Below are 115343 nucleotides of genomic sequence, written 5' to 3'. Positions count from 1 at the left end.
CCTTGATCTCCTCGTCCGCGAAACCCAGGACGCCGACGCCCCAGGCGGCGTTCCCGAGCGCGTCCCTGGTCCGCTCCAGGACGGCGCGGGTCTGCCCGGCGCCGGAGAGCGCGAGAGCGACGAAGGGGAGCGCGCCGTGCGCGGCGACCTCGGCGGCGAACGCGGCCTGGTCGCTGACCCTGGTCATCGGCCCCTGCGCGACCGGCAGTTCGGTCCCGAGCGCACGGCTGCCCGCACTGCCGGCGCCGAGCGCGGGACCGGCGTCCTTCAGGGCTTCGAGGACGGTGTCCCGTACGCCACGCACGGCCGCGCGGACGGTGCCCCAGCGTTCCTGGAAGCGGACCGCGAGGAAACCGTCCTGGCCGATCTCGGGGGCCGGGGCGCCGTCCGGGGCTCCCCGGCGGCGTACGACGCGGCGGCCCGCCTCCAGGGTGGTCTCGGAGCCGTCGAGCCCGGCGAGCAGGGCCCGGGTCCCTGCGGGCAGCTCCGCCTCGGCCTCGCTGAGCAGGGCGAGTTGGGTGTCCAGGACGACCCCGGCGCCGCCACCCGCCACGACGGCCGCCGCGGTGTGAGGTCCGGCGCCGCCCCAGGCCCAGACCGGCAGGTCGAACGTCTCGTCGGCGAGCAGCTGCTGCACCAGGACGAAGGTGCTCAGTTCGCCCACGGGGCCGCCTGCCTCGTGGCCCCGGGCGATCAGCCCGTGAGCGCCGGCGGCGGCGGCCCGTAACGCCTGTTCGTGGCCCGTCACCTCGACGAGCGTGCGACGGCCCGGGAAGTCCGCGGGGGTGCAGGAGGCGTCGTCCGTCAACAGGACGGTGTGCGCACCGGCGGGGAGTTCCCGTGCCGGAAAGGCATCGTTGTCCCGGAGCCGTACGCCGAAACCGGCGGGCGACCATTCCCCGGCGAGCGCGAGTTCCCCGGCCGCGCGGCGCCCGCCGGAGGTGAGGTCCAGCACGCCCAGGCCTCCGGCGCGGACGGCGGCGGCGGTGACCCGCGCAGACGGGACGGCGAACGGGTTCACGGCGATGACGATGTCGTCGACAGCAAGCGGGCCGGAGGTATCGATATTCGGTACAGGCACGCGAACGCTCCAATATCACACGGGAGTGAGGAATGGTGGGGGAGAGCGGAGAGCGCTTGCGCCTCACAACAGGCCGCGGCCGATGTGAGGCACGTTCATGCTTATTGCGCATCCGGGTGAAAGTCAAACTCTCAAGGAGGCAGGTCTTACCGGACGTAACACTGCTGACACGGCTGCTTCGGATTCCCGTGCGGACAGGCAACACCCGCTTTGTTCCTGGGCAGTTGAGCGGTTGGTCGACCGCTGTTCGGATGCCGGTCGCTCGCCGGGTCGGCCTGCGGAAATGGCTCCTGACGAAAAGTCAAAGCGGAGCGTACGAGGGCGCGCGCGGAAACGTATTGTTTCCCTCGATGTAAATTGAATCCTTCAACGGTCGTGCGTCGCATAATCGGAATTCGCGCCGGGCAAAAGGGTGGGATTCGTCACTTGGGTGTGAATAGCCGCGATTCGTACTGGCCGGTAGGTTGGCTTGTTCGGTCCGGTCCGCGGCCCTGTGGATCATGTTCTTTCGGCAGCCTGCGCCGGCCGTCCCGCCGCGAGCGCTCGCGGCGGGATTCGGCAGCCGCCGCGGGAGCGGTGGCCGGAGGGGCGGACGGGACGTTGCGCGCCGGGTCCGGCGGCGGCTGCCCGTACCGCAGGCCGGGTGGACCGGCGGACACGCACGCGTCCACCGCGGTCCGCACCCGTGGGACCAGCGCGCCCCCTGCCGGCCAGGAGCGCCCCGGCCCCGATCCCGCCCGGCTGCCCGACGCCGTCCGCCCGACCGGACACGGGCGCCCTGATCGCCGTTTCCCAGGGCCGCTTCTGGCTCGTTCCGCCGGGATCCGGGCCTGGACGGGGTCCGCGGCCGCCTCGAAGAACGGCGCGAACTCGTTGCCGCCGGGCGTGCGGGGGACGGGGTTTCCGGTCATCGGCGGCGGCGCCGACGACACCACGCCCGGGCGGCACCCTCGCGTCATGGCCGGCGCCCACGTGAACCGGCGTCAGGACGGGGAGAACCCGTCGCCGGCTGACCGGGCGGGACCCACCGCCGGACGTGTCGAACATCCGGCCGGCCCCCGTCGGCGTCGATCCCTGGTTCCCTCGCCGAGCCGAGCCGAGCCGAGCAGGCCGGGCCGAGCCGAACGGGCCGGGCCCGACCGGTTCGGTGCCGAGCGCCCCGAGCGGCGGCCGTCTAGGGCAGGTGCGCGCCGGTGAATGCGTCGCCGCAGCTCACAGGGTTCCTACCGAAGATGACAACGGTGACCGGTGCAGCCTTTGCCGAATGCCCGGCCGTGCGTTTCACTTCGATCGAGGCACTCGACGCACAGGGGGAACACCTACAGCATGAGCGATCACGGTCATGACCACGGATCCGGGCACGCGCAGCGGCACGAGCACGGTTCAGGGAGTCATGGCGGCCACTCGCACGGGGTGTCGGCGGACGCCGACCGCCGCTGGCTGGCGATCGCGCTCACTCTCATCACCGCGTTCATGGCGGTCGAGGTCGTGGTCGGTGTCCTCGCCGGTTCGCTGGCCCTCATCTCCGACGCCGCGCACATGCTCACCGACGCCGCGTCCATCGTGCTCTCCCTGATCGCCATGCGGCTCGCCGCACGCCCGGCCCGCGGCGGCTTCACGTACGGACTCAAGCGCGCGGAGATCCTCTCGGCCCAGGCGAACGGTCTGACGCTGCTGCTGCTCGGCGCCTGGCTGGCGTACGAGTCGGTGCGCCGACTCGTCCACCCGCCCGCGGTCGAGGGCGGCCTGATGCTCGTCACGGCCCTCGTCGGCATCGCCGTGAACGTGGCCGCCACCTGGTGCATCTCCCAGGCCAACCGCTCCTCGCTCAACGTCGAGGGCGCCTACCAGCACATCCTGAACGACCTGTTCGCCTTCGTCGGCACCGCGGTCGCCGCGCTGGTGATCGTCCTGACCGGCTTCACCCGCGCCGACCCGATCGCCACGCTGATGGTGGTGGCCCTGATGGCGAAGGCCGGGTACGGGCTACTGCGCGAGTCCGGCCGCATCTTCCTGGAGGCCGCGCCCGCGAATGTCGACCCGGACGCGCTCGGCGACCGGCTCGTCGCCCTGCCGGCCGTCGTCGAGGTGCACGATCTGCACGTCTGGCAGATCACGTCCGGCCAGGCCGCGTTGTCCGCGCACGTCCTGGTCGAGCCCGCCGGGGACTGCCACGCCGTCCGCCGGGACCTGGAGGAACTCCTGCGCCACGGCTACGGCATCACGCACACCACGCTCCAGGTCGACCACGCCTCGGAGCAGGTGCTTCAGGTGACGCTCCCCGGGGACCGCAAGCTCCTCGACGACCCGGGACACTGCGAGGACGCCCACGGTCCGGTCCACCGGGACGAACCGCACGAACACTGAGCCGGCGGGCACGGCCTCAGGGTCAGACCGAGGCGCGATCGGCCCGTGCGCGACCGGTCTGCGGGTGTTGGTCACGCGTGTGGCCGACCTGTGGGTGCTCGCCATGTGTGGGCTGGGACGGTGTGTGAGGGGCGGGCTCGGGACGATCCGACGTGTGGGGCGCGGACGTGTGTGGCACCGACGTGTGGGTGTGAGGTGCGGACGTGTGTGGCACCGACGTGTGGGGCGCGGACATGTGGGCCACCGACATGTGGAGCGCCGATGTGTGATGCGCCAGTGCCAGATGCGGATCGGCCTCGCCGGGAGCGGTCGCCGGGTCGGCGTGCACCAGGGCGGCGTCGAGCCTCGGCACCGCGTGCAGCAGCGCGTGCTCGCACGCGACCGCGACCGTGTGCGCCGCGCGCACGGACATGTCCCCGTCGACGACGACGGCGACCTCGGCGCGCAGCCGGTGACCGATCCAGCGCAACCGCAGTTCGCTCACCTCGCGTACCCCGCCGACCGTCAGCAGCGCCGTCTCCGCGGAGTCGACGAGGGCCGGGTCGACGGCGTCCATGACCCGCCGGAAGACCTCGCGGGCGGCGTCCCGCAGCACGAGCAGGATGGCCGCGGTGATCAGCAGTCCGACGATCGGGTCCGCCGACCGCCAGCCGAGCGCCGCGCCACCGGCACCGAGCAGGACGGCGAGGGAGGTGAACCCGTCCGTACGGGCGTGCAGGCCGTCGGCGACCAGGGCGGCCGAGCCGATCTCCCGGCCGACACGGATGCGGTAGCGGGCCACCCATTCGTTGCCGATGAATCCGGCGACGGCCGCGGCGGCCACCACCGGGACGTGCCGGACGTCCCGCGGGTCGAGCAGGCGGTCGACGGCGGCCCAGGCGGCGAAGGCCGCGGATGCGGTGATCGTCAGCAGGATGGCGATGCCGGCCAGGTCCTCGGCCCGCCCGTAGCCGTAGGTGAAGCGGCGGTTGGCGGCGCGCCGGCCCAGGACGAAGGCGATGCCGAGCGGGACGGCGGTGAGCGCGTCCGCCGCGTTGTGCACGGTGTCGCCCAGCAGCGCGACCGACCCGGAGAACACCACGATCACCGCCTGGACGAGCGCCGTCGCGCCGAGCGCGGCCAGCGAGACCCACAGGGCCCGCATGCCCCGCGCGGAGGACTCCAGCGCCACGTCCACCTTGTCGGCCGCCTCGTGCGAGTGCGGCGTCAGCAGATGCCGCAGCCGGTGCCCGAGCCGCCGCCGATGGCCGGCCGTCGGCGCTGAGGCGGCGCCGTGACTGTGCCCGTGACTGTGCCCGTGCCCGCGCTCATGCTCGGGCTCGTGGCTGTGCGGGTGTGCGTGACCGTGTGTGTGGTGGTGGCTCACATGGATCCCCTTTCCGGGCCGCCCGGTACGCGGGAGGGAAGCCGGCGCCGTGGCGGTGGACACGATGCCGCCCATCGTTCCATTATGTGCATATGAGCGCACGCATGCATCTGTCACCTGCCAGTGATGCGCACCCGCGCAGACCGGGCGAGGAGCAGTTCGCCCTGGCCGCCGAACTGCTCGCCCTGCTGGGTGACCGCACCCGCCTGATGCTGCTGCACGCCCTCGCCGAGGGCGAGGCCGACGTCACCACGCTCACCGAGACCTGCGGGGCCGCCCGCCCGGCCGTCAGCCAGCACCTGGCCCGGCTCCGCCTCGCGGGCCTCGTGACCACCCGCAAGGAGGGCCGCCGGGTCGTCTACGCCCTGCGCGACGGCCACCTGCGCCGGGTGGTGGACGAGGCCCTCAACCTGGCCGACCACAGGATCAGTGACCGTCCCGCGCACGAATGACGCGGCCGAGGGGGAGGAGGCGACGGGCGCGCGCCGCTTCCTCCGGGACTCGGTGGGCCGCCACCGACGCCTTGTCGAAGGGAGATGGCCGAGTCCATGGGCACCGAGGTGACACGGAGCGAGCTGGTACTGGACGGCGGGCGCAGACTGCGCGTCCACGACACCGGCGGGGCCGGATCGGATCGCCTGGTCGTCCTCTGGCACCACGGCACGCCCAACATCGGAGCGCCGCCCGAGCCCCTCTTCGCGGCCTCCGAACGGCTGGGCATCCGCTGGGTGTCGTACGACCGTCCCGGCTACGGCGGATCGACCCCGGTGCCGGGCCGGAACGCGGCGTCGGCCGCCGCCGACGTCACCCGGGTCGCGGACGTGCTCGGGATCGGCCGTTTCGCGCTCATGGGCCACTCGGGCGGCGGAACGCACGCTCTGGCGTGTGCGGCGCTGCTGCCGGGTCGGGTGCTCGGCACGGTGAGCGTGGCGGGGCCGGCCCCCTTCGGCGCTGAGGGACTGGACTGGTTCGCGGGCATGAACGAGTCCGGTCGGGCATCGCTGACCGCTGCCGTCGCGGGCCGCGAGGAGAAGGAGCGCCACGAGGCGCGAGCGACGTACGACCCCGCCATGTTCACCGCCGCCGACCACGCGGCCCTCGCCGGTGAGTGGTCCTGGTTCCACGATGTCGTCGGCCCCGCCGTCGAAGCGGGCCCGGGCGGACTGATCGACGACGACCTGGCCTACGTCGCCGCGTGGGGATGCGATCCGCGGTCGATCACGGGTCCCGTGCTCCTGCTGCACGGCGGCCGGGACAGGGTCGTCCCCTGCTCCCACAGCCAGTGGCTCGCGAGCCGGTGCCCCCGCTCGGAACTCGCCCTCCACCCGGCCGACGGCCACATCTCCGTCCTGCGTCACGCCGCCGCCGCACTGGAATGGCTGGTGCGCAACGAGAAGGGCTGACCGGAGGGAGGGGCTGATGCCGTGGTCGTACGCCGGACAGATGGACCCGGACGGCCCGTGGTTCCGGGTGCCGCTCGACATCCAGCGCGAGGTCCGGCCGACCGAGGAGTACGAGCCGGCCCGCTCGCTGGTCGACACGTCGCTTCCCGAGGACGACCTGTTCGCCGGCGTCACCGCCGCCGTCATGGCCAGGGACATCGCCGTCGACAGCACCGCCGTCATCGCCACCGACACCACAGCCGACATCGCCGTCCGACGCTGTCCGACCTCGTCGGCTGATTCCAACGGCCGGTCGGAGATCCTGAGTCGGCGAGTGCGGTCGCGGTGACGCACCGGTGGCACCACCGGCCTTCAGCCCTCCGGGTTCCCGGGGTCCTCGCACTCGATGATCAGAGGCACCTTGTTCGACCGGGTCACCGTCGGCTCGCGGACCTCCACCCCTATGAGGGTGCGGACCGAGTCGTCCCCGTAGTAGGTGGAGAAGTCCACGGTCTTCGATCGGGTCGTGAGGTCGGAGTCGGCGAACGTCAGTGTCTGCCAGCGCGTGTCGGTCACCGAGCCGCGCTCCGTCACCCATCGATACGAGACCTGGGCCGGTGTCCGGTCGACGGTGAACGTCGCGGTGACGGTGGGGGACTTGGCGCTGCCCGGCGGGCAGGAACCCTTGAAGTAGCCGTACGTACCGGTCACGATGACCTTAACCGTGGCGGGCCCGGCCGGCGTCCGGCTCTTCTCCGCGTCGCCTCCCGAGAACTTGTAGGTCAGTGCGCCGCCGGCGAGCAGCAGGGTCACAGCGCCCACTCCCAGGACCTTGGCGGTGCGCCGGCGGCGCCGCGGAGGTGCCGGAGACACCGGTCCGCCCACGACGGCGGTCGTCGCCCGGCTTCCGGCCGCGTACGAGGTCCTGTCGGTCACGTGGGCGGCGGCGCCCGCGCGGATGGACCGCAGCATCGGGTGGACCTGTTCGGCGGTCAGGCGTTCGGCCGGATCCTTCCGCAACAGCCCCTCGATGACGGGTCCCAGAGGGCCCGCCCGGCGGGCCGGGGGCAGTTCGTCGTCGACGATGGCGCGGAGGGTGATCAGCGGGGTCGTCTGCCGGAACGGGGAATGTCCCTCGACCGCGGCGTAGAGCAGAATGCCGAGCGACCACAGGTCCGACGCGGGACCGGGCTGTCCGCCCAGCGCGCGTTCGGGCGCGAGGAACTCCGCCGATCCGACCATCTCGCCGGTCATCGTGAGCGCGGACGTGCCTTCGACCGTGGCGATGCCGAAATCCGTGAGCACCACTCGGCCGTCGTGCGCCAGCAGGACGTTGGCCGGCTTGACGTCGCGGTGCAGCACCCCGGCGGCATGGGCGGCACGCAACGCGGCCAGTACGTCGGCGGCCACATGGGCCGCGTGCCGCGGAGTGAGCGCACCCTCGGATCCGAGCAGGTCCGCCATCGACGAACCGCGGACCAGTTCCATGACGATCCACGGACGGCCGCCGTCCTTGGCCACGTCGTAGACGGTCACCACGTTGTGATGGGAGATCCGCGCGGCCGCCCACGCCTCACGCTCCAGCCGGGCGTTCAGCCTTTCGACGTGTGCCGCGGTGAGTTCGGAAGGAGCCCTGACTTCCTTGACGGCCACCTCGCGATGCAGCACTTCGTCGTAGGCACGCCAGACCGTTCCCATGCCGCCCATGCCGAGAGACGACAGCAATCGGTAGCGGCCGGAAACGACGCGGCCCTGCCCCGTGGGCATGGCGCCCTGATCGAGCATGGGGGCGACCACTCTCCCTGTCTTTCGCGCTCAGTGTCCCCGGACGGAGGGACGGGCCAGGCGAAACACTCGCGGTCACCAGTCGCCCAATTCGTCCGATGATCGGGTTCGGCCTCGGGCGAATATATCCGCCGCCATGGTCAAGACGGCTTCTCCGCAACCGGGTTGGCGTGCGGATTCCATATCTCCGGCGCGCTCGTTCTGTTGGCCTCCGCCCGGCCGGGAACAGCCAGGCGATCCGAACCCGGCCCGGCACGCAGACAGGGAACCCGAGCCGCGTCGGCCTCGTTCGCGGCGGAGCCGGCCTCCGCCCCGGGTCGGCTCCTCGGCGCGCATCGTGAGGGCCACGCCCCCACGGGTCACGCGCGACCGGCCGCCGCGTGCATACGGCACTCCCACAGGACGGGTTGGCCCCGGCGTTCTATCGAGGTCCCGCACGATGTGATGGGTTGGAATCGTTCGCCGCGACGGCGGCATACGGTCACCGACCTCGCGCGTGAGGAGGGTGACCGGCAAGACAGGAACCCGTCGTGGAGACGTACGCGACCGCACCGCGTACCGCCCTCCCCGTCCAAGTCCCGCCGTCCGGACCCTCTTTCGGCCGCCCTCACCTCGCACGGAGCTCATCCATGACGTCCTCGAACGACCCGCTCGGACCGGTCGCGCTCGCCTATGCGGCCGTAAGTCACGCCTTGTGCGCGGCAGATCGTCGCCACAGGCATTCGGACGGTTCCGTGGTGGCGGTCTCGGGCTCCCCGGTCGCTTCCCTGAACGCCGTCATCAGCCCGAACCTGGATCCCGACCCCGAAGTCATCGGGGCCCTCGCCGGCAGCGAGGCACTGCGGGGGCTCGCCTGGAGCATCCAGGTACGCGGCCTGCCGGGACAGCGCGTCACGGACGTGGCGACGCGCAACGGACTGACCCACGTCACCAGACTGCCGTTGATGATCAGGCGGCCCGACGCGGGAGCACCGCCGCCGGTCACCGGTTCGCTGCGGGTGCGCCCGGTCGGCGGTGACGAACTCGGCCTGTACGCCCGGACCATGGCCGACGGCTTCGGCGTGCCCCATGAGACGTTCGAGCTGTTCACCGACCCCGGTCTGGCCAGCACGGAAGGATTCACCTTCTACCTGGCGGAGGACGACAGCGGGCCCGTCGGAACCGGGATGGCCGCGGTCCAGGGCGAGCTGCTGGGTATCTTCAACATCGCCGTGCTGCCCCAGCATCGGCGGCGAGGCCACGGGCGGGCCGTCACGACGGAGATCGTCCGCGCCCACCACGCCGCCGGCGCCACGACCGCCTACCTCTACGCCAGCACGATGGGCGAGCCCGTCTACGCCTCGGCGGACTTCCGCACCGAAGAGGTCCTCACCGTCTTCAGGGCTCCGGCATAGCGGCTGCCACGGCGACCGGCCGCGCGAACGGGGCTCCCGCCACGTTCGCGTTCAGTTCCTGCCGCCCGCCCTGCCGTGGTCCCTGACGTAAGCGGCCGGTGTCGCTCCGTAGAACGATTTGAAGTGCCTGATGAAGTGGCTCGCGTCTGCGAAATGCCAGCGTGCGGCGATTTCGGACACCTTGGCCGCGCCGTCCATCCGTATCAGTTCGTCGTGCGCCCTTTGCAGGCGCCGATGGCGGGTGAAGGCCATGAGGGAGTCATTCGATTCCGAGAAGGACCGGTGGAGTGTGCGAACGGACACTCCGATCGTCCTGGCGATCATGGCGGGGGACAGGTCATGTCTGTCGAGATTTCGCTCGATGACGTTCTTCGCGGCTTTCACCGTGGCGTTCGGATGGTCCTCCGGTCCGGACTCGGAGCGGTGGGAGAGCATTCCGGCGAACAGGCCGGCGCACGCATCCAGTGCGAGATTCTGCGTGTGCGGCGAACCGTCCAGGTCGCTGCTGCTTTTTTCGATCGCTTGCAGGAAGTTCATCAGAAACCGAACTTCCGGGGCCGAGACGTCCGACATGTACGCCTGGTCGAGTGCCCCGGGTGACCCATTGCGTGAGAGCACCAGATGGCGCGGTATCGTCACGACGCGTACACGGGTGCCTTGCGCGCAGGTGAAGTTCCAGGAGGCCTTCGTGTCGCGAATGCAGATCCGGCCCGGTGTGACGGTGTGGGAGACTTTCTTGCTCGTGAAGACGATCCGGCCTGAAGTCACCAGGTCGGCCACCATCGGATCCTCGTCGAGATCGCTTCCCGAAACTCCCGTCAAGGAATCGCAGTACACCTTGACGGACAGCAGACGCTTGAAGAGATGGCCGTTCGCCGCGAATCTGAAACCGTGGTGCGCGAACTGGTGAGGGATGGCAAGGCGGGTGAGATGTGAGAACGGGCCGCCTTCCCACTCCTGGAAGACATGCCGGCGACGATCCTGAATCTGTCGATTCGTGAGATTCATGAAGGTCTTGAAATCAGTGGCGCGGTCTCGATCCTGCGGCTGCGGCGATCCCGCGACGCCTTCCCGTTTCTGGTCGATCATGTGCGTTTCTTTTCGACGCCCTGACGGACGGATGGTGGGTGCGCGGAGCGGTCGACGGACGGCCGGCCTGCGGGGTGGTGACATCGTTGTCGCGCTCGCACTTTAGGTGCTCGGCTGAAGCCTGTCGACAATGATCAAGAGGTTTTGGCACGGAGGTCCGACCGGGTGGCACGCGTACACGATCTCGGCGTCCACCGTGACCGAGGGAGCACGGCCTTTCACCGCCATGGGCGCAGTCGGCCGGGACACCGGCGAGGAGCGGCGGTCCGTTCGCGTTCTGCAGGACACGCGGCTGGGAACCCGAACGGCGTCCACGCGTGGATCTCGGACCGCGGGAGGAAACGGGGCAGCCCCGCCTCTCGTCGAGGCGGGGCTGCTCGCGGCCGCGGGTGTCATCCGCGTGCGGAGGACGGGTGGCGGTGGCAGGCGTTCTGTGAGGACGGCGCGATGCGGCTTCCGTGAACGCGATGTCCCTTTCGCGAAGGGGAGTTGCGCCGATCGTCCAACGGACCGTCAGGTGGTAACGAGGGCGGGCAGGATGCGCAGCGCGTTGCCGCGGTTGATGCTGCTGCGGTCCTGTGCGTCGAGAGCGGGGTCGTTGTCCAGTGCGGGCGCCGTCGTTCCGGTGACGACGCCGGCGGGGGTGGGCGGCCAGTCGCTTCCGTAGAGGATCTGCGAGGAGCCGGCCTGGGCCAGGAGGGTGGGCGTGGCCGACGGCGACATCGGGCCGGCCGTGTCGTAGAAGAAGCGGTGCACGTAGTCGCGGACGCGGGAGGGGTCCACACCGGGCGTGAGCTGGTGGCTGAAGGCTTCCACGCGGCTCGCGATGTAGGGGAGGTACCCGCCCCCGTGGGGAAGGATGAAGGTGAGGCGCGGGAACCGGTCCAGGGTGCCGTTGATGATGAGGCTGAGGGCCGCGCGGGTGGTGTCCATGAGGAAGTCGCACAGGTAGGGCGGTACCCCCTGGGGGGCGCTGGGGGAGGGCACTTCCATGGGGTGCGTACTGATCACGGCGGAGCGTTCGTCGAGCTCGGCCATCAGGGGGTCCAGCTCGGGGCTGCCGAGATACAGGCCGTCCACGCTGGTACGGGCACTGACTCCGACCGCGCCGAGCTCGTCCATTCCGTAGCCGACGGACCAGCGGGACAGTTCGGCGTCGTCGAGGAAGACGGGAGTGAAGAAGGCGAAGCGGTCCGGACGCCTGCCGCTCAGAGCGCCGGCGGCGTCGAGCGCGACACGGGCGCTCTCCTTGCGCGTCTCGGTCTCCTTGATGCGGCCCAGCATGGCGACGGTGAGCACGCTGGTGCCGATGCCTGCCCCGTCCATCAGATCCAGGGCGGCGGTCTCGTCCCACCGGGTCCACGGCGGCAGGCTGTCGCGGCTGGCGATTCCACGGCTTTCGGCCCACCGCACCCATTCGGGCGCGGTGTAGTGATGGTGGACGTCCAGCCGCTCCCGGCGGCTGTCGGGGCTGCTGTCTGCCGTCTGGCAGCAGTCGGCCGAGGCATGGAGTCCGACGGTGTCGACAGACTGGGGCACGGGTAGCTCCTGAAGGCTTGGGGCGGGGCACGGCCAGCCGGGTGAGGTGGGTCAGTGGCTGAGGACGGCCTGCAGAACACGCGTCAGTTCTTGTTCCGGGCTGTCGGGAATGCTTCCTGTCCGCCAGGCGACGAAGCCGTCGGGGCGGACCAGGACGGCGCCCGCGGCGGTGGTGCCGTGGACTGCGGCCCAGTCGGCCGTGCCGGTGTCGAGATCGAAACCGGGGCCGGGGCCGATGCTGTACGGGGTGACCGGGACGCCGGCGTGGTCCGCCGCCGCGCGGGCGGCCGCGGACCAGGGGCCTTCGGCCGACCCGGACAGCAGCACGAAGGACTGCTCGTACAGGTCGATGGTGGACACGGCGATGCCCTCGCGCGTGACCGGCATGTGGGGTGCGCGAGTGCCCGGCGCGGCCCGCAGTTCCAGGAGATCCGGGATGACGGGAACGTCGGGGTCGGCGTCGGCCACCGCCGTGGACACGTACCGGTAGCCGAGGGCCGTGGTCATCAGATCGGTACCCTGACCGGCCCTCCGTGCCGGACTGTAGCCCGGGTGCTGCTCCCGTGCCGCCTGCACGATGGCCCGGGCGCTGGTGGCCAGGGCGACCGGCCGCCGCTCGCTCTCGTAGGTGTCGAGCAGTTTCTCGCCCGCCCAGCCGCGGAGTACCGCGGCCACCTTCCAGGCCAGGTTGTGGGCGTCCTGGATGCCGGTGTTCGAGCCGAAGGCGCCCGTGGGGGGCATCTCGTGGGCGGAATCGCCGACGAGGAAGACCCGTCCGTCCTGGTACCGATCGGCCACCCGGTCCGCGGCGTGCCACGGGGCCCGGCCGGTCACCTCGACATCGAGGTCGTGCACACCGGCCGCCGCCCGAATGTGGTCGGCGATACGGACATCGGTGAAGTGTTCGAGCTCCTGGCCCCGCTCGGGGAACCACGGCACGTGGAAGACCCAGTGCTCCTCGTTGTCGACGGGCAGCAGTACCCCTTCGCCGTCGTCGCCGTTCAGATAACAGACCAGGAAACGCTGGTCCCCCGCCACCTCGCGCAGCATCTTGCTGCGGAAGGTGACGCTCACGTTGTGGAACAGGTCGCCCTGCCCGCTCTGGCCGATGCCCAGGCGTTCACGCACGGGGCTGCGGGGGCCGTCCGCCGCCAGGAGATAGGCCGCGCGCACCGAGGAGGTCTCGCCGCTCTCCCGGTCCCGCAGTTCGCAGCTCACCCCCTCCTCGTCCTGTGCGAACGACACCAGTTCCGTACCGAAGCGCACATCTCCGCCGAGGGCACGGGCGTGCTTGAGCAGGACGGGTTCCAGGTCGTTCTGGCTGCACGCGCACCTTTGGGCGGAGCACATGTCAGCCTCCGGGGGGCGCCCGGTGATCCGGGCGGACAGCCACCGGCTCCGACCACCGAAGAGTCGGTCGGTCTGCATGATTCCGTGGTTGCCCGCCAGAGTGGCCGCCGCTTCCCTGATATCCGGTTCCAGGCCCGCGGTACGGAACAACTCCATCGTCCGCATGTTGTTCCCCCGGCCGCGAGGGTGTTCCGACGTGGCCGCACGGCGCTCGACCACCCGGTGGTCGATTCCCCGGCGTCCTAGAAAGACCGATGCGGACAGCCCTACGAGGGATCCGCCCACGATCAGTACCGGAACACTGCCTCCGTCACGCTTCTCCACGATCCATCCTCCTCGTCACACCCTGAACAACTGCGGCGGCAGACAAGCTGTCCCCCGTCGCCGCGGCGCACAATCCCGCCTTCCTCCACACAGGTCACTCGGTGGCGGCCCAGGGCGACTTCGGTCCGACGCCCGAATTGGCGGCCGGGTGAATGTCGTTTTGTCATCTCGGTCCTCGTCAATACATGCACTGTTCCGGTAGATCCGCCACTGCTACGGCAGGAATCAGAAGGGCCGACGATGACCCAGCTTGAGCAGGAGATTCAGGACCCGACGAGCCTCGCCGTAGCGGCGGCGTCCCGCGGTTGCCCCGTGTACCGGGCCGACCCGTACCCCGTCTACCGGCAACTGCGCGAGACCGCTCCCGTAAGCCGTCTGACGCCCCCGCACGGCGTGGAGACATACCTGATCACCCGGTACGAGGACGCGAAAGCCGCTCTGGCGGACCCGCGTATCAGTAAAGACATGTACGCGGCCATCGACGCTTACCACACCATCTTCGGCGACTCCTCCATCGCCTTGGACGACAACATGCTCTTCTCCGACCCTCCCAAGCACACCCGTCTGCGCCGGATCGTGAACCGGGCCTTCACTCCCCGCCGTATCGAAGTCCTGCGGCCGCGCATTCAGGAGATCACCGACACGCTGCTGGACAACTGCGCGGCCGACGAGGTGGTCGATCTTCTGCCCGCATTCGCCTTCCCTCTCCCGCTCAAGGTGATCTGCGAACTCATCGGCGTGCCCGAAGAGGAAAGGGACGATGTCCAGGAGTGGTGCAGCGTCGTGGCGCGCACAGGATTCAGCAAGGGCGACAAGGACCGTCTGGCGGACGCTGAGAGCACCCTGCACCGCTATTTCCAGGAACTCATCGCGCGCAAAAGAAAGAACGCGTCGGACGACCTGCTCAGCGATCTCATTCGCACCCAGGACGAGCAGGGTTCCCTGACCGACGGCGAACTGGTCTCCACGCTCTGGATCCTGCTGTTCGCCGGGCACAAGACGACCGCGTACCTGATCGGCAACGCCGTCTACAATCTGCTCACCCACCGTGATCAGCTCCAGCGGATCACCACCTCGCCCGAACTCCTCCCGAACGCCATCGAAGAAATCATCCGCTTCGACGGATCGGTCGAGAACGCGACGTTCCGGCACGCTCTCGAGGACATCACCATCGCGGGAACGCTGATCCCCAAGGGTTCCCTGGTGCAGATCGCGATCACGTCGGCCAACCGCGACCCCGAACGCTTCGAGGCGCCCGATGACTTCGATGTGACGCGACAGGGAGTGCAGAGCAACCACCTCGGGTTCGGCACGGGACCGCACTACTGCCTCGGTGCGCCGCTCGCGAGAATGGAAATGCAGCTCGCCTTGACCAGCCTCTTCGACCGCTTCCCGCGGATCGACCTGGCCGAGAGCCCGAAGGAGACCGAATGGCTCACCGTGCCGTTCCCTGCCTTCCGCGGCCTGAAGCGACTGCCCGTCACGCTGAACGCCCACTGAGGCCGGACCCGCGGTGCCGTGGGGGCCGGCCAGGGTGCCGGCCCCTGTCCCGAGTCCCTCCGCCCGCCGGCGTGAGGACCGCGGCGGACCGCGTCCACCCCGGCCTCACGCCGGCGCGCGTACCCCGGTGACGGTGAGGCGGCGGAGGTGCCCCGCCGTCGGCCACGGCCGTGTCGGACAGCAGCGTGCCGGAGTCGGGTTGCCCGACTCCCGACTGGCGCCGCACGGCGGGTGAGGCCGGACCCGTCTTGCGGCCGACGAGGCGGTGGGCTGGTCGGCGAGCAGGCCGCGCACAGGCTGACATGGCGCTGTGGTGCGTGCGGGCCGGCTGCTCAGAGCCAGTCCTTCCGCTTGAAGATGATGTACAGACTGGTGCATACGCCTGCCATGAGGACTACGGCGAAGGGGTAGCCGAGTGCCCAGTGCAACTCCGGCATGCGCTCGAAGTTCATGCCGTAGATCGTGCCGACCAGGGTCGGGGCGAAGAGGATGGCCGCCCAGGACGAGATCTTCTTGATCTCCTCGTTCTGTTCGAAGCCGGCCTCGGCCAGGGCGCGCATCTCGGCGTTCTGCTGCTGGGTGACCAGGGTCGCGTTGACGGTGAGGATGTCGGCGAGGGCCTGGCGGAAGCCGTCGACGCGTTCGCTGGTGTGGGTGACGTGGTCGGCGACGTCGCGGAGGTAGCGCTGGAGTTCCTCGTCGGTGCCGTACTTGGCGAAGCCGGCCATCAGCGCGTGCAGCATGCCCACCAGCGGACGGGTGGCCCGCTGGAACTCGACCATCTCGCGCGAGAGTTCGTAGATGCGGCGGGAGACCGCGGGGTCGCCGCGGAAGACCTCGGTCTCGATCTCGTCGATGTCGTTCTGGACGCCGGAGACGACGGGCACGTACCCGTCGACGACGGAGTCGAGGATCGCGTAGAGGACCGCCTCCGGGCCGAGCTTCAGCAGCTCCGTGGTGTCCTCCATCCGGCGGCGTACCGCGGAGAGGTCGGGCGCCGCGCCGTGCCGGACCGTGATCAGGAAGTCGGGGCCCACGAACACGTGCAGCTCGCCGAAGTCGACCTCCTCCAGCGCGTCCAGATAGCGCGCGGCGCGCAGCACGACGAAGAGCGTTTCGCCGTAGCGCTCCAGCTTCGGACGCTGGTGCGCCTCCATGGCGTCCTCGACGGCGAGCGGGTGCAGGTCGAACTCGGCCGCCAGGGAGAGGAGTTCGGCCTCCGTGGGGCGGGCCAGGCCGATCCACGCCATGCCGTCCGGCTGGTCGCGCAGTTCCCGGAAGGTGTCGGCGAGGGACGCGGGCGTCGAGACGCGTACGCCGTCGCGGTACAGGGCCGCCTGTACGACGCTCCCGGTGTCGGCGGCTTCCGCCGAGGGCGGGTCGGTGAGGGGCGCGGGGGATGCGGCGGGGGGCTCGGCCGGCGGGGTGAGGGTGCGCCGCCAGACGGACTTCTTGCCGTTCCTGGCGGCCGGGCGGGGGCGTCGCTCGGACATCGCGTCTGCCTCCCATGTCGGTCCGTACGTGTGTGTGATCACCGAGCAGGATATACGGGTCAAATGTTACGGGGAGGGGGCGGGCGTACCGCCCAGGCACAGGTTCGCCGGGAATCGCGGACAGAAGGTGACCGCAAGCCCCGTCATCATGCGGGGCATGACGAGGACGAGCGGCACGACGGCGGGCTCCCCGGAGGCGCGCGGCGCCCAGACGTACGGCGTCGAGGCGCACGGCGGCGGTACGCACGACGGCGGTACGCCCGCGAAGGTGCGGGCGCCCGCGGACACCGAGGTGCCCGCCGCGCCGACCGAGGCGCGGGAGCGGACGACGGTGCGGACGAAGGCGCGAGCGTCGGAGCGGACGACGGCGCGCGCGAGCAACGTCTTTGCCGCGGCCCCCGTGCTCGGCCCCCGTGCCCTCAACCGCGCGACTCTGGAGCGCCAGCACCTGCTGCGCCGGTCCGCCGCTCTCACCGCCACCCGGGCCGTCGGCCACCTCGTCGGTCTCCAGGCGCAGAACGTGAAACCGCCGTACTACGCCCTCGCCGCACGCCTCGAAGGGTTTCGTCCCGAGGATCTGTCGGAGGCCATGGCGGACCGTGCCGTCGTCCGCATCGTCACCCTGCGCTCCACCCTCCACACGCACACCGCCGACGACGCGCTCTCGCTGCGTCCGCTCGTACAGGCCGCCCGGAACCGGGAACTCAACGCCTTCCGCAAAGGGCTCGTCGGCGTCGACCTGGAGCGGCTCGCCCTGATCAGCCGCGAGCTGGTGGAGACCGAGCCGCGCACCATGGGGCAACTGCGGGAGGCGCTGCTCGCCCGGTGGCCGGACGCCGACCCGTTCGCGCTCTCGGTCGCCGCGCGCTGCGGGCTGCCGCTCGTCCAGGTCACCCCGCGCGGACTGTGGGGCCGCAGCGGTCAGGTCGTGCTGACCACGGCCGAGCACTGGCTCGGCCGCCCCGCCGAGCCCACGCCCGCTCCCGACGCGACCGTGCTGCGCTATCTGGCCGCCTATGGGCCCGCCTCGGTCAAGGACATGCAGACCTGGGCGGGGCTGACCCGGCTCCGGGAGGCGTTCGAGCGGCTGCGGCCGCGGCTGGTCACGTTCCGCGACGAGAAGGGGGTCGAGCTCTTCGACCTTCCGGACGCGCCCCGACCCGAAGCGGACACCCCGGCCCCGCCGCGCTTCCTGCCCGAGTTCGACAACCTGCTCCTCGCGCACGCCGACCGTTCCCGGCTGGTGCCCGCCGGCCTCAAGGGGCGTACGTGGGCGGGCAACCAGGCGTACCGCGCCCTGCTCGTCGACGGATTCCTGGCGGGGGTGTGGCGGCAGGACGGGAACGTCCTCACCATCGAGCCCTTCGGCGCGCTCACGAAGGCGCGGAGGGGCGAGGTGGTGGGGGAGGCGGAGCGGATGCTCTCGGTGATGTCGGGGGACGGGGCGTACGACATCCGGTTCGGGACCGTCATCGAGTAGGGCGGTCCCGCCCGCGCGCCCGCCTGGACGGCCCCGCCCGTCACGTGCCCGCGCCGTGCCCGTGAGCCGTGCCCGTGAGCCGTGCCCGGGCTGCCGGACGGGGAGCGTTGGACGGGGAGCGTTGGACAGGGGGCGTTGCGGGCCGCTCGTGGAGGCCCGCAACGCCCCCTGGTCTGTGCCTGAGCGATGCTCAGGAGTGGTGTGGTGACTACGAGTTGAGCTGCGTCTTCACCAGGTTCGAGAAGGTCGTCAGGCGGGTGTACACGCCGGGGTACCCGGCCTCCGCGCAGCCGTTGCCCCAGGACGTGATGCCGGCCAGCACACCGCCGATGAGCAGCGGGCCGCCGCTGTCGCCCTGGCAGGTGTCCGTGCCGCCGTTGGTGTAACCGGCGCACACCATGTCGGAGGCCAGGTAGTCGGAGCCGTACGAACTCCGGCAGCCGGCGTCCGAGACGAGCGGGACGGTGGCGGTGCGCAGTTGGTCGGAGGAGCCGCCGTTCTCCGAGGTGGTGCCCCAGCCGACGATGCGGGCGGTGGTGCCGGCCGCGTACACGCCGGTGCTGGTGGCGGCGACGTACGACGCCGGGGTGTACGGCATCGACGTCGACAGGGTCAGCACGGCCACGTCGTCGCCGTTGGTGGCGTCCGTGTAGCCGGGGTCGACCCAGATCCTGCTGACCTTGCTGACGGTGCCGTTCGTACCGGTGAGGTACGTTCTTCCGCCGACGACACGGACACTGCTCGTCGTCTCGCCGGTCATGCAGTGGGCGGCGGTGACGACCTTGTTCGCCGCGACCAGGGTGCCGCCGCAGAACTGGTTCTGCGAGGCGTCCGTGATCTGCATCATGAACGGGTACGCGGTCGTGGTGGTCGTCGTGCCGCCGACGATCGGCCGGGGGGCCGCTACGGCGCCCGGTGCGCACAGCAGAGCGGTCGCGGCGGCGGCAGCGGCCGCCGTACAGAGAGCCGCTGCCTTCGTGGCGCGGTCGAGGCCGAACATGGATCTCCTCAGAGGTTGCCGGTGGGGGGACGCACGGGTGTGGGGGGTTGGACACGGCGCCGGTGGGCGGACGCCGTGTGCCCGAGCGAGCGGCACGACGCTCACGCTAGAAGCGCGAGCGTTCCGCTTCCAAGGGGGGAACTCCCTAGCGGAGTCGGAGGAGGGAAAACCCTTGGCCGCACGGACCGGGGTTTAGCGTAAGGTCCGGCCCCGGTCGGCGGCCCGCGCCGCCCTGCACGGTGTCACCCGCATCCACCGGACGGCCCGATCGGCCTCGCACCGCGGGCGGTTGACGGAGCGTCGGGAACGGCGTGGGGCGACGCCCCGGAGGCCCCGACGGCTGTAGCGCCACCCCGTACTTTGACGCTCCGGTTCACCCGTTCCGGTGCCGTGCCGCCAGCCGGACGATGTCCACCCGCGAGCGGATCCCCAGTTTCCGGTACACCCGGGTGAGCGTGGCCTCCACGGTCTTCACGCTGATGAACAGGCGCGCCGCTATCTCTCGGTTGGTGGCGCCCTCCATGACGAGCGCCGCGACCTGACGCTCCGTCGCCGCGAGGCCGTCGAGCGCCGCGGGCGCCGGCGCGGCCGGCGCCGGCCCGGTGACGGCCGCCGTCGCGGTCGCCGCCGCCGTCTCCACCCGGCGCAGCCAGGGCAGCGCGCGGCACCGGCGGAACAGGCGGGTCGCCTCGTCGTACGAGGTCGGGCCCGGTACGGGGGTCGCCCCTGTCCGAGTGAGGCCGAGAGCCTGGGGAAGGGTCCGCACCTCGGCCAGGGCGTACGCGGCGCGGGCCTCCTCCAGTCCGTAGCCCAGCTTGCCGAGCCGGTCCTGCGCCGCCGTCAGCTGCCTTACGGCGGGGCCGTGTTCGCCCCTCGCCGCCCGGACCAGTGCCTCGGCCCGGTCGAGCACCGCCAGCACGCTCTCGCGGCCGAGCCGCAGCGCGCGCGCCCGGGTGGCGTCGATGACGTCCTGCGCCTCGACCGGCTCACCGATCCGCACCAGCGCCTCCGCGAGGTCGCCGTGCCAGCGGCCCCGGGCGGGGTCGGTGATCCCGAGCCGCTCCTCCAGCTCCCGTACGCGTCGCAGGGAGCGGACCACGGCCACCGAGTCCCCGGCGACCAGCTGGGCGTGGCCGAGGGCGCCGAGGGCGCGCGAGAGATAGACCAGGTCGCCGTCCTCCTCGGCGCGGTCCACGGCCTCCCGCGCGAGGGCGAGTGCCCGGTCCACGTCACCGCCCGCCGCCTCCGCGAGGGAGGTGAACATGGCGGTCGCCGCCTCGCCTATCCCCGTGTCCCGGGCCAGCCGCAGGCTCTCCCGGGCCAGGTCCAGAGCCCGCCCGCAGTGCCCGGAACGCAGTTCGGTCTCGGCCAGCCCGCGCAGGAAGTGCAGCTCGCTCTCGACCATGCCGCGCCGCCGCACCTCGCGCAGCAGCGCCGTGATCGTGGTCCGCGCCTCGGCGAGCTGGTCGCCCATGATCAGCCAGCGGAAGCGGACGGCGCCGGCGCCGTTGTGGTCGCACGCCACCCGGGGGTCCTGCGGCTCGCGCAGTGCCCGCTGGATGGTCGCGGGTGCGCCCGGGTGACCCATCAGGGTCTCCATCTGCGCCTGGAATCCGAGCGCGAGGAGTTCGGTGGGCCGGTCCCCGGCGCGGGCGGCGAGCTGCGCGGCGATGGCGGCCTCCTCGCGGCCCTTGGTCATCTCGCCCTCGACCAGCAGGGCCCGCCAGGCGAGCTGGTAGCGCACGAGCGCGAGCAGCCGCGGGTCGTCACCCGCGTCCGCGAGCGCCTGTGGGAAGACGGCGTCGACCTCGGCCATGGCCTGCCCCGCCGCGTCGATGACGACCATCCAGGCCCGTACGCGGTCCGCCGGCGCGGTGACCCGGCGCAGCGCGTCACGCGCGATGTCCCGGGCGAGGTCCGACTCCCCGGCGGTCAGCGCGTCCTCGGCCGCCTGCAACCGCCGCTCGTCCGGGCCTGGTTCGGCGTCCACGGGCGTGTGCCGGGCGGCGAGCAGGCCGAGCCCGGCGGCGACCGACGGCGCGCCCCGGTCCCGGGCCGCGGCCGCCGCCTCCCCGAGCCGCGCGGCGACCTGCGGATCGGTGCCGGTCGTGGCGAGGGCGAGGTGCCGGGCCCGCTCGATCGGGTCGGAGGCCGCCGTGGAGAGCGCGACGTGCGCGGCGCGGCGTTCGGCGGCGCCGGCCTCCGCGTACAGGGCGGCGGAGATGAGGGGGTGCGCGAAACGGATGCCGGGTGTCTCGCGCTCGGTCGCCAGCAGTCCGAGGGAGGCCGCGTGCGCGGTCTCCGCCTCGGCGTCCTTGCGTCCGGCCGCGTGCAGCAGCGCCACCGTGGGGCGGGCTCCCGCACTCGCGACGAGCAGGGTGCGGCGGGCCTCGGCGGACAGCATCTCCAGACGGCTGAGGACGAGCGCGCGCAACGAGGTCGGTACGGGCAGCGGTTCACCCGGGCTCGGCCGGGTCGGGCTCTCGGCGAGCGCGCGGCCGAGCTCCAGGGCGAAGAGCGGATTGCCGCCGCTGGTGCGGTGGATGTCCCGGACGGTGGAACGCGACAGCCCGGTGTGCCCGCGGTGGCCGAGGAGTTCGGCGGTCTGGGCCCGGGAGAGCGGATTGAGCCGCACGGCCAGGGTGTTCGACGGGGACGCGCGTAGATAGCGGTCGTGCTGTTGGTCCGGCGGGTCGGTGTCGGTACGGACGGCGCACAGCATCCGTACGGGCATCTCGCCGAGCCGGCGGGCGGCGAAGCCGAGCAGTTCGGCGCTGGCCGGGTCCAGCCACTGCAGGTCGTCGGCGACGATCAGGACGGGCCCCCGCGCGGCCAGCGCCCGGAGCACGGAGAGGACCGCGAGGCGCAGGGCGAGTCCGTCCCGTTGCAGGGTCGACTCCCCGCGGCCGGTGAGGGCCGACTCCAGGGCGGTGCGCTGCGGCGCGGGGAGCCGGTCGGAGACCGTGTCCACCACCAGGCCGAGCAGGTCGGTCAGCGCGAGGAAGGGCAGATGCGATTCGGACTCGGTCGCCGAGCAGCGCAACACGGTGTGCGCCGATTCGGCGCTTTCCGCGGCCAGCGCCCGCAGGACGGTCGACTTTCCTATTCCGGCGGGGCCGTGCACCAGCAGGCTGCCGCCGCCGGAGAGCTGTTCGCGTGCCGCCGCGAAGAGCTCCTCCCGGCCGATGACCAGGTCGGGGCGGGGCCTCGCAGGTTCCTTGAAGTCCCCTCGCACGGTCGCCGCTCCCCTCGCATGTCGTGTCCGGGCCAATGTTAGGCAATAACTCTTTGAATTTCGGACTCTCGGGGTGGTGAGGGAAATAACAGGGTCTATGCATAGGGTATTTCAGGGCGCTCCCGACTGAATGGAAAGTCCCGGACGGTCGTCGTCCGGAGCGTCGCGGCCCGGACGGCGGCCCCTCCTACGGCAGCACTCCGGCACGCCGTGCCGCGATCACCGCCTCCCCTCGCGTGTGGGCGCCGAGCTTGCGCATCGCCGACCGCAGGTATCCCTTGACCGTCTCAGGGCGCAGCCCCAGCCGCTGTGCCGCGCCCCCGTTGGTGGCCCCGGCCGCGACACAGGCCAGGACGTCCACCTCGCGCGGGGCGAGCCCGACCCGCGGCCCGCCGTGCTCGGGTGCCGCCGCGCCGGCCAGCCGCCCGCACACGTCGAGGAGTTCGGTCCGCAGTGCCGGGTCGGCGATCCGCGGCGCCAGCGCCCGTAGCGCCCCGTGCGCCTCCCGCACCTGTTCCCACGCGGCGCTTCCCGCCACCGGCTCCCGCGCCACCGCCAGCAGGCCCCGCGCCTCGTCCCGTACGACCAGCGCCTGCTCCACGTCCCGGGCCGCCGCCACCGCCGCGCCGAGCGTGCGGTCACCGAGGGGCTGCGCCGTCCGCAGGGCGCCGTACAGCACTCCGCGGACCCGGCGGCGTACGACCACGGGCACCGCCAGCACCGAGCACAGTCCCTCGGTGGCGACCGCCACGTCGTACTCGTGGCTGATCTGCCGCGAGGCCGAGTAGTCCGTCACCGCGCAGGGGCGCGCGAGGGCAACCGCCTTGCCGCCCAGACCGTTGCCCGAGGACACCGCGAGCGCGCTGAGCGCGGCCGTCGCGGTGCCGCTGAGTTCGCTGATGCGCACCCGCGCGCGCCCGGGCTCGACCAGGCCGCCGAACGCGACCGGCAGTCCCGTGGCGCGCCGCAGCCGTACCAGCGCGGCGCGCATCTCCACCGCGTCCGCCGCTTCCGCTGCCATCCGTTCGCCCCCTCGTCGCGGCGCACCCCCCGTTCGGGGGTAGTGAGACCTCCCTTACGGAATACACGATGTTAGGCGGAGGTCCGGCAACGAGGAGGACACATGACGGTGACGACGGACGCGACGGAGCGATTCCGTGCCGCGCGGGACTTCCTGCTGGAGCACCGGGAGGACTACGCGACGGCGTACCAGGGCTTCGACTGGCCGCGTCCGGACTCCTTCAACTGGGCACTCGACTGGTTCGACGTCATCGCGCGGGACAACGACCGCACCGCCCTGCACATCGTCGAGGAGGACGGCGCACGCGCCGAGTTCTCGTTCGCCGCGCTGTCCGAGCGCTCCGACCGGGTGGCCAACTGGCTGCGCGCGCGGGGCGTGCGCGCCGAGGACCGGATCCTCGTCATGCTCGGCAACCAGGTCGAGCTGTGGGAGACGGCGCTCGCCGCGATGAAGCTGCGAGCCGTCGTCATCCCGGCGACCACCCTGCTCGGGCCGGCCGATCTGCGCGACCGCGTCGAGCGCGGCCGGGTCCGGCACGTGATCGCGCGCGCCGAGGACACCGCGAAGTTCGACGAGGTGCCCGGCCGGCACACCCGGATCGCGGTCGGCGGCGACCGGCCCGGTTGGCAGTCGTACGAGGAGGCGTACGCGGCCGACGCGGCGTTCGAGCCGGACGGGGTGACCCACTCGGACGACCCGCTGATGCTCTACTTCACCTCCGGCACCACCGCCCGCCCCAAACTCGTCGAGCACACGCACGCCTCCTACCCGATCGGCCATCTGGCGACCATGTACTGGATCGGGCTCAAGCCCGGCGACGTGCACCTGAACATCTCCTCGCCGGGCTGGGCCAAGCACGCCTGGTCCAACCTCTTCGCACCGTGGAACGCGGAGGCCACGGTCTTCATCCACAACTACACGCGCTTCGACGCGGGACGGCTGCTCGCGGAGATGGACCGGGCCGGGGTGACCACCTTCTGCGCCCCGCCCACCGTGTGGCGCATGCTCATCCAGGCCGATCTGACGCAGCTGCCGACGCCACCGCGCGAGGCCGTCGCCGCGGGCGAGCCGCTCAACCCCGAGGTCATCGAACAGGTGCGGCGCGCCTGGGGCGTCACGATCCGGGACGGCTTCGGGCAGACCGAGACGGCCGTCCAGGTCTCCAACAGCCCCGGCCAGCGGCTCAAGACGGGCTCCATGGGGCGGCCCAGCCCCGGCTTCCGGGTGGAACTCCTCGACCCGGTCTCCGGCGCGCCGGGCGTGGACGAGGGGGAGATCGCGCTCGACCTGTCGGGCAGGCCGGTGGGTCTGATGACCGGCTACCACGGCGACCCCGACCGCACCGCGGAGGCGATGGCGGGCGGCTACTACCGGACGGGCGACATCGGCGCGCGTGACGCCGACGGATACATCACGTACGTGGGCCGGTCCGACGACGTCTTCAAGGCCTCCGACTACAAGATCTCGCCCTTCGAGCTGGAGAGCGCGCTGCTGGAGCACGAGGCGGTGGCGGAGGCGGCCGTCGTCCCGGCCCCCGACGCGCTGCGGCTCGCAGTCCCGAAGGCGTACGTCGTCCTCGCGGCGGGCCACGAACCCGGCCCGGACGTCGCCAAGGTGCTCTTCGAGCACTCACGCACGGTCCTCGCGCCCTACAAGCGCATCCGCCGCCTGGAGTTCGGCGAGCTGCCCAAGACGGTGTCGGGCAAGATCCGCCGGATCGAGCTGCGCGAGGCCACGGCCACGGGCTCGGACGCCGAGTACCGCGAGGAGGACTTCCGGTGACCGAACTCTCCTACACGCACGGCACGAGCCCGACCGCACTGCTCGGCGACACGATCGGGGCCAACCTGGACCGGACGGTGGCGGCCTGGCCCGACCGGGAGGCGCTCGTCGACGTGGAGTCCGGGCGGCGCTGGACGTACGCCGAATTCGCCGCCGACGTAGATGAGTTGGCGTCCGCGCTGCTCGCCTCCGGCATCGCCAAGGGCGACCGGGTCGGCATCTGGGCGGTCAACTGCCCGGAGTGGGTGCTCGTCCAGTACGCGACCGCCCGCGTCGGCGCGGTCATGGTGAACATCAACCCCGCCTACCGCACCCATGAGGTCGAGTACGTCCTGCGGCAGGCCGGCATAACCCTGCTCGTCGCCTCCCTCCGTCACAGGACCAGCGACTACCGGGCGATGGTCGAACAAGTGCGGCGCAACTGCCCGCGGTTGCGGGAGACCGTCTACATCGGCGACCCGAGCTGGGACGCGCTGACCGGTCGCGGCACCGCCGAGTCACGCGCGCAGCTGCGGACCCGCGGGAGCGAACTGTCCTGCGACGACCCGATCAACATCCAGTACACCTCGGGGACCACGGGCTTCCCCAAGGGAGCCACCCTCTCCCACCACAACATCCTCAACAACGGCTATTTCGTGGGCGAGTCGCTCGCCTACAGCGAGCAGGACCGGGTCTGCGTACCGGTGCCCTTCTACCACTGCTTCGGCATGGTGATGGGGAACCTCGCGGCGACCTCGCACGGCGCGTGCATCGTCGTCCCGGCCCCCTCCTTCGATCCCGCGGCGACACTGCGCGCGGTCCAGGACGAGCACTGCACCTCGCTGTACGGCGTCCCGACCATGTTCATCGCGGAGTTGAACCTCCCCGACTTCGCGACGTACGACCTGTCCTCGCTGCGCACCGGCATCATGGCGGGCTCGCCGTGCCCGGTCGAGGTGATGAAACGGGTGGTCGCCGAGATGCACATGGCGGAGGTCTCCATCTGCTACGGCATGACCGAGACCTCGCCGGTCTCCCTGCAGACCCGCCGCGACGACGACCTGGAGCACCGCACCGGCACCGTCGGCCGGGTGCTCCCGCACCTGGAGGTCAAGGTCGTCGACCCGGTGGACGGTGTGACCCGTCCCCGCGGAACCGCGGGCGAACTGTGCACCCGGGGCTACAGCGTGATGCTGGGCTACTGGAACGAGCCCGAGAAGACCGCGGAGGCCGTCGACCCGGGGCGCTGGATGCACACCGGGGATCTCGCCGTGATGCGCGAGGACGGTTACGTCGAGATCGTCGGCCGCATCAAGGACATGATCATCCGGGGTGGCGAGAACATCTATCCGCGGGAGATCGAGGAGTTCCTCTACGCGCATCCGAAGATCGCCGACGTCCAGGTGGTCGGGGTGCCCCACGAGCGGTACGGCGAGGAGGTGCTCGCCTGTGTCATCGCCCGCGACCCGGCGGACCCGCCGACACTGGCGGAACTGCGCGCCTTCTGCGAGGACCGGCTGGCCCACTACAAGATCCCCAGTCGCCTGCGGGTCCTGGAGGCCTTCCCGATGACGGTGTCCGGCAAGGTACGGAAGATCGAACTCCGCGAGACGTACGCCGACCGGGACTGAGCGGGTGCTCCGGCCTTCCGCGCGGGTGCCGACAGGAGACGGGGCACGGGAGACGGCGGGACACGGGACACGGGACACGGGACACGTTGAGAACGGCATGACCCGGGCATGACCTCATGACCCGGCATGCCCCCGGCGGCACCGCTCGCCGGTCAGGCCCCGGTGGCGGTGAGTTCGTCCGCGGGGGCGTTGACCGGCTGCGGGGTACCCGTGAGGTCGAGGATGAAGAGGGGGACGCCGAGCAGGTCGGCGCGGGAGCGCGCGTCCTCCGAGTAGCCGGCCAGCGAGAAGTAGACGCACCGGGTGGACTCGCTCATCGCCGTCAGCCACAGGCACTCCACGTCTCGCAGCGAGGCGGGACGGACCGTCGGGTCCACCTGGGCGACGACACCCCGGGCCGCGAGCCCGATTCCGGACGGGGGCCGCTGGTCGGCCCGGCGGATGTCGCGGTAGCCGAGCCACCGCAGATACAGCGCGGCGGCCGTCACCGCGTCCCGCGCGGTGCGGATGGTGACCGGCCGGAACGCCGGGCGGGGCGTCGGCGCGGTGGAGGGAGCCCGGGCCTGGCCGGGGGCGAGGGGGGCTTCCGGGGTGGCGGGCGCTCCGGCGTCCGGGGGCGGGGTGCCGGCGTGGTGAGCGTCGTCCGGAGCCGGGCCGCCGGCGGAGGGACCTCCGGCGGCCCGCGCCGGTACGCCGCCCGCACCCGGTGCGGGCGGCGTCTCCGCGGCCCGCGGGGGCGTCGCCCCGGCCGCGTGCGGGGCGGAGGCCTCGGCGGTGCGTGGGGCGGCGGCCCCGGTCGTGTGCGGTGAGCGCGCGGGGGTCTCGTCCAGGTCGGTGTCCGGCGCGGCCCCGGCGAGCGGCGCGGTCTCGGTGAGCGCCGGTCGCCGTGCGCCTCCCGGCCGTGCCCCGCGTACCGGAATCCGCAGCACGGTCCCGCAGGCGCAGCCCAGTTCCGGATGGGGCCATTCGTCCTCGCGGCCGCAGGCGTCGCAGGGCACCGTCACCCAGTCGTCGTCCCAGACGCGATGGGTCACGGGTACGGGATCCGCGAGGCGGTCGAGCGGGGGAGTGACGGGGGCGCCGCACACGCACGGGTACGACGACGCGGCGAAGAGATGCTCGCGGCGGCAGGCCGGACACCGCACCGGCACGCTCTCGGCCATGGCCCACTCCAGGACGTCACATCGGGACAGCGCGTCCATCGTCCTCCAGGGAGGGGGCCGCCGACAGCGAAACGCCCCGACAGCTTCAAGCCTTCCGCCGGACCTTCCCCGGATCTTCTCCCGGAGGGTCCCCGCCCGGTGGCCGCCCTTGACGCGTTCTGGCACGCCACCTACATTGCTTCCAGATAGTAGAAGTTAGTTTCCGTAATACGGAATATCGTGAAGTCGGTATGCGGAACGGAACGCGAAGTCATCCACGGACCACCTACGGAATCACCAGCTCTCCGCGGGGCGCGACGGAGCGCGAATCCGACAGCCGAAGCAGGAGTACTCCATGGCTCGTATGACCGCTGCCCGCGCGGCAGTCGAGATCCTCAAGCGCGAGGGCGTCAGCAACGCGTTCGGCGTCCCGGGTGCGGCGATCAACCCCTTCTACGCGGCCCTGCTGGCGGCCGGCGGGATCAGCCACACGCTCGCCCGGCACGTCGAGGGCGCCTCGCACATGGCGGAGGGCTACACCCGGACCCGCCCGGGCAACATCGGGGTGTGCGTCGGTACGTCCGGACCGGCCGGCACGGACATGATCACCGGGCTCTACTCCGCCCTCGGCGACTCGATCCCGATCCTGTGCGTCACGGGCCAGGCCCCGACCGCCGTGATCCACAAAGAGGACTTCCAGGCCGTCGACATCGCCTCGATCGCGGGGCCCGTCACCAAGATGGCCGTCACCGTCCTGGAGGCCGCACAGGTCCCCGGCGTCTTCCAGCAGGCCTTCCACCTCATGCGCTCGGGCCGTCCGGGCCCGGTCCTCATCGACCTGCCCGTCGACGTCCAGCAGACGGAGATCGAGTTCGACCCCGAGACGTACGGGCCGCTGCGGGCGTACCGGCCCACCGCCACCCGCGCGCAGATCGAGAAGGCGCTCACCCTCCTGGGCGAGTCCGAGCGCCCGCTGATCGTCGCCGGCGGCGGTGTCATCAACGCGGACGCCTCACAACTTCTCGTGCGGTTCGCGGAGTTGACGGGCATTCCGGTCGTCCCGACGCTCATGGGCTGGGGTGTCCTGCCCGACGACCACGAGTTGAACGCCGGCATGGTCGGCCTGCAGACCTCGCACCGCTACGGCAACGCGACCTTCCTGGAGTCCGACTTCGTCCTCGGCATCGGCAACCGGTGGGCCAACCGCCACACCGGCAGGCTGGACGTCTACACGGCGGGCCGCACGTTCGTCCACGTCGACATCGAGCCCACCCAGATCGGCAGGATCTTCGCACCGGACTACGGGATCGCCTCCGACGCGAAGGCCGCGCTGGAGCTGTTCGTCGAGGTGGCAGGGGAGTTGAAGACCGCGGGGCGCCTGCCCGACCGGTCCGCGTGGGCCGCCGCCGCGCAGGAGCGCCGGGCCACCCTCCAGCGCCGTACGCACTTCGACGACATCCCCATCAAGCCGCAGCGCGTCTACGAGGAGATGAACAAGGCCTTCGGACCGGAGACCCGGTACGTCTCGACCATCGGCCTCTCACAGATCGCAGGCGCCCAGATGCTGCACGTCTACCGGCCCCGGCACTGGATCAACTGCGGCCAGGCGGGCCCGCTGGGCTGGACCGTTCCGGCCGCGCTCGGCGTCGCCACGGCCGACCCGGAGGCCCCCGTGGTCGCCCTCTCCGGCGACTACGACTTCCAGTTCATGATCGAGGAACTGGCCGTCGGCGCCCAGCACCGGATTCCGTACGTCCATGTCCTGGTGAACAACTCCTACCTGGGCCTCATCCGGCAGGCGCAGCGGGCGTTCGACATCGACTTCCAGGTCAAGCTGGAGTTCGAGAACATCAACTCGCCCGAACTCGGCGTCTACGGAGTGGACCACGTCAAGGTCGTCGAGGGCCTCGGCTGCAAGGCGATCCGGGTCACCGACCCGGCCGACCTGGGCGCCGCCTTCGAACAGGCCAAGAAGCTCGCAGCGGAGTTCCGGGTGCCCGTGGTCGTCGAGGTGATCCTGGAGCGGGTCACGAACATCTCCATGTCGACGACGAACGACATCGGCAACGTCGTGGAGTTCGAGGAGATCGCGACCGAACCGGCCCACGCGCCGACCTCGATCAGGACGCTGAAGGTCTGACCCCCGCAGCGTCGTCCGGCGCCCGCGCGCACCGTACGGCCCCGCCTTCCGTGTCCGGAGGCGGGGCCGTCGCCGTAGCGACCCCCGAAGGACGAACTCGGCTTCTTGCGCGGGATGTTCGGACGGGTCTGAGGGGTCGGGCCGGCCAGACAGGCCAAGCGGGTCGGACGGACCAGGCGGATCGGACGGATCAGGTCGATCAGGTCGATCAGCCGGATCCCGGGTCCGAGCCGCCGCCGCCGTCGGTGTAGCCGCCGCCGCACCCGCCGCCCCAGGAATGCGGCAGCAACCCCTTGTCGGCCGTGCCGCCGCGCCCCACCAGTCCCGCGTCCACGGCGAAGCGCGGCTCCAGGAGGGTGAGGGCCGCGGCGCCGTGGAGCGCGACCGCGAGGAGCACGTCGTGCCGCGAGAGACCCTCCCTGCCGGTGGGCAGCGGCCGTTCGGCCCGTGTCCGCCTGAGCAGGCGCCGGGCGGCGAGCGTGGGGCCGGGAGGAAAGGTCCGCAACGTGCCTGCTTCGGACAGCTCGGTCCGCAACTGCGCGAGCGACTGTCGTACACGGGTGCGCCGCAGCAACTCGACCATGCCCGCGGGGCGGTAGAGGGACGCGTGCACCGCCCGCTCCAGCGGGTGCGCCGACCGCTCCGGCGGATGTCCCGTGGGTGCGGGCGCCCGTGAGGTCCGCATCGTGCCCGGCCGGCCGGCTTCGACCGCGCCCCGCAGACGCAGGGCGAGCACCGCGACCGTCACGGCGGCGCGGGGTCCGACACGCACCAGGGCGACGGCATACGGATCCGGTTCCTCCGACATGCCGTCGCCCATGGCCGCCCCCCGTTCCACTCCCGCCATGAGGCCCGCCGCCCCCGTGCCGGCGGGCCTCATGTGCCGAGAATGTGCCCTCGTAAGGGGTGGAGTGAAGCCCCCGGAGCGTTGTTCAGAGCTTGATTTGAGGGTTCCGTAGGTGACGTACGTCCGGTGGCGTATCCGGGGGGTGCGCGGAGCCGGCCGTCATTCGGACGGGTGCTCCGACAGCCCCGGCCAGTCGTCCGGGCCGCCGCCCTGCCAGTCGATGATGTCGCTCTTCTCGACCTCGGTCTCGTCCAGGTCCGCCCGCCGCAGGATCTCGACGACGTCGTCGAGGTGATAGGCGATACCGAGCGTCTCGTCCCCGGTGGTGACCCGCCGCGACCCGTCCAGCCCCGGGGCGTGCACAACGATCTGTGGATAGTCCATGCCCCAAGGCTGCTGCCGGCGGGGCGGACACGCACGCCGACGCACCCGGGAGCGCCGGACACGGGCGAGGGTGAAGGTCCCGTACCGGGTGCTCCCTGGCGGGTCGGGCGTGAGGTGGTGGCCGTCCGACGGCGCGAGGCTGGGCGTGACAGCGCGGTCGCGCCGCCGGACGGAGCTTCGGCCCCACCGCCGTCCGGGGGTCGTGGAGAGGGAGGCCGCTCCCGGAGGGTGGGGTGGGGTGGGACCGCGGCGGACGCGACGGGTCCGGGGCGTCCTTCCCTCAGGTCGGGAAGGGGCTCCGGAACCTCGACCACCGCACTGGCTCGCGTACCGCCGCGGTCCCGGTTCTGCCCGGACAGCGCTGGATCACCCCTCATCCGGGTCCAACGCCGCCTCGGGCGGCTGGAGCAGAGGCTCGGTCCTCGCGTGCGGCGCGGACCGCCTCCGTCACACGGCCGCCGTAGGACGGGGCGGCCGGGTGGAAGTGGGCGAGGTTCTTCTCGCCGACGTGGACCCGTGTGGGCCGTTCGCCGCGTGGAGCACGGGTGCGCGGTCCATGGACGTCCATGGGTCCGGTGAAGCGGGTTCCGGACGGTGCCACCGCCTGGGCGCGACAGGACAGGTGTCGGCGGCGGTACCGCCCGGAAGTCTCAGAGCCGCGCGCCGGAGAGCCGCTCGACGGCCCGCAGCAGGGCCGAGTGGTCCAGGCCGCCGTCCCCCTGCGCGCGCAGCGAGGCCACCAGTTGGGCGACCACGGAGCCGACCGGCAGCGCGGCGCCCACGGTGCGGGCGGCGTCGGTGACGATGCCCATGTCCTTGTGGTGCAGGTCGACACGGAAGCCCGGCTTGAAGTCGCGGCCGAGGAAGTTGTCCTTCTTGCGCGTCAGCACGGTCGAGCCGGCCAGGCCGCCGTTCAGCACGTCGAGCGCGGCCCTCAGGTCCACGCCCGACTTCTCCAGGAACACCACGGCCTCCGCGCACGCCTGGATGTTCACGGCGACGATCAGCTGGTTGGCGGCCTTCACGGTCTGGCCCGAGCCGTGCGGACCGCACAGCACGATGGTCCGGCCGAGCGCCTCGAAGAGCGGCTCGGCCGCGTCGAAGTCGCTCTGCTCCCCGCCGACCATGATGGACAGCACGGCCTCGACGGCGCCGGCCTCACCACCGGACACCGGGGCGTCGAGGACGCGGATCCCCTTCGCGGCGGCGGCCTTCGCGAGGTCCACGGAGGTCCGCGGGGTGATGGACGACATGTCGACGAGCAGCGCTCCGGACCGCGCGTTCTCCAGGATGCCGTCGGGCCCGTACGCGATGGCCTCGACCTGCGGGGAGGCGGGCACCATCGTGATCACCACGTCGGCGTCGCGTACGGCCTCGGCGATCGACCCCGCCGCCGTGCCGCCGGCCGCCGCCAGCCGCTCCAGCTTGTCCTCCTCCAGGGTGAACCCGGTGACGTCGTACCCGGCCTTGATCAGGTTCTCCGACATGGGGGAGCCCATGATGCCGAGCCCGATCCACGCGACCTTCGGGAGTTTGCTCATGAGGGTGCCTTTCTGGCTTCTCTGCTACGTCGGTGGGGTGCCGCTCAGCGGGCGGCCCGGGCTTCGGCGGGCAGCCAGTCGAAGGCCTCGGCGCTCGGGCGGTCGCCCGGCTTGTACTCCAGGCCGACCCAGCCGTCGTAACCGGCCTCGCGCAGTTGCCCGATGAGCTCCTCCAGCGGGAGCGTGCCGGTGCCCGGCGCGCCGCGGCCGGGGTTGTCGGCGATCTGCACATGGCCGGTCTTCCCGGCGTGCGCGGAGATCACCTGCGGCAGGTCCTCGCCGTTCATGGACAGGTGGTAGAGGTCCATGAGGAACCTGGCGTTGCCGAGGCCGGTCGCCTCGTTGACCCTGTCGACGACGGCTACGCCGGCCGCGGCGCTCACCAGTGGATAGTCCGGTGACTCGGGCCTGTTGAGTGTCTCGATCAGCAGGACCGCGCCGATCCGGTCGGCCGCCCGCGCAGCCAGGACCAGGTTCTCCAGCGCGAGCGCGTCCTGCTCGGCCGGGTCCACGCCCTCGACGCGGTTGCCGTACAGGGCGTTGAGCGCCCCGCAGCCCAGCGACCGCGCGAAGTCCGCCGCCACCTCGATGTTGGCGCGGAACCTCTCCGACTCCTCGCCGGGGATCGACAGCGCGCCCCGGTCGGGACCGGGCAGCCGCCCGGCGTAGAGGTTGAGGCCCGTCAGCCGGACGCCCGCGTCCTCGATCGCCCGCTTCAGGGCGGCGAGTTCGCCGGGTGCGGGGGTGGGGGAGTCGACCCAGGGCCACCACAGTTCGACCGCGGTGAAGCCGGCCGCCGCGGCGGCCGCGGGGCGCTCCAGGAGCGGGAGTTCCGTGAAGAGGATCGACAGGTTGACGTTGAAGCGCTGCTCCGCGGCTGTGCTCGATGCGAAACCGGTCATGGACTCGGCGCCCCCTTCCGTATCGACAGGTTCGGCCGGTGCCCGCCCCGGCCCACTTAATTCCGTATTGCGGAAGTTCATTTCTGCTTAATGGAAGATTGCCGTCGAGGTTCCGGGGTTGTCAAGAGGGGGCTGCCGGAAAATCGACGCCGAGCAGTAGGTTGAGCGGGTGCGATTGAGAGTGGAGTTCACGACCGAGCCCTTCGACCTGGACGAGGCACCCCCGCACGCGCTGGTCGCCCGCGAGGTCATCGAGGCGGCCGCGCTGGACGCCGTGGACGTCGGCCCGTTCGGCAACACCGCGGAGGGCGGGGCCGATGCCGTGCTCGACGCGGTCGACGCGCTGCTGCGCAAGGCTCTGGCCGCGGGTGCCACGCGGGTCTCGTTGCAGGTGAACGTCGTCGGGGAGGGCGGCAAGTGACCGGTACCGGGGGCGATCCCTTCGTCGCGGCGGTCAAGCCGCTGGTCGACGCCATGGGCGGCGAGATGCTGGCGCCGGGCGAGGCCGGACCCGACGACGTCGTGCTCTCCTGGGAGGGCGCGGACGTGGTCGCCGTACGCCTGCCGCAACTGGCCGACTCGCTCGATCACATCCTGGCGGCCCTGGAGCGCAAGCAGGGCAAGCCCCTGGCCGAACTCGACCGCAGGGCCAAGCAGGAGGTCGTACGGGTACTGGAGGCGCGCGGGGCCTTCTCGGTGCGGCACGGGGTGGAGACCGTGGCGAGCGCCCTCGGGGTGAGCCGCTTCACCGTCTACAACTACCTGAACCGCGAGAAGCAGGTCTGAGGGGAGCCCGGGAGGGAGCCCCGTAGGCCCGAGGGGGCGGACGGCCCCGGCGGAAGCCGGCGCCCGGCCCGTGCGGACGTGCAGGTCAGGGGGCTCCTCGGGCCCTTCTCTCCCGGTCCGTCGGGCCACCCTGGGAGCGCCGTCGTCCGGATCACCCGGACGGCGGTTTTTGTTACCCGGATTTTTCAACAAAGTGTTGACGTGGTGTTTTCGAGGGCGTTAGCTGTCCGCAGCCCGTCCAGCACAAGGCCACGGAGGCATCCCGTGACGTCGAGTACGACACCCGGTGGTCTCGCCCGGTTCAATGCCCTGGAGGAGCGGACGGCCCACGCGGCACTCGTCGAGGTGTGTGCCTCGGCGGCCTGGGCGCGCGGCCTGCTCGCCCGGCGACCGTACGCCACCCCCGACGCCCTCCTCGCCGCGAGTGACGCCGTCATGGCCAAACTCTCCGCGGCGGACCTGGCGGAGGCGATGGCGGGGCACCCGCCGATCGGGCGGCCGGAACCGGGTGACCCGACCTCCTCCCGGGAGCAGCGCGGCATGGCGGGGGCCCCGGAGGAACTCAGGGCGCGGATGCTCGAACTGAACCTGGCCTACCAGGAGAAGTTCGGCCACGTCTTCCTCATCCGCGCCACCGGCCGGACCGGCGAGCAGATGCGCGACGCGGTCGAGGAACGCCTCGGCAACGCACCGGAGCAGGAGTACGAGATCGTCCGCGCCGAACTGACGGCGATCAACCGCATCCGCCTCGGCCGGCTCCTGGAGGAAGAAGAGGTATGAGTACCGACACCACCGCTTCCGTGTCCACGCACGTCCTGGACACCAGCGCCGGCCGCCCCGCCGGGGGCGTCGCCGTACGGCTGGCGGCCCGCGCCGGCCGCGACGCCGGCTGGCGCCCGCTCGGCGGCTCCGCGACCGACGCGGACGGCCGGTGCAAGGACCTGCCGGCGCCGCCGGAAGGCACGACCCACGTACGGCTCGACTTCGAGGTCGAGGCGTACTTCGAGAAGAAGCAAGCCGATGCGCAGCAGGACGCCCCCGCGAACCGGGACAGCGGCACGAGCGGAGTGTTCTTCCCCGAGGTGGCGATCACCTTCGCCGTGACGCCGGGCGAGCATTACCACGTACCGCTGCTGCTCAACCCGTTCGGCTACTCCGTTTACCGAGGGAGCTAGCAGACACATGACGGACAACTCCCGACCCGCGCGCCCTGTGGTCCTGGGGCAGAACCAGTACGGCAAGGCCGAGAACCGGGTCGTCAGGATCACGCGCGAGGGCGACACCCATCACATCAAGGACCTCAACGTGTCCGTGGCGCTGAGCGGCGACATGGAAGAGGTCCACTACTCCGGCTCGAACGCCAACGTCCTGCCGACGGACACCACCAAGAACACGGTGTACGCCTTCGCCAAGGAACACGGCATCGAGTCCGCCGAGCAGTTCGGCATCCATCTCGCCCGGCACTTCGTGACCAGCCAGGAGCCGATCCGCACGGCGCGCGTCCGGATCGAGGAGTACGCCTGGGAGCGCATCGGGGCCCGGGACGACGGCTCCGGGCCGACCGGCGCCGGTGAGGCCCAGCACTCCTTCGTGCGCAAGGGCCAGGAGACCCGCGTCACCCAGATCACCTTCGACGGTGACACCTGGGAGGTCGTCTCGGGGCTGAAGGACCTCGTCGTGCTGAACTCGACGAACTCCGAGTTCTGGGGCTTCGTCAAGGACAAGTACACGACGCTGCCCGAGGCGTACGACCGCATCCTGGCGACCCAGGTCGCCGCCCGCTGGCGCTTCAACTGGAGTGGTGACGAGCGGAGGACGCCCGACTGGGAGAAGTCCTACGACCAGGTCAGGAAGCATCTGCTCCAGGCCTTCGCGGAGACGTACTCGCTGTCGCTGCAGCAGACCCTTTACCAGATGGGCGCGCGCATCATCGACAACCGGAGCGAGATCGACGAGGTCCGCTTCTCCCTCCCGAACAAGCACCACTTCCTGGTGGACCTGAAGCCGTTCGGGCTGGAGAACGACAACGAGGTCTACTACGCGGCCGACCGTCCCTACGGGCTGATCGAGGCCACCGTCCTGCGTGACGGCTGCGAGCCGCGCATCCCCGTGGACCTCACCAACCTCTGACCTCCGCCGGTGCCCCCGGCCGAACCGGGGCACCCCTCTCCATCGGCACCCGTGGCGCAGGCGGCCGCGGCACTCAAACCTCCTGGGGTCCTGCCGTGCCCTCTCCACAGAGCGAAAAGGACGCATCATGGCAGCAGTCCAGCGCATCGTCATCGAGAACTGCGCGATCGCGACCGTCGACGCCGACGACACCGAGTACGCCACCGGACACGTCGTCGTCGCCGGCGACCGCATCGAGTCCCTCGGCGCGGGCAGGGCCCCCGAGGGGCTGGAGAACGTGGTCCGCCGCATCGACGGCACCGGCCACCTGGCCACACCCGGCCTGGTCAACACCCACCACCACTTCTACCAGTGGATCACCCGCGGGCTGGCCACCGACCACAACCTCTTCGACTGGCTCGTCGCGCTGTACCCGACCTGGGCGCGCATCGACGAGCAGATGGTGTACGCCGCCGCGCAGGGTTCCCTCGCGATGATGGCCCGCGGCGGTGTCACCACCGCCATGGACCACCACTACGTCTTCCCGAAGGGCACCGGAGACCTGTCCGGCGCGATCATCCGGGCCGCCCGCGAGACGGGTGTCCGCTTCACCCTGGCCCGCGGCTCCATGGACCGCAGCGAGAAGGACGGCGGCCTGCCCCCGGACTTCGCCGTGGAGACCCTCGACGGCGCCCTCGCGGCCACCGAGGCGACCGTCGACGAGCACCACGACGCGTCCTTCGGCGCCATGACGCAGATCGCCGTCGCCCCCTGCTCGCCGTTCTCCGTCTCCACCGAACTCCTCACGCAGGGCGCGGAGTTGGCCCGGCGTAAGGGCGTACGACTGCACACGCACGGTTCCGAGACCGTCGAGGAGGAGCAGTTCTGCAAGGAACTGTTCGGGATGGGGCCGACCGACTACTTCGAGTCCACGGGCTGGCTCGGCGAGGACGTGTGGATGGCCCACTGCGTCCACATGAACGACTCCGACATCGCCGCCTTCGCCCGCACCGGGACGGGTGTCGCCCACTGTCCCTCCTCCAACGCCCGTCTGGCGGCCGGGATCGCACGCGTCCCCGACATGCTCGCGGCCGGCGTCCCGGTCGGCCTCGGCGTCGACGGCACCGCCTCCAACGAGTCCGGCGAACTCCACACCGAGCTGCGCAACGCCCTCCTCGTCAACCGGCTCGGCGCCCACCGGGAAGCCGCCCTGAACGCCCGGCAGGCGCTGCGGCTCGGCACCTTCGGCGGTGCCCAGGTCCTCGGCAGGGCGGCGGAGATCGGCTCCCTGGAACCGGGCAAGCTCGCCGACCTCGTGCTGTGGAAACTGGACACCCTCGCGCACGCCTCGATCGCCGACCCGGTGACCGCGCTGGTCCTCGGCGCGGCGGCCCCGGTCACCCTCTCCCTCGTAGGCGGCCTCCCGGTCGTCGAGAACAGCCGGCTGCTGCACGTCGACGAGGACGCCGTCGCCCGCTCCACGCGGGCGCAGGCACAGCGCCTCGCGAGGATCACCGCGCGGGCCTGAGCAGCCGAGGATCTCCGGCCGAGGGGGACGGCCCTCGGCCGGAGGCCACGGACCCGAGCGGGGTCCGTGGCGGCCGTCTCCGGTGGGCGCGCCCAGACGTGCGCGCCCACCGGAGCGGTCCCCGTCACCGGACGCCCTGCCGCCCGACGGTCTCCGCCGTCCGGACGGGCTCTCCCCGTGACGTCCGTCGTCCCGGTCCCGCACGACCGCGCACCACCTCCCTGACACCCGCGTCGGAGCCGACGCGCAACCGACCGGAGGAGCCGCCGTGACCGCCCCATCGACCTCCAGCAACGAGGCAATACCGCACAACGAGTCGAAGCACCCGGTCGACGAGAAACTCCCGCCGCTGAGAATGGCCGCCGGCGGTCTCCAGCACGTCGCCGCCATGTACGCGGGAGTCGTCGCCCCACCTCTGATCGTCGGCGCCGCCGCAGGACTCTCCGGCGGCGAACTGACCTTCCTCACCGGCGCGTGTCTCTTCACCGCGGGCCTCGCCACCTTCCTCCAGACGCTCGGCCTCTGGAAGATCGGCGCCCGGCTGCCGTTCGTCAACGGGGTCACCTTCGCCGGTGTCGCCCCCATGACCGCGATCGTCGCCTCCACCAAGGACAAGAGCGACGCGCTGCCCGTCATCTTCGGCGCGGTCGTCGTCGCGGGCGTCCTCGGCTTCGTCGCCGCTCCCTTCTTCAGCAAGGCGGTCCGCTTCTTCCCGCCCGTCGTCACCGGGTCCGTCATCACCCTCATCGGCGTCTCACTGCTGCCGGTCGCCTTCGGCTGGGCGCAGGGCCCCGACCCGGCGGCGCACGACTACGGGTCTCCGACCTTTCTGGGCCTCGCCGCCACGACGCTCGTGATCGTGCTGCTGCTGCGCCGCCTCACCCGCGGCTTCGTCAAGCAGATCGCCGTGCTGCTCGGCCTGGTCGCCGGCACAGTCGTCGCGATCCCTCTCGGCGTCACGGACTTCGCTCCCGTCGCCGACGCGGACGTGGTGGGCTTCCCGACCCCGTTCCACTTCGGCGCCCCGCAGTTCCAGCTCGCCGCGATCCTCTCGCTGTGCGTGGTCATGGTGGTCTCGATGACCGAATCGACCGCGGACATGCTGGCGTTGGGCGAGATCGTCGAGCGGCCGGCCGACGAGCGGACCATCGCGGCGGGCCTGCGGGCCGACACGCTCGGCTCCGCACTCAGCCCGCTCTTCAACGGCTTCATGTGCAGCGCCTTCGCCCAGAACATCGGCCTCGTCGCGATGACCCGCGTCCGCAGCCGGTACGTGGTCGCCACCGGCGGCGGCTTCCTGGTCCTGATGGGCCTGTGCCCGACGGCGGCCTCACTCATCGCGGTCGTACCGCGTCCGGTGCTCGGCGGCGCGGGTGTGGTCCTCTTCGGTTCGGTCGCCGCCAGCGGCATCCAGACCCTCGTACGGGCCGGCCTGGACAAGGACAACAACGTCCTGATCGTGGCCGTGTCGCTGGCCGTCGGCATCATCCCGATCACCGCGCCGGACTTCTACCACGCGTTTCCGCAGACCGCGCGGATCGTCCTGGACTCGGGGATCTCGACGGGGTGCGTGACCGCCGTGCTCCTCAACCTCGTCTTCAACCACTGGGGCCGACGGCGTGACGCGGGCGAGGTCACCCACCCCATGGAGGCCGGCGAGGACCTGAGGGCCGCCCCGGCCCGCTGACCCCGCGGGTGCCGCCGCCGGCCGCCGGGACGTCCAGGCGACGCGCGCGGGGCGCGGCATCACGAGTGCCGCGCCCCGCGCCGTCGTCCGGGAGACCGTCAGCCGATGTGGTAACTGTCCCCGTACACCTTCCAGTCCAGCGGTGTGTTCAGGTTGAGGTTCCGGTTCTTGACGAACACCCGCTGCTCGGTGTCGACCCGGGTGGTGTCGGAGTGCGCCTCCTCCTGCTTCATCGCCCAGACCCGGGCGTCGAGGAAGGCGTTGAGGTAGGTCACCTCGTCGCCGCCCTGGGCCGGGGTCTTCGCCTTGGCCAGCGCCCGCTTGCGGATGTTGCTGAAGCTGGTGCTGTCCGTGCCGTCGCCGTGCATGACGATGGCGTCGTAGTAGGTGAACTGGCCGAGCACACCGATGCCGTCGGCCTTGCCCCGCTGGACCGCCGGGTTGAAGTAGACACGGTCGCGCTCGTCGTTCTGGGCCTGCTGGAACGCGGTGTCCTGGGCGGCCTTGCGCCAGTCGGCCGGGAAACCGGGGTCCAGGCCCTGGTGCGAGTCGCTGCCGTCCACGTCGCGCAGCGCGGGCAGGTACTTGGCGAGGACGTTGCCGGGCTTGCGCTGCGTGTACAGCTCGACGAGGTCGAGCATGTCACCGGTGCCGGAACAGAAGCCGATGATCCCGGCCGTGTAGCCGCGTCCGTCGCCGATGTCCTCGATGTACTTGTACTGCGCCTTCCAGTCCAGCGAGGAGTTCTCCGCGCTGGAGACCAGCTTCATGGCGATCTCCTTCTTCGCCGGGTCGTCCAGGCCGACGGCCGCGGCGCCGCTCGCGGACTGGGCCGCGAGGACCGGGACCGCCACCAGCGAGGCTCCGATCAGAGCGAGCAGAGTGCGTCGTGAGGTGTGGATGTGGGGGGTGTGCACGGTACCTCCGATGAGGGGAGTGAGACGTCCACTTACTGTTAGGAAGGTTTCCTACCAGAGATTCGACGTGACGCATACCCGTCAGGAGAAGGTGAGTTGGCGACGCTTCTCGGCCAACAACGCGCACAGGTAGGCAAATTGGGCGCTCAATCGAAGGTCTTACGGGGAAGCGGGGGCGCGTCGCGGACGGGCCCGGCGCGACCGCGGGCAGGGCGAGCGTGCCGCCAGGACTCCGGTCTCCGGTGCCGGCGGTCGTGCACACCGTCAGCATCGGCACGGCCCTGACGGGCACCGCCCCGGGCCGGACGGCGCCCGGGCCCGCGGCCGGCGCGCGGACCGGGTGCCCGGAGTGCCCTCAGACGCGCCGGGGGGACGCCAGCACGTACCGCACGCCTGTACGCGGCTCCGTGTACTCGCCGGTCTGCCAGCCCGCCTTCTCCAGGGTGGCCGCGCAGGCCCGCAGCGCCTCGGGGCCGGGCTCGTGAACGGCGACGGCCTCAGGCTGCGGTGTCGCCCGTACCCGGTAGCCGCCGTCTCCGGCGTCCACGCCCGCGGGGCGGTGCCCGGCGGCCTCCAGGGCGAGCGCGGCCGCCTGCACCAGATGCGTACGCTCCCATCCGCACGGCCGGTCCGCCGCGCCGTCCGCATGCGTCATCCGGCGCAGCTCCAGGAGCCCCGCCCAGGCGCTGCGCACCTCACGGGTACGGGAGGGGCCGCCGGCCGGGGCGTCCTCGCCGCCGATCCGCGCGGCGAACACGCCCGCCCCGCCCTCGGCGGCCGGGGCGGCGGGGGTCCGCGGCGCGGCCTCGGGGCCGTCCGGGAGTGCGTCGGGCGTCTCCCGCACGCGATGTCCGGCCGGCGTCAGGAAGTGGTCGTGCGGCGGACGCGGGTGCCGGAAGGCGAGCCCGCGGTTCACCAGCGCCGCGAGCTGGCCCTGCGTGCCCCTCAGCCGCCCGGTCGTGGGGTCGGCGGCGCCGATCACACGCCGCTGCGCGGCAGTCGGCGGTCGTGTCATGGCGCACCCCTTCCCCTTGGGCCCGGACCGGCATCGGCCCACTCGAAGACTACGAGGAGGGTCTGACATTCCAGCCGGCCACCACATGCCGCCGGTGCTCGGTGCTCAGCCGGCTCACGGTCCCGGTGGCCAGCTGGAACAGCGCGCCGGCCTCGGCCGGCAGCCCCAGCCGGCGGGCCGTCAGCACGCGCAGGAAGTGTCCGTGGGAGAAGACGGCGACGCTGCCCTGCGCCTCGGCGAGAGCCGCGTCGATCTTGGCCAGCATCCGTTCCGCGCGCGCTCCGACCTGGTCGGGGCTCTCCCCGGGGTGCTCCGTCGGGCCGGGTGCCACGCCGTCGTCGAAGAGGAACCAGTCGGGGCGGGTCCGGTGGATCTCCACGGTCGTGACCCCTTCGTACCCGCCGTAGTCCCACTCGCACAGATCCGCGTCGACCCGCGCGCCCTCGACCCCGGCCAGCCGCGCGGTCTCCCGCGCCCGCTGCATCGGGCTCACGAACGCCGTGGAGAGGTGGTACGAGGCGATCAGCGGGGCCAGCCGCCGCGCCTGCTCGCGGCCGTGCTCGGTCAGCGGGATGTCGGTCGATCCGGTGTGCCGCCCGGACAAGGACCACTCGGTCTCGCCGTGCCGCACGAGAAGGAGGTCGCCCATGCTTGTGGTTCCTCTGCTCGCCGAAGGTTCACGCGGGCCGAACGGCCCGCGCTCCGGGGCCGCCCGGCGGGCCAGGACCCCAGCTCGGTCACAGGCTACGAGCCCGGACCTCCGACTCCGCGGACGCGCACGGTGGGGCGTGGCCGTCAGGAGGGTGACGAGGTGGCGGCGAAGGTGACGAAGGCGGTCCAGTGGTCCGGGGTGAAGGCGAGGCGGGGGCCGGGGGTGTTCTTCGAGTCGCGTATGTGGACAGCGCCGGGCGTGGTCGCGACTTCGACGCAGGCGGGACCGTCGTCGGTGCTGTGGCTGCTCTTGAACCATTCCAGGGCGGAGCTGCTTGTGGTCATGTCTCCCTCAGCGCTTTCTCGATGAAGGTCAGAGACTCCCCGGGCGCAAGAGCCTGGGCTCGGATGATCCCATAGCGGAGTTCCAGGATCTGGATCTCCCTGGGGTCCGAGATCAGCCGGCTGATGAGCTGAACCTCGTTGTGCCCCACAGTGGCGCCTTCTTTGAGTCGCAGTAGATGGAAGGGACCGCCGAGGCCGGCGTTGTCCTCCCGGTCCAGTGGCATCACCTGGATCTCCACGTTCCGCAACTGCCCTACCTCCAGCAGTCGTTCGAGCTGTCGGCGCAGTACCAGTCTGCCTCCGATCGGTCGGAGCAGGCTCGCCTCGTCCTGGACGAAACTGAACGCCGGGAGCGTGTGCTCGCGATCGATGATCGTCTGACGTGCCAGGCGGGCGGCCACGCGTTGCTCCAGCTCCTCCTCGGAGAACGCGGGACGCCGTGAGCCGAACACGGTGTGCATGTACTCCTCGGTCTGCAGCAGCCCGTTGACGACCGAGTTGTCGTAGGCACAGATCTCTACCGACTCACCCTCCAGCTTCGCCAGATCCCGCACCTTCTTCGGGTACCTGGCCTCCTCCACGTCCTTCGCCAGTCCGGCGATCATTCCGGCCGCCCCGAGCGCATGGTCCGCCGCTTCGAGGAACTGCCTTCTGGGCGCCCGTCGTCCGCGCTCCACGGACGACACCTGTTCCTCGCTGTACCCGATCGCGGTGCCCAGTTCGGACTGCTTGAGCGCGGCCCGCTCGCGCCACATCTTGATGACCTTGCCCACCGTGCGCAGCACGGCCGCCGAGTCGTCGTCGTTGCCGTCGGCCGGCCGCGGCCCGTTGGCCGTGACGTCCATGTCCCCCACCCTCCACGCGGTGCGGGCCGGACAGCGCCGGAGCGCGACCGGACAGTGACTCCGCGTACCGTCGATGTCGCTGTTCAGCGTAGTGACGATCGGACACGCTGAGTGACATGAACGTGGATATTGCCGCCCCCGCGCGCGACTTCACCCTGCGGCTGTCGGCCACCCGCAGAGGCGCCCGGCTGGCCCGCCTCCTCGCGTCCGACCAACTGCACAGGTGGGGCTGGTCCTACGGTTGCGAGGGGAACCGCACCGCCTCGCCGCTACTGCCGGTACCCGCTCAGGAACCGGCCGATCCGGCTGATCGCCGCGTCCAGGTCGTCGGCGTACGGGAGGGTGAGGATGCGGAAGTGGTCGGGGCGCGGCCAGTTGAAGCCGGTGCCCTGGACGACCTGGATCTTCTCGCGCAGCAGCAGGTCCAGGACGAACCGCTCGTCGTCGTGGATCCGGTGCACCTCGGGGTCGATGCGCGGGAACGCGTACAGCGCGCCCTTCGGCTTGACGCAGGAGACGCCCGGGATCTCGTTGAGCTTCTCCCAGGCCCGGTCGCGCTGTTCGCGCAGCCTGCCGCCCGGCGCCGTCAGTTCGTGGATGGACTGGCGACCGCCGAGCGCGGCCTGGATGGCGTACTGCGCGGGCGCGTTGGCGCACAGTCGCATGGAGGCGAGCATCGTCAGGCCCTCCAGATAGCTGCGGGCGTGCTGCTTGGGACCCGTCACCACCAGCCAGCCCGACCGGAAGCCCGCCACCCGGTACGTCTTCGACAGGCCGCAGAAGGTCAGGACCACCAGGTCGGGGGCGAGCGCCGCGGCCGAGTGGTGGACCGCGTCGTCGTAGAGGATCTGGTCGTAGATCTCGTCCGCGAAGACCATCAGGCCGTGCCGGCGGGCGAGATCGAGGATGCCTTCGATGACCTCCTTCGGATAGACGGCGCCGGTGGGGTTGTTCGGGTTGATGATGACGACGGCGCGCGTCCGGTCGGTGATCTTCGACGCCATGTCGGCCAGGTCCGGGTACCAGTCGGACTGTTCGTCGCAGAGGTAGTGCACGGCCTTGCCGCCGGCGAGCGTGGTGACGGCCGTCCAGAGCGGGAAGTCCGGCGCGGGGATGAGGACTTCGTCGCCGTCCTCCACCAGGGCCTGCACGGCCATCGAGACGAGTTCGGAGACGCCGTTGCCGAGGAAGACGTCGTCCACGTCCACCTCCAGGCCGCGCTCCTGGTAGCGCTGGGCGACGGCCCGGCGGGCGGAGAGGACACCGCGCGAGTCGGTGTACCCGTGCGCCTGGGGCAGCATCCGGATCATGTCCTGGAGGATCTCCTCCGGCGCCTCGAAGCCGAAGAGCGCGGGGTTGCCGGTGTTGAGGCGCAGCACGCTGTGGCCCGCCGCCTCCAGTGCGTCGGCGTGCTCGATCACCGGGCCGCGGATCTCGTAACAGACCTCGCTGAGTTTGCTGGACTGCCGGAACTCCATGCGCTGCGCCCTCCGGTTCGTGGTGTTGCTTGGTTTTACCAAGTAGACGCTTGGAAAGTCCAACAACATGTCTAGACTGCGTCGCATGTCACCTCGCCGAAGCTACGACCAGTACTGTTCCGCGGCCCGCGCGCTCGACGCCGTCGGTGACCGCTGGACCCTCCTGATCGTCCGCGAGCTGCTCGGCGGCCCGCGCCGCTACACCGACCTGCACGCCGATCTGCCCGGCGTGAGCACGGACGTCCTCGCCTCCCGGCTCAGGGACATGGAGCGCGACGGCCTGACGACCCGGCGCCGGCTGCCGCCGCCCGGCGCCGTGTACGTCTACGAACTCACCGACCGGGGAGCGGAGTTGCTTCCGGTCCTCCAGGCGCTCGGCGAATGGGGCGCGCCCGCTCTCGGCGAGCGCGGGGCCACCGACGCCGTACGGGCGCACTGGTTCGCGCTGCCGCTGCTGCGCGGTCTGGCGGGGGAGGGTGAGGGGATGGTCGAAGTCCGGCTGGACGAGGGCGAGTTCCACGTACGGGTGGGCGTATCGGACGGCCCGGTCTACGGGGACGGACCCGCCCCTCAGGAGCCGGACGTCCGGCTGTCGCTGGACGCCGCGACCTGTACGGCGGTGAGCCGCGGGACCTCGACCGTGCTGGAGGCGGTGCGTGCGGGCCGTATCGGCGTGACGGGGGAGGGCACCCTCGCCAAGGCGTTGCGCGGGGAGTGACACCGGTGGGCCGCCCGCGCGTTCGGCGGCCGGGGTGTACTTCGCGGGGCCGGCGCGCCGTCCGCGCCGGACACTTCCAGCACGTTCGAGAACATCGCGGGCGGCGCCGCGGCGACCACAGGGTGGTAACCGCGGGCGGCTAGGGAGCTGTCACGGCCGTGGCGGGCCGCCGGGGGCCGCACGGACGCGGGGGCGTTCCGCACGCCACCCGCCGGACCGGGGGCCCGGACGAGGGTGGGCCGGGTGGGGACGGGGCCCGCCGTGCCGTGGGGGAGCACGGCGGGACCTCGCCGTCGTACGGGCGTTCACGCCGTCGTGGCGGCGTCCACGCCCTCGTGCGGCACTAGACGCCCGGGGGCACCCGGGAGGGCCGTCCCGATCCGCGGGTCAGCGTGTAGCCGCCGATGCCCGCGACGGCCGCGAGGACGCCGCCGATCGCGGTCCACACCCAGCGGTCGGACCACCAGCCGGAGGTCCAGCCGTCGTCGGGCTCGATCGACGACAGGGCGGTCTTCGACGAGCCGGAACCGGAGTCCGACTCCTTGGCACTCGTCGCGATCCCCGGCACCAGCGGCTTGCCCAGCGAGCCGTCGACCGCGGCCGAGCCGCCGATGTCCTTGGAGTCGACCTTCACCTCCGCGCCTACCGGCAGGCCCAGTTCGGCCGCCGGCAGTCCGGTGGCCGTCAGCCGGATGTAGTACGTACCCGGCAGCGGGTCGTCGGCCCAGGTCTCCGACCAGGCGCGCACGGTGCGCAGGGTGCAGGACAGCTCCACGGTGGCCGCGTCCTGCGCCGCCGTCCGCGTCTGCGCCCCGTACTGGCAGGCCTGACGCCGCCGCAGCCCGTCGTACACGTCGACCTGCCAGGTCTCGGCGGCCCCGCGCGTGGAGGCCTCCGGCAGCTTCACCGTCGCCTTCACGGTGGGCCGTTGACCGGCGTCCGCCGGGAAGGACCAGTACAGGTAGTCGCCCGCGGACCCGCTGGCGGTGGCCTGCGTGCCCTGCTCGATCTCGGTCGCCGTACGGAACGACGTACCGGCCCGGGTGGGCGCGCTGTCGTCACCCGACGGGCTCGGAGTGGGCGAGGAGTCGGCGACGGCGGGTGCCGCCGCGACCCCGAGCAGCAGCAGAGCCGTGCTCAACACACGTCCAAAACGCATCAGTTGGTCCTCCAGACCGCGATCCGCAGGCGCGAGATCCAGCCCCACAGCACACCCGCCAGGAAGCCGATGACCACGAGGGCGCCGAGCAGCCACCAGCCGCGCCCGAGGCCGAAGGAGGCCACGTCGCTCGCCTGGTCCGGTCCGTCGACGACGTCGACCGTCAGCTCCAGCGGCATGCCCGGCGTGGTCTTCACACCGCTCGCCGCCGAGAAGGAGTTGGACACCTGGAGGCACACGGTCTCGGCCGGGGCGTCCTCGTCGTCGCTCTCCGCCTTCGGATAGCGCAGACCGGTGGAGATGACGTCGGTACGGCCGTTGCCCGCCGCCTCGCCCCGGACGATCTCCCGTCCGTGCACCGTGACGGCGCGCAGCAGCACCCCGTAGTCGGGGTTGACGGTACGGTCGGCCGCGACGCTCACCGAGGCGCGCAGTTCCTTGCCCGGCTCGACGTCCACCCGGTACCAGCGGTGCTGCGCGAACTCCTCACGGTCGGTGTAGAGCCCGGACTTCAGCGCCGGGGCCTCGGTGCAGGCGGCGGCGCCCTCGACGGCGACCGGAGTCGCCACCGGATCGGCCGCGCGGTCCACCAACTGACCGACACGGTCGGTGAGTTCTTCCTTGTGCTGGACCGAGGTGTAGGTGCCCCCGGTCGCGTCCGCGATACAGCTGAGCTGGTCGCGGGTCTTGGCGTCGGGCACCAGCCCGAGGGTGTCGATGGTGAGACCGACCCCCTTGGCGGCGATCTCCCGGGCCACCTCGCAGGGGTCGAGCGGCTGGCAGGTGTCCTCGCCGTCACTGATGAGGACGATGCGCCGGGTGCCGTCGCCGCCGTCGAGGTCGGCGGCGGCCTTGAGCAGCGCCGGGCCGATCGGTGTCCAGCCGGTGGGTGTCAGGGTCGCGACGGCGGCCTTCGCCTCCGTGCGGTCCAGTGTCCCCACCGGGTACAGCTGGGCGGTGTCCTTGCAGCCCGTCTTGCGGTCGTTCCCGCGGTAGTTGGCGCCGAGGGTGCGTATGCCGAGCTGGACCTCCTCGGGGGTCGCGTCGAGCACCTCGTTGAACGCCTGCTTCGCGGCGGCCATCCGTGATCCGCCGTCGATGTCGTTCGCCCGCATCGAACCGCTGACGTCCAGCACCAGTTCGACCTTGGGGGCGGCCTGCGCCGCCGTTTCGTCGGCGACCGCTCCGGCCGGGAAGGCGATCCCGGCCGTCAGGGCGGCGAGCAGGGCGCAGACTCCCGCCGCCAGCCGTTGTCTTGTGATCATCGAGGAATCCTATTGATCAAAGGTGCCGGGCTTCAAAACGATCTTCAGGATCGACGGCCGGTGAGCGGGTTCGGAATCCGCGCCCAGATGTCCCCGGGGGTCTTCGGGGACAGCCTCATCAGGGTCAACGCCTTGGTGGGCAGGGGCTCGCCGAGCAGCACCGCGAGATCCGGCGTGCGCGGCAGGTCGTCCACCACGCCCGCCAGGTTCTCGCGCAGCACGGCCGAGGAGCCCGCCGTGGCCCCCAGAGCGCCGGCGACCAGCGAGCCGAACAGCTTCCGGCGCAGCGTGGTCTCGTCGTCCGTGACGATCCGTCCGGACATCGCGGGGGCCGCGATGCCGTGCCGGGCCAGCCGGAGCGGGCTGACGCGGATGTCCGCCAGGTCCCGGTAGACGAGCCGCACCGGTTCACCCGCGGCGTCCAGCACGACGAGGAGGTTCTGTCCGTGTGCCTCCAGGGCCACCCCCAGGTCGAGCAGGCGCAGTCCGACGGTGAGCGCGAGACGGGTGAACCGCGCCGTCCATCCCGCGGACCGGGGGAGCCCGGTGGCCGCGAGGGCGGCCACCGGGACGACGCGCTCGCCGGCACGGGCGTACAGGTCCGGGGACTCGCGCAGCACCGCCGCCAGCGCGGGGGAGTGGGCCGAGACGGCGCCAAGTGTGCGGGTCACGTGCAGCAGACCGTCCGTGCGGGCCGCGATCTCCTCCGCGAACGCCGAGAGCGTCGCCGATGTCTCGATCGAGTAGACCGAGATGTCCCGGACGGAGGACGTGAGCCGGGCGCTCAGGGCCGTCTTCACATGCGGGCCGTCCGGCAGTGCCAGGGTCCGCAGCGACATCAACGGATGGGCGGAGAAACCCTCCTGGTGGCTCCGGTCCAGTACGTGCGCCGCCTGCCAGGGGTGCACCGGGATCAGGACCCGGTCCTCGTCCCGGAGCCACTTGGGCCACTCGCCGCGCACCAGGCAGTCGTCCACGGCGACCAGCCCCAGCTCCACGACCGGCCGGTGCTCCGGGCCGTACGCGAGCTGCTCGGCCGCCGAGAACCCGGGACGGGAGCGGCAGTTGGGATGGTAAGGATGCCCGTCGACCACCTGCTGCTCCCACTCCCAGCTCGCCCCGGGTTCCCGGCCGGCCGGCCCGGGCTGCGCGCGGGACAGTGCCAACGAGGCAGCGCTGTGCGCGAGTTCGGCCGCGAAATCGATCGCGTGCGGGACCGCCAGGACCGTCATCAGATGGTCCGCACGGTCGTACGGCCGGTCGTCGAGCCGCAGTTCGGTGACGTACGCGCTGGTGGCGTACGGGTCTGCGTGCGGGCCGTGCAGCCGCCGCCCGTCGGCGAGGTGCAGCGTGAGACCCTCGCGCCCCCGCTCGCGGCGCGCGATCCACGGCATCGGCTCATGGGCCAGCGCCCGCCACAGCCGCGTCAGCACGGCGGCCCGGGCGCCGGGGAGGCCGGTCTCGTACGGCGCCGACAGGTCCGGACGAACGGCGCTCAGTTCACCGGCGAGCGCGGCTTCGGCCTCGGGCATGGGGAGACGGTGCACGGTCGGGCTCCTTGGATACGGGGACTGCGTCGCGGGCGCTCGCGCCGGCAGACATAATGATCACCAGTGCACCGTAGGGAACGAATGGATCGCGTGGACTCCATGCCGCCCAGACTGCCTCCGCTCGCCGGGAGCGACGGAGAAGGTGAAGACGCCGCCGACGCGTACGCCGCGGCGCCGCTGCTCAATTGTCTGCTGCGGGAGGTGGCGGAACCCGCCGGGGACCCCGGTACGTTCCGGCTCCGGGCCAGCGGCCGGCTGATGCGTGTACGGGGCGCACGACGGCCCACCGCCCCCGAGGTGTACGTCGACGGCACCTGGCGGCGGCTCGACCACACCGCGCTGGTCGAACTCACGGCCGAGGAACTGCGCCGGGTCACCGGGCTGTCCAACTCCGAGCTGCCCGCGGAGATGACCGACAGCCGTGACACGGTGGCCGCGCTGCTCGCCGCGCGCTCCGCCGCGACGCCGCCGGACGACCCGTACGTGCGGTCCGAGCAGTCCCTGATCACCGGGCATCCCTACCATCCGGCGCCCAAAACACGCGGGGGCGGCCCCACCGCGGGCTGGCTGCCGTACGCGCCCGAGGCGTACGCCCGCTTCCCGCTGGAACTCCTCGGCGTCCGCGAGGACGCGGTCGCCGAGGAGGGCGACACGACGCCGCTCGACGTCTTCGGACAGGCGCCGGCCGGCTACCGGCTGCTGCCGGCCCACCCCTGGCAGCTCGACCTCGTCGGCTCCCGTCCGGCGATCCGGGCCGCCTTCGCGGACGGCCGGCTGGTGCGCCTCGGCCGCACGGCCCGCCCGCTGTGGCCGACGGCCGCCGTCCGCACGCTGTACGCCGCCGAGGACGACCTCTTCGTCAAGTTCAGTCTCGACGTGCGCATCACCAACGACATCCGCCGGCTGTGGCGGCACGACCTGCTGAAGCTGCGCCGCACGGACGCGGCGACGGCAGCCGCCTTCACCGCCATGAGCGCACCGGCGGACCACCCGGCGGACCACGCCACGGACCGCCCGGGGGGCGCCTCCGCGGCCTGGCTGAGCGACCGCGGCTACCGCACCGCCGACTTCGCCTTCGAGGAGCTCGCCGTCCTCGTCCGTGACGGGCTGCGCGAGCACACCGCGCCGGGCACCACACCGCTGCTCGCGGCCGCCCTCGTGGAGGGCTTCGAGGGCAGCCCCCTCGACGGCCTCGGAGATCCGTCCGCCTGGTGGACGGCGTATCTGCGCCACGTCGTACCGCCGGTGCTGGAGGCGTTCGCGCGGCACGGAGTGGTCGTGGAGGCGCACCTGCAGAACACCCTGGTCGCCGTGGACGCCCACGGCACGCCCGTCCAGGCGCTGTTCCGGGACGCGGAGGGCGTGAAACTCCTGACGGACGTGGACCGGGCCGCCGGGTGGGAGCGGCTGGTGTACTGCCTGATCGTCAACAACGTGACCGAACTGGCGGCCCTGCTCGCGGAGCGGCACCCGGGCTGGGACCCCTGGCCCGCCGTACGGGCCGAACTGGCCGGGCACGGCCTGCCCGGGATCACGGACGCGATCACCGCCCTGCTCACCGCCCCGACCCTCCCCGGCAAGACGAACCTGCTGCTCCGCTGGACCGGCGCGGACGGCGCCGACGCCCGCTACCTGCCGCTGGCCAACCCACTGGCCCGCGCCTGACCGCCCTGTCGGTCCGCGCCTGTCGGTTCGCGCCTGTCGGCCTCCGGCGGGTGGGGACCGGGTCGTCGGACCTGCCGCCGCCCCCGGCCGCCGAGGGGCGCGGCGGGGGCGGCGGGCCCTGGACGTGGACGTCGGGGCACGGGCCGTGCGCGTCGCCTCACGTCGCCTTCGGCACCTGGTCCGGGCCGGCGTCCGATCCTCACGCCGGCCGGATCCGGCCTAGGCGGTCGTGGGAACCGGGGTGAAGGTGACGGGCAGGGCGACCGGTCCGCGCATGAGGCCGACGGGTATCCACGGGATGTCGGCCGGCGGCACCGCGGTGGCCAGGTCCGGGAAGCGGCGCAGGAGTGTCCCGATGCCGACCTCCGCCTCCAGCCGGGCCAGCGGCGCGCCGAGACAGTGGTGGATACCGTGTCCGAACGACAGGTGACGGACGTCGGGGCGGCGCACGTCGAGGACGTCCCGTTCCGCCGGAGCCATGGCCGGGTCGGCCCGTCCCACCGAGGTCAGCGCCACCACGACGGCACCTCCGCGCGGGATCCGGGCGCCGCCGAGGGTGATGTCCTCGGCCGCGTACCGCATCGGCGTGAACTCGACCGGCGGATCGAACCGCAGTAACTCCTCGACCGCGCCGGGCAGGAGCTCCGGGCGCTCGCGCAGCCGCCGTGCCTGCTCGGGGTGGCGCAACAGCGCCACCATGGCGTTGCCCAGGAGGTTCACCGTCGTGTCGTGACCGGCCACCACCAGGAGGTTCGCGGTGCCCACCAGCTCGGCCTTCGACAGCCGGCCGTCCCGCTGGTCGTACACCGCGGTGAGCGCGGACAGCAGGTCGTCACCGGGTGAGCGCTGTTTCTCGGCGACGAGTTCGGCCAGATAGCCGTTGAGGCTGACGAAGGCCTCCCGTTGTCTCTCCGAGGTCGAGCCCAGCGCCTGTGACGTCCAGGCGCGGAACGAGTCGCGGCCGTCCTGCGGCACGCCCAGCAGCTCCGAGATGACCTGGACGGGAAGCGGCCCGGTGAACGACCGGACGAGGTCGGCGGTGCCCAGCGGTGCCATCGCGTCGGCGAGGCCCTCGGCGATCTCGGCGACGCGGGGCCGCAGCGCCTCGATCCGCGGTCTGGTGAACGCGGCCGCCACCAGACCGCGCAGCCGGGTGTGGTCGGGCGGATCGGCGTTGAGCATGTTGACACCCAGACCGGATTCCGGCCGGTGAGCGGTGAATCCGACCGCTTCGAGGGCCTCGGCGGCCGGCGTCGCGTCCTTGAGGAGAGCGGGGTGGGTCAGAGCGGCCTTCGCCAGGTCGTGGTCGAGGACCACCCAGGTGTCGAGGCCGCGCAGGATCTGCACCTTGTGGATGGGACCGCGGGCACGCAGTTCCGCGTACCGGTCGTGCGCGTCGGCCTTGAAGGCGGCGTCCAGCACGGTGATGTCGTCGTGGTCGGTCGTGGTCATGTTCGTTCCTCCTGTCCGAGTGCGATGTGCGTGCCGGGGCTCGGGACCGGGTCGGGCCACGGGCGGCGGAGCCGGGTCGGTGGGGGAGCCGCCGGTGATGACCGGGACGGACGCCACGCAGGCCGCGCGGGCCGCACGAGGCCGGGCGTGCCGATGGTGGTGTCCACGAGCGGGCCGGGGTCCGCGCCCTCGACGATCACACCCGACCACTATGCGCACCTCATGCCGGACGATGGGGCCCATCCGCCAGATAGCCTGGGAAAATGCTCACAGAAGTGATCGCGAACCGCTACGTCGCGCCCTTGCACGAGGGCGGCTCGCTGCCGGGACTCGTCGAGGCCGACGACCTGGGCACGTACGTCGTGAAGTTCACCGGTTCCGCGCAGGGCCGCAAGGCGCTGGTCGCCGAGGTGATCGTCGGTGAGCTGGCGCGCGCACTCGGGCTCCGCTTCCCCGAGCTGGTCCTCGTGCACTTCGACCCCGCGGTCGCCGGGGACGAACCTCACCAGGAGGTCCAGGACCTGCTGCGGGCCAGCGCCGGCGTGAACCTCGGGATGGACTATCTGCCGGGCGCGCGGGACTTCACCCCGGAGGCCGCCAGGACCTTCGCGGTGGACCCGGTGGAGGCGGGCAGGGTGATCTGGCTGGACGCCCTGACGGTCAACGTCGACCGTACGGTGCACAGTTCGAACCTGATGATCTGGCCCACGTTCGGCATCGCACCGCCGCGCCTGTGGCTGATCGACCACGGCGCCGCCCTGGTCTTCCACCACCGCTGGGACGCCTCCGCGCCGGAGAAGGCCTACGACTTCCGGCACCACGCGCTCGGCGGCTTCGCCCCGGACACCCGGGCGGCGGACGCCGAACTCGCGCCCAAGGTGACGGAGACGCTGCTGCGGGAGGTCACGGCACAGGTGCCGGACGCCTGGCTCGCGGACGAGCCCGGTTTCGCGACCCCCGACGAGGCCCGGGACGCGTACGTGGGCTACCTCCTCGCCCGGGTGGAGGCGTCGGCGGCCTGGCTGCCCACGGACTTCCCGAGCCGCGAGCAGCTCGCCGCCGAGGACGCGGACCGGGCGGCGCGCACCGAACGCGGGCGGCCGGACTGGCTCAAGCGGGTGCCGGACCTGCACGGCAAACCGGCGGCGGAACAGGATTGGTCGGTGCACCTCGAATGACCACGATGCCCTCGGCGAACCCCCACCGCGTGCAGATCGAGTACTGCACCCAGTGCCGCTGGCTGCCGCGCGCGGCCTGGCTGGCGCAGGAGCTGCTCACCACGTTCGAGACGGAACTGGGCGAACTGTCCCTCAAGCCCGGAACCGGCGGTGTCTTCGTCGTCCGGGTCGACGACGAGGTCGTCTGGGACCGGCGTGAGCAGGGCTTCCCGGAACCCACGGCGGTCAAGCGGCTCGTACGCGACCGAGTGGCCCCGGGCAGGTCCCTGGGCCACTCGGAGAGGTGACGGCTCAGCCGGCGAGCTGCTCGTAGGCGGGCAGCGTGAGGAAGTCCGCGTAGTCCTCGTCCAGGGACACCGTCAGCAGCAGGTCGTGCGCCTGCTGCCAGTTGCCCGCGGCGAAGGACTCCTCGCCGATGTCGGCGCGGATGGCGGCCAGTTCACCGGCGGCGATCTTCCGGGCGAGTTCCGGGGTGGCGCTCTCGCCGTTCTCGAAGACGACACCCGCGTTGATCCACTGCCAGATCTGCGAGCGGGAGATCTCCGCCGTCGCCGCGTCCTCCATCAGGTTGAAGATGGCGACCGCCCCGAGGCCGCGCAGCCAGGCCTCGATGTAACGGATGCCGACCTGGACGGCGTTGACGAGACCGTCGTACGTGGGCTTGGCGTCGAGCGAGTCGACGGCGATCAGGTCACCGGCGGCGACCGACACGTCCTCGCGCAGCCTGTCCTTCTGGTTCGGCCGGTCGCCGAGGACGGCGTCGAAGGAGGCCATCGCGATCGGGACGAGGTCCGGGTGGGCCACCCACGACCCGTCGAACCCGTCGCCCGCCTCGCGGTCCTTGTCGGCCTTGACCTTCTCGAAGGCGACCTTGTTGACCTCCTCGTCGCGCCGCGACGGGATGAACGCCGCCATACCGCCGATGGCGTGCGCGCCGCGCCGGTGGCAGGTGCGGACGAGGAGTTCGGTGTAGGCGCGCATGAACGGGGCCGTCATCGTGATCGCGTTGCGGTCCGGCAGCACGAACTTCTGCCCGCCGTCACGGAAGTTCTTGACGATGGAGAAGAGATAGTCCCAGCGGCCCGCGTTCAACCCGGAGGCGTGGTCGCGGAGTTCGTAGAGGATCTCGTCCATCTCGTACGCGGCCGTGATCGTCTCGATCAGTACGGTCGCGCGGACCGTGCCCTGCGGGACGCCGACGTAGTCCTGCGCGAAGACGAAGACGTCGTTCCAGAGACGGGCCTCCAGGTGCGACTCCGTCTTCGGGAGATAGAAGTACGGGCCCTTGCCGAGGTCGATCAGCCGCTGGGCGTTGTGGAAGAAGTACAGGCCGAAGTCGACGAGCGCACCCGGTACGGGCGTACCGTCGGCGGCGACGAGGTGCCGCTCGTTCAGGTGCCAGCCGCGCGGCCGCATGACGACGGTCGCGAGCTCCTCGTCCGCCTTGAGGGCGTACGACTTGCCGGACCCCGGGTCGGTGAAGTCGATGTTCCGGGTATAAGCGTCGATCAGGTTGACCTGGCCGAGGACCACGTTCTCCCAGGTGGGCGCGGAGGCGTCCTCGAAGTCCGCGAGCCACACCCTGGCACCCGAGTTGAGGGCGTTGACGGTCATCTTGCGGTCGGTGGGGCCGGTGATCTCCACCCGGCGGTCGTTCAGGGCCGCCGGGGCCGGGGCCACCTTCCAGGAGTCGTCCGCGCGGATCGCGGCGGTCTCCGGGAGGAAGTCGAGCGTGGAGGTGCGGGCGATCTCCGCGCGGCGCCGCGCGCGGCGGGCGAGGAGCTCGTCACGCCGGGGCGTGAACAGCCGGTGCAGCTCGGCCACGAAGGCGAGGGCCGCGTCCGTGAGGACCTCTTGCTGCCGGGGCAGGGGCTCGGCGTCGACGATGGCCAGCGGGGACGGCGCTGGTGCGGACATGAGCTGTCACTTCCTTCAGCGAGCGTGGCACCGGGTGCCAGGCGACCCGGGCAGGGCACTGAGCGCCTGGAGAGCAGCACGGCGCTTCTGAACAGTGGATAGTAGTTTCCTCATGGTGGAAGTTCAATGATTTGTTGATGTCGAGATTCTCCGGGTCGAGGCACTATGGCGCCCAGTGCCACGCCGTTCACTCAAGGTGTCCCAGATCGTCCTCCGTGTCGATGTCGTACGGCTTCGCCACGTCCCCGCACTCGACGAGCGTGATCGCCGCGTCCCGCTCCGCCAGATAGGCACGTGCCCCCCGGTCACCGGTCGCACTCGCCGCGATGCCGGCCCAGTGGGCCGCGCCGAAGAGGACGGGATGGCCGCGCGTGCCGTCGTACGCCGCCGAGACCAGCGAGGTGTCGTCCCGGTACGCGGCGAGCACCCGGGCGACCGCCAGGGACCCGATGCCGGGCTGGTCGACCAGCGAGACCAGCGCCGCCCGCGCGCCCGTACCGCCGAGCGAGCCGAGCCCGGCCCGCAGCGACGAGCCCATACCCCGCTCCCACTCCGGGTTGTCGACGAGCACGCAGCCGTCGAGCCGCGCCCGCTCCCGTACGGCCGAGGCGCCCGCCCCCAGCACCACATGGACGCGCGTGCAGCCGGCCGCCCGCAGCACTCCGACCGCGTGTTCCACGAGGGGGCGCCCCCGGTGTTCGAGCAGCGCCTTGGGCCGCCCGCCGAGCCGTCGTCCCCCGCCCGCCGCGAGGAGCAGCCCGGCCACCTGGTCTTGCCTGTCCGTCATGCGTCCTGCATACCTGACCGCGCGTCGACCGCACGGTTTCGGGAGGCTGAATTTCGGTCCGCCCTGTGGCGCCCACCTCACCGGGTGGCGTTTACTGACCCGCGTCCCTCGGTGCCCGACCGGCGCCCTGGGACACGGGGACATGCGGGCGTGCGGGCGAGAAACCCGCGCACCGGGGTGTACGAGGGGGGAGAAGGCTGTGTTGCGGAGCTTGGGGCAGAGGTCAGTGACCGGCAGCGACGAGGACCCGAGAGTGGCCGAACTGCGGACCGCCGTCTCCCGGCTGCGCCGTGAACTCGCGGTGCACCCGGTGGAGTTCCCCGACCGGGGCATCGCCGAGGACGAACTCGCGGCGCTCGCCGCGATGGCCCTCAGCGGCGTCCCCGAGATCCCGCGGCTGCGCCGCTCCCTGCTGCTGATCGCGGGCGCCATCGGCTCGGTCAGCGCGCTGGCGTCGGGCCTCGCGGAGGTGCGCAGCGCGGTGGAGCTGTTCGGACGACCACCGCTGCGGTAGGCCGGGCCCACCGCGCTCGCGTGGGGCCGGACCCGGCCCTGCCGCGGTCAGGCGATCCAGCGCGGGCGCCCGGTGTCCGCGCCGGCCGCGTCCAGGCCGCCGTCCAGGGCGGCGGCGACCCGGCGTACGGCCTCGTCGAGCACTTCGGGCGCCAAGGTGTACGGGAAGCGCAGCCGGGACTCGTGGGTGCCCGGGTCCGCTCCGAAGCGGGCGCCGCCCTCGACGCGCACGCCCCGGGTGAGGGCCGCGCGGGCCAGCTGCGAGGCGATCGGACGTCCCAGGTCGATCCACAGGGACAGACCGCCCGGCGGCGACTTCCAGCGCCAGTCGGGGAGATGACGGCCGAGCGACTCGGCGAGCGCGTCCCGCTGGGCCCGCAGCCGCGGCAGCCGCTCGGACAGGACCTGGTCCGTGCGCGCCAGCAGACCGAGGCCCACCAACTGGTTCAGGACCGAACCGCCCATGTCCGCCGGCACCCGCGCGGTCGCCAGTTCCGTGATCAGCCGCGAGCCCGCGCGCACCCAGCCGAGCCGCAGCCCGCCCCAGTGCGTCTTGCTCAACGACCCCACGGTGACGATCTGTTCGCCCGTCCCCCGCGGGGCGAGCGACGCGAACGGCGCGGCCGGCGGTACATCGAGCGCGATGTCCGTCATCGTCTCGTCGATCACCAGCCAGGTACCCGTGGCGCGCGCCGACTCCATCACCGCCAGACGCTGCTCGGGCGGCATCAGACGGCCCGTCGGATTGTGGAAGTCGGGAATCAGATACGCGAGCCGGGGCGCCGCCTGCCGCAGCGCGCAGTCGATCAGCCCCGGGTCCCAGCCGTCCTCCGTGACGGGAACGGGGGTGGTGCGCAGCCCGGCGCGCCGCATGGTGTCGAGCGCGTTCGGATAGGAGGGGTTCTCGACCAGGATCCGGTCACCGGGACGCCCGAGCAGCCCCAGCGTCAGCGAGAGCGCCTGCTGCGCCCCGTTCGTGATGAGGATCTGGTCCGGCAGCGTCGGCAGCCCGCGCCGGGTGAACCGCTCGGCGACGGCGGCCCTCAACTCCGTCATCCCGTAGGGGTGATAGCCGGGTGTCGAGGCCTGCCGCGGCAGCAGTCGGGCCGCCTCGGCGAGAGCCTCCGCGAGCTGTGCCTCGGGTGCGCCGGGCGCCGCGACGGCCAGGTCGATCACCCCGTCGTCGGCCGGGAAGGAGGCCACATTGGCTGGGCGGTGGCCGTCGGGCAGTTCGGTCCACGTCCCCGCCCCTCGCCTGCTGCGCGCGAACCCGTCCTCCCGCAACAGGTCGTACGCCGCCGTCACCGTGGCGCGGCTGATCCCGAGCGCCGAGGCCAGTTCGCGCTCCGCGGGCAGCCGGACGTGCAGCGCGATCCGGCCGTGCAGGAGCAGCGTGCGGACGCCGTCGGCGAGGGCGCGGTAACCGGGGCGGCCGTCGGTGTGCGGCGCGGCGGACAGCAGCCCGGCGAGCTGCCGGCTTCCCAGCGACCTGTCCATTCCGTGGACCACTGGTCCGTTCACCATGCCAACTCCCTCGCATTGGCCCTGTGGGGCAGGCCAATCAGCGTACAGACTCGCGGGACGCGGGGGAGTCCCGGGCACAGCGCCCATGTGGAGGCGCGGGAAGGGGAGCGGAGTGATGGCGGTCGACAGCGGAGCCGTCGGGGGGCAGGGGAGCGGTGGCGGTCACCGCCCCACCGGTCACCGCCCTGCCGACCCCGGCTTCACCGACCCCGGCTTCACCGACCCCGGGTTCACCGACTCCGGGTTCACCGACTCCGGGTTCACCGACCCCGGCTTCACCGATCGCGAGGAGCGTGAGATGCAGCGCCGCGAGGAGGAGCGGATGCCGGGGGTGCCCCTCGGAGCGTGGTCGCGCGGGCTCGCCGCGGGGCGCGGGGGCCGGCCGTCACGGCACCGGTGCGACGGGTCGTGACGGCTCGGGAAGGTCCGGGCGCCGGTCGTGGCGTATGCCCGGCACGGATCCGGACGGCGGGTTTGGTCAGGCGTTCGGGCCGGAGCTGGCCAGGGCCTCCGACAGTTCGGCGGCGACCTGCTGCAACACGGGGACGATCTTCTCCGTGGCCGCTTCGGTGACCCGGCCCGCGGGGCCGGAGATCGAGATGGCGGCGGCGGTGGGGGAGTCGGGGACGGAGACGGCGAGGCAGCGCACGCCGATCTCCTGCTCGTTGTCGTCGACCGCGTAGCCGAGCCGGCGGACCTCCTCCAGCGCGGCGAGGAAACCGTCCGGAGTGGTGATCGTCTTCTCCGTCGCGGCGGGCATGCCGGTGCGGCCGAGCAGCGCGCGCACCTCGTCCGCCGGGGTGTTCGCGAGCAGCGCCTTGCCCACGCCCGTCGAGTGCGGCAGCACCCGGCGGCCCACCTCGGTGAACATGCGCATCGAGTGCTTGGAGGGCACCTGCGCCACGTAGACGATCTCGTCCCCGTCGAGCAGCGCCATGTTCGCGGTCTCGCCGGTCTCCTCGACGAGCCGCGCGAGGTAGGGGCGGGCCCAGGTGCCGAGCAGCCGGGACGCGGACTCGCCGAGCCGGATCAGCCGGGGGCCGAGCGCGTACCGGCGGTTCGGCTGCTGGCGTACGTAACCGCAGGCCACCAGCGTGCGCACCAGCCGGTGAATGGTGGGCAACGGCAGTCCACTGCTGGCGGACAGCTCGCTCAGGCCGACCTCGCCCCCGGCGTCCGCCATGCGTTCGAGCAGATCGAAGGCGCGCTCGAGGGACTGGACACCACCGCTCGGCGCGGATGACTTGGCGGAGGCGTTTTGCGCTGGGGCGTCGCTGGCGCGGGACGTCGGCACGGCGCGGTCCTTTCGAGGCTGACAGGCAGTGATGCAGCGTACCCGGGTGTCGGTTGACTCTTCGGTGGCGCGTGGCTGCGTTCTGCTTTGTGGAAGTCTATTTCCATTGTGCGGAAACATCCAGGGTGTCCGCGTCGGGAGTGGCGGCCCGCGCGCGCTCTTGACGGCGGGAGGGCGGGAGTGAAGACTCTTTCAACAGAACGTTGAATTCCGTTGCGTGGAAGTGAACAGCGGTACCGGAAGGCGACAGCGGCGGAGAGAGGGGTCCGGGTGTCCGAGGTCGGATGGGTCGAACTGATGCTGCGCTCGACGCGTGTCATCACTCCCGAGGGAACGCGTGCCGCGTCGGTCGCGGTCGCCGGGGGCAGGATCACGGCGGTGCTCCCGCACGACGCCGAGGTGCCGGCCGGCGCCCGTCTGGAGGACTTCGGCGACGACGTCCTCCTTCCCGGCCTCGTCGACACCCACGTGCATGTCAACGATCCCGGCCGCACGGAGTGGGAGGGCTTCTGGACGGCGACACGCGCCGCCGCGGCGGGCGGCATCACCACGATCGTCGACATGCCGCTGAACTCCCTCCCGCCGACGACGACGGTCGACCACCTCCGTACCAAACGGGACGTCGCGCGCTCCAAGGCGCATGTCGACGTCGGGTTCTGGGGCGGCGCCCTGCCCGACAACGTCAAGGACCTGCGCCCCCTGCACGACGCCGGTGTGTTCGGCTTCAAGGCCTTCCTGTCGCCGTCCGGCGTGGAGGAGTTCCCGGAGCTCGACCAGGACCGGCTCGCCCGGTCCCTCGCCGAGATCTCCGGGTTCGGCGGCCTGCTGATCGTCCACGCCGAGGACCCGCACCATCTGGACGCCGCCCCCCACAAGGGCGGCCGACGGTACGCCGACTTCCTCGCCTCACGCCCGCGCGACGCCGAGAACACCGCCGTCGGGAACCTCGTCGCGCAGGCCCGGCGCCTCGACGCGCGCGTCCACGTACTGCATCTGTCGTCCTCCGGTGCGCTGCCCCTGATCGCCGCGGCGAAGGCCGAGGGCGTCCGGCTCACCGTGGAGACCTGCCCGCACTACCTCACGCTCACCGCCGAGGAAGTCCCGGACGGCGCCTCCGAGTTCAAGTGCTGCCCGCCCATCCGCGAGGCCGCGAACCAGGACCTCCTGTGGCAGGCGCTGGCCGACGGCACGATCGACTGTGTCGTCACCGACCACTCGCCGTCGACGGCCGACCTGAAGACGGACGACTTCGCCACCGCGTGGGGAGGGGTCTCAGGCCTGCAACTGAGCCTGCCGGCCGTCTGGACCGAGGCCCGCAGGCGCGGCCACGACCTGGAGGACGTCGTCCGCTGGATGTCCACCCGTACGGCGCGGCTGGTCGGCCTCGACCACCGCAAGGGAGCCGTCCTGGCGGGCCACGACGCCGACTTCGCCGTCCTCGCGCCCGACGAGACGTTCACCGTCGATCCCGCCGCGCTGGAACACCGCAACCCGGTCACGGCCTACGCGGGCAAGACCCTCAGCGGGGTCGTGAAGTCGACCTGGCTGCGCGGCCGACGCGTCATGTCCGAGGGCCGGTTCACCGACCCCGCCGGTGAACTCCTCTCCCGGCACCCGTAGTTCCGTGACTCCCCAGCCGGCCACACCCGCTGTGGTCATCCGCGACCACGTGGCGTACCGGCACCGGTTGTCGTGCCGGCACCCGATGTATCCGCACCCGATGTACCGGCACCCGCACCCGCACGTGCGTCCGCACCGGCCGACTCCCGAAAGGCAGACCTGATCATCGTGACGGCGATTCCCCGCTTCACCGGCGACGCGAACCCCTACGGCGGCGGCGACCCGTACGCCGACTACCGCACCGCCGAGTTCCCGTTCGCGCGGGACACCGACCTCGCGGACCGGCGGCTCGGCGCGGGTGTCGTCGCCGCCAACGACGAGTTCTTCGCCGAACGGGAGAACCTCCTCGGGTCCGGGCGCGCCGAGTTCGACCCCGAGCACTTCGGGCACAAGGGCAAGATCATGGACGGCTGGGAGACCCGCCGCAGGCGCGGCGCCTCGGCCGACCACCCGTGGCCGACGGCCGAGGACCACGACTGGGCCCTGGTGCGGCTCGGCGCGCCCGGCGTGATCCGCGGCATCGTCGTCGACACGGCCCACTTCCGCGGCAACCACCCGCAGGCGGTGTCGGTCGAGGGCGTGTCGATGCCCGGCTCCCCGTCGCCGCGGGAACTGCTGGCGGACGAGGTGAAGTGGACGACCCTCGTCCCGCGCACGGCGGTCGGCGGCCACGCGGCGAACGGATTCGCCGTCGACGTGGAACAGCGCTTCACGCATCTGCGCGTCAACCAGCACCCCGACGGCGGCATCGCGCGCCTGCGGGTCCACGGCGAGGTCGTCCCCGACCCGGCGTGGCTCGCCGCGCTCGGCACCTTCGACGTCGTCGCCCTGGAGAACGGCGGCCTGGCCGAGGACGCCTCCGACCGCTTCTACTCGCCCGCGACCAACACCATCCAGCCGGGGCGCTCCCGCAAGATGGACGACGGCTGGGAGACGCGCCGCCGCCGTGACACCGGGCACGACTGGATCCGCTACCGGCTCGTCGCCCGGTCCGAGATCCGTGCCCTGGAGGTCGACACGGCGTACCTGAAGGGCAACAGCGCGGGCTGGGCGTCGGTGTCGGTACGGGACGGCGAGGACGGCGAGTGGAGGGAGATCGTCCCCCGTACCCGCCTCCAGCCCGACACCAACCACCGCTTCGCGCTCACCGCCCCGGCCGTGGGCACCCACGCGCGCGTGGACATCTTCCCGGACGGCGGCATCTCCCGGCTGCGGCTCTTCGGCTCACTGACGCCGGAGGGGACGGCGGATCTGGCGGCCAGGTACCAGGAGCTCGGCGGCTGAGGCAGGCCGGCCGGACGCGCAGCGGACCGGCGTTGTCGTGCCGGACGCGTCGCGGGCCGTTGTTGCGGGACGCGCCCCGCCTGCGTCAGCCGGAGGCGTCGCGGTGCGTCACGCCCGGTGCCCGCGGGCCGACGCGGCCGCGCGCGGGGCCGGCCGTGGGGCGTCAGGCCTCGTCGTTGTCGGTGCCGTGGGAGCGGCTGTCCCTGAGCTGCCGCCAGTGCGTGCGGTACAGCACGTAGTAGAGCGCGGCGACCACGGAGGCCGCCTGCAGACCCAGGCCGAGCGCCAGGAAGGAGTCCTCGGTCGTGAGGCGGTTGGTCAGGAAGTTGAAGTTCATGCCGAAGAACCCGGTCAGGAACGACAGCGGCAAGAAGATCATCGAGACGACGGTGAGTCTGTTGATCACGAGGTTCTGCTGATCGGCGACGATCGACGCGTAACTGCCGGCCGCGCGCCGGGTCGCGTCCCGCAGCGACTCGATCTCCAGCAGCACCAACTGCACCGTGTGCTCGTGCAACTGGTTCATCGCCAGCCGCTCCTCGGGGATGGCGTGGTTGGTCATCCTCCGGCGTACCAGGATCTCCTGGACGACCGAGGCGTAGGGCAGGAACACGCGGTGCAGCTGGGCGGCGCGCCGCCGCAGCAGGGCCAGCCTCTCGGCGTGCTGCGGCCGGCGTTCCTCGAACATCGCCTCCTCCAGGTCCTCGACCTCCAGGTGGGCCTCGGTGACGGCCCGGCGAAAGCTCTCCAGGACGCCTTGCAGGATCAGGAACAGCGCGGTGACCGCGTCGGTGGGCCGGTCGTGCCGCAGCCGCTCGACGAAGGTGTCGATCAGTTCGACGGGCCCGCGGTGAACCGTGATCAGGTGCTCCTCGTCCGCGTGGATCTGGACGTAGACGATCCGGTCGCCGCAGACCACGGGGACGATGCCCGCGGCCGCGCCCTCCCGGTAGTCGGCGCGCACGTGCTCCTGCCGTTCGCCGATCCACTCCCAGATCTCGGCGTCCAGTCCGAGCCGACGCGACAGGGGGTGGCCTTCGGGCGGGGGATCGTCCTCCTGGTCGATGTCCACGATCACGAAACCGGGGGCCGTGAGACGCCCGCGCGCTTCCGACAGGTCCGTCCGCACGACGACGCCCTCCGGCATCGACACCACCGATACGATCATCGTCCCTCACCGTGGATGACATGCCCGGTCACGACGCAGGACGCCTCGGCATGTGCAAACCGCACCGTCCACCGCACACTACCGCCGGAGGCGCCGCGCGCGGCCGACCCGGGAACCTGCCGTGTCCCGGGACGCGAGCGCAGGTGGCAGGTCGGCAGGGCGGTAGCGGTACTGGGGCACGTGGGAGGGCGGCGGACGGCGGGTGGGGGCGAAACCTGTAGCCCTCACGCATTCCCGCCGGTACGGTGATCGTTCCCCCGTGAGAGCCGGTGTCGTCTCCACGCCCGCGCCGCCCCGCAGGAGACCTCGCCCATGTCGACGATCGCCGCCCCCGGCGCGCTCGCGCCGCGCCGCGCGTGGCTCACCGACCTGCCCCTGCTGCTCGTGGCGGCGGTCTGGGGAGCCAGTTATCTCGCGGCCAAGGACGTCACCACCGCGCGCACGGTGATCGCCGTACTGGTGCTGCGCTTCGCCGTCGCGCTGCCGGTACTGGTCGTGGCGGGACGGCGTTCCCTGCGCGCGCTGAGCGCCGCGCAGTGGCGCGGGGGCGCGACGCTGGGCCTGATCCTGAGCGGGATCTTCCTTCTGGAGACCTACGGCGTCGTGCACACCTCGGCGACCAACGCGGGCCTCGTCATCAGTCTCACCATGATCTTCACCCCGCTCGCCGAGGCCGCCGTGACCCGTGTCCGGCCCGCCCGCCCCTTCCTCGCCGCGGCCGGGATCTCCGTACTCGGCGTGGTCCTGCTGACCCAGAGCGGCGGCTTCACCCGGCCCTCGCCGGGCGATCTGCTGATGCTGCTCGCGGCCGTCGCCCGGACCGTGCACGTACTCGTCATGTCCCGCAGCAAGGCGGTCCGGGGCGCCGGCGCGCTGCCGCTGACCACGGTGCAACTGGGCACCGCGGTGGTCGTGTTCGCGCTGCTGTCGACCGGTGCCGGCACCACGCCCTGGGGTGTGGCCGCCGACTTCGGGGCACGGGAGTGGGCCGGGCTGCTGTTCCTCGCCGTGTTCTGTACTCTTTTCGCCTTCTTCGTGCAGATGTGGGCCGTGCGCCGGACCTCGCCGTCCCGGGTCGGTCTGCTGCTCGGCACCGAGCCGCTGTGGGCCGCCGCCGCGGGCATCGCGCTGGGCGGCGAACGGCTGGGCGCGGTGGGGCTGCTGGGCGGCGCACTCGTCGTCGCCGGGACCGTGTGGGGACGCCGGGCGGCAGGTTAACTCGCGGAAAACTCATCGGACTCGGCGGGAGAAATCATCGACCTTGACATTGACATGTCATGGTCTACGCGCGTCATCCTAGGGTCATGAGATTCCCCCCACGAATCACTCGCACCGGTTCCCTGGTCGCTCTCATGTCCGCGCTGCTCATCGGCGGGAGCGGGGTCGTCCCCGCCGACGCCGCGGCGACCGCCGTAGGAAGCGTCTGCTACGGCGCACTGCCGTCGCAGGCGCACGACACGCTGGACCTGATCGCCTCTGGAGGCCCCTTCCCGTACCCGCAGGACGGGGTCGTCTTCCAGAACCGCGAGGGTGTCCTGCCCGCCCAGTCCGCCAGCTACTACCACGAGTACACCGTCATCACGCCGGGCTCCCCGACGCGTGGCGCCAAGCGCGTCGTGACCGGTAAGAAGACGCGGGAGGACTATTACACCTCGGACCACTACGTCACGTTCAAGCTGATCAACTTCGGCTGCTGATCCGAGGGTGACCCGCCGTCCCGGAGGTCCGGTCCGTGCTCGGCCGGACTCCCGGCGGGGGCGCACGGCGTGAAGGAGAGGGCGAGCGCGACGAGTGCGCCGCGCTCGGCTCTCGTGACCGTCGAGGACGCAGGCCGCCCGCGAGGCCCCACCCTCGCGGGCGGCCTGCGTCCCGTGCGCCGGGACGGGCGGCCGGGGCGAGCAGCAGGGACGAAAGTCCTCGTCTCCGCGACTTTGGTCGCAGATGGCGGGAGGGAGAGGCGCGCGGCGGATCCGACTGCGTAGATTTGTCGACCGTGACCGCTGACCGTCCGCCGCACATACCGGGAAACCTGTCCGCGCCGGGGCTGCCCGTGCCCCCGACGCTGCTCCTGCCCGGGCGGCGCTGGCTGCTGCCCTCGGCGGTGATCGCCGAACTCGACCCCGGACAGAGCACCGAGGGCGGGCGGCCCCGGCGAACCGTGCGCGACTGGATCGTCGACTTCGGATGGTTCCTGCTGGCCGTCGTCATCGGAGTGCTCGCCGCGGACACGCTGACGAGTGACCCGAACATCCCCGACGGCCTGGCCGTCGCCGACCAGTGGATCGGCGCGCTCGCCTGCGCCGCGGTCTGGCTGCGCCGGCGCTGGCCGCTGGGGCTGGCCCTGGCGATGATCCCCGTCGGAATGATCTCGAACACGGCGGGCGGCGCCGGGCTGGTCGCCCTCTTCACCCTCGCCGCGCACCGGCCGTTCCCTTACGTGGCGTGGGTCGCGGGCAGCCAGCTCGCCCTGCTCCCCGCCTACTTCTGGCTGCGCCCCGACCCCGATCTTCCCTACCTCGCCGCGGTGCTGGTCACCGCGCTGCTGACCGCCGCGGTGGTCGGCTGGGGCATGTTCGTACGGTCCAAGCGGCAGCTCATGCTGAGTCTGCGGGACCGGGCGCGGCGGGCCGAGACGGAGGCCGCGCTGCGGGCCGAGCAGGCGCAGCGACTGGCCCGTGAGGCCATCGCGCGCGAGATGCACGACGTGCTGGCCCACCGGCTGACGCTGCTGAGCGTGCATGCCGGGGCCCTCGAGTTCCGGCCGGACGCGCCCCGCGAGGAGGTCGCGCGGGCCGCCGGGGTGATCCGGGAGAGCGCGCACGAGGCGCTTCAGGACCTGCGGGAGATCATCGGCGTACTGCGGGCGGGTGACGCCGATGACGCGGGGCGGCCGCAGCCGACGCTCGCGGCCGTCGACGCGCTGGTCGCCGAGTCGCGGGAGGCGGGCATGAAGGTGGTCCTCGATCTCCTCGTCGTCGACCCCGCGGGGGTGCCGGCCTCCATCGGTCGCACCGCCTACCGCATCGCCCAGGAAGGGCTGACCAACGCCCGTAAGCACGCGCCGGGTGCGGAGGTCACCGTCCGCGTCTCGGGTGGGTTCGGGGACGGGCTGACCGTGACCGTGCGCAATCCGGCACCGTCGGGAGAGGTGCCGCACGTGCCGGGTTCCGGGCAGGGGCTGATCGGGTTGACCGAGCGTGCGGCTCTCGCGGGTGGGCGGTTGTCGCACGGGGTGGAGGGGGACGGGGGGTTCGAGGTGCGGGCGTGGTTGCCGTGGGGCGGGTGAGGGGCGGGGGCCGGGCCGGGGTCGGGCCGGGGACGTCTTGAGCGGGCTGTGCCAGGTCGTGCCGGTGCGGGGCCCCGTGCGGGGCGCGGTGCGGGCTGTGGTGGGGCGGGGCCGTGCCGGTACGTCGAGCCCGTCGCCGTTGGATCAGGCGTGGGCCGGGCACGGGAGCCGCTGCTCGATCCGGGCGTGAGCGACGGGCTGCGACGTACCGGCACGGCCCCTCGCGTGCGTCGCCGGGTGCGGGCAGCGGTGCGGGCAGCGATGCGGGTGCGCGGCGGCTGCGGGTTGTTGTCGGTACGTCGAGTTCGTCGGCGGTGGGGCGGGTGGGGGTGCGGGTGTGCGGCTGCGGGTTGTTGTCGGTGCGTCGAGTTCGTCGGCGGTGGATCAGGTGTGGGGCGGGTGGGGGAGTCGCTGTTCGATCCGGGCGTGAGCGATGGGTCGCCCCGTGCCGGCGCGGTCCCTCCCGTGCGTCGTCGGCTGCCGCTTGGTCGGGGTGCCGGCGCGTGGCTCGGTGTCAGTGGGTGCGGGGGATCACTCGGCGGCCCGCCGTTCCGTACACCCATGTCGATGTCTCGTCTATGAAGTCGGTCGGGAAGCCGGTGCGGAAGCCGGTGACCTCCTCCAGGCCGGCCACCAGCTCGGCGGGCAGGGTCAGTTCGGCGGCGCCGAGGTTGTCCATGAGCTGGGTGACGTGGCGGGCGCCCACGATGGGGTGGACGGCGGGGGAGCGGGCCATGGTCCAGGCGATGGCGACCTGGGCGGCCGAGGCGCCGAGTTCGTCGGCCGCGACCTGGACGGCCTCCGCCACGGTCCGCTCCAGTTCTCCGACCGCCTCCGGGGACAGCCGGGTCGCGGTGCCCGGCAGCACACCGCCCGGCCGGGTGTACTTGCCGGACAGGATGCCGTTCTGCAGAGGACTCCACGCGGCGACCGACATGCCGAACTCCTCTGCCATCGGAAGGAGTTCGCGCTCGGCGTCCCGGCTCAGCAGGCTGTACGGCACCTGGAGCGCGGCGAACGGTGACCAACCCCGCCACTCGGCCAGGGTGTTGGCCCGTGACACCACCCAGGCCGGCGCGTCCGAGATGCCCACGTACAGGACCTTCCCCGACCGTACGGCGTCGTCGAGGGCGCGCATCGTCTCCTCGACAGGAGTGTTCCGGTCCCAGATGTGCACCCAGTAGATGTCGATGTAGTCGGTTCCCAGCCGCCGCAGGCTCGTCTCCAGGGAGAGCGCGAGATTCTTGCGGTGGTTCCCGGCGGCGTTCGGGTCCGCGCCGTCACGGGAGATCGTGTACTTGGTGGACAGCACGAAGCGGTCGCGCCGCCCCTTCAGCAGCTCGCCCACGATCTCCTCGCTGGCCCCGCCACGGTAGTTGACGGCGGTGTCGACCACGTTGCCCCCGGCCTCCGCGTAGGCGTCGAGGATCCGGGCGCACTCCTCCTTCGGCGCGCCCACCCCGTCCTGCTCCCCGAACGTCATGTCACCGAGGAACAGTTCGGAGACGCGAAGACCGGTCCGACCCAAGAGCCGATAGCGCACGGGGAAACTCCTCCGGAAGTCGGCTGTCACATGTCACACGGTCGGCCGGCGTGCGAAGCCGGCTCCGGTCAACCGACCGTAGCCGCCCGACCAGTGCCGCGGGACGGAATCGTCACGCCCAACGCGCCCCGGCAGGAATCACTACGGTGGGCACCATGAAAGCGATCCGACTGCTGCTGGTCGACGACGATCCGCTGGTGAGGGCCGGCCTGTCCTTCATGATGGGCGGCACCGACGACATCGAGATCGTCGGCGAGGCCGCGGACGGCAGCGAGGTCGAGGCGCTCGTCGACCGCACCCGCCCCGACGTGGTCCTGATGGACATCCGGATGCCGGCGGTCGACGGCCTCACGGCCACCGAGCGGCTGCGCCACCGTCAGAACGCCCCGCAGGTCCTGGTCCTGACCACCTTCCACGCCGACGAGCAGGTCCTGCGGGCACTGCGCGCGGGCGCCGCCGGGTTCGTCCTCAAGGACACCCCGCCCGCCGACATCGTCGACGCGGTACGCCGGGTCGCGGCCGGCGACCCGGTGCTGTCACCCACCGTCACCCGCCGGCTGATGGAGCAGGTGGCCGGCGACCCCGCCGACACCCGCCGAAGCGCCGCCCGCGACCGGATCGCCGGCCTCAACGACCGCGAACGCGAGGTCGCCGTCGCCGTCGGCAGGGGTGCCTCCAACGCGGCGATCGCCGCCGAGCTGTACATGAGCGTCGCCACCGTCAAGACCCATGTCTCCCGCATCCTCGCCAAGCTCGGGCTCGACAACCGCGTCCAGATCGCCCTGCTGGCGTACGACGCCGGACTTTTCGAGGAGGACGGGCACTGAGCGCGGACGTCGCGCGTTGTTCAGGGCGACGGGAGGGCGGAGCCATGATCGACCTGGGTGAGTACGGCGCGCGGTTCATGAAAGACCCCTATCCGGTGTACGCGGAGCTGCGTGAGCGGGGTCCGGTCCACTGGGTGCGCATGCCGGCCCCCGGCGCGTACGAGTGCTGGCTCGTCGTCGGGTACGAGGAGGCGCGGGCCGCCCTCGCCGACCCGAGACTCTCCAAGGACAGCACCAAGACGGGGCTGACCTCCCTCGAGGACGAGCTGATGGGCCGCCATGTGCTCGTCACCGACCCGCCCGAGCACACCCGGCTGCGCTCACTCGTCGCGGGCGCGTTCACCATGCGCCGGGTGGCGGCGCTGCGCCCCCGCGTCCAGCGGATCACCGACGACTTGCTGGACGCGATGCTGCCCGAGGGCCGCGCGGACCTCGTGGACTCCTTCGCCTATCCACTGCCGATCACCGTCATCTGCGAGCTGCTGGGGGTGCCCGACATCGACCGGGCGGCGTTCCGCAGGATGTCGAACGAGATCGTGACACCGACGGACGGCGTCGGCGAGTTCGCCGCCGTGAAGGAACTGGCCGGATATCTGGACGAGTTGATCGAGGACAAGCGGTGCACGGCACCCGCCGGCGACCTGCTCGGCGACCTCATCCGCACCAGGGCCGAGGACGGCGACCGGCTCTCCCGCGGCGAACTGCGCGGGATGGCGTTCATCCTGCTCGTCGCGGGCCATGAGACGACGGTCAACCTCATCACGAACGGGGTGCACACCCTGCTCGCCCACCCGGGCCAACTCGCCGCGCTGCGTTCCGACATGACCCTGCTGGACGGGGCAGTGGAGGAGGTGCTCCGCTTCGAAGGACCGGTCGAGACGGCGACGTACCGCTACGCGGCGGAGCCGATGGAGATCGGCGGCCGGGCCATCGCGGTGGGCGACCCGGTGATGATCGGACTCGACGCCGCCAACCGCGACGCGGCGCACTGCCCCGACCCGCACCGCTTCGACATCCGCCGCACCCCGCGCAGCCACCTCGCCTTCGGGCACGGCGTCCACTACTGCCTGGGCGCGCCCCTGGCCAGGCTGGAGGCGCGGGTCGCGCTGCGCTCGCTGCTGGAGCGCTGCCCGGACCTCGCCCTCGACGGCCCCCCGGGCGAGCCGCTGCCCGGAATGCTGATGCGCGGCGTGCGCAGTCTGCCGGTGCGGTGGTGAGTGCACCGGTCGTGATCGGTGCGGTGGTGAGTGCGTCGGTCGTGGGTGGTGTGGTGGTGCGGATGCCCGTCGTGATCGGTGCGGTGGCGAGTCTGGGGCGTGGGGGGGGGAGTGATCCGGGCATGGCCGGTGCGGGCCGGTTCCGGCGCGGGAGCCGCGCCGGACGGTCCGGGTTCGGCGCGGTCCTGGTTCGGGACGACCCGGCTCAGTCCCGGCCCGCGGGGATCTCCGCCAGCCGCACCGGGCGGCGCTCCAGCCGCGAGAGCTCGCAGGCCTCCGCGATACGCAGCGCGTGCAGCGCCTCGCGTCCGTCGCACGGGTTGGCGCGTTCACCTCGGACGACCTCGACGAACGCGGCGAGCTCGGCCTCGTACGCGGGGCCGAAGCGCTCCAGGAATCCGGTCCACGGTTTGTCGGCGGGCGGCGGCCCGGCCGGTTCCGTGGAGGCGATCGGCGTACGGTCGTCCAGGCCGACGCCGATCTGGTCCAGGTCACCGGCCAGCTCCATGCGGACGTCGTAGCCCGCGCCGTTCATCCGCGTCGCGGTCGCCGTCGCGAGGGTGCCGTCGTCGAGCGTGAGGACGGCCGCGGCGGTGTCGATGTCCCGCGCCTCGCGGAACATGGCGGGCCCCGCGTCGGAGCCCATCGCGTACACCTCGACGACCTCGTGGCCCGTCACCCAGCGCAGCATGTCGAAGTCGTGGACCAGGCAGTCCCGGTAGAGCCCGCCCGACAGCGGCAGATAGGCGGCCGGCGGCGGCGACTGGTCGGACGTCATCGCCCGGACGGTGTGCAGCCGTCCGAGCCGCCCCGACCGCACCGCCTCCCGCGCGGCCGTGTACCCCGAGTCGAAGCGGCGCTGGAAGCCCAGCTGCAGAACCGTTCCGGCTGCCTCGACCTCGGCGAGCGCGGCCAGCGTGCCCGGCAGGTCGAGGGCGATGGGCTTCTCGCAGAACACCGGGAGCCCGGAGCGCGCCGCCCGGCCGATCAGTTCCGCGTGGGCGGAGGTGGCCGCGGTGATGACCACGGCGTCCACGCCCCAGGTGAAGATCTCGTCCACGGAGGGGGCCGCCGTGGCACCCAGACGGTCCGCGAGTTCCTGGGCCCGCGCGGGGTCCGCGTCCGTGACGATGAGGGAACCGACTTCGCGGTGGCGGTCAAGAGCGGTCGCGTGAAATGTACCGATACGACCCGTTCCGATAAGTCCGATGCGCATGGGAACAAACTGAGGGCCCACCAGGTGCTGTGTCAATGCTTTGTCCGGACAATCGAACTTCACAACTTCCCGTCAACATCTCCCGGAGCTACGCTCGGCGCGTGCCGAAACCAGATGTGGATCCGACCGTGTCGCTCCAGCTCAGCGTCGACCGCAGCAGTCCGGTCCCGCTGTACTTCCAGCTGTCCCAGCAGTTGGAGGCCGCGATCGAGCACGGAACGCTGACCCCGGGCAGCCTCCTCGGCAACGAGATCGAGCTCGCCGGACGGCTCGGCCTGTCCCGGCCGACGGTCCGTCAGGCCATTCAGTCCCTCGTCGACAAAGGGCTGCTGGTGCGGCGCAGAGGCGTCGGCACCCAGGTCGTGCACAGTCAGGTGAAACGTCCGCTGGAGCTCAGCAGCCTGTACGACGACCTGGAGGCGGCCGGGCAGCGTCCCGCGACCCGGGTGCTCGTCAACACGGTCGTGCCCGCGTCCGCCGAGGTCGCGGTCGCGCTGGGCGTGGCCGAGGGCAGTGACGTCCACCGGGTGGAGCGTCTGCGTCTCGCCCACGGGGAGCCGATGGCGTACCTCTGCAACTACCTGCCGCCCGCCCTGCTGGAGCTGGACAGTGCCCGGATGGAGGCCACCGGGCTGTACCGGCTGATGCGTGCCGCGGGCATCACCCTGCACAGTGCCCGTCAGTCCGTCGGCGCCCGCGCGGCCACCGAGGAGGAGGGTGAGCGCCTCGGCGAGCCCGCCGGGGCCCCGCTCCTCACCATGCAGCGCACCACCTTCGACGACACCGGGCGTGCCGTGGAGTTCGGCACCCACACCTACCGCGCCTCCCGCTACTCCTTCGAGTTCCAGCTCCTCGTACGTCCGTGAGTGCCGGGGACGCCCGTGCGTCCTCGTGGGGTCGTCCGCCTTTTCCGCGGGCGTCCGTCTCCGTGGCCGTGTGTCTCCGTGGCCGTGTGTCCTCGCGCGCTCCCGCACCGTCCGTGATCGTGAATCCCCGTGTCGGGGTGAATGCGTGTGTGCCGGTGAATCCGTGTATGGCCCTGAATCCGCGCATGGCGGTGGATTGTCGTGTGGCCGTGAATCCTCCTGCCGCTGTGAATGTTTGGATCTTCGCGGGGCGGTGAATTCCACCCGTGATCGGAAAGCTCCTGGTGAGGGTGTGAATCGCCGGGGGCATGACCGAATCTCAATCGTAAGAATGTTCTGACAAACCCATTGACTGGTGTGCGGACCCGGAGCTAGAACTCCCCTCAGCCGCAAAGGAGCGGCGCGAGAGAGGGTGGTCCCACCATGCGTACAGCCCGAACAGCAGCAGCGGTGATAGCTGTGATCGCGCTCGCGGCCGGGTGCAGCAGCTCCGGCGGCAAGGACTCGGAGGACAAGGCGAGTGGCAGCGGGAGCGGGAGCGGCAAGGCCGCCGGCACACCCCGCCTGAAGATCGCGATGGTGACGCACTCCGGCGAGGGCGACACCTTCTGGGACATCGTCCAGAGCGGCGCCAAGGCGGCGGCCGGCAAGGACAACGTCGACTTCCTGTACTCGAACGACAAGGAAGCCAACGGACAGGCCCAGCTCGTCCAGGCCGCGATCGACAAGAAGGTCGACGGCATCGTCGTCACCCTGGCCAAGCCCGAGGCGATGAAGGACGTTCTCGCCAAGGCGGAGGCGGCCGGCATCCCGGTCGTCACGATCAACTCCGGCGCCGAGTTCTCCAAGCAGTTCGGGGCGCTCGCGCACTTCGGCCAGGACGAATCGGTCGCGGGTGAGGCCATCGGTGACGAACTCAACAAACGCGGTCTCAAGAAGGCCGTCTGTGTCATCCACGAACAGGGCAACGTCTCCCTGGAGCAGCGCTGCGCCGGGGTGAAGAAGACCTTCGACGGATCGGTCGAGAACCTCAACGTCGACGGGACGAACGCGCCCGCCAGCCAGTCGTCCATCGAGGCGAAGCTGCAGGCGACCAAGGGCATCGACGCCGTCATCACGCTGGGCGCCCCGGTCGCCGCCGTCGCCGTCAAGGCCAAGGCCGACGCGGGCAGCAAGGCCGAGATCGACACCTTCGACCTGAACGCCGAAGTGGTCAAGCGGCTCAAGGCCAAGGAGGTCGGCTTCGCCGTCGACCAGCAGCCCTACCTCCAGGGCTACGAGGCCATCGACATGCTGTGGCTCTACAAGAACAACGGCGACGTGCTCGGCGGCGGCAAGACGGTCCTCACCGGCCCGGCCATCGTCACCGAGAAGGACGCGCCGCAGCTCGAGAAGTACACCGCGCGCGGGACCCGCTGATGGGATGCACGCTCCCCGTGTTCGATACTTGGGCGTTTGGGGCCGGCGAGAGGCCGGCCCCCGGGGCCTACGGAACGGCCCGCCGGGCCGCTCCGCGGGCCCCGGCGCACCAAGGAGCACAGCAAGAAGGGCACGGCCTCGTGGCACGGACTCGGACCTGGGTAAGCATCGCGCTCGCAGGGGCGCTGGGCGCGTCTCTCGCGGGATGCAGCAGCACCGGCGGGAAGCGGGCCGAGGATGCCCGCAAGGCGGCGTCCGCCCAGGGCAGGGCCGCGGTGGACACACCCCGGTGGACCTTCGCGATGGTCACCCATTCGGGCGATGGCGACACGTTCTGGGACATCGTGCAGAGCGGCGCCAAGCAGGCCGCCGTCAAGGACAACATCAACTTCCTGTACTCGCACAACGCCGAGGCGCAGCAGCAGGCGCAGCTCGTCGACGCCGCCGTGGACAAGCGGGTCGACGGGATCATCGTCACGCTGGCCAAGCCGGACGCGATGAAGGCGGCCGTGGCGCGCGCGGAGAAGGCCGGAATCCCCGTGATCACGGTGAACTCCGGCTCCGAGCAGTCCAAGCAGTTCGGGGCGCTCACCCACATCGGCCAGGACGAGACCATCGCCGGCGAGGCGGTCGGCGACGAGCTGAACAAGCGGGGCCGCAAGAAGGCCCTGTGCATCCTGCACGAGCAGGGCAACGTCGGTCACGAGCAGCGCTGCGCGGGCGTCAAGAAGACCTTCCACGGCACCGTGCAGGATCTCTACGTGCAGGGCACCAGCATGCCCGACGTGCAGTCCTCCATCGGCGCCAAGCTGCAGGCGGACAAGTCCATCGACTCCGTCGTCACGCTCGGCGCCCCCTACGCGGACACGGCCGTCAAGGCCAAGAAGGACGCGGGCAGCGACGCCGAGGTCGACACCTTCGACCTGAACGCGAAGGTGGCCGCGGAGCTCAAGGACGGCACGCTCGGCTTCGCCGTCGACCAGCAGCCCTACCTCCAGGGCTACGAGGCAGTGGACCTGCTCTGGCTCTACAAGTACAACGCCGATGTCCTCGGCGGCGGCAAGCCGGTACTCACCGGACCGCAGATCATCACCAAGGATCAGGCCGCCGCGCTGGAGGAGTACACGAAGCGGGGAACCCGATGACCGCCACCGCACCCGCGCCGTCGCCCGGCACCAAGGCCGACGACGAGCGCCTCGTGAAGACCTCGCCGCTGCGCAAACTCATGGGCCGGCCGGAGCTGGGCTCCGTGGTCGGCGCGATCGCGGTCTTCCTCTTCTTCGCGATCTTCGCGGACAGCTTCGTACGGGCCGCCAGCCTGAGCACGGTCCTGTACGCCTCGTCGACCATCGGCATCATGGCCGTACCGGTCGCGCTGCTGATGATCGGCGGCGAGTTCGACCTCTCCGCGGGCGTCATGGTGACCAGCTCCGCGCTGATCTCCTCGATGCTCAGCTACCAGCTGACCGCGAACGTCTGGGTCGGCGTCCTCGTCTCGCTGGTCGTCACGCTCGGGATCGGCGTCTTCAACGGCGTCATGCTGACCCGCACCGACCCGCCCAGCTTCATCATCACGCTCGGCACCTTCCTGATGCTGACCGGTATGAACCTCGGCTTCACCAAGCTGATCAGCCGCACGGTCTCCACCAAGTCGATCGCCGACATGCAGGGCTTCTCCTCGGCCAAGGACGTCTTCGCCTCGACGATCACGATCGGCGGCGTCGACTTCAAGATCACCATTCTGTGGTGGCTCGCCCTGGTCGTCGTGGCCACCTGGATCCTGCTGCGCACCCGCGTCGGCAACTGGATCTATGCCGTCGGCGGCGGCGAGATGGCCGCCCGCGCGGTCGGCGTCCCGGTCAACAAGACCAAGATCGGCCTCTACATGGGCGTCGCCTTCGGCGCCTGGGTCTCCGGTCAGCACCTGCTGTTCTCGTTCGACGTCGTGCAGTCCGGCGAGGGCGTCGGCAACGAGCTGATCTACATCATCGCGGCGGTCATCGGCGGCTGTCTGATCACCGGCGGCTACGGCTCCGCGGTCGGCGCGGCGGTCGGCGCGCTGATCTTCGGCATGGTGAGCAAGGGCATCGTGTTCGCCGAATGGAACCCGGACTGGTTCAAGTTCTTCCTCGGAGTGATGCTGCTCCTGGCGACCCTGCTCAACCACTGGGTCCGCAAGCGCGCGGAGGTGACGAAATGACGACGGACACGGAGAAGACGGAAGCGGTCCCCGCGGAGGGCACGGCACTCGTCGAGCTCGACGACGTCAGTAAGTACTACGGCAACATCCGCGCTCTCGAAGGCGTCTCGCTGGTGGTGCACGCGGGGGAGATCTCCTGCGTGCTCGGGGACAACGGTGCGGGCAAGTCCACGCTGATCAAGATCATCGCGGGGCTGCACCAGCACGACGCGGGCACGCTGCGCATCGAAGGCGAGGAGACCCGGCTGTCGTCCCCGCGCGAGGCGCTCGACCGCGGGATCGCCACGGTCTACCAGGACCTCGCCGTCGTCCCGCTGATGCCGGTGTGGCGGAACTTCTTCCTCGGCTCCGAGCCGTCGAAGGGCGCGGGCCCGTTCAAGCGCATGGACGTGGACTTCATGCGCAGGACCACCCACGCGGAGCTGCTGCGCATGGGCATCGACTTGCGCGACGTCGACCAGCCCATCGGCACGCTGTCCGGTGGTGAGCGGCAGTGTGTGGCGATCGCCCGCGCCGTGTACTTCGGCGCCAAGGTCCTCGTCCTGGACGAGCCCACCGCCGCGCTCGGTGTGAAGCAGTCCGGCGTCGTCCTCAAGTACGTCGCCGCCGCCCGGGACGCCGGTCTGGGCGTCGTCCTGATCACCCACAACCCGCACCACGCCTACCTGGTGGGCAACCGCTTCGTCCTCCTCAAGCGCGGCGCCATGTTCGGCAGCCACACCCGCGAGGAGATCACCCTCGACGAGCTCACCCGCCAGATGGCCGGCGGCAGCGAACTCGACGACCTCCGCCACGAGCTGGAACGCACGACGTAGCCCACCCGGCTTCCCCGGCCGGCCCTGACCCTGGGCCGGCCACAAGCCCGTCACCATCGTGAACCGGCCGGACCGGTCCCAGGACCGGGCGCGGGGAACTGCGCGCCGAGACACGGCGGGCCGGCACGGTGGCGACGGCGGGGGATGATCACGGCGCCGGCGTCGTCCCTGTGAGCGGGCCGGCTGTCCCTGCCTCTGTCCCTGCCCAGGTGCGCGGGGAACTGCGCGCCGATCCACGGCGGGCCGGCACGGTGGCGACGGCGGGGGTTGATCACTGCACGGGCGTGGGTCGCGGGACCGGCAGAACCGGTCCCACCCGGGGGCGCGGGGAACTGCGCGCCACGTCACATCGAGGGCCCACCGCGACGACACCGAAGACCGCCGGAGGCACCGCGCAAGGGCACGGCACCGGCCGCGTCACACCCCGCCACCACACGTAACCGCACGTCACCCCCACCCCTCACCCCCCAAACCTCCCCGGCGAAGCAAACCCCGGCTGGGTGAGGCAGAATCGGCCCGATGAGCACCTACCGCGACCTCGCACACCGCGGCTCCGCGCGGGCCACCGTCCTGCGGACCGTCGGGACGCGCGAGCGCCGTTCCCACCTGACGGCGCCCCGCGTCCCCACCGTCGGTATCGACATCGGCGGTACGAAGGTGATGGCGGGGGTCGTCGACGCCGACGGCAACATCCTGGAGAAGCTCCGCGCCGAGACGCCGGACAAGTCCAAGAGCCCCAAGGTCGTCGAGGACACCATCATGGAGCTGGTCCTGGACCTCTCCGACCGGCACGACGTGCACGCGGTCGGCATCGGCGCGGCGGGCTGGGTCGACGCGGAGCGCAACCGCATCCTCTTCGCCCCCCACCTCTCCTGGCGCAACGAACCGCTGCGCGACCGCCTGGCAGGCCGCCTCGCCGTACCGGTGCTCGTCGACAACGACGCCAACACCGCAGCCTGGGCGGAATGGCGCTTCGGCGCGGGCCGCGGCGAGGACAACCTCGTCATGATCACGCTCGGTACCGGCATCGGCGGCGCGCTCCTCGAGGACGGTCAGGTCAAGCGCGGCAGGTTCGGCGTCGCGGGAGAGTTCGGTCACATGCAGGTGGTCCCCGGCGGCCACCGCTGCGCGTGCGGCAACCGCGGCTGCTGGGAGCAGTACAGCTCGGGCAACGCCCTGGTCCGCGAGGCCCGCGAACTCGCCGCCGCGGACTCCCCGGTCGCGTACGGGATCATCGAACACGTCAAGGGCAACATCGCCGACATCACCGGCCCGATGATCACCGAGCTGGCCCGCGAGGGCGACGCCATGTGCATCGAGCTGCTCCAGGACATCGGTCAGTGGCTCGGCGTCGGCATCGCCAATCTGGCGGCCGCCCTCGACCCCTCCTGCTTCGTCATCGGCGGCGGCGTCAGCGCGGCCGACGACCTCCTGATCGGCCCGGCCCGCGACGCCTTCCGCCGGCACCTGACCGGCCGCGGCTACCGCCCCGAGGCCCGCATCGCCCGCGCCCAGCTCGGCCCCGAGGCCGGGATGGTCGGCGCCGCGGACCTCGCGCGCCTCGTCGCCCGCCGCTTCCGCCGCGCCAAGCGCCGCCGCGTGGAGCGCTACGAGCGGTACGAGCGCTTCACCGAGTCGCGTCGTACGACCCAGGGCACGCCGTGACCGCCTCGCTGCCGCGCCAGGCGTCACCGCCGGACGAGCCGCGGCGCCCGCCGGAGGACCCGCGCCACAAGTTCCGCCGCCGGGCCCTGACCCTGCTGATCATCGTGCTGCTCATCGGCGTCCCGGCCGGATACCTGGTGATCTCCGCCAACCAGAGCCGCGACAGCGGCAAGCAGAAGGAGGACAAGTACTCGGCGACCGGCCTCACGGCGGGCTGGCCGTCGAAGGTCCAGCGCCGCCTCTACCAGGTGGAGATCCCGCACCCGGCCGCCAAGGTCGCGTTCTACGAGACGAACAACTGGAAGACCAGCCGCCTGTACGCGCAGTTCCAGCTCACCAACGCGGGCCTGGACACCTTCCTCACCAGCCTGGGAGCCGACCGGCAGGCGCTGACGAAGGACGACATCACGATCAGCGCCCGCGACCAGAAGGTCACCGGCTGGAAGTTCTCGGTCCCCGGCCAGTGGTGGGGCCTCACCCGCAAGCAGAAGGACCCGGCGCCCACCCAGGACGTCGTGGTCAACCTGGCCAATCCCACGTACCCCATGGTGTACGTCGTCTCGCGCACGGTCCCGTAGACGAGCCGGTCCCGGGCCGTCGCCGGAACCCGTTGTCAGACCCCGCCCGTAGAGTCGAAGACAACCGATTCGACCGAGGGCGGGAGGTGACGACGTATGGGCGAGGGAGCCCCGAGGACCGATACGGCCGTGCCGGTGCGGCTCGCCGCCGTTTTCCTGCCCGCACCCCTGCCGCGTGACGGACGCGTCGCCTTCTGGGACCCGGACGGCGGACCACTGCCCGCCCCGGACGGCTCCCCGCCGGCCCCGGCCGGGAGCGGAACACCGGCCTCCCCGGGCGGCGCCGCGAGCGCGCCGTCGCCCGACCCGACCCGGCTCACGGTGGTCCGACCGCACGGTTCCGGGATCCGCCGGAGCACCGTCCCCGCCCTCACCCTGCCGATCGCCGACGCCCTGCCGCTGCTCGCCGGAGCCCGCCGCGACCGCGCCGCCCACCCCGCCACGGCCTGCTGGGGCGCGGCCGCCCTGCACGCGCTGCGCCTGATCGCGCGGGGCCGGCTGCTGCCCGGACTGACGCCCGAGGGCCTCGACGCGTGGCGCGCGGGCCCCCTGGACCCGGACGACATCGCGCACCTCCGCGCCGTGGCCGCCTCCCTCCCGTACGAGGGTCACGCCGTCCCCCTCCCCGGCAAGGGCCCGCTGCGACTGCCCGAACCGGAAGCGCTGATGCGTTCCTTCCTGGACGCCGTCGCCGACACCCTGCCGCGCACCCCCGCCGCTCCCCACATCTCGGGGAAGCCCTTCGCGGCCCGTGAACCGCAGCGGCTGCCAGCCGCCCACGACTGGGCCGCCGAGGTCGCCGCGGGCATGGACGCGGGCGTACGGATCTCGCTCCGCTTGGACCTGTCGGCGTACCAGCTCTTCGACGACGGCGAGGGAGCGCGCCGCGCGGGCGCCGCCGTCGTCCAGGTTCACAGCCTCGCCGACCCCACGCTCGTCGTCGACGCCGCGGCGCTGTGGGCGGGAGAGGCCGACACGGCCTTCGGCCCCCGCGCCCGGGTGGACGCGGCGCTCGCCGTACGCCGCGCGGCCCGCGTCTGGCCACCCCTGGACCGCCTCGGCGAACAGGACGTGCCCGACGTCCTCGCACTCTTCGAGGACGAGCTGTCCGACCTGCTCGGCGTCGCGGCGACCCGCCTCGGCGCGGCCGGTGTCGCGGTGCACTGGCCCCGGGACCTCGCGCACGACCTGAGCGCGGCCGCCGTGGTGCGCTCCGCCCCCGGATCGGCCACGGACGGCACGGGATTCTTCGAGAGCGAGGAACTCCTCCAGTTCCGCTGGCAGTTGGCGCTCGGCGGGGATCCGCTCACCGAGGCCGAGATGGACACGCTCGCCGAGGCCCACCGTCCGGTCGTCCGGCTGCGGGACCAGTGGGTGCTGGTCGACCCGGCCCTCGTCCGCAAGGCCCGCAAGCGTGAGCTGGGCCTGCTGGACCCGGTCGACGCGCTCTCCGTGGCACTCACCGGCACCGCGGAGGTCGACGGCGAGACGGTCGAGGCCGTGCCGGTCGGCACGCTCGCCGTGCTGCGCGACCGCCTGACGGCCGGGGTCACCGCCGTGGAGCCGCCACCGGGTCTCCAGGCCCGGCTGCGCGACTACCAGCTCAGGGGACTGGCCTGGCTGGACCTCATGACCTCGCTCGGCCTCGGCGGCTGCCTCGCCGACGACATGGGTCTGGGCAAGACCATCACCGTCATCGCCCTGCACCTGCGCCGGGCCCACGCCGAACCGACGCTGGTCGTCTGCCCGGCGTCGCTGCTGGGCAACTGGCAGCGGGAGATCACCCGCTTCGCCCCCGGCGTCCCCGTCCGCCGCTTCCACGGGCCCGACCGCACCCTCGACGACCTCGACGGAGGCTTCGTCCTCACCACCTACGGCACGATGCGCTCGACCGCGCCCCGGCTTGCCCAGCAGGCCTGGGGCATGGTCGTCGCGGACGAGGCGCAGCACGTCAAGAACCCCTACTCGGCGACGGCGAAGGCACTGCGGACCATCCCGTCCCCCGCGCGCGTCGCCCTGACCGGCACCCCCGTGGAGAACAACCTCTCCGAACTGTGGGCCCTCCTGGACTGGACGACCCCCGGCCTGCTCGGCCCCCTGAAGTCCTTCCGAGCCCGGCACGCCCGCGCGGTGGAGAACGGCGAGGACGAGGAGGCCGTGGCCCGTCTGGCCCGGCTGATCCGCCCCTTCCTGCTCCGGCGCAAGAAGTCCGATCCCGGGATCGTCCCCGAGCTGCCGCCCAAGACGGAGACGGACCATCCGGTACCGCTCACCCGCGAACAGGCCTCCCTCTACGAGGCGGTGGTCCGTGAGTCGATGCTCGCGATCGAGACCGCCGGGGGCATCGCCCGGCGTGGCCTGGTCCTCAAGCTGCTGACCTCCCTCAAGCAGGTGTGCAACCATCCGGCGCTGTTCCTGAAGGAGGACGCGCGGACCGCCGCCCAGGGGTCCGCCGCCCGCTCCGGGAAGCTGGCCCTGCTCGACGAACTCCTGGACACCCTGCTCGCGGAGGACGGCTCGGCACTCGTCTTCACGCAGTACGTGGGGATGGCCCGCCTGATCACCACGCACCTCGCCGCACGCGCCGTCCCGGTGGAGCTCCTGCACGGCGGCACCCCCGTCGCCGAACGCGAACACATGGTGGACCGCTTCCAGAGCGGCGCCACCCCGATCCTGGTGCTCTCCCTCAAGGCCGCCGGCACCGGTCTGAACCTCACCCGGGCCGGTCATGTCGTCCATTTCGACCGCTGGTGGAACCCGGCGGTCGAGGAGCAGGCGACCGACCGCGCTTACCGCATCGGCCAGACCCAGCCCGTCCAGGTCCACCGCCTCATCACCGAGGGCACGGTGGAGGACCGCATCGCCGAGATGCTCGAAGCGAAGCGGGCGCTGGCCGACGCGATCCTCGGCTCCGGAGAGGCCTCCCTGACCGAGCTGACCGACCGCGAGCTGTCGGACCTCGTCTCACTGCGGAGGACCGAGTGAGCGCTTCCACGGACGGGGGACACCCGGAGCCGGCCGGCCCGGACGACGGTCTCCGGCGACCCGAAGGCCCGGTCGGAACGGGTCCGGAGGGCGAGCCGGGTCCGGTGGAGGAACCGGCCACGCCGGCGGATCCGGAGGGGTCTGACGGGCCACTCGGACTTGCCGGACCGGAGGGAGCCGGCGGACCGACAGAGACCCCGGGTCCATGCGGCCCGGCGGGGGCTGCGGGGCCCGGCGGACCGACGGGACCTGCGGAGGCGGCGAGGTCGACCGGGCCTGCGGGGCCTGTGGAGGCGGCGAGGATGCCCGGACCTGCGGGATCGGCGGAGACCGCTGGAACCGACGAGCCGGAAGAGCCCCGCGCCGAAGGATCCGCACGCCCCTCGACCGAGGAGGGCGCGCGTCCCGCGGACGCGGCCCGCCGTGCCCTGCGGGCCGCGCGGGAGCGCGGAGCTGCGGCCGAGGACGAGCCGGGCCCACCGGCCGAGGCGACCCCGGTCACCCCGGGCGGCCGACCGGGCGACGCGGCCCGCCAGGCGCTGCGCCGCGCCGCCGCGAGAGGGAGCATCCCTGGTGCTGGTGCTGGTGCTGGTGCCGGTGCCGGAGCCGGAGCCGGAGTCGGAGAAGTGCCGACTGCCGAAGGCGCTCCCGGGACGGCCCCGGCGCCCGCCGCGTCGGAGGACCGTTCGGCGGTACGTCGGTCCACCGCCACGGACGCGACGGAAGCGGACGGCCAGGTCGCCCCGGCCGCGGGCGCCGCACGTCCGGGCGATGTCGCCCGCGAAGCCCTGCGCGCCGCACGCAGCGAAGCACGGCAGGCGCGGACGGACGCCGGGGGCGAGGAGGCCGAGGAGCCCCGGCGCCGGTTCGCCGACCGCACACCGCCGACCGCTTCTCCGGCCCGGCGGACGTCACGCGGACTCGACCCGGAAGCGCCGGCCCGGGACGTACGGGACGTACGGGACCTCCTCGACGGAGCGTTCGAGCTGCCCGGCGACGAGGACCCCCGGACCCGTACGACGCGAGTGCCGGGCCCCGAGGCCCCACCGCTGCCGGACGGGCGTACCGTCGCGCGCCCGGAGACGTCCGACGCCGGGACGGGGAGCCGCCGCGCCGCGCACTCGCAAGCGTCCCGAGAGGACGTCGCGACGCCTGAGCCCGCCGAGGACACGCGGACCGCCGGGTCGACCACCTGGGTCACGCGGATCGCCGGAGCGGCTGCCCGGGTCACGGAGACCGCCGGGGATACGGATTCCGCCGGGTCGGTCACCTCGGTCACGCGGACCGCCGGGGAGGCTGCCCGGGATACCGGCACCGACGGGTCGACCGCCCGGGACACGGAGTCCGGCGCGACGACCACCGCCCGGTACACGGAAGCCGGTGGGCCGGTCGCCGGGGCCACGGAGACCGCGGGGGCGGCTGCCCGGGACACGGAGTCCGGCGCGATGACCCCCGCCCGGTACACGGAAGCCGGTGGGCCGGTCGCCGGGGCCACGGACACCGCGGGGGCGGCTGCCCGGGACACGGAGTCCGGCGCGATGACCCCCGCCCGATACATGGAAGCCGGTGGTCCGGTCGGCGGGACCATGGACGCCGCCGCGACGGCTGCCCGCGATACGACGTCCGACGTGACGACCACCGCCCGGTACACGGAGTCCGGCGCGACGACCACCACCCGGTACACGGAGCCCGCTGCGACGACCACCGGAAGTACGGAGACCCCCGGGGCGGCCGCCCGGCGCGCCCGGACCGCCAGGACGGCGGAGCCCGGCGCGGGCGGTCTCGGCGTGCCGGGGGAGCGGAGCGCACCCCTGCCGGCGGCCCGGCTGCCGCGGTCCATGGGGTCCCCGGGGCGGGACGGAGAGCTGCGCCGTACGTTTCCCGCGCTCCCGGCACGGAGGCCCGACGCGGAGTCGTTCGCGCGGACGTGGTGGGGCAACGCCTGGGTGAGCGCCCTGGAGGAGGGCGCCCTCGACGTGGCGCGGCTGGCGCGTGGGCGGGCCTACGCGGCCAAGGGGCGGGTCGACGCCATCACGGTCACCCCGGGACTGGTGCTGGCGTACGTGCACGGGAGCCGTCCGCGGCCCTACCGCGTGCAGGTCGCCCTGCGGACACTGGACGACGGGGACTGGGACCGCTTCCTCGACGCGGCCGCGGATCGGCCCGGCCACATCGCGGCGCTGCTCGACAAGGAGATGCCCCGCTCGCTCGCCGACTGCGGGGTCGACCTGCTCCCCGGCCCCCGCGACCTCGCACCGCACTGCAGCTGCCCCGACTCCGGTCACCCCTGCAAACACGCGGCGGCGCTCTGCTACGAGACGGCCCGGCTGCTGGACGAGGACCCGTTCGTGCTGCTCCTGCTGCGCGGCCGAGGTGAGCGTGAACTGCTCGACGGACTCTCCCGCCGCAACGCGGCCCGCGCGGCCCGCGCCGCGCAGGAACAGGAGCCGGCGCCCCTTCCCGGCGTACGGGCCCGGGACGTCCTCGCCCGCCGTGGCCTGCCGCCCCTTCCGGCGCCCCTGCCCGCGCCCGCGCACCCCGAGCAGCCGCCGACCTACCCGGGTGCCCCGGGCGGCCCGGACCCGTTCGCGCTGGACCAGCTGGCCACGGACGCGGCGGCCCGCGCGCACGTGATGCTGACCGCCGGCCGTGACCCGGTCGCGGAGCTGACGTTCTGGCAGGACGCGGTCCGGCTCGCCGCCGCCCGCCCCGGTTCCGGGCTCACCGCGGCCACCCGCGCCCTCTACTCCTCGCTCGCCTCGGCCGCCGGCCGTACCCCCGCCGACCTGGCGCGCGCGGTCGCCGCCTGGCGTCAGGGCGGAATCGAGGGGCTGAGCGTCCTCGAAGAACCCTGGGACCCGCCCGCCGGCCGTTTCGACCGAGCCCGTCCGCTGCTGCTCGCCGCGGACCTCCCGGCCTTCCGCCCCTGGCGCAACCACCTCACGCACCCCCGCGGCCACGCCCAACTGCGGCTGGGCCACGACGGCCTCTGGTACGCGTACGAATCGGAACCCGGTCAGGACGACTGGTGGCCGCGCGGCACCCCCGACCTCGACCCCGTCGGCGCCCTCACCGGCCTCGGCGCACCCGGGGAGTTCTGACGCCGGGGCCCGACCGGGCGGCCGTACGCGCGAGGGACCGGTGCGGGCGCGGCGCGCGTCGGGATTCGACCCCGCCCGCGAGGCCGTTCCCGCGGGTGGTGGAGGCCTCGCGGGCTGAGTACTCGCCCGGGAGCGGGCGCGTGCCCGGTGCCGCTCAGGGGCGCACGCACTCCTCGATGATCGAGGCGACGTGCTGCACAGCCGGTGAGTCGCGGTGCGCTCGGCGGGCCAGGATGAGATCGATGGTCTCCGTCTCGGCGAGCGGTACGTACGTCACGCCGTCGAGCCGCAGACTCTGCACCGACCGCGGCACGAGCGCGACGCCGTGCCCCGCGGCCACGAGGACGACGAGGGTCGCGGTCTCGCCGACCTCGACGAGGGACGAGGGCCGGAAACCGGCCCGGGCGCAGGCCGACAGGACGCGGTCGTACATGGCGGACCGCGGCTGCGAGGGATGGACGACGAAGGGTTCGTCGGCCAGCGCGCTCAGCGAGATCCGCCGGTCGGCCGCCAGGGGATGGTGGGCCGGCAGCACGGCGATCAGGGGTTCGGTGCGCAAGGGCGTGATGTGCACTCCCTCGACCCCGGCCGCGCTGGTACGGGACACCGCGAGGTCGTAGGTGCCGGTGAGCAGGCCGTCCACGAGCTGCGGGGTGATCAGCTCGCCGCGCAGGTCGAGGGTGAGGTGAGGCAGCCGGGACCGTACGGTCCGGGCGACGCGGGGCAGGACGTCGTAGGTGGCCGTGCCGATGAACCCGACGGAGACACGGCCGGCGCGGCCGGTGGCGAGCTCCGCCATGTGGACGCGCGCGCGTTCGGCCTCGGTGACCAGCGTACGGGCGTACGGGGTCAGGTGCCGGCCCGCCTCGGTGAGTTCCACGTGCCGGGTGGAACGCTGGAAGAGGCTGACGCCGAGCTCGCGTTCCAGCGTCTTGATCTGCTGCGAGAGGGCCGGCTGGGCCACGTGCAGGCGGGCCGCCGCGCGCCCGAAGTGGCACTCCTCGGCGAGGGTGAGGAAATAGCGGGCCTGACGGAGTTCCATGGCCCCAGCTTATAAGGCTGCCTTATCAATCGCTCCGTACTGTGTCTTGGACGCGATGAAGAGGGCGACCTACCGTGAAGACGTGAGCGAAAGTTACGTATACGCAGCGGCAAGGACTCCCTTCGGACGGTTCTCCGGCGCTCTCGCCGGAATCCGGCCCGACGACCTCGCGGCGCTCGCCGTGAACGGGGTCCTGGCCAAGGTGCCGGAGCTCGATCCGGGCGGCATCGACGACGTCGTCTGGGGAAACGCCAACGGCGCCGGCGAGGACAACCGCAACGTCGGCCGGATGGCCGTGCTCCTGGCCGGACTGCCCACCTCGGTGCCCGCCACGACCGTCAACCGGCTGTGCGGCTCCTCCCTGGACGCGGCGATCATGGCCTCCCGTGCCATCGAGACCGGAGACGCCGACATCGTGCTCACCGGCGGTGTGGAATCCATGACCCGGGCTCCCTGGGTGCTGCCCAAGCCCGCGCGCGGCTATCCCGTCGGCGACGTGACCGCCGTGTCCACCGCTGTCGGCTGGCGGCTGGTCAACGAGCGCATGCCGAAGGAGTGGACGGTCTCGCTGGGTGAGGCCAACGAACAGCTGGCCGACCGCTTCGGCGTCCCGCGGGAGCGGCAGGACGAGTTCGCCGTCCGTTCCCACAACCTCGCCGACGCCGCCTGGACGGCCGGCTTCTACGACGACCTGGTGGTGCCGGTCGCGACCGACGGCAGGGGCGGCACCCTCGCCCGGGACGAGGGCGTCAGGCCCGGATCCACGACCGAGAAGCTCGCCGCCCTCAAGCCGTCCTTCCGCCCCGGCGGTGGGATCACGGCGGGCAACTCCTCGCCACTGAGCGACGGCGCCTCGGCCGTGCTGCTCGGCTCGGCGGCCGCCGCCACGCGTATCGGCGCCGATCCGCTCGCCCGCATAGCCGGGCGAGGGGTGTTCGCACTGGATCCGCAGATGTTCGGCTTCGCTCCCGTCGAGGCGGTGAACCGGGCCCTGAAGAGCGCCGGCATCACGTGGTCGGACGTCTCCGCGGTCGAACTCAACGAGGCGTTCGCCGTGCAGGCACTGGCATGTGTGGACGCCTGGAACATCGACCCCGCGATGGTCAACACCAAGGGCGGTGCCATCGCGCTCGGCCACCCGCTGGGAGCTTCCGGCGGCAGGCTCCTGGGCACGCTGGCGCACCGGCTGAAGGAGTCCGGCGGACGATGGGGCGTCGCGGCGATCTGCATCGGCGTGGGCCAGGCGCTCGCCGTCGTCCTGGAGAACGTCACGGAGGCCGGCCGATGACCATGCGGCTGTGCGCCCACGCCGATGAGGCCGTCGCCGGGATCGAGGACGGTTCGACGGTGCTCGTCGGCGGCTTCGGGATGGCCGGAATGCCGGTCGATCTGATCGACGCCCTCATCCGCCAGGGTGCGAAGGACCTGACCGTCGTGTCCAACAACGCGGGCAACGGCGACACCGGGCTGGCCGCGCTGCTGGCGAGGGGACGGGTCCGTAAGGTCGTCTGCTCCTTCCCCCGGCAGTCCGACTCGTACGTCTTCGACGGCCTCTACCGGGCCGGCCGGATCGAGCTCGAAGTGGTGCCGCAGGGCAACCTCGCGGAGCGGATCAGGGCGGCCGGTGCCGGTATCGGTGCCTTCTTCTGCCCCACCGGAGCCGGGACCCTGCTGGCCGAAGGCAAGGAGACCCGGGTCATCGACGGCCGTACCCACGTCCTGGAGTACCCGATCAAGGGCGATGTCGCGCTGATCGGCGCCCATCGTGCCGATCGCATGGGCAACCTCGTCTACCGCAAGACCGCCCGCAACTTCGGGCCCGTCATGGCCACCGCCGCGACCACGGTGGTCGCACAGGTCCGCGAGATCGTCGACACCGGCGTGATCGACCCCGAGGCCGTGGTGACGCCGAGCATCTATGTCGACCGCGTGGTACAGGAGTTGACCGCATGACCCCGATCCTGCGCACGGCGGACAGCGGACGCGGGCCGCTGGGCAAGTCCGAGATGGCCGCCCTGGTGGCCCGCGACATTCCGTACGGCGCGTTCGTCAACCTCGGCATCGGTCAGCCCACACTCGTCGCCGACCATCTGCCGGCCGACTCCGGGGTGGTGCTCCACACCGAGAACGGCATGCTCAACATGGGACCGGCCGCGCAGGGCGAGGAGATCGACCTCGATCTCACCAACGCGGGCAAGGTTCCCGTGACCGAACCGCCCGGGGCGGCCTACTTCCACCACGCCGACTCGTTCGCCATGATGCGCGGCGGTCACCTGGACATCTGCGTCCTGGGCGCCTTCCAGGTCGCCGGGAGCGGGGACCTCGCCAACTGGCACACCGGCGCACCCGACGCCATTCCCGCCGTCGGCGGTGCCATGGACCTCGCGATCGGTGCCAAGAAGGTCTTCGTCATGATGACGCTGTTCACGAAGGACGGCGCCCCCAAGCTGGTTCCGCGGTGCACCTACCCGCTGACCGGGCTGGGCTGCGTCGACCGCGTCTACACCGACCTGGCGGTCTTCGACATCACCCCGGCGGGCGTCACGGTGCGCGAGACCTTCGGCGTCACCGTCGACGACCTCGCGGGCCGCCTCGAACTGCCGCTCCTGCCGTCCCCGGCCTGACACCCACTCAAAAGCCGTGCGGCACAAGGCATCCGGACCTGATCGGTCTGACCCGGTGGTCTCGGCGGATCTTTCCGGCGGTCCTTCGCAGCGGGCTTTCCCAGCGGTCCCTCCGAGCGGTCGTGCCGGCCGGTGATCCGAGCCGGAGCACCCCGTCCCGGCCGGACCTCCACGACAAGGCCGCGTGCGGGGGCGGGGCGCGCAGGGCCGGAAAGGTCCCCGCGGGCACCCACCTGGAGCCCCACCCGCGCCCCCGCCGGTTCCCACTCGGTTCCGCGCCGGTACTCGGTCGGAACCCCACCTGGGTCCGCAGGTACCCGTCCGGCGCCCGCCGGCTCCCACCCGGGATCCCGGCTCTCACGCGGGTTCCCGAAGGTCCTCTCCGGCACCCACCCCGGCACCCCCACCCGCGCCCCCGCCGGTTCCCACCTGGATCGTCCCGGAACCGACCCGCCCCGACTCGTCCCGGCCCCCGTCCGACCCGTCCCCCGGCCCGCTGTCCTTCCCGAAACCGCCACCCTTTGGCGTTCCCGCCGACATGGCCTCACGCCATTCCGTGCCCGCCCGCCCGGTTCCACACTGACGTCTCCGGCAATGACGCCGGACTCACGAAAGGCCATCACGAACATGCCGGAATTCAACGACGGGACCCCAGAGACCGAACCGCCCTCCGACTCCATCGTGACCACCGAGGTCGTCGTCATAGGCTCCGGGCCGGCGGGCGCCAGCGCCGCGCTGCTGCTGGCGACCCTGGGCGTCGACGCCATCATGATCACCAAGTACCGGTGGACCGCGAACACGCCCCGCGCGCACATCACCAACCAGCGTGCCATGGAGGTCTTCCGGGACCTCGGTGTCGAGACCCAGGTCCTCGCGGACGCCACCGAGCACGGTCTGGTCGGGGACACCGTGTTCTGCACGAGCATCACCGGGGAGGAGATCGGCCGCATCCACACCTGGGGGACCCGTCCCGACCGTGAGGCCGACTACCGGCTCGCGTCGCCCTGCCTGACCGTCGACATCCCCCAGACCTACCTGGAACCGATCCTGGTACGCAACGCGACGCAGCGCGGCGCCCACACCCGGTTCTCCTCCGAGTACCTCTCCCACACCCAGGACGCCGACGGCGTCACCGTCGAGGTCCTCGACCGCCTGACCGGCGCGCGGTACAGCATTCGCGCCAAGTACCTGATCGGCGCCGACGGCGCCCGCTCGAAGGTGGCCGCCGACATCGGTCTGCCGTTCGAGGGCGCCATGGACATCGCCGGATCGATGAACATCACCTTCAAGGCGGACATCTCCCGGTACGTCTCCCACCGGCCCTCCGTCCTGTACTGGGTCGTACAGCCGGGCTCCGACGTGGGCGGCATCGGCGCGGGCCTGGTCCGCATGATCCGCCCCTGGAACGAGTGGCTGATCGTGTGGGGCTACGACATCGAGGACGAGCCCCCCGTCGTCGACGAGCGGGCGGCGGTCCAGATCGTGCGGAACCTCCTCGGCATGCCGGACCTGGACGTCGAGATCACCGGCACCAGCCTCTGGGGCAACAACGAGATGTACGCGAGCCGCCTGCACCACGGGCGGGTGTTCTGCGCCGGTGACGCCGTGCACCGGCACCCGCCGAGCAACGGCCTGGGTTCCAACACCTCGGTCCAGGACGCCTACAACCTCGCCTGGAAGCTGGCCGCCGTGCTCAGGGGCCAGGCCGCTCCGGCACTCCTGGACAGCTACACCGCCGAACGCGCCCCCGTCGCCGAACGCATCGTGAAGCGGGCCAACCGGTCCAGCCGGGAGTTCGTGGGCATCTTCGAGTCCCTCGGCCTGCTCGACGCGCGGACCGAGGCGGAGATGGCCGCCGCGATCGAGGAGCGCAAGGACAACACCCCCGCCGGCGCCGCCAAACGGGCCGCCCTCGTACGAGCCATGGATCTGAAGAACTACGAGTTCAACGCGCACGGCGTCGAACTGGGCCAGTTCTACACGTCCTCGGCGGTGCTGTCCGACGGGTCCGCACTCCCCGCGCCCACCCGGGACACGGACCTCTACTACGAGATGTCCACGGTTCCCGGCTCCCACCTGCCGCACGCCTGGGTCGGCGACAGCAGCCGCCGCCTCGCGCTGATGGACCTGGCGCCCTACACCCGGTGGACGCTGCTCACCGGCATCGCCGGCGAGGCGTGGGCACAGGCCGGCGAGAAGATCGCCCAGGAACTCGGCGTCCCGCTCGGCACGGTCGTCATCGGTCCGGGCCGCGAGGTCACCGACCTGTACTACGACTGGGCCAAGCTGCGCGAGGTCGAGGAGAGCGGAGTGCTGCTGGTGCGTCCGGACAAGCACATCGCGTGGCGTGCCGCGACCCTGCCCGACAACCCCGAGGACCAGCTGCGGCAGGCCCTCCTCTCGATCCTGGGAAGGGACTGAGCCACGATGCGTTTCCTCCACGAGACCCTGCCGCAAAGGGTGCGGTTCGCCTCCGGCGAGGCGGCGGAGAGCCTCAAGGACGAGATCGCCTCGCTGGGCGCCCGACGGGTGATGGTGATCGCCGGAGCGGGTGAGGGAGAGATCGCCGAGCGCGTCACGGACGGCCTGCCCGTCGTGCACCGCCACGATGACGTCGTGATGCACGTCCCCGTCGAGGTCGCCGAACGAGCCCGCGAGGCGGCCGCAGCGCACGACGCCGACGTCCTGGTCAGCATCGGCGGGGGCTCGACCACCGGCCTGGCCAAAGCGGTCGCGCTCACCACCGGGCTGCCGATCGTCGCCGTTCCCACCACCTACGCCGGTTCCGAGGCCACCCCCGTCTGGGGGCTGACCGAGGGCTCCGCCAAGACCACCGGCACCGACCGCAAGGTCCTGCCGCGTGCCATCGTCTACGACGCCTCACTGACGCTCACCCTGCCCGCCGGCCTGAGCGCCGCCTCCGGCCTGAACGCGGTGGCGCACTGCGTCGACTCCATGTGGGCCCCCCGGACCGACCCCGTCAACCAGGCCCTCGCCGCCGAGGGCGTGCGGGCGCTCCGCTCCGGACTGCCCATGGTCGTCGAGGCCCCCGACGCGCTGCCCGGCCGCGAGCAGGCGCTCTACGGCGCCTATCTGTCCGCCCTGGCCTTCGCGTCCGCCGGATCAGGGCTGCATCACAAGATCTGTCACGTACTGGGAGGCATGTTCAACCTCCCGCACGCCGCCACCCACGCTGTCGTCCTCCCGCACGTCCTCGCCTTCAACGGGAGCGCGGCCCCGGAAGCCGAGAACCGTCTCGCCGCGGCCTTCGGCACGGACACCGCGGGGGAGGGTCTCGCCCGGCTGCGCGACCAGCTCGACGCGCCCCGCTCGCTGCGCGACCTCGGCATGCCGTCCGACGGCATCGCCCCGGCCGCCGAAGCCGTCGTCGCCGCCGCCCCGGCCGGCAACCCGAGCCCGGTCACCCTGCCGGCGATCACCGAACTGCTCCAGGCGACCTGGGAAGGAGCCGAACCGCGATGACCCACACCCCCGCCACCACCGACGGCATGCCCGACGACCGGCAGCAGGACATAGAGGCAGAGGTCACCCGTCAAGTCCTCAGGTCCTTCGCGGACTGCACCGATCCGCGGCTGCGGCAGGTGCTCCAGTCCCTCGTCCAGCACCTGCACGCCTTCGTCCGGGACGTCCGCCTGACCGAGAAGGAGTGGGACCTGGGCATCGACTTCCTCACCCGCACCGGCCACATCACCGACGACCGGCGCCAGGAGTTCATCCTCCTGTCGGACGTCCTCGGCGTCTCGATGCAGACCGTCGCCGTCAACAACGAGGCGTACGGACGGGCCACGGAAGCCACCGTGTTCGGACCGTTCTTCGTCGAGGACAGCCCCGAGATCGAACCGGGGGGCGACATGTCCTTCGGCGCCCGTGGTGAACCGTGCTGGGTCGAGGGCACCGTGACCGACAGCGCGGGCGACCCCGTCCCCGGGGCACGCGTCGAGGTGTGGGAGGCCGACGAGGACGGCTTCTACGACACCCAGTACGACGACGACCGCACCGCCGCGCGAGCCCACCTGTTCACCGACGCCGACGGCCGCTACCGCTTCTGGGGGCTGACGCCCACCCCGTACGCCATCCCCCACGACGGGCCGGTCGGGCAGCTCCTGGCAGCCACCGGCCGGTCACCCATGCGCGCCTCGCACCTGCACTTCATGGTCAGCGCCCCCGCGCTGCGCACCCTCGTCACCCACATCTTCGTCCGCGGGGACGAACTCCTCGACAGCGACGCCGTCTTCGGTGTGAAGGAGTCGCTCGTCAAGGAGTTCCACACCCAGGGACGGGGCAGCCCGACACCCGACGGACGCGATCTCACGGACCGGGTCTGGTCCCGTGTGCGGTTCGACATCGTGCTCGCCCCCGACGGCACCTGACCGTCCTGACGGACCCTGGTGGTCCCGGGCGGGACCTGGCCGTCCTGACAGCACCCGGCCGTCCCGGACCTCATCGGGCGGAGCGCGTCGGCCGGCCACCGGCACCGTCGCGGGCGGGCGCGGCGGGCCGGCCCGTGCTCAGCCTCCGACGCGTCCACCGCGCAGGACATCGGCGGCCCCCACGCCGTGTCGCTCCTTGAACCGGTGCGAGAAATAGGAGGCCGACCCGAATCCGCAGGCCGCTCCCGCCTCGGCGACGCTCCCGGGCCATCCCGCGGCGAGCATCGAGCGGGCGCGGTCGAGGCGGCGGCCGAGGAGGTACTGCGGAAGGCTTTCACCGCCGTGGGAGAACACCCGGGACAGATGCCGTTCGCTGACCCCGATGCCCCGGGCGACGCGCGCCGCGGAAAGCCCCGGCTCCGTCAGGTGCTCGTCGATGTACGCACGGGCCGTCGCGAGATGAACGGCCGACGTGGTCGGCGGACGGCCCGACACCACGCTGCCGAGCAGTTCCAGCACGATGTCCTCGTCCACGGCCCGGGACGACTTCGGCAGTACCGCGGAATCGACCATCCGGGCCAGGGCCCGCGCCTGCGCGGCCCCCTCGTCGACGTCGAAGACCAGGGGCTGGGACAGCCGCGGCCCGCCGAGATCCCGCCAGACCGACCGGGGCACCTTCACCGCGAGTTCCTCCAGCCCCTGCGAGAAACCCCGTATGAACGGGCGGTCCGCGTCGCAGACGATCAGCTGTCCCGGGTGCAGCACCCGTACCCCGTCGTCGTGGTAGAAGAAGGCGTCCCCGGTGAGCGCGAAGTAGCACGCGATCGCGTCCGACGGCAGGTCCCGGACCACCGACCGAGTCCGTTCCACGACATGGGGGCCGCCCGCGACACGCGCCAGGTGGACGTGGGGCAGCTGGAGGTTGATCTCCGTCGCCTCCAGCGCGTCATCACGCAACGAGCGGCAGCGCACGCCGATGAGGGCTGCCGCGTTGTGCTCCTCCCACAGGGCGACCCGGTGGCCCTCCGGGAGGCCGACCGTGCTGAACAGAACAGGGCCGCTACCCATCCCGCTTGTCATCCCCCCAGGGTAACGGCGTCGCCCGCCGAAACCCGGGGCCGCGGGAACACCGGCCGGAAGCCTGACGTGGAGGACCTGCGAGGGGCCGAAAAGGTGTGGGGAGGTTTGGCGGGCTTCCCGAACCCCCGGCGTGGGAAAATGTGGGATGTGGGAACGTGAACGGGTGAGCACGACGACGCCTGAACACCTGCAATACCGCTTTGACGGGCCGGAGGACGCCCCGGTCCTCATCCTCGGCCCCTCGCTCGGCACCACCTGGCACATGTGGGACCGCCAGATCCCGGAGCTGGCGAAGAACTGGCGGATCTTCCGCTTCGACCTGCCGGGCCACGGCGGGGCCCCCGCCTATCCGGCGGGTTCGTTCGCCGAACTCGCGGGGCGGCTGCTGGCCACGCTCGACGGGCTAGGGGTGCAGCGCTTCGGCTACGCGGGCTGCGCGTTCGGCGGCGCCCTCGGGATCGAACTGGCCCTGCGCCGCCCGGAGCGGATCGCCTCCCTCGCGGTGATCGCCGCCTCACCCCGCTTCGGATCCGCCGACGAGTTCCGCCAGCGCGGGGTGATCGTGCGGACCAACGGACTCGACCCGATCGCCCGCACCTCGCCCGAACGCTGGTTCACCGCCGGATTCGCCGCGGCCCAGCCGGCCATCACCGAGTGGGCGGTGCAGATGGTGCGCACCACCGACCCCGGCTGCTACATCGCCGCCTGCGAGGCGCTCGCCGCGTTCGACGTACGGGCCGAACTGGGCCGGATCGGCGTTCCCACCCTCGTCCTCGTCGGCTCCGACGACCAGGTCACCGGGCCCGCCGAGGCCCGCACACTGGTCGCCGGGATCCCGGACGCCCGGCTCGCGGTCGTGCCCGGCGCCTCGCACCTGGTCCCCGTGGAGCAGCCCGCCGCGGTCACCGACCTGCTGGTACGGCACTTCTCCACCGCCTGGCAGCCCGCCTACGACTCGTCGACCGGCCAGGTGGCGATCCCGGCGGCCCCGGTGAAGCCGGCGCTCGCCACGCCCCCGCCCCTCGCGCCCGTCGCCGAGATCGCCCCGGCCGTCGTCGCCCAGCCCGGGATCCTGGGCAGGCCCGACCCCTACGACGCGGGGATCAAGGTCCGTCGCGAGGTGCTCGGGGACGCGCACGTGGACCGGGCGCTGGCCTCGGCGGACGCGTTCTCCGGGGACTTCCAGGAGTTCGTCACCCGTTACGCCTGGGGCGAGATCTGGGACCGGCCTGGCCTCGACCGGCGCTCGCGCAGCTGTGTCACGCTCACCGCGCTGGTCGCGGGCGGCCACCTCGACGAACTCGCCTTCCACACCCGTGCCGCCCTGCGCAACGGTCTCACCCCGGTCGAGATCAAGGAGGTGCTCCTCCAGGCCGCGGTGTACTGCGGTGTCCCGGCCGCGAACAGCGCGTTCAAGGTGGCGCAGGCGGTGATCCGGGAGGAGACCACGCCCCAGGAGTGATGATCCGGGCGGTGGAGGCACCGGGCCGCTCCGCGGGGGCAGGATGGAATCATGAAGCTCACGAAGAAGTCGCATGCCTGCATCCGTCTGGAGAAGGACGGGCGCTCGCTCGTCATCGACCCCGGCGTCTACACCGAGGAGGACGCGGCCGTCGGCGCGGACGCGATCCTGGTCACGCACGAGCACCCCGACCACTTCGACGAGGAGCGGCTGCGGGCCGGGATGGAGGCCGGCCCCGCGACCGAGATCTGGACCCTGAAATCGGTCGCGGACCGGCTCTCCGCCGCCTTCCCGGGCCGTGTGCACACCGTCGGCCACGGCGACACGTTCACCGCCGCGGGCTTCGACGTCCAGGTGCACGGTGAGCTGCACGCCGTGATCCACCCTGACATCCCGCGCATCACGAACGTCGGCTACCTCGTCGACGGCGGCCGTGTCTTCCACCCGGGCGACGCCCTCACCGTCCCCGACCGGCAGATCGACACGCTGATGCTCCCCGTGATGGCCCCGTGGAACAAGATCGCCGAGGTCATCGATTACGTCCGCGAGGTCAAGCCGCAGCGCGCGTACGACATCCACGACGCGCTCATCACGGACCTCGCGCGCCCGATCTACGACCATCAGATCGGCGCGCTGGGCGGCGCCGAGCACCTGCGGCTCGCGCCGGGGGCGTCGGCGGAGGTCTGAGCGCGGCGCGGGGCCGGGGCCGAGCGGGCCGCGGGGGCCCGTTGTCGTACCCGCCCGGTAGGTTGTCGGCCATGCGCATCGCGACCTGGAACGTGAACTCGATCACCGCCCGCCTCCCGAGGCTGCTGGCCTGGCTGGAGAGCAGTGGCACGGACGTGCTGTGCCTCCAGGAGGCCAAGGTCGCCGCCGAGCAGTTCCCGGTCGACGAGCTGCGCGAGCTGGGTTACGAGGCGGCCGTGCACGCGACCGGCCGGTGGAACGGCGTGGCGGTGCTCTCGCGCGTCGGCCTGGACGACGTCGTCAGGGGACTGCCGGGCGACCCCGGCTACGAGGGCGTCGAGGAGCCCCGGGCCGTCTCCGCGACCTGCGGCCCGGTCCGCGTCTGGTCGGTGTACGTGCCGAACGGCCGTGAGGTGGGCCACCCCCATTACGCGTACAAGCTCCAGTGGTTCGAGGCACTCAAGGCGGCGGTCGCGGGCGACGCGGCGGGCGGCAGGCCCTTCGCCGTCCTCGGGGACTACAACGTGGCGCCGACCGACGACGACGTCTGGGACATCTCCCTGTTCGACGGGGCCACGCACGTCACCCCGGCCGAGCGCGCCGCGTTGACCTCGCTGCGCGAGACGGGCCTGTCGGACGTGGTCCCGCGCCCCCTCAAGTACGACCACCCCTTCACCTACTGGGACTACCGTCAGCTCGGCTTCCCCAAGAACCGGGGCATGCGCATCGACCTGGTGTACGGCAACGAGGCGTTCTCCAAGGCGGTCGGTGACGCCTACGTCGACCGTGAGGAGCGCAAGGGCAAGGGGGCTTCGGACCACGCGCCGGTCGTGGTGGACCTCGACGTGTGACCCGCGGGCGGGGCGCGCGGGTGCCGTTCCGGGGCGCGCCTGTGGTGTGTCGGACGGCGGGAATGACACGCTGGGCGTATGAACATCCCTTTTTTGGGCACCTGGCGCAAGAAGCACGGTCTCGCCTTCGGGGTGGCCGTGTTCACCGAAGGCGACCACGATCCGGCGGGCATCGCGGAGCTCCTCGCCGAGTGCGAGCTGCTGCGCTCGCAGGCGCACCAGGCGGGCGTCGAACTCGACGACTCCGCGGGCTCCTTGGAGGCGCTGGACCAGCTGCTGCCGCGCTGGCGCGACGACGAGGAGAGCCTGCCCTGGCTCGGTAACGACGCCGGCCTCTACCTCGGTTCGGTCATCGTGCGCACCGTCTCCGGCGCCGCCTGGGAGATCTGGCCCAACGGGCAGCCGGTGGTGCGGCTGACCTCCGGCCGCGAGATCGACGTGGTCGCCTCCGGTCACACCTGGGCGTCCAGCGGGGCTCCCGAGCTGTCCCAGCTGTACGCGGAGGTGTCGGAGGACTGACCCGGCGGCCGTCGCACCCGTCCCGAACTGCCACGCCGTAAACCTGAAACTTGATAAATACGGCTAATGCCCGAAAAGTGCGTGTCGAGTATTAAGCGCCATGTTGCCCGGATAGTTTGCGGCATCTGCGACACAGCTGAGAGTGGGTAGGGCCGGGCATGGCTGTCGATCCTCTGATCGAACTGCAGGGTGTGAACAAGTACTTCGGCGAGCTGCATGTCCTGCAGGACATCGACCTCACCGTGGCCAAGGGGGAGGTGGTCGTCGTCATCGGCCCGTCGGGGTCGGGCAAGTCGACGCTGTGCCGGACGATCAACCGGCTGGAGACCGTCCAGTCGGGCTCCATCCGGCTGGAGGGCCGGCCGCTGCCGGACGAGGGCAGGGCGCTCGCCGGGCTCCGCGCCGAGGTCGGGATGGTCTTCCAGTCCTTCAACCTCTTCGCGCACAAGACGGTCCTGCAGAACGTCTCGCTGGCCCAGATCAAGGTCCGCGGCCGCAAGCGGGAGGACGCGGACCGGCGCTCGCGTGAACTCCTGGACCGGGTGGGCCTCGCCGCACAGGCCCCCAAGTACCCGGCACAGCTCTCCGGCGGCCAGCAGCAGCGCGTCGCCATCGCCCGCGCCCTCGCCATGGACCCCAAGGCACTGCTGTTCGACGAACCGACCTCGGCGCTGGACCCCGAGATGATCAACGAGGTCCTGGAGGTCATGCGGCAGCTCGCGCGCGACGGCATGACCATGGTCGTCGTCACCCACGAGATGGGCTTCGCGCGTTCCGCGGCCAACCGCGTCGTCTTCATGTCCGACGGCCGCATCGTCGAGGACCGCGCCCCCGAGGAGTTCTTCACCAACCCGCGCAGCGACCGCGCCAAGGACTTCCTCTCCAAGATCCTCAAGCACTGAGCGGGGGAGTGCACCGCATGATCCGTACCACACGTGTGCGCCTCGTCCTGGTGGCGGTCACCACGCTGCTCGCCACCCTCACCGGCTGCGGGAAGGAGGGCAGCCCGCCCACCAAGGGGCCGGCCGCGGAGAAACTGCCCACCTACGAGGTCGCGAAGGGCTTTCGGCTCCCCGACTCGCCCACCTGGCAACGGGCGTGGAAACGCGGCCACTTGAACGTCGGCGTCAAGGAGGACCAGCCGTACCTGGGCGAGAGGGACCCGGCGACCGGCGGCTACGCCGGCTTCGACATCGAGATCGCCCGGATGACGGCGGCCTCACTCGGCTTCGACCCGAAGACCGTCAACTTCAGGACCGTCGCCTCGGCCAACCGCGAAACCGCCCTGCAGAACGGCCAGATCGACTACTACGTCGGCACCTACACCATCAACGACCTGCGCAAGAAGCTCGTCGGCTTCGCGGGCCCCTACTATCTGGCCGGTCAGTCCCTGCTGGTACGCAAGGACGAGGACGACATCCGCGGACCCCAGGACCTGGCCGGCAAACGCGTCTGCTCGGCGGCCGGTTCGACGCCGTACCAGCGCATCAGGACGGACTACCCGAAAGCCACACTCGTCGCCTACGACACCTACTCGGTCTGTGTCGACAACCTGCTGACCTACCAGGTCGACGCCGTCACCACCGACGACGCGATCCTGATCGGCTACGCGGCGAAGGCCCCCGACGAACTCAAGGTCGTCGGCAGGCCGTTCTCCAAGGAGCCCTACGGCATCGGCGTCCCGCGCGGGGACAACGCCCTGCGGTACGCACTCGACGACGCGCTGGAGGCCAGGGAGAAGAACGGGGACTGGAAGAGGGCGTACGAGGCGACGCTCGGGCTCTCCGGGGTACCCGCGCCCGCCCCGCCCGCCATCGACCGCTACCGGGCGAGCTGAACGAGGCCGACGTGAACGTACTGACAGACAACTTCTCCACCTTCGCCGAGGGCTTCCTCGGCACGGTCGAACTCACCGTCTACGCCTCGGTGCTGGCCCTCGTGCTCGGCTTCCTGATGGCCTCCTTCAGGGTCGCGCCGGTCGCCTCCCTGCGGGCCCTCGGCACGGCCTGGGTGACGGTGCTGCGCAACACCCCGCTCACCCTGCTGTTCTTCGCCGTCCTGCTCGGTCTGCCGCGCTTCGGACTCGTGCTGCCCTTCCAAGTGTTCGCGGTCCTGGCGCTCGGCTGCTACACCTCGGCGTTCATCTGCGAGGCGCTGCGCGCCGGCATCAACACCGTGCCCAGGGAACAGGGCGAGGCGGCCCGCAGTCTCGGCATGACCTTCCGGCAGACGCTCTCGCTGGTCGTCCTGCCGCAGGCCTTCCGTTCGGTGATCCCACCGATCGGCTCCACCCTCATCGCGCTCGCCAAGAACTCCGCCATCGCCGGGGCGTTCAGCGTCACCGAACTGCTCGGCACCTACAAGACGCTCAGCGAGCTGGGCTACAACATCGTCTGGACCTTCGTCTGGATCGCCGTCGGCTACCTGATCATCACCCTCGCCATCAGCGCGGTCTTCAATGTTCTCGAGAAGCGCTGGGGAGTCGCCCGATGACCGCCACCGCCCACCGGTCACCCGCCCACCGGCCCGCGGCCCACGGATCCACCGCCCTTTACGACGTCCCCGGGCCCAGGACCCGTAGACGGCACCGGATGTACGGGGTCGTGTCCACCGCCCTGATCCTCGCTCTGATCGGCTGGATCCTGTATCTCCTGTTCGACACCGGCCAGTTCACCTACACCAAGTGGATGCCCTTCGAGTACAAGGGCATCCAGGAGCTTCTGCTGCGCGGGCTGGGCAACACGCTCAAGGCCTTCGCGCTGGCCGCCGTGTTCTCGCTCGCGCTGGGCGGGGTGCTCGCCACGGGACGCCTTTCCGACCACCGCCCGGTGCGCTGGATCTCCACGCTGGTCGTCGAGTTCTTCCGCGCCATGCCCGTGCTCGTGATGATCTTCTTCATCTTCGTCGCGCTCAAGGTGCAGCCGCTGCCCGCGCTGGTCGCCGGACTGACGCTCTACAACGGCTCGGTGCTCGCCGAGGTCTTCCGTTCGGGCGTCGACTCCGTCGACCGCGGCCAGCGGGAGGCCGCTTTCGCGCTCGGCATGCGCAAGACCCAGGTCATGTCCCATGTCCTCGTACCGCAGGCCGTACGGGCCATGCTGCCCGCCATCATCAGCCAGTTGGTGGTGGCCCTGAAGGACACCTCGCTCGGCTACCTCATCACCTATGAGGAGTTTCTCCACGCCGGGAAACTGATCGCGTCCAACCTCGACTACGATTTGCCGTTCATCCCCGTGGTGATGGTGATCTCGCCGATCTACATCGGGATGTGCATGCTGCTCTCCTGGTTCGCCCAGCGGGTGTCCCGGTGGGAGCGGCGCAGTCCCAAGACCGAGGCCGTGAAGGTGGCACCGGCCGAACCAGGGACGCTGCTGCCCGGTGGGGGTCGTTCCCCCACCGCCCCGAGACCGTAGGGGAGCAGCAGCTCACAGGGCCAGGCCCGGCCGGCGGCAGCCGGAGATCACTGCTCGCGCAGGGGAACCGACACGTAGGACGGGTCGTTCGCCGGCGAGGAGAAGGTCAGCTGCGCGCCGGGCGGGTTGTGCTCGATGTAGAGCGGGTCGACCGTGTCGAGGACCAGGGCGAGCCGGTGCCCTGCCGGGACGTCGTAGGCCGTGGAGTACAGGTCCAGGTCGACGCCGAACGGCTCGCCGGGTGTCCGCCCGTGGAAGGTGTACGGCGCGCTGCTGACCAGCTTGCCGAGGCCGAGCGGCCCCACGTCGTACAGATAGGCGATGAGGGTGCCGCTCTCCGCGGTCGGGGTGAGCGTGGTGTGCAGCCGGGCGGTACCGCGTACCCGCTGGGCGCTCTCGGACCGCGGTGACTGCCAGACGGCCGCCCAGCGGCGCGGCAGCAGCGGGACGAGGGCCGTCGGAGGGACCCGCGCCAGCTGGTCCAGGAGGCTGGAGAGGAAGATGATCCCGCCGTCCGCGCCCGAGTCGACGTTCGTGTGGATCGTGGTGGTGCCCGCCAGTTCGATCTTCCTCGCCGTGGCGCCGACCGACTTCCAGTCCGGGTACCCCTCGTAGCCGCCGGCCGAGCGGGCCTTGAGCTGGACCGGCTGCTCGCGGTCGATGCCGTTGTCCTCGCCCCTGAGGTAGTGGTCGAACCAGCGGCCGGTGTCCGTCCAGACGTCGTTGGGGACTCCGAACAGACCGGGCAGCTCGGCGGTGGCGTGGTCGCCGGGACGCAACTCCAGGCGTTTGGGCCCGGTCAGCTCCTCGTAGAAGCGGGCGTACTGGTTGGGCGGGAAGATCGTGTCGCCCCAGGCGTTGGCCATGAAGACGGCCGGGCCGTTCTTGTCGAGCTGGTCGACATAGGTCTCGGGGGAACGTTTCCTCCCCCAGGCGATCATCTCCTGCTCCTTCGAGAGGTCCGAGGAGAAGAAGGACCCGAGGATCCCGCGGAGTTCGGCGCTGGGGCGGCCGGTGAGGGCGCCGACGCCACCGAGCAGGGCGGTGGCCTGGGCGTGCTCGGTACGGCCCGAGTAGATCGAGTCGATGAGATCGGCCCAGCCGCTGAGCGCGGCGACCGCCTTGATCCGCTTGTCGTGTTCGGCGGCCAGCAGGCTGATCCCGGCGCCGTACGAGACGCCGGCCACGCCGATCCGGCGCGCGTCGGCGGGGGTGTTGGCGAGCGCCCAGTCGATCACCTTGGAGGTGTCGGCCACGTCGGGCGGCCCGGCCACTTCTATCTCGCCGCCGGACTGCCAGAAGCCGCGGACGTTGTAGGCGACCACCACATAGCCGGAGTCGGCGAGTCTGCGGGCCTGCGCGAGGTACTCGACCTGGGGCAGGCCCCAGCTCGTGGGCAGCACGATGAGCGGGTAGGTGCGGGTGCCGTCGGCGTCCGAGGGGGTGACGACGTTGCCCTTGAGGGCCGTGCCGCCGTCCCCGGTGATGTCGACGAAGCGGACGCCGCCCGCGGCCGCCCCGGCGGTGGGGGCGAGCCCGAGGGTGCCGCCGGTGATCAGGACCGCCGAGACGGCACCGACGGCGGTCGTGCGCAGGGCATGGCGACGGTGTCCCACGGGCCACTCCTCACTCGTGTCGATGAAAGTGACCCGACGGTAACCTCGCACGTTTACCGGAAGTAACCCGTCGGTAAGTTACGCACCGGTAAAGGTTGCGGGACAGCCCTCAGGACGCGCGGCGCGAGTTGCGGGCGCGGGCCGGCGTCGGTTCCGGTTCCGGTTCCGGGGCGGGCGTGGGCAGCGGGGTCCGGGCGGCGCGGGTCACGTCCGCGACGAGTTCGACCACATCGGGGCCGTACGCCTGCGAGTTCACCACCTTCAGGAGCAGGACGAAGGAGTTCCCGCCGTGTTTGCGCGCCAGGCGCTCGTGGTTGCGGGCGAGGTAGCGGGTCGCGGCCTGGTTGGTGATCGCGCGCTGGCCGCAGAAGAGGAACACCGGCCGCGTCCCGCGGTCCTGGCCCGCGACCAGCCGGGCCAGGATCACGTACTCGCCCTTGCCGGACTCCAGGAGGTAGCGCTCGCTGCCGATCAGGAACGCGCCGCGCTCCGGCCCCGGTTCGGCGTCGACGTTCACGTCGACGCCCGGAAGCAGGGAGTGCAGGTGCGCCGCCATCCGCCGGTTCGACGACGGGCCGCCCACGCAGAACTCGGTACGTTCCCCGAAGCCCTGCTGTGTCGCGTCGTGCGCGATGACCTGGGCGTGCGCGCCGCAGTCCTTGATCAGCGCGGACAGTTCGAGCAGCGCGAACACGTCGTGCCGCATCACCGTGAGCTCCGGGCCGCCCGCCTCCCGGTTGACCACCAGCAGCGACTCGGAGTTGTCGGGCAGCCCGAAGAACGCCTGCTTGCGCCGGAGTCTGCGCTTCCACAGGTACGTACGGGCGAGCCAGCCGAGGGCGGCACTGATGCCGGCCGCCAGCACGCCCAGGGCGATGTTGCGCACGTCGTCATTCATGGGCGCGCATGCTAGCCGCAACGCGCAACGGTGTTCGAGGGGGTCCTGACGGAACGGCGGAGGTGAAGTTACGCTGCGCGGACGGCTGTTGACTGGAGGTACGGATGCGTCGCCCTGTTGCGCGGAATCTGGCGGTCTTGGCGGTTTCGGCCGCGGTGGTCTCGATCGGTGCGGCGGCGCCCCCCGGCGCCGGGGAAGCGTCCGGGTCCGCCGGGGGCACACCGGCGAAGGTGCCGGTCGCCGTCGGCTACGGCGGCGCGGTGGCGAGCGTCGACGCCGACGCCTCCGCCGCGGGGATCGAGGTCCTCAGGAAGGGCGGCAACGCGGTGGACGCGGCCGTCGCCACGGCCGCGGCCCTCGGTGTCACCGAGCCCTACTCCTCCGGCGTGGGCGGAGGCGGCTACTTCGTCTACTACGACGCCGAGTCCCGTAGCGTGCACACGATCGACGGCCGTGAGACGGCGCCGCTCAGCGCCGACTCGGGTCTGTTCCTGGAGAACGGCAAACCGCTCGCCTTCGCGGACGCCGTCACCAGCGGACTCGGTGTCGGTACGCCGGGCACGCCCGCGACCTGGCAGACCGCGCTGGACAGCTGGGGCAGCAGGCGACTGAGCAGCGTGCTCGAACCGGCGGAACGGATCGCGCGCCACGGCTTCAAGGTCGACGCGACCTTCCGCTCCCAGACGGAGTCCAACGAGGCCCGCTTCAGGAACTTCCCGGACACCGCGAGACTGTTCCTGCCCGGCGGCTCGCTCCCGGCCGTCGGCTCGACCTTCACCAACCCCGATCTCGCCCGCACCTACGAGGAGTTGGGGCGCAAGGGGGTCGGCGCGATCTACCACGGCGACCTCGGCAAGGACATCGTCACCACGGTGAACAAGCCCCCGGTGGGCGCCGGTTCCGGATACAACGCCCGGCCGGGGAAGCTGTCGCTCAGGGACCTCGCGGCCTACCGGGCGAAGAGGCAGGCGCCGACGGAGACCTCGTACCGCGGCCGGAAGGTCTACTCGATCGCGCCCTCCTCGTCCGGTGGCACCACGGTCGGTGAGGCCCTCAACATCCTGGAGCGGACGGACCTCTCCAAGGCGAGTGACGTGCAGTACCTGCACCACTACATCGAGGCCAGCCGGATCGCGTTCGCGGACCGGGGGCGCTGGGTCGGCGACCCCGCCTTCGAGAACGTACCCGCGAAGGAACTGCTGTCCCAGAGGTACGCCGACTCGCGCGCGTGCCTCGTCAGGAACGACGCGGTGCTGACCAGTCCGCTCGCGCCGGGCGATCCGCGCCACCCGGCGGCGTGCTCCACGGCCGGGACCGCCGCGCCGACGACGTACGAGGGTGAGAACACCACGCACCTCACGGTCGCCGACAAGTGGGGCGACGTCGTCTCCTACACACTGACCATCGAGCAGACCGGCGGAAGCGGCATCACCGTCCCGGGCCGCGGCTTCCTCCTCAACAACGAGTTGACGGACTTCTCGTTCACCCCGGCGAACCCGGCCGCGCACGACCCGAACCTGCCCGGCCCCGGCAAGCGCCCGCGTTCGTCGATCTCGCCGACGATCGTGCTGGACCGGCACGACCGGCCGGTGGTGGCGCTCGGTTCGCCGGGCGGCGCGACCATCATCACCACCGTGCTGCAGACGCTCACCGGATTCCTGGACCGCGGACTGCCGCTGGTCGACGCGATCGCCGCGCCGCGTGCCAGCCAGCGCAACGCGGCACAGACGGAGCTCGAACCGAGCCTGTACGACAGCGCGCTCAGGGCCCGGCTGGAGGCGCTCGGACACTCCTTCAAGCTCAACCCGGAGATCGGGGCGGCGACGGGCGTCCAGCGCCTGCCGAACGGCAAGTGGCTGGCCGCGGCGGAGACGGTGCGGCGCGGGGGCGGGTCGGCGATGGTGGTGCGCCCCGCGTCGTAGCGGGCCCACGGGCGGATCGCACGACCCCGTGGGGTGCGGGCGGAGGGTGAACGGCGCGGTGTCCCGCGCCGTTCACGGCGCGCTCGCACGGGCCCGGGGTCAGCGCGCCGTCAGGATGCGGGGACCCGAGTCCGTGATGGCCACCGTGTGCTCGGCGTGGGCCGCGCGGGAGCCGTCGTCCGTGCACAGGGTCCAGCCGTCCGGCGCCGCGTGGTAGCCGTCGGTGCCGCCGCCGATGAGCATGGGCTCGATGGCGAGGACCATGCCGTGGCGCAGCGGCATGCCGCGGCCGGGCCGCCCCTCGTTGGGGACGGGCGGGTCCTCGTGCATACGACGGCCCACGCCGTGGCCGCCGAAGCCGTCCGGAATGCCGTATCCCGCCGCGCGGCACACCGTGCCGACGGCGTGCGCGATGTCCCCGACGCGGTTGCCGACGACGGCCGCCGCGATGCCGGCAGCCAGGGCGCGGTCGGCGGTCTCGAGCAGACGGACGTCGGCGGCGCGCGGCCGGCCGACGATGAAGCTGATCGCCGAGTCGCCGACCCAGCCGCCCAGTTCGGCGCCGAAGTCCATGGAGACCAGGTCGCCGTCGCGCAGCCGGTAGCCGGTCGGGATGCCGTGCACGATCGCGTTGTTCACGGAGGCGCAGAGGACCGCGGGGAACGGGGTCGGCGCGAAGGAGGGGCGGTAGCCGAGGAAGGGGGAGCGGGCGCCCGCGTCGCGCAGCACCTGGTGGGCGACCTCGTCCAGCTCCAACAGGGAGACGCCCACGGCGGCCGCCTCGCGAACCGCAGTGAGCGCCCTGCCCACGACCTGTCCCGCCTCGTGCATCGCGTCGATCGATGTGTCCGTCTTGAGTTCCACCATGCCAATTACTATACCGGTATGAGAATGGGGTGGGGGTGCGCACCCCCACGGACCCCCGACGGGTGCGAACACGGCGAGCGGCCCGGCGGACTTCCTCGTGAAGCGCGTGGCGGCCGGGGCGTGGTGGAGGTCTCGGTGACCACCGGCATCTCCGCCGGTGTCTCCAGCGGTATCTCCGCCGGGATCGAGGCAGGGTGGGTGAGCGCTCGCGCCTTCTTCGCCGTGGTGGCGCCGGCGAGGGCGCTCGGGCCGTCCATGGCCGACCTCGGTCGCGGGACTCTGCGCCCGGCCCGAAAACCCCCCGTAGTCGTTCCGTAACACGGAGGGTGTTTTCTACCGGACCGGAGTACTCCAGTCGGGCGGGGAGTTGTGTGATGGCTGTGGATCAACTCGTCGGTGGGATCCGGGCGTTCGCGGGCTATCTGGACGGGTTGATGCGGCGGCTCGATCAGGAGGGCGGCTGGTGCGGGGTGTTCTGGCAGCGTGACCCCGAAGGCATGCGGGCCTGCCTGGACGGCCGGGAGGTGCCGCCCTGGGACGTGGTGGAGGCGCTCCTGCAAGACCTCTGCGCGGAGTACGGGGACGAGGCCGCCGTACGGGAGGCCCGGCGGGCCCGCTCCCTGCACGGCGCCTCGCTCGCCGCGTTCGACGCCCGGCCGGGCGGGCGTGACGCGCTCGGTGACCGTCTCGACGTGATGCTCCGCGAGCAGCGCTACGCGGCGGACCGCCGGACCGGGCTGAACCGGCTGCTGGACGAGGCCACCGTGCCGGAGGACGCCGACTCGGTCCGGCTGGACCTGGCCTGGGCCCGGGACGACCACGAACGGGCCACGGCCCGCTGCGCCGAACTCCGCCACCGTATGGAGAACCTCGACCGACGCGCCCTGCGTACCCGCGCATCGGGCGCGCCGGGTTTCTCGGGGACCGGCGGGGGCGCCGAGGGCGCACACCGGTCGGCGGGCGACGGTGGGCGCGGGGACGGTAGGGGCGAGGCATGGGCCGAGGAGACACGGGCCGAGTCCACGTGGACCGAGGGCACATGGACCGAGGGCACGCGGACCGAGGGCACGCGGACCGAGGACACATGGGGTGCGGCCACGTGGGGCGCGGCCACGGGGATGGTGCCCCGTCAGGGTGAGGCCGCTCCCGAGCGGGCGGGCCGACGCTCGCCGTTCGCGGCCCCCTCGGCGCCAACCCGGCCCGCGAGCGAGGGGCCGGGCCCGTACGACCCGTCGGGCTCCTCCGAGGGGCCGGGCCCGTACGGTCCGCGCGCCGCCTCGGAGGGGCCGCGCCCGGAAGCCTTCCCCGATACCGGCGCACCCGACGCCTCCTCCACCCCGGGCGCAGGCGCGGAAGTTCTCGACTCCGGTCGTGCCGGTGCCGGTGCCGCGGGCGACGCTCCTCACCCCGGCGGTCCCGGGACGGGCGGGGAGACGTTCGCGCCCGCCGGGCCCGGTGTGGCCAGGGGTGTCCCCGGAACCGGCGGCTCCGACGTCCGGGGTGGTGTTTCCGGGCCGGTCCGTCCCGGTGACGAGTCTTTCGGCACCGTCGAACCGGGCACGGGTGCCGCCGCGTTCGGCCCCGGCAGCCCCGGCAGCCCCGGCAGCCCCGGCAGCCCCGGCGCCCGGTCCGGCGCCCGCGGTGTCGGCCGGCGCGGGTCCCGTGAGACGGTCGCGGACGCCGGCGCCGCCATGGGCGGCGACGGCTTCGGGGCCACTCCCGCAACTTTCCCTGCGCCCCCCACTTCCGCCGCTTCCGGCACCGGGCCCGACGCCCACGCCGCCGAGGCCCGGCCGGAGGGCCCCTCCGGCGCCGTACGGCCCCACGACGGCCCCCGGACACCGGCCGAGCGGTCCACGGCCCAGGAGCCCGCCGCCACCGCCAGGCGGCGCCCCAGGCGCCGTCCCCGGGGCAGCGCGCGGTTCGCCGGGCAGATGGAAGCCGGCGCGGCCCCCGTGCCCGTCCCCGGGACACCCGCGCCCCCGTCGTCGGTCCCGGCCGCGCCGAACCGCCGTACACCCCGCGGCGCGCGTTTCGCCGGGGCAGCCGAGGAGCGGGCGGAGCCACGGCCGGAACCCCTGGACGAAGACGCCCGGCGCGCCACCGCCGAGACCGTCCGGACCCTGGTCAGGCTGCGTGCCGAGGGCCGCAGCGGCGAGGCGCACGCCACGCTCGTCGAGGCCGCGTACTGGCCCGCCGCCCGTTTCCCCCTGCTCGCCGCCGAGTTGCACGACGCGGGCCTCGACGCGGACTGGGCGACCCTGCTGTGGGAGGCGGCCTCGCTGCCCGCGGACCGGCTGGTCGCCGCGTCCGACGCGCTCGCCGCGGCCGGCCGCACCACCGACGGACAGCAGATGCTGCGCCAGGGTGTCGCCCGTCCCGCACCGGAGATCGGGACCGCCGTGCTCGGCCTCGCCGACGAGGGCCGCCGGCGGGAGATCCGGGCGCTGCTCGACGCCTACGTACGGGTCCGTACGCCCGAGGAGGCCGCCCGCAGCGCGGAGAACGACCCGGCGCGGCTCGTGCCGCTCCTGCTCGACGCCGCCCGGGGGATCTCGGAACAGCGTCACTGGGACCTGGTGCACGCCCTTCGGGTGGCCGGCTTCACCGCCTGAGTCACCCGGGCGGCCCACGCCCCGGTCAGCCTCTCACCCACAGGGGTGTGAAACGTGATCGACTCAGCGGGTTAACCCCGATGGTCTTGGCAAGGCTGTCCAGGGGGCTTACTTTCGAGCCTCTACCGCCTTTGTCTACGGGCGTAGAGGCTCTCTGACGTCCCGTCGAAGGAGCAGCTCATGGCCAACGTCGTACGTGCCGCTCTGGTCCAGGCGACCTGGACCGGCGACACCGCATCCATGGTCGCCAAGCACGAGGAGCACGCCCGCGAGGCGGCCCGGCAGGGCGCGAAGGTGATCGGCTTCCAGGAAGTCTTCAACGCCCCCTACTTCTGCCAGGTCCAGGAGCCCGAGCACTACCGCTGGGCGGAACCCGTGCCCGACGGGCCCACCGTGACCCGTATGCGGGAACTCGCCCGCGAGACGGGCATGGTCATCGTCGTGCCCGTCTTCGAGGTCGAGCAGTCCGGCTTCTACTTCAACACCGCGGCCGTGATCGACGCCGACGGCACCTTCCTCGGCAAGTACCGCAAGCACCACATCCCCCAGGTCAAGGGATTCTGGGAGAAGTACTACTTCAAACCGGGCAACCTCGGCTGGCCCGTCTTCGACACCGCGGTCGGCCGGATCGGCGTCTACATCTGCTACGACCGCCACTTCCCCGAGGGCTGGCGGCAACTCGGCCTCAACGGCGCCCAGCTCGTCTACAACCCCTCGGCCACCTCCCGCGGCCTCTCCGCCTACCTCTGGCAGCTGGAACAGCCCGCCGCGGCCGTCGCCAACGAGTACTTCATCGCCGCGATCAACCGGGTCGGACAGGAGGAGTACGGGGACAACGACTTCTATGGCACCTCGTACTTCGTCGACCCGCGCGGACAGTTCGTGGGGGAGACCGCCGGCGACAAGACCGAGGAACTCCTCGTCCGGGACCTCGACTTCGACCTGATCGAGGAGGTGCGTCAGCAGTGGGCGTTCTACCGCGACCGCCGGCCCGACGCGTACGAGGGGCTGGTGCGGCCGTGAGCGACCTGTACGCACGGCACAAGGCGGTCCTGCCCGACTGGCTCGCCCTCTACTACCAGGACCCGCTGGAGATCACCCACGGCGAGGGCCGCCACGTCTGGGACGCCGACGGCAACAAGTACCTGGACTTCTTCGGCGGCATCCTGACGACGATGACCGCGCACGCGCTGCCCGAGGTGACCAAGGCCGTCAGCGAGCAGGCCGGGCGGATCATCCACTCCTCCACGCTCTACCTCAACCGGCCGATGGTCGAACTCGCCGAACGCATCGCCCAGTTGTCCGGCATCCCGGACGCCCGGGTCTTCTTCACCACCTCCGGGACCGAGGCGAACGACACGGCCCTGCTGCTCGCCACCGCCCACCGGCGCAGCAACCAGATCCTGGCGATGCGCAACAGCTACCACGGCCGCTCGTTCAGCGCGGTCGGCATCACCGGCAACAAGGGCTGGTCGCCGACCTCGCTCTCGCCGCTGCAGACGCTGTACGTGCACGGTGGTGTCCGCACCCGCGGCCCCTACGCCGGTCTGTCCGACGCGGGGTTCATCGCGGCCTGTGTCGAGGACCTCAGGGACCTGCTCGGCCATGTCCGCGCGCCCGCGGCCCTGATCGCCGAACCCGTCCAGGGGGTGGGCGGGTTCACGATCCCGCCCGACGGCCTCTACGCGGCCTTCCGCGAGGTCCTCGACGAGCACGGCATCCTCTGGATCTCCGACGAGGTCCAGACCGGCTGGGGACGCACCGGTGAGCACTTCTGGGGCTGGCAGGCGCACGACGCCGCGGGACCGCCGGACATGCTGACCTTCGCCAAGGGCATCGGCAACGGCATGTCCATCGGCGGGGTCGTCGCCCGCGCCGAGATCATGAACTGCCTGGACTCCAACTCCATCTCGACCTTCGGCGGCTCACCGGTCACGATGGCGGCGGGGCTGGCGAACCTCTCCTACCTGCTCGAACACGACCTCCAGGGCAACGCACGGCGCGTCGGCGGTCTGCTCATCGAGCGGCTGCGGGCGATCGCCGAACAGGTCGACGGCGTACGGGAGGTCCGCGGCCGCGGGCTGATGATCGGCGTCGAACTGGTGAAGCCCGGCACCGGCGAGGCACATCCCGAGGGCGCCGCCGCCGTGCTGGAGGCGGCCCGCGAGGAAGGCCTGCTGATCGGCAAGGGCGGCGGTCACGACACCAGCGTGCTGCGCATCGCACCGCCGCTGTCCCTCACCGTCGCGGAGGCGGAGGAGGGCGCCGCGATCCTCGATCGCGCGCTGAGGTGCACCCGGTAAGAGATCCTGAGCAAGGGAACGTCGCCATGACCACCGCCTCGGACACCGCCCTGTCGGTACGCCAGGTCCTCGCCCTGGAACGGGTGCTCGCCGGAGAGCCCGAGGTGGTGGCGGGCGCGGGCCACCTCGACCGGCCCGTGCGCTGGGTGCACGTCGCCGAGGCGGCCGACGTCGGCGTGATGCTCACCGGCGGCGAAATGGTGCTCACCACGGGCGTGTTGCTGGCCGGCGACCCGGACGCGCAGGCCGAGTACATCCGTTCGCTGCACCGCGCGGAGGCCGCGGCCGTCGTCCTCGGGCTCGGCCGGGCCTTCCCCACGCCGCCGGACGTGATGCGCCGGGCCGCCGAACGGTGCGGGCTGCCCATGGTCGTACTGCACCGCCCGTTCCCCTTCGCCGAGTTGACGGAAGAGGTGCAGTGCCGGCTGGTCTCCAGCAAGTTCGCGGCCGTGAGCCTCTCCGAGTCCGTACGCACCGCGCTCACCGGCCTCATCACCTCGGGCGCCCCCATGCAGCGGTTGCTCGACGAGATCGCGGGCCACGCGGGCTGCCCCGTCGTCGTCACCAACCTCGCCCACCGGGTCCTCGCCACCGCGGGGGAGCGGTCCGCGGTGGACGACGTGCTGCGCGACTGGGAGCGCATCGCCCGGCAGGCGGGCGGCAGCGAGGGCGACGGGTGGATCCGCGCCGAACTGGGCGGCCGGGGCGAGCGCTGGGGCCGCATCGTGCTCTGCGGTCACCGCGGCGACGCGGTGACCGGGCGGCTGCTCGCCGACCGGGCCGCCGAGGCCCTGGTCCTGCACCGGATGCTCGCCGGCTCCGCGCACACCTGGGAGGAGGAGTCCGCGCAGAGCCTGCTCACCGACCTCGTGAGCGGGGTCGTACCGGCACGGCAGCTGCTCCCGCGGGCGCGCGCCGCCGGGCTGCCCGTGAACCGGCGCACCTTCGTGCCGCTCGCCGTCCGGGACGGCGACCCGGCCCGACTGGACCGTGTGCTCAAGCTGCTCGGCCTGTCCGGACTCGTCGCCGAACTGGCCGACGGGGCCACCGCCGTGCTGCTGAGCCTCGCCCGGGACCAGGACGCCGAGGCGCTGGCCGCGCACTTCGCGGCCCGGCTGCGCCACGAGACGGGCGCCCCCGCGACCGTGGCGGCCGCCGCCGCGCGCCACGCCTGGGACGACGTCCCCGGTGGCCTGCGGGAAGCCCTGCACGTCGCCGAGGCCGCCGCCGACACACCCGTCGGGCAGGAGGACCAGCCGGTGCTCGTACGGCTGCGTGACGTCCATCTGCGCGGTCTGGTGCGGCTGCTCAGGGACGACCCGCACGTCCAGTCCTTCGCCGAACGGGAGCTGGACGGCCTGCTGTGCGGGGCCGACGCGGAGTCGGAGCTGCTGCCCGTGCTGCGGACGTATCTCGCGACGGGCCGCAACAAGTCCCGTACCGCGCGGCTCCACCACGTCAGCAGGCCCGCGCTCTACCGCCGGCTGGAGGCGATAGAGGCACGCCTCGCCGTGGACCTCGACGACTTCGAACAGGCGGCCTCCGTACACATCGCGCTCCTCGCGCACGACGCACAACAACGGTGAAACACCGGATGACTCAGGTGAAACATGCGACGACGCGGGGGTGACACCGTGGAACGGCAACGCACCGCAGACGTGACACGGTGCACCTCAAAGCCGCCTGCCGGGCTTTCTAGGCTCCTCGCACACCGAGCGACCGGAGGTCCCGATGAGCAGAGTGATCCGCGCCGCCGTCTTCCAGACCGCCTGGACCGGCGACAAGGAGTCGATGATCCAGGTCCACGAGCAGGCGGCCCGCGACGCCGCCGCGCAGGGCGCACAGGTCCTGTGTTTCCAGGAGCTCTTCTACGGGCCCTATTTCTGCCAGGTCCAGGACAAGGCGTTCTACGAGTACGCCGAACAGATCCCCGAGGGTCCGATCGTCCGGCGCTTCCAGGCGCTCGCCGCGGAACTGGGCATCGTCCTCGTCCTTCCGATGTACGAGGAGGAGCAGCCCGGGGTCCTCTACAACACCGCCGCGGTGATCGACGCGGACGGCTCCTACCTGGGCAAGTACCGCAAGACCCACATCCCGCAGGTCCCGGGGTTCTGGGAGAAGTTCTACTTCCGGCCGGGCAACTCCGGCTGGCCCGTCTTCGACACCGCCGTCGGCCGGATCGGTGTGTACATCTGCTACGACCGGCACTTCCCGGAGGGCTGGCGCGCGCTGGGCCTCGCGGGTGCCGAGATCGTCTTCAACCCCTCGGCCACCTCGCGGGGTCTGTCCGGATACCTGTGGCAGCTGGAACAGCCGGCCGCGGCCGTCGCCAACGAGTACTTCGTGGGCGCGATCAACCGGGTGGGTGTCGAGGAGTACGGCGACAACGACTTCTACGGGACGAGCTACTTCGTCGACCCGGAGGCTCAGTTCGTCGGCGAGGTGGCGAGCGACAAGGAGAGCGAACTCGTCGTCCGCGAACTGGACATGGCCAGACTCCGCGAGGTGCGCGACCGGTGGCAGTTCTACCGGGACCGCGCCCCGGGGGCGTACGGGCCGCTGACGGCTCCCTGACGGACGGCCTCTGGTGGGCCCGGCCGCCGGGGGGCCGGGCCCACGGGCCTCCTTCCCATCGGGCCTTCCCGGAGGAAACAGCGTTGACCTCAGCTTCTGACAGCTTCGGAATTCCCCCAGTGCACGCACGACCGGAAGGAGAGGGAGCATGAGCCGTACCGTCATCCGCGGTGGCCTCGTCATCACCGCGTCCGACGAGATGCACGCCGACGTCCTGATCGAGGACGGCCGGGTCGTCGCGCTCGCCGCGACCGGCACCCCGACGGCCGAGTCGTGGACGGCCGAGCGGACCATCGACGCCGCCGGGAAGTACGTCATCCCGGGCGGCGTCGACGCCCACACCCACATGGAGCTGCCGTTCGGCGGCACCTTCGCCTCCGACACCTTCGAGACGGGCACCCGGGCGGCGGCCTGGGGCGGCACCACCACCATCGTCGACTTCGCGGTGCAGAGCGTCGGCCACTCGCTGCGCGAGGGCCTCGACGCGTGGAACGCCAAGGCCGACGGCCAGTGCGCCATCGACTACGCCTTCCACATGATCGTCTCGGACGT

The 115343-nt window shown here is 71.9% G+C and carries 95 protein-coding genes and 2 pseudogenes (2 of these 97 running past the window's edge); 60 read left to right on the top strand and 37 right to left on the bottom strand.

From position 1 onward, the window contains the following. Window positions 1-1081 carry the start of a type I polyketide synthase gene (locus GFH48_RS10320; RefSeq protein ID WP_194280546.1) on the bottom strand. Its footprint begins 6143 nt before the window's first position, so the window shows 1081 of its 7224 coding nt (coding positions 1-1081); the start codon lies at window positions 1079-1081; its stop codon lies off the left edge, out of view. 1326 nt (window positions 1082-2407) lie between these two features. Between GFH48_RS10320 and GFH48_RS10315 the strand changes: the two genes are divergently transcribed. Then, window positions 2408-3448, top strand: coding sequence for a cation diffusion facilitator family transporter (locus GFH48_RS10315; protein ID WP_153287973.1), 1041 nt, complete (start codon window positions 2408-2410; stop codon window positions 3446-3448). Window positions 3449-3704: 256 nt separating this feature from the next. On the opposite strand, the pseudogene GFH48_RS10310 reads toward GFH48_RS10315, so the two are convergent. After that, a pseudogene (locus GFH48_RS10310) lies at window positions 3705-4814 on the bottom strand (cation diffusion facilitator family transporter); the annotation flags it as partial. A gap of 92 nt (window positions 4815-4906) precedes the next feature. On the opposite strand from GFH48_RS10310, the gene GFH48_RS10305 reads away from it, so the two are divergent. The 3 genes and pseudogenes from GFH48_RS10305 to GFH48_RS40100 form a co-directional block, all read left to right on the top strand. Continuing rightward, entirely contained in the window at window positions 4907-5266 is a 360-nt protein-coding gene (locus GFH48_RS10305) for an ArsR/SmtB family transcription factor (protein WP_194280545.1), read from the top strand. 84 nt (window positions 5267-5350) lie between these two features. Then, the gene (locus GFH48_RS10300) at window positions 5351-6217 is read left to right on the top strand and encodes an alpha/beta fold hydrolase (RefSeq protein ID WP_228120504.1); all 867 of its coding nucleotides are present in this window, start codon (window positions 5351-5353) and stop codon (window positions 6215-6217) included. Between the two features lie 25 nt (window positions 6218-6242). Beyond that, a pseudogene (locus GFH48_RS40100) lies at window positions 6243-6389 on the top strand (mycothiol conjugate amidase Mca); the annotation flags it as partial. Window positions 6390-6568: 179 nt separating this feature from the next. On the opposite strand, the gene GFH48_RS10290 reads toward GFH48_RS40100, so the two are convergent. Beyond that, window positions 6569-7981, bottom strand: coding sequence for a serine/threonine-protein kinase (locus tag GFH48_RS10290; RefSeq protein WP_228120503.1), 1413 nt, complete (start codon window positions 7979-7981; stop codon window positions 6569-6571). 629 nt (window positions 7982-8610) lie between these two features. On the opposite strand from GFH48_RS10290, the gene GFH48_RS10285 reads away from it, so the two are divergent. Continuing rightward, on the top strand, window positions 8611-9375 hold the full coding sequence (locus tag GFH48_RS10285) for a GNAT family N-acetyltransferase (protein ID WP_153287971.1): 765 nt from the start codon (window positions 8611-8613) through the stop codon (window positions 9373-9375). 51 nt (window positions 9376-9426) lie between these two features. Here GFH48_RS10285 and GFH48_RS10280 read toward each other — a convergent pair whose 3' ends face one another. The 3 genes from GFH48_RS10280 to GFH48_RS10270 form a co-directional block, all read right to left on the bottom strand. Beyond that, complete coding sequence (locus GFH48_RS10280; protein WP_153287970.1) at window positions 9427-10464, bottom strand: helix-turn-helix domain-containing protein; 1038 nt, start codon at window positions 10462-10464, stop codon at window positions 9427-9429. A gap of 513 nt (window positions 10465-10977) precedes the next feature. Next, window positions 10978-12003, bottom strand: a complete 1026-nt coding sequence (locus GFH48_RS10275; protein WP_322746986.1) for an amidohydrolase family protein — start codon at window positions 12001-12003, stop codon at window positions 10978-10980. A 51-nt stretch (window positions 12004-12054) separates the two neighbouring features. After that, the gene (locus GFH48_RS10270; protein ID WP_228120502.1) at window positions 12055-13677 is read right to left on the bottom strand and encodes an FAD-dependent oxidoreductase; all 1623 of its coding nucleotides are present in this window, start codon (window positions 13675-13677) and stop codon (window positions 12055-12057) included. Window positions 13678-13917: 240 nt separating this feature from the next. On the opposite strand from GFH48_RS10270, the gene GFH48_RS10265 reads away from it, so the two are divergent. Then, window positions 13918-15177, top strand: a complete 1260-nt coding sequence (locus GFH48_RS10265; RefSeq protein ID WP_153287969.1) for a cytochrome P450 family protein — start codon at window positions 13918-13920, stop codon at window positions 15175-15177. A 332-nt stretch (window positions 15178-15509) separates the two neighbouring features. Here GFH48_RS10265 and GFH48_RS10260 read toward each other — a convergent pair whose 3' ends face one another. Further along, a complete protein-coding gene (locus GFH48_RS10260; RefSeq protein ID WP_153287968.1) occupies window positions 15510-16670 on the bottom strand; it encodes a magnesium and cobalt transport protein CorA in 1161 nt (386 codons plus the stop codon). A gap of 157 nt (window positions 16671-16827) precedes the next feature. Between GFH48_RS10260 and GFH48_RS10255 the strand changes: the two genes are divergently transcribed. Next, window positions 16828-18150, top strand: coding sequence for a winged helix DNA-binding domain-containing protein (locus GFH48_RS10255; RefSeq protein ID WP_228120500.1), 1323 nt, complete (start codon window positions 16828-16830; stop codon window positions 18148-18150). 208 nt (window positions 18151-18358) lie between these two features. On the opposite strand, the gene GFH48_RS10250 is transcribed toward GFH48_RS10255, so the two are convergent. The 3 genes from GFH48_RS10250 to GFH48_RS10240 all read right to left on the bottom strand — a co-directional run bounded on the left by GFH48_RS10250 (window position 18359) and on the right by GFH48_RS10240 (window position 23406). Then, window positions 18359-19150: a S1 family peptidase gene (locus GFH48_RS10250; RefSeq protein ID WP_153287967.1), complete on the bottom strand. Its 792-nt coding sequence runs from the start codon at window positions 19148-19150 to the stop codon at window positions 18359-18361. 373 nt (window positions 19151-19523) lie between these two features. Further along, the gene (locus GFH48_RS10245; protein WP_153287966.1) at window positions 19524-22385 is read right to left on the bottom strand and encodes a helix-turn-helix transcriptional regulator; all 2862 of its coding nucleotides are present in this window, start codon (window positions 22383-22385) and stop codon (window positions 19524-19526) included. 187 nt (window positions 22386-22572) lie between these two features. Continuing rightward, window positions 22573-23406 carry a helix-turn-helix transcriptional regulator gene (locus GFH48_RS10240; protein ID WP_153287965.1) on the bottom strand — a complete coding sequence of 278 codons (834 nt, stop codon included), beginning with the start codon at window positions 23404-23406 and terminating at the stop codon, window positions 22573-22575. A gap of 102 nt (window positions 23407-23508) precedes the next feature. Between GFH48_RS10240 and GFH48_RS10235 the strand changes: the two genes are divergently transcribed. Together GFH48_RS10235 and GFH48_RS10230 are read left to right on the top strand one after the other, a co-directional pair. Continuing rightward, on the top strand, window positions 23509-25188 hold the full coding sequence (locus GFH48_RS10235; RefSeq protein WP_153287964.1) for an AMP-binding protein: 1680 nt from the start codon (window positions 23509-23511) through the stop codon (window positions 25186-25188). Beyond that, on the top strand, window positions 25185-26798 hold the full coding sequence (locus tag GFH48_RS10230) for an AMP-binding protein (RefSeq protein ID WP_153287963.1): 1614 nt from the start codon (window positions 25185-25187) through the stop codon (window positions 26796-26798). Before GFH48_RS10235 ends, GFH48_RS10230 begins: the two co-directional genes overlap by 4 nt. 152 nt (window positions 26799-26950) lie before the next feature. Here GFH48_RS10230 and GFH48_RS10225 read toward each other — a convergent pair whose 3' ends face one another. After that, window positions 26951-28000 carry a hypothetical protein gene (locus GFH48_RS10225; protein WP_322746985.1) on the bottom strand — a complete coding sequence of 350 codons (1050 nt, stop codon included), beginning with the start codon at window positions 27998-28000 and terminating at the stop codon, window positions 26951-26953. 295 nt (window positions 28001-28295) lie between these two features. On the opposite strand from GFH48_RS10225, the gene gcl reads away from it, so the two are divergent. After that, a complete protein-coding gene (gene gcl / locus GFH48_RS10220; RefSeq protein WP_153287962.1) occupies window positions 28296-30080 on the top strand; it encodes a glyoxylate carboligase in 1785 nt (594 codons plus the stop codon). Window positions 30081-30288: 208 nt separating this feature from the next. Here gcl and GFH48_RS10215 read toward each other — a convergent pair whose 3' ends face one another. The 4 genes from GFH48_RS10215 to GFH48_RS10195 form a co-directional block, all read right to left on the bottom strand. Then, a complete protein-coding gene (locus tag GFH48_RS10215; RefSeq protein WP_228120498.1) occupies window positions 30289-30960 on the bottom strand; it encodes a DUF2207 domain-containing protein in 672 nt (223 codons plus the stop codon). Window positions 30961-31086: 126 nt separating this feature from the next. Beyond that, complete coding sequence (locus GFH48_RS10210; protein WP_153287961.1) at window positions 31087-31311, bottom strand: hypothetical protein; 225 nt, start codon at window positions 31309-31311, stop codon at window positions 31087-31089. Between the two features lie 650 nt (window positions 31312-31961). Beyond that, the gene (locus tag GFH48_RS10200) at window positions 31962-32852 is read right to left on the bottom strand and encodes a 2-hydroxy-3-oxopropionate reductase (RefSeq protein WP_153287959.1); all 891 of its coding nucleotides are present in this window, start codon (window positions 32850-32852) and stop codon (window positions 31962-31964) included. Between the two features lie 44 nt (window positions 32853-32896). After that, a complete protein-coding gene (locus GFH48_RS10195; protein WP_153287958.1) occupies window positions 32897-33754 on the bottom strand; it encodes a TIM barrel protein in 858 nt (285 codons plus the stop codon). Window positions 33755-33923: 169 nt separating this feature from the next. On the opposite strand from GFH48_RS10195, the gene GFH48_RS10190 reads away from it, so the two are divergent. From GFH48_RS10190 to GFH48_RS10160, 7 genes are all read left to right on the top strand, one after another. Beyond that, entirely contained in the window at window positions 33924-34175 is a 252-nt protein-coding gene (locus tag GFH48_RS10190) for a hypothetical protein (protein ID WP_153287957.1), read from the top strand. After that, window positions 34172-34540, top strand: a complete 369-nt coding sequence (locus GFH48_RS10185) for a helix-turn-helix domain-containing protein (RefSeq protein WP_153287956.1) — start codon at window positions 34172-34174, stop codon at window positions 34538-34540. The genes GFH48_RS10190 and GFH48_RS10185 overlap by 4 nt, the downstream gene beginning before the upstream one ends. Before the next feature lie 264 nt (window positions 34541-34804). Beyond that, on the top strand, window positions 34805-35320 hold the full coding sequence (uraD, locus tag GFH48_RS10180) for a 2-oxo-4-hydroxy-4-carboxy-5-ureidoimidazoline decarboxylase (protein WP_153287955.1): 516 nt from the start codon (window positions 34805-34807) through the stop codon (window positions 35318-35320). Further along, window positions 35317-35715 (top strand): hydroxyisourate hydrolase, encoded by a 399-nt coding sequence (uraH, locus tag GFH48_RS10175; RefSeq protein WP_153287954.1) that lies wholly within the window; start codon window positions 35317-35319, stop codon window positions 35713-35715. Before uraD ends, uraH begins: the two co-directional genes overlap by 4 nt. A gap of 7 nt (window positions 35716-35722) precedes the next feature. Next, window positions 35723-36670 carry a factor-independent urate hydroxylase gene (gene pucL, locus GFH48_RS10170; RefSeq protein WP_153287953.1) on the top strand — a complete coding sequence of 316 codons (948 nt, stop codon included), beginning with the start codon at window positions 35723-35725 and terminating at the stop codon, window positions 36668-36670. 127 nt (window positions 36671-36797) lie between these two features. Continuing rightward, entirely contained in the window at window positions 36798-38177 is a 1380-nt protein-coding gene (locus tag GFH48_RS10165; protein WP_153287952.1) for an 8-oxoguanine deaminase, read from the top strand. Window positions 38178-38532: 355 nt separating this feature from the next. Then, window positions 38533-39864, top strand: a complete 1332-nt coding sequence (locus GFH48_RS10160; protein WP_153292831.1) for a nucleobase:cation symporter-2 family protein — start codon at window positions 38533-38535, stop codon at window positions 39862-39864. A gap of 98 nt (window positions 39865-39962) precedes the next feature. Here GFH48_RS10160 and GFH48_RS10155 read toward each other — a convergent pair whose 3' ends face one another. From GFH48_RS10155 to GFH48_RS10130, 6 genes are all read right to left on the bottom strand, one after another. After that, window positions 39963-40781 carry a chitosanase gene (locus GFH48_RS10155; RefSeq protein WP_153287951.1) on the bottom strand — a complete coding sequence of 273 codons (819 nt, stop codon included), beginning with the start codon at window positions 40779-40781 and terminating at the stop codon, window positions 39963-39965. A gap of 355 nt (window positions 40782-41136) precedes the next feature. Further along, window positions 41137-41796, bottom strand: coding sequence for a hypothetical protein (locus GFH48_RS10150; protein WP_153287950.1), 660 nt, complete (start codon window positions 41794-41796; stop codon window positions 41137-41139). A 49-nt stretch (window positions 41797-41845) separates the two neighbouring features. Continuing rightward, a complete protein-coding gene (locus GFH48_RS10145) occupies window positions 41846-42445 on the bottom strand; it encodes a histidine phosphatase family protein (RefSeq protein ID WP_153287949.1) in 600 nt (199 codons plus the stop codon). Between the two features lie 146 nt (window positions 42446-42591). Beyond that, entirely contained in the window at window positions 42592-42792 is a 201-nt protein-coding gene (locus GFH48_RS10140; protein WP_153287948.1) for a DUF397 domain-containing protein, read from the bottom strand. Continuing rightward, complete coding sequence (locus tag GFH48_RS10135; protein WP_153287947.1) at window positions 42789-43637, bottom strand: helix-turn-helix domain-containing protein; 849 nt, start codon at window positions 43635-43637, stop codon at window positions 42789-42791. Before GFH48_RS10135 ends, GFH48_RS10140 begins: the two co-directional genes overlap by 4 nt. Before the next feature lie 269 nt (window positions 43638-43906). After that, window positions 43907-45115, bottom strand: coding sequence for a pyridoxal phosphate-dependent aminotransferase (locus GFH48_RS10130; protein WP_153287946.1), 1209 nt, complete (start codon window positions 45113-45115; stop codon window positions 43907-43909). An 85-nt stretch (window positions 45116-45200) separates the two neighbouring features. Here GFH48_RS10130 and GFH48_RS10125 point away from each other — a divergent pair, with 85 nt between their 5' ends. Beyond that, window positions 45201-45833, top strand: a complete 633-nt coding sequence (locus GFH48_RS10125; protein WP_153287945.1) for a winged helix-turn-helix transcriptional regulator — start codon at window positions 45201-45203, stop codon at window positions 45831-45833. 343 nt (window positions 45834-46176) lie between these two features. Here the strand turns inward: GFH48_RS10125 and GFH48_RS10120 are convergent, their stop codons facing one another. From GFH48_RS10120 to GFH48_RS10110, 3 genes are read right to left on the bottom strand one after another with little or no spacing between them, the layout of a single operon-like run. After that, window positions 46177-46992, bottom strand: coding sequence for a hypothetical protein (locus GFH48_RS10120; protein ID WP_153287944.1), 816 nt, complete (start codon window positions 46990-46992; stop codon window positions 46177-46179). After that, window positions 46992-48257: a VWA domain-containing protein gene (locus tag GFH48_RS10115; RefSeq protein ID WP_153287943.1), complete on the bottom strand. Its 1266-nt coding sequence runs from the start codon at window positions 48255-48257 to the stop codon at window positions 46992-46994. Before GFH48_RS10115 ends, GFH48_RS10120 begins: the two co-directional genes overlap by 1 nt. A gap of 44 nt (window positions 48258-48301) precedes the next feature. Beyond that, window positions 48302-49789 (bottom strand): IucA/IucC family protein, encoded by a 1488-nt coding sequence (locus GFH48_RS10110; protein ID WP_228120496.1) that lies wholly within the window; start codon window positions 49787-49789, stop codon window positions 48302-48304. A gap of 117 nt (window positions 49790-49906) precedes the next feature. Between GFH48_RS10110 and GFH48_RS10105 the strand changes: the two genes are divergently transcribed. Then, on the top strand, window positions 49907-51472 hold the full coding sequence (locus GFH48_RS10105; RefSeq protein ID WP_228120495.1) for an IucA/IucC family protein: 1566 nt from the start codon (window positions 49907-49909) through the stop codon (window positions 51470-51472). A gap of 219 nt (window positions 51473-51691) precedes the next feature. On the opposite strand, the gene GFH48_RS10100 is transcribed toward GFH48_RS10105, so the two are convergent. Continuing rightward, the gene (locus GFH48_RS10100) at window positions 51692-52924 is read right to left on the bottom strand and encodes a cytochrome P450 family protein (protein ID WP_153287940.1); all 1233 of its coding nucleotides are present in this window, start codon (window positions 52922-52924) and stop codon (window positions 51692-51694) included. A 263-nt stretch (window positions 52925-53187) separates the two neighbouring features. On the opposite strand from GFH48_RS10100, the gene GFH48_RS10095 reads away from it, so the two are divergent. Together GFH48_RS10095 and GFH48_RS10090 are read left to right on the top strand one after the other, a co-directional pair. Next, window positions 53188-54102, top strand: coding sequence for a HipA family kinase (locus tag GFH48_RS10095; protein WP_153287939.1), 915 nt, complete (start codon window positions 53188-53190; stop codon window positions 54100-54102). Beyond that, a complete protein-coding gene (locus GFH48_RS10090) occupies window positions 54099-54389 on the top strand; it encodes a SelT/SelW/SelH family protein (protein ID WP_228120494.1) in 291 nt (96 codons plus the stop codon). Before GFH48_RS10095 ends, GFH48_RS10090 begins: the two co-directional genes overlap by 4 nt. 4 nt (window positions 54390-54393) lie before the next feature. Here the strand turns inward: GFH48_RS10090 and aceB are convergent, their stop codons facing one another. Both aceB and GFH48_RS10080 read right to left on the bottom strand, forming a co-directional pair. Then, entirely contained in the window at window positions 54394-56019 is a 1626-nt protein-coding gene (gene aceB / locus GFH48_RS10085) for a malate synthase A (RefSeq protein ID WP_153287938.1), read from the bottom strand. A gap of 187 nt (window positions 56020-56206) precedes the next feature. Then, a complete protein-coding gene (locus GFH48_RS10080; RefSeq protein WP_153287937.1) occupies window positions 56207-56806 on the bottom strand; it encodes a nucleotidyltransferase family protein in 600 nt (199 codons plus the stop codon). Between the two features lie 226 nt (window positions 56807-57032). On the opposite strand from GFH48_RS10080, the gene GFH48_RS10075 reads away from it, so the two are divergent. Continuing rightward, window positions 57033-57320 (top strand): DUF5955 family protein, encoded by a 288-nt coding sequence (locus GFH48_RS10075; protein ID WP_228120492.1) that lies wholly within the window; start codon window positions 57033-57035, stop codon window positions 57318-57320. Window positions 57321-57367: 47 nt separating this feature from the next. Here GFH48_RS10075 and yczR read toward each other — a convergent pair whose 3' ends face one another. Beyond that, entirely contained in the window at window positions 57368-58843 is a 1476-nt protein-coding gene (yczR, locus tag GFH48_RS10070; RefSeq protein ID WP_228120490.1) for a MocR-like transcription factor YczR, read from the bottom strand. A gap of 115 nt (window positions 58844-58958) precedes the next feature. Here yczR and GFH48_RS10065 point away from each other — a divergent pair, with 115 nt between their 5' ends. Then, window positions 58959-59255 carry a hypothetical protein gene (locus tag GFH48_RS10065; RefSeq protein ID WP_153287935.1) on the top strand — a complete coding sequence of 99 codons (297 nt, stop codon included), beginning with the start codon at window positions 58959-58961 and terminating at the stop codon, window positions 59253-59255. Window positions 59256-59321: 66 nt separating this feature from the next. Here the strand turns inward: GFH48_RS10065 and GFH48_RS10060 are convergent, their stop codons facing one another. Further along, on the bottom strand, window positions 59322-60137 hold the full coding sequence (locus tag GFH48_RS10060) for an IclR family transcriptional regulator (protein WP_153287934.1): 816 nt from the start codon (window positions 60135-60137) through the stop codon (window positions 59322-59324). A 297-nt stretch (window positions 60138-60434) separates the two neighbouring features. Between GFH48_RS10060 and allB the strand changes: the two genes are divergently transcribed. After that, window positions 60435-61757 (top strand): allantoinase AllB, encoded by a 1323-nt coding sequence (gene allB, locus GFH48_RS10055; RefSeq protein WP_153292828.1) that lies wholly within the window; start codon window positions 60435-60437, stop codon window positions 61755-61757. A gap of 168 nt (window positions 61758-61925) precedes the next feature. Continuing rightward, on the top strand, window positions 61926-63041 hold the full coding sequence (alc, locus tag GFH48_RS10050; RefSeq protein ID WP_153287933.1) for an allantoicase: 1116 nt from the start codon (window positions 61926-61928) through the stop codon (window positions 63039-63041). A 163-nt stretch (window positions 63042-63204) separates the two neighbouring features. Here the strand turns inward: alc and GFH48_RS10045 are convergent, their stop codons facing one another. Next, on the bottom strand, window positions 63205-64209 hold the full coding sequence (locus tag GFH48_RS10045) for a magnesium transporter CorA family protein (protein WP_153287932.1): 1005 nt from the start codon (window positions 64207-64209) through the stop codon (window positions 63205-63207). A gap of 312 nt (window positions 64210-64521) precedes the next feature. On the opposite strand from GFH48_RS10045, the gene GFH48_RS10040 reads away from it, so the two are divergent. From GFH48_RS10040 to GFH48_RS10030, 3 genes are all read left to right on the top strand, one after another. Further along, window positions 64522-65427: a DMT family transporter gene (locus GFH48_RS10040; protein ID WP_153287931.1), complete on the top strand. Its 906-nt coding sequence runs from the start codon at window positions 64522-64524 to the stop codon at window positions 65425-65427. 86 nt (window positions 65428-65513) lie between these two features. Continuing rightward, the gene (locus GFH48_RS10035) at window positions 65514-65906 is read left to right on the top strand and encodes a ribonuclease domain-containing protein (protein WP_153287930.1); all 393 of its coding nucleotides are present in this window, start codon (window positions 65514-65516) and stop codon (window positions 65904-65906) included. A gap of 287 nt (window positions 65907-66193) precedes the next feature. Then, on the top strand, window positions 66194-67495 hold the full coding sequence (locus tag GFH48_RS10030; protein WP_407698622.1) for a sensor histidine kinase: 1302 nt from the start codon (window positions 66194-66196) through the stop codon (window positions 67493-67495). Window positions 67496-68009: 514 nt separating this feature from the next. Here GFH48_RS10030 and GFH48_RS10025 read toward each other — a convergent pair. Next, a complete protein-coding gene (locus GFH48_RS10025; RefSeq protein ID WP_153287928.1) occupies window positions 68010-69038 on the bottom strand; it encodes an aldo/keto reductase in 1029 nt (342 codons plus the stop codon). Between the two features lie 155 nt (window positions 69039-69193). On the opposite strand from GFH48_RS10025, the gene GFH48_RS10020 reads away from it, so the two are divergent. Both GFH48_RS10020 and GFH48_RS10015 read left to right on the top strand, forming a co-directional pair. Continuing rightward, window positions 69194-69865: a response regulator gene (locus tag GFH48_RS10020; RefSeq protein WP_153287927.1), complete on the top strand. Its 672-nt coding sequence runs from the start codon at window positions 69194-69196 to the stop codon at window positions 69863-69865. A 44-nt stretch (window positions 69866-69909) separates the two neighbouring features. After that, a complete protein-coding gene (locus GFH48_RS10015) occupies window positions 69910-71082 on the top strand; it encodes a cytochrome P450 family protein (RefSeq protein WP_153287926.1) in 1173 nt (390 codons plus the stop codon). A 205-nt stretch (window positions 71083-71287) separates the two neighbouring features. Here GFH48_RS10015 and GFH48_RS10010 read toward each other — a convergent pair whose 3' ends face one another. After that, window positions 71288-72298 (bottom strand): Gfo/Idh/MocA family protein, encoded by a 1011-nt coding sequence (locus tag GFH48_RS10010; protein ID WP_153287925.1) that lies wholly within the window; start codon window positions 72296-72298, stop codon window positions 71288-71290. 128 nt (window positions 72299-72426) lie between these two features. Between GFH48_RS10010 and GFH48_RS10005 the strand changes: the two genes are divergently transcribed. The 9 genes from GFH48_RS10005 (at window position 72427) to GFH48_RS09965 (ending at window position 85927) form a co-directional block, all read left to right on the top strand. After that, a complete protein-coding gene (locus tag GFH48_RS10005) occupies window positions 72427-73164 on the top strand; it encodes a GntR family transcriptional regulator (protein WP_153292827.1) in 738 nt (245 codons plus the stop codon). Between the two features lie 423 nt (window positions 73165-73587). Further along, window positions 73588-74583: a sugar ABC transporter substrate-binding protein gene (locus GFH48_RS10000; RefSeq protein WP_153287924.1), complete on the top strand. Its 996-nt coding sequence runs from the start codon at window positions 73588-73590 to the stop codon at window positions 74581-74583. Window positions 74584-74723: 140 nt separating this feature from the next. Next, window positions 74724-75728, top strand: coding sequence for a sugar ABC transporter substrate-binding protein (locus GFH48_RS09995; protein WP_153287923.1), 1005 nt, complete (start codon window positions 74724-74726; stop codon window positions 75726-75728). Further along, the gene (locus GFH48_RS09990; protein ID WP_153287922.1) at window positions 75725-76783 is read left to right on the top strand and encodes an ABC transporter permease; all 1059 of its coding nucleotides are present in this window, start codon (window positions 75725-75727) and stop codon (window positions 76781-76783) included. The genes GFH48_RS09995 and GFH48_RS09990 overlap by 4 nt, the downstream gene beginning before the upstream one ends. Continuing rightward, on the top strand, window positions 76780-77598 hold the full coding sequence (locus tag GFH48_RS09985) for an ATP-binding cassette domain-containing protein (RefSeq protein WP_153287921.1): 819 nt from the start codon (window positions 76780-76782) through the stop codon (window positions 77596-77598). The genes GFH48_RS09990 and GFH48_RS09985 overlap by 4 nt, the downstream gene beginning before the upstream one ends. Window positions 77599-78117: 519 nt before the next feature. Then, complete coding sequence (locus GFH48_RS09980) at window positions 78118-79263, top strand: ROK family glucokinase (protein ID WP_153287920.1); 1146 nt, start codon at window positions 78118-78120, stop codon at window positions 79261-79263. After that, on the top strand, window positions 79260-79841 hold the full coding sequence (locus GFH48_RS09975) for a sugar kinase (RefSeq protein WP_153287919.1): 582 nt from the start codon (window positions 79260-79262) through the stop codon (window positions 79839-79841). The genes GFH48_RS09980 and GFH48_RS09975 overlap by 4 nt, the downstream gene beginning before the upstream one ends. A 96-nt stretch (window positions 79842-79937) precedes the next feature. Further along, window positions 79938-82826, top strand: a complete 2889-nt coding sequence (locus tag GFH48_RS09970) for a DEAD/DEAH box helicase (RefSeq protein ID WP_153287918.1) — start codon at window positions 79938-79940, stop codon at window positions 82824-82826. 626 nt (window positions 82827-83452) lie between these two features. Continuing rightward, window positions 83453-85927: an SWIM zinc finger family protein gene (locus GFH48_RS09965; RefSeq protein WP_153287917.1), complete on the top strand. Its 2475-nt coding sequence runs from the start codon at window positions 83453-83455 to the stop codon at window positions 85925-85927. A 154-nt stretch (window positions 85928-86081) separates the two neighbouring features. Here the strand turns inward: GFH48_RS09965 and GFH48_RS09960 are convergent, their stop codons facing one another. Then, the gene (locus tag GFH48_RS09960) at window positions 86082-86969 is read right to left on the bottom strand and encodes a LysR family transcriptional regulator (protein WP_153287916.1); all 888 of its coding nucleotides are present in this window, start codon (window positions 86967-86969) and stop codon (window positions 86082-86084) included. Window positions 86970-87051: 82 nt separating this feature from the next. Here GFH48_RS09960 and GFH48_RS09955 point away from each other — a divergent pair, with 82 nt between their 5' ends. The 6 genes from GFH48_RS09955 (at window position 87052) to GFH48_RS09930 (ending at window position 93984) form a co-directional block, all read left to right on the top strand. Continuing rightward, the gene (locus tag GFH48_RS09955; protein WP_153287915.1) at window positions 87052-88257 is read left to right on the top strand and encodes a thiolase family protein; all 1206 of its coding nucleotides are present in this window, start codon (window positions 87052-87054) and stop codon (window positions 88255-88257) included. Next, window positions 88254-88922: a 3-oxoacid CoA-transferase subunit A gene (locus tag GFH48_RS09950; RefSeq protein ID WP_153287914.1), complete on the top strand. Its 669-nt coding sequence runs from the start codon at window positions 88254-88256 to the stop codon at window positions 88920-88922. The genes GFH48_RS09955 and GFH48_RS09950 overlap by 4 nt, the downstream gene beginning before the upstream one ends. Beyond that, window positions 88919-89593, top strand: a complete 675-nt coding sequence (locus tag GFH48_RS09945; protein ID WP_153287913.1) for a 3-oxoacid CoA-transferase subunit B — start codon at window positions 88919-88921, stop codon at window positions 89591-89593. Before GFH48_RS09950 ends, GFH48_RS09945 begins: the two co-directional genes overlap by 4 nt. 627 nt (window positions 89594-90220) lie before the next feature. Next, the gene (locus GFH48_RS09940; RefSeq protein WP_153287912.1) at window positions 90221-92014 is read left to right on the top strand and encodes an FAD-dependent oxidoreductase; all 1794 of its coding nucleotides are present in this window, start codon (window positions 90221-90223) and stop codon (window positions 92012-92014) included. Window positions 92015-92020: 6 nt separating this feature from the next. Next, window positions 92021-93076, top strand: a complete 1056-nt coding sequence (locus tag GFH48_RS09935) for a maleylacetate reductase (RefSeq protein WP_153287911.1) — start codon at window positions 92021-92023, stop codon at window positions 93074-93076. Window positions 93077-93102: 26 nt separating this feature from the next. Next, the gene (locus GFH48_RS09930; protein WP_407698705.1) at window positions 93103-93984 is read left to right on the top strand and encodes a dioxygenase family protein; all 882 of its coding nucleotides are present in this window, start codon (window positions 93103-93105) and stop codon (window positions 93982-93984) included. A gap of 138 nt (window positions 93985-94122) precedes the next feature. On the opposite strand, the gene GFH48_RS09925 is transcribed toward GFH48_RS09930, so the two are convergent. Further along, window positions 94123-95064: a helix-turn-helix domain-containing protein gene (locus tag GFH48_RS09925; protein WP_194280543.1), complete on the bottom strand. Its 942-nt coding sequence runs from the start codon at window positions 95062-95064 to the stop codon at window positions 94123-94125. Between the two features lie 163 nt (window positions 95065-95227). Between GFH48_RS09925 and pcaDC the strand changes: the two genes are divergently transcribed. From pcaDC to GFH48_RS09880, 8 genes are all read left to right on the top strand, one after another. Further along, window positions 95228-96526, top strand: a complete 1299-nt coding sequence (gene pcaDC / locus GFH48_RS09920; protein WP_228120488.1) for a bifunctional 3-oxoadipate enol-lactonase/4-carboxymuconolactone decarboxylase PcaDC — start codon at window positions 95228-95230, stop codon at window positions 96524-96526. A 51-nt stretch (window positions 96527-96577) separates the two neighbouring features. Next, window positions 96578-97213, top strand: a complete 636-nt coding sequence (locus GFH48_RS09915) for an MBL fold metallo-hydrolase (RefSeq protein ID WP_153287907.1) — start codon at window positions 96578-96580, stop codon at window positions 97211-97213. 71 nt (window positions 97214-97284) lie between these two features. Next, a complete protein-coding gene (locus GFH48_RS09910; RefSeq protein ID WP_153287906.1) occupies window positions 97285-98064 on the top strand; it encodes an exodeoxyribonuclease III in 780 nt (259 codons plus the stop codon). Between the two features lie 78 nt (window positions 98065-98142). Continuing rightward, on the top strand, window positions 98143-98583 hold the full coding sequence (locus GFH48_RS09900; RefSeq protein ID WP_153287905.1) for a DUF6278 family protein: 441 nt from the start codon (window positions 98143-98145) through the stop codon (window positions 98581-98583). A 158-nt stretch (window positions 98584-98741) separates the two neighbouring features. Next, window positions 98742-99485 (top strand): amino acid ABC transporter ATP-binding protein, encoded by a 744-nt coding sequence (locus tag GFH48_RS09895; protein WP_153287904.1) that lies wholly within the window; start codon window positions 98742-98744, stop codon window positions 99483-99485. Window positions 99486-99502: 17 nt separating this feature from the next. After that, on the top strand, window positions 99503-100420 hold the full coding sequence (locus tag GFH48_RS09890) for a glutamate ABC transporter substrate-binding protein (RefSeq protein WP_153287903.1): 918 nt from the start codon (window positions 99503-99505) through the stop codon (window positions 100418-100420). An 11-nt stretch (window positions 100421-100431) separates the two neighbouring features. Beyond that, window positions 100432-101076, top strand: a complete 645-nt coding sequence (locus GFH48_RS09885) for an amino acid ABC transporter permease (protein ID WP_153287902.1) — start codon at window positions 100432-100434, stop codon at window positions 101074-101076. Further along, entirely contained in the window at window positions 101073-101996 is a 924-nt protein-coding gene (locus GFH48_RS09880; protein WP_153287901.1) for an amino acid ABC transporter permease, read from the top strand. Before GFH48_RS09885 ends, GFH48_RS09880 begins: the two co-directional genes overlap by 4 nt. 47 nt (window positions 101997-102043) lie before the next feature. Here GFH48_RS09880 and GFH48_RS09875 read toward each other — a convergent pair whose 3' ends face one another. After that, a complete protein-coding gene (locus tag GFH48_RS09875; RefSeq protein ID WP_153287900.1) occupies window positions 102044-103612 on the bottom strand; it encodes an alpha/beta fold hydrolase in 1569 nt (522 codons plus the stop codon). Window positions 103613-103721: 109 nt separating this feature from the next. Beyond that, entirely contained in the window at window positions 103722-104510 is a 789-nt protein-coding gene (locus tag GFH48_RS09870) for a hypothetical protein (RefSeq protein WP_194280542.1), read from the bottom strand. A gap of 104 nt (window positions 104511-104614) precedes the next feature. On the opposite strand from GFH48_RS09870, the gene ggt reads away from it, so the two are divergent. Continuing rightward, complete coding sequence (gene ggt / locus GFH48_RS09865; RefSeq protein WP_153287899.1) at window positions 104615-106432, top strand: gamma-glutamyltransferase; 1818 nt, start codon at window positions 104615-104617, stop codon at window positions 106430-106432. 99 nt (window positions 106433-106531) lie between these two features. On the opposite strand, the gene map is transcribed toward ggt, so the two are convergent. Next, window positions 106532-107299, bottom strand: a complete 768-nt coding sequence (gene map / locus GFH48_RS09860; protein WP_153287898.1) for a type I methionyl aminopeptidase — start codon at window positions 107297-107299, stop codon at window positions 106532-106534. A 374-nt stretch (window positions 107300-107673) separates the two neighbouring features. On the opposite strand from map, the gene GFH48_RS39055 reads away from it, so the two are divergent. The 6 genes from GFH48_RS39055 to hydA all read left to right on the top strand — a co-directional run. Continuing rightward, entirely contained in the window at window positions 107674-109914 is a 2241-nt protein-coding gene (locus GFH48_RS39055) for a hypothetical protein (protein ID WP_228120486.1), read from the top strand. Between the two features lie 180 nt (window positions 109915-110094). Next, entirely contained in the window at window positions 110095-110937 is an 843-nt protein-coding gene (locus GFH48_RS09845) for a nitrilase-related carbon-nitrogen hydrolase (protein ID WP_153287897.1), read from the top strand. Next, window positions 110934-112217 carry an aspartate aminotransferase family protein gene (locus GFH48_RS09840; protein WP_153287896.1) on the top strand — a complete coding sequence of 428 codons (1284 nt, stop codon included), beginning with the start codon at window positions 110934-110936 and terminating at the stop codon, window positions 112215-112217. The genes GFH48_RS09845 and GFH48_RS09840 overlap by 4 nt, the downstream gene beginning before the upstream one ends. Window positions 112218-112243: 26 nt before the next feature. Continuing rightward, window positions 112244-113803, top strand: a complete 1560-nt coding sequence (locus tag GFH48_RS09835) for a PucR family transcriptional regulator (RefSeq protein WP_153287895.1) — start codon at window positions 112244-112246, stop codon at window positions 113801-113803. 145 nt (window positions 113804-113948) lie between these two features. Further along, window positions 113949-114791 (top strand): nitrilase-related carbon-nitrogen hydrolase, encoded by an 843-nt coding sequence (locus tag GFH48_RS09830; protein WP_153287894.1) that lies wholly within the window; start codon window positions 113949-113951, stop codon window positions 114789-114791. A gap of 148 nt (window positions 114792-114939) precedes the next feature. Further along, a protein-coding gene (gene hydA, locus GFH48_RS09825) for a dihydropyrimidinase (RefSeq protein WP_153287893.1) crosses the window boundary here: on the top strand, window positions 114940-115343 show its beginning. The gene runs 997 nt beyond the window's last position; only the first 404 of its 1401 coding nucleotides appear in the window; the start codon lies at window positions 114940-114942; its stop codon lies off the right edge, out of view.

Source organism: Streptomyces fagopyri, from assembly GCF_009498275.1.
Taxonomy (GTDB): domain Bacteria; phylum Actinomycetota; class Actinomycetes; order Streptomycetales; family Streptomycetaceae; genus Streptomyces; species Streptomyces fagopyri.
The sequence above is the reverse complement of the archived record's forward strand: the minus strand, read 5'-3'. Positions and strand labels throughout refer to the sequence as shown.

Bases quoted from the DNA above. Each gene is read 5' to 3' on its own strand.
- GFH48_RS10315 (WP_153287973.1), top strand. From the start codon at position 2,408: ATGAGCGATCACGGTCATGACCACGGATCCGGGCACGCGCAGCGGCAC.
- GFH48_RS10305 (WP_194280545.1), top strand. From the start codon at position 4,907: ATGAGCGCACGCATGCATCTGTCACCTGCCAGTGATGCGCACCCGCGC.
- GFH48_RS10300 (WP_228120504.1), top strand. From the start codon at position 5,351: ATGGCCGAGTCCATGGGCACCGAGGTGACACGGAGCGAGCTGGTACTG.
- GFH48_RS10290 (WP_228120503.1), bottom strand. From the start codon at position 7,981: ATGCTCGATCAGGGCGCCATGCCCACGGGGCAGGGCCGCGTCGTTTCC.
- GFH48_RS10285 (WP_153287971.1), top strand. From the start codon at position 8,611: ATGACGTCCTCGAACGACCCGCTCGGACCGGTCGCGCTCGCCTATGCG.
- GFH48_RS10280 (WP_153287970.1), bottom strand. From the start codon at position 10,464: ATGATCGACCAGAAACGGGAAGGCGTCGCGGGATCGCCGCAGCCGCAG.
- GFH48_RS10265 (WP_153287969.1), top strand. From the start codon at position 13,918: ATGACCCAGCTTGAGCAGGAGATTCAGGACCCGACGAGCCTCGCCGTA.
- GFH48_RS10260 (WP_153287968.1), bottom strand. From the start codon at position 16,670: ATGTCCGAGCGACGCCCCCGCCCGGCCGCCAGGAACGGCAAGAAGTCC.
- GFH48_RS10255 (WP_228120500.1), top strand. From the start codon at position 16,828: ATGACGAGGACGAGCGGCACGACGGCGGGCTCCCCGGAGGCGCGCGGC.
- GFH48_RS10250 (WP_153287967.1), bottom strand. From the start codon at position 19,150: ATGTTCGGCCTCGACCGCGCCACGAAGGCAGCGGCTCTCTGTACGGCG.
- GFH48_RS10240 (WP_153287965.1), bottom strand. From the start codon at position 23,406: ATGGCAGCGGAAGCGGCGGACGCGGTGGAGATGCGCGCCGCGCTGGTA.
- GFH48_RS10235 (WP_153287964.1), top strand. From the start codon at position 23,509: ATGACGGTGACGACGGACGCGACGGAGCGATTCCGTGCCGCGCGGGAC.
- GFH48_RS10225 (WP_322746985.1), bottom strand. From the start codon at position 28,000: ATGGACGCGCTGTCCCGATGTGACGTCCTGGAGTGGGCCATGGCCGAG.
- gcl (WP_153287962.1), top strand. From the start codon at position 28,296: ATGGCTCGTATGACCGCTGCCCGCGCGGCAGTCGAGATCCTCAAGCGC.
- GFH48_RS10215 (WP_228120498.1), bottom strand. From the start codon at position 30,960: ATGAGGCCCGCCGGCACGGGGGCGGCGGGCCTCATGGCGGGAGTGGAA.
- GFH48_RS10210 (WP_153287961.1), bottom strand. From the start codon at position 31,311: ATGGACTATCCACAGATCGTTGTGCACGCCCCGGGGCTGGACGGGTCG.
- GFH48_RS10200 (WP_153287959.1), bottom strand. From the start codon at position 32,852: ATGAGCAAACTCCCGAAGGTCGCGTGGATCGGGCTCGGCATCATGGGC.
- GFH48_RS10195 (WP_153287958.1), bottom strand. From the start codon at position 33,754: ATGACCGGTTTCGCATCGAGCACAGCCGCGGAGCAGCGCTTCAACGTC.
- uraH (WP_153287954.1), top strand. From the start codon at position 35,317: ATGAGTACCGACACCACCGCTTCCGTGTCCACGCACGTCCTGGACACC.
- pucL (WP_153287953.1), top strand. From the start codon at position 35,723: ATGACGGACAACTCCCGACCCGCGCGCCCTGTGGTCCTGGGGCAGAAC.
- GFH48_RS10165 (WP_153287952.1), top strand. From the start codon at position 36,798: ATGGCAGCAGTCCAGCGCATCGTCATCGAGAACTGCGCGATCGCGACC.
- GFH48_RS10160 (WP_153292831.1), top strand. From the start codon at position 38,533: ATGGCCGCCGGCGGTCTCCAGCACGTCGCCGCCATGTACGCGGGAGTC.
- GFH48_RS10150 (WP_153287950.1), bottom strand. From the start codon at position 41,796: ATGACACGACCGCCGACTGCCGCGCAGCGGCGTGTGATCGGCGCCGCC.
- GFH48_RS10145 (WP_153287949.1), bottom strand. From the start codon at position 42,445: ATGGGCGACCTCCTTCTCGTGCGGCACGGCGAGACCGAGTGGTCCTTG.
- GFH48_RS10140 (WP_153287948.1), bottom strand. From the start codon at position 42,792: ATGACCACAAGCAGCTCCGCCCTGGAATGGTTCAAGAGCAGCCACAGC.
- GFH48_RS10135 (WP_153287947.1), bottom strand. From the start codon at position 43,637: ATGGACGTCACGGCCAACGGGCCGCGGCCGGCCGACGGCAACGACGAC.
- GFH48_RS10130 (WP_153287946.1), bottom strand. From the start codon at position 45,115: ATGGAGTTCCGGCAGTCCAGCAAACTCAGCGAGGTCTGTTACGAGATC.
- GFH48_RS10125 (WP_153287945.1), top strand. From the start codon at position 45,201: ATGTCACCTCGCCGAAGCTACGACCAGTACTGTTCCGCGGCCCGCGCG.
- GFH48_RS10120 (WP_153287944.1), bottom strand. From the start codon at position 46,992: ATGCGTTTTGGACGTGTGTTGAGCACGGCTCTGCTGCTGCTCGGGGTC.
- GFH48_RS10115 (WP_153287943.1), bottom strand. From the start codon at position 48,257: ATGATCACAAGACAACGGCTGGCGGCGGGAGTCTGCGCCCTGCTCGCC.
- GFH48_RS10110 (WP_228120496.1), bottom strand. From the start codon at position 49,789: ATGCCCGAGGCCGAAGCCGCGCTCGCCGGTGAACTGAGCGCCGTTCGT.
- GFH48_RS10105 (WP_228120495.1), top strand. From the start codon at position 49,907: ATGCCGCCCAGACTGCCTCCGCTCGCCGGGAGCGACGGAGAAGGTGAA.
- GFH48_RS10100 (WP_153287940.1), bottom strand. From the start codon at position 52,924: ATGACCACGACCGACCACGACGACATCACCGTGCTGGACGCCGCCTTC.
- GFH48_RS10095 (WP_153287939.1), top strand. From the start codon at position 53,188: ATGCTCACAGAAGTGATCGCGAACCGCTACGTCGCGCCCTTGCACGAG.
- GFH48_RS10090 (WP_228120494.1), top strand. From the start codon at position 54,099: ATGACCACGATGCCCTCGGCGAACCCCCACCGCGTGCAGATCGAGTAC.
- aceB (WP_153287938.1), bottom strand. From the start codon at position 56,019: ATGTCCGCACCAGCGCCGTCCCCGCTGGCCATCGTCGACGCCGAGCCC.
- GFH48_RS10080 (WP_153287937.1), bottom strand. From the start codon at position 56,806: ATGACGGACAGGCAAGACCAGGTGGCCGGGCTGCTCCTCGCGGCGGGC.
- yczR (WP_228120490.1), bottom strand. From the start codon at position 58,843: ATGGTGAACGGACCAGTGGTCCACGGAATGGACAGGTCGCTGGGAAGC.
- GFH48_RS10065 (WP_153287935.1), top strand. From the start codon at position 58,959: ATGGCGGTCGACAGCGGAGCCGTCGGGGGGCAGGGGAGCGGTGGCGGT.
- allB (WP_153292828.1), top strand. From the start codon at position 60,435: ATGCTGCGCTCGACGCGTGTCATCACTCCCGAGGGAACGCGTGCCGCG.
- GFH48_RS10045 (WP_153287932.1), bottom strand. From the start codon at position 64,209: ATGATCGTATCGGTGGTGTCGATGCCGGAGGGCGTCGTCGTGCGGACG.
- GFH48_RS10040 (WP_153287931.1), top strand. From the start codon at position 64,522: ATGTCGACGATCGCCGCCCCCGGCGCGCTCGCGCCGCGCCGCGCGTGG.
- GFH48_RS10035 (WP_153287930.1), top strand. From the start codon at position 65,514: ATGAGATTCCCCCCACGAATCACTCGCACCGGTTCCCTGGTCGCTCTC.
- GFH48_RS10020 (WP_153287927.1), top strand. From the start codon at position 69,194: ATGAAAGCGATCCGACTGCTGCTGGTCGACGACGATCCGCTGGTGAGG.
- GFH48_RS10015 (WP_153287926.1), top strand. From the start codon at position 69,910: ATGATCGACCTGGGTGAGTACGGCGCGCGGTTCATGAAAGACCCCTAT.
- GFH48_RS10010 (WP_153287925.1), bottom strand. From the start codon at position 72,298: ATGCGCATCGGACTTATCGGAACGGGTCGTATCGGTACATTTCACGCG.
- GFH48_RS10000 (WP_153287924.1), top strand. From the start codon at position 73,588: ATGCGTACAGCCCGAACAGCAGCAGCGGTGATAGCTGTGATCGCGCTC.
- GFH48_RS09990 (WP_153287922.1), top strand. From the start codon at position 75,725: ATGACCGCCACCGCACCCGCGCCGTCGCCCGGCACCAAGGCCGACGAC.
- GFH48_RS09985 (WP_153287921.1), top strand. From the start codon at position 76,780: ATGACGACGGACACGGAGAAGACGGAAGCGGTCCCCGCGGAGGGCACG.
- GFH48_RS09980 (WP_153287920.1), top strand. From the start codon at position 78,118: ATGAGCACCTACCGCGACCTCGCACACCGCGGCTCCGCGCGGGCCACC.
- GFH48_RS09970 (WP_153287918.1), top strand. From the start codon at position 79,938: ATGGGCGAGGGAGCCCCGAGGACCGATACGGCCGTGCCGGTGCGGCTC.
- GFH48_RS09960 (WP_153287916.1), bottom strand. From the start codon at position 86,969: ATGGAACTCCGTCAGGCCCGCTATTTCCTCACCCTCGCCGAGGAGTGC.
- GFH48_RS09950 (WP_153287914.1), top strand. From the start codon at position 88,254: ATGACCATGCGGCTGTGCGCCCACGCCGATGAGGCCGTCGCCGGGATC.
- GFH48_RS09945 (WP_153287913.1), top strand. From the start codon at position 88,919: ATGACCCCGATCCTGCGCACGGCGGACAGCGGACGCGGGCCGCTGGGC.
- GFH48_RS09940 (WP_153287912.1), top strand. From the start codon at position 90,221: ATGCCGGAATTCAACGACGGGACCCCAGAGACCGAACCGCCCTCCGAC.
- GFH48_RS09935 (WP_153287911.1), top strand. From the start codon at position 92,021: ATGCGTTTCCTCCACGAGACCCTGCCGCAAAGGGTGCGGTTCGCCTCC.
- GFH48_RS09930 (WP_407698705.1), top strand. From the start codon at position 93,103: ATGCCCGACGACCGGCAGCAGGACATAGAGGCAGAGGTCACCCGTCAA.
- GFH48_RS09925 (WP_194280543.1), bottom strand. From the start codon at position 95,064: ATGACAAGCGGGATGGGTAGCGGCCCTGTTCTGTTCAGCACGGTCGGC.
- GFH48_RS09915 (WP_153287907.1), top strand. From the start codon at position 96,578: ATGAAGCTCACGAAGAAGTCGCATGCCTGCATCCGTCTGGAGAAGGAC.
- GFH48_RS09910 (WP_153287906.1), top strand. From the start codon at position 97,285: ATGCGCATCGCGACCTGGAACGTGAACTCGATCACCGCCCGCCTCCCG.
- GFH48_RS09900 (WP_153287905.1), top strand. From the start codon at position 98,143: ATGAACATCCCTTTTTTGGGCACCTGGCGCAAGAAGCACGGTCTCGCC.
- GFH48_RS09895 (WP_153287904.1), top strand. From the start codon at position 98,742: ATGGCTGTCGATCCTCTGATCGAACTGCAGGGTGTGAACAAGTACTTC.
- GFH48_RS09890 (WP_153287903.1), top strand. From the start codon at position 99,503: ATGATCCGTACCACACGTGTGCGCCTCGTCCTGGTGGCGGTCACCACG.
- GFH48_RS09880 (WP_153287901.1), top strand. From the start codon at position 101,073: ATGACCGCCACCGCCCACCGGTCACCCGCCCACCGGCCCGCGGCCCAC.
- GFH48_RS09870 (WP_194280542.1), bottom strand. From the start codon at position 104,510: ATGAATGACGACGTGCGCAACATCGCCCTGGGCGTGCTGGCGGCCGGC.
- ggt (WP_153287899.1), top strand. From the start codon at position 104,615: ATGCGTCGCCCTGTTGCGCGGAATCTGGCGGTCTTGGCGGTTTCGGCC.
- map (WP_153287898.1), bottom strand. From the start codon at position 107,299: ATGGTGGAACTCAAGACGGACACATCGATCGACGCGATGCACGAGGCG.
- GFH48_RS39055 (WP_228120486.1), top strand. From the start codon at position 107,674: ATGGCTGTGGATCAACTCGTCGGTGGGATCCGGGCGTTCGCGGGCTAT.
- GFH48_RS09845 (WP_153287897.1), top strand. From the start codon at position 110,095: ATGGCCAACGTCGTACGTGCCGCTCTGGTCCAGGCGACCTGGACCGGC.
- GFH48_RS09835 (WP_153287895.1), top strand. From the start codon at position 112,244: ATGACCACCGCCTCGGACACCGCCCTGTCGGTACGCCAGGTCCTCGCC.
- GFH48_RS09830 (WP_153287894.1), top strand. From the start codon at position 113,949: ATGAGCAGAGTGATCCGCGCCGCCGTCTTCCAGACCGCCTGGACCGGC.